This is a genomic window from Blautia sp. AF19-13LB (assembly GCF_003479105.1).
In the GTDB taxonomy this organism is placed as follows: Bacteria; Bacillota; Clostridia; order Lachnospirales; family Lachnospiraceae; genus Fusicatenibacter; species Fusicatenibacter saccharivorans.
In genome coordinates this window covers 115,344-217,797 of sequence record NZ_QUGO01000003.1, presented here as the reverse complement: position 1 = coordinate 217,797, position 102,454 = coordinate 115,344, and the positions used below count along the sequence as shown (strand labels likewise).

The following is a 102,454-nucleotide window of genomic DNA, read 5'->3' as shown; positions in this document are numbered from 1 at the left end:
GGGATAAGCGTATTGTGATGTCGGTAGTGGGTTTTCGTCCTTTTCCGCTTACTGCGGCTGGCTGTCATAAGTATCGTGCGGTCTGTGTTTACCTGTCACATTCCGCTATGACATACGGCGAATACAACCATCCTGCGCCGCCGGGTCGAGTATCCCGCCTCGGACTACCCTTAAAGCAGTTTAGCCTTGCTCCTCATTCACAATGTTGCGTCTTGCCGCTCAGTCGTGGGTAGATGGTTTTCCCAACTCGCGATTTTTCCGATACGCTATTGTCCCCCTTGTGGTTTCCCTCCGGGGTAAATCGGATGACGCTAAAGTGACGCTTTTCACGTCTTTGATACTTTTCTTTACCGGCTTGCTAAAGCCGGGTTCCCAAAATGCCCGCACACCGCCTTTGGATGAAAAGCGGCGCTTCTGGACGCGCGGTAGATTTCGATCATACGGCCATAAATAACGATAAAGATACAGATATATAACGCCCACATAGTAATGCCAATAAAGAGGGATTGGAACCACAGTCCGAACAGCGGTCCCAGATCCATTTCCATCAGCCTCGGTTCCAGATCGGTCATAACTGAGGAAATGTCAATGGACGCATCCGAATTGATAACCCCTGCCGCCTGCGCCACTACGCTCTGCGCCATATCAAAGACGCCCATCACGATATTCCATGTGTTTGTGACAATGAGGATGGCAGCGGCTGATTTGAACACCCACTTGAAAATCATCCAGGTGTCCACATCATGCAGGTTGTTCTTGTCTGCGATCATCTGGATCAGGTCTACGGTCATCACGATAGCCAGGATCACGCCTGCAATCGGCACCATGATGGAGTTGGACAGATTCTCAATCATGCTGAAAATATTGCCATTCCATCCCTGTGGGGTCTGGCCTACCTGTACGGATATATCCGCGACCTGCTGATTTACACTGTCAAACATCCCCGAAAGGTTGCTCATAATGCCGCCCACCAGCATTTCTTTCAGCCAATTTGTCAGGGCTTCAAGTAAGAAATCCATACGGTGTCAACCTCCTTTCCGCCGCCCCCGCAAAACTGCGGGAGCGGCAAGGATTTCATACGGAGACGCTTAGACAGAGAAAAGCCCGGAGAGCAGAGGTACAAGGACCATGCCTACCACGGCTACACCAGCACCGGCCATGAGCTGCTTCATGCCCTGGCTCTTGGCGCCGGGGTTGTCGTTGCCGTAACCTTCCAGCAGGTTGATAACGCCCCAGATACCGAGACCGGCACCGAGCGCGATAACGAGGGTCTGAAGAACGGTGATTGCCTGTTCAAAAAATGCCATATAGTTTGTTAGCCGGAATCTGATTAAAAAATAGGTTTGTCATGTTTCATAGGCATACAAAAGCCGGAACAATCTGCCGCCCGGTTTCCGGGGGCATGATTCCGGCTGTCCTCCTTTTTCATTATTTTTTCTCGCGATTGTCCGCTTTGTACGCCAATGGCCCATAGAGGGCAAGTGCGGCGAATAGATAAGATCACTCCCTTCTAAAGCGGAACGAAATTAAGCGCCCTTTGTGTCTACTTCATATACATCGCAGACCTCATTGGGCTTGAGTTTCAGCCTTGCAGACAAGAATGCTTCAATGTCAAAAGCGTTCTTATCATCCGCGTCGGCAGTGTACTTGAAATTGGGGTGCTTGGTGATGTCGTACTTATCCGAAAGGAAAGGACGCACACCGCGCAGCTGGAGGATACACTTGCCTCCATCCATAACAGCAAGCTCATCCTGGCTCATCAGCTCTTTCCCCAATTTTTGATAGTTGAGTGAATGGGAGGTTTCCCTCCCACGGCTCTCTCCGGTGTTGTAGGTGTCGATGGTTTCCTTTCCCAGCACGGCAGCCAACTCTTTGAGGGTAGTCGGCTCTTTACCGCCCAGGAAGATGGATGTATCCATGTTACCGATGATGGTATCTGCGTTATCCTTATAGATCGCCTTGAGCTGACTCTGTGCCTGCAACACCAGACAGGCAGAGATCTCACGGCTTCGGATGGTGGCCACCAGCTTTTCCAGTTTCGGAATCTGCCCGATGTTAGCACACTCATCAATCAAACAGCGCACATGAACCGGAAGCCTGCCGCCATACACATCGTCGGCTTTTTCGCAGAGCAGATTGAAAAGCTGGGTATAACACATGGAGATCAGGAAGTTAAAGCTGTCATCCGTATCACTCATAATGAGGAACAGAGCCGTTTTCCTGTCTCCCAGAGTATCCAGCTCCAGCTCATCATAAGCCGTGACCTCACGCAACTCTGCAATGTCGAACACGGCAAGGCGAGCGCCGCAGGAAATCAAAATCGACTTGGCTGTTTTTCCAGAGACAAATTGTCAAGGACTTTTTCATCAAATTCACAAAAAATCTACAAAAAAGGTGCCAGAAGCATTGTATGGCTCCTGACACCTCGTTTGACAGATTACATTTTTCCGTTCAGCAGGTCTTTGCAGAGATACGCGTAGTCTGGCAGCTGGTTGATATATGGCTCCCAACGCCGCTTGATTTCGGCCAATTCCAGCGGGTCGGCTGCTTCCAGCGCGTGATCGTTGCCCGTCATATATAGAACATCCGTAGCTACATCGTCCAAACACCTGTAACAGAGATCGGCGGCAGATTCGATTCTGATACCGGTATCCACATAGACTGGATTTACGCCAATCGCCAGCCAGACATAACCTACCTTGTCCGACCAGAGCAGTTCAAAATCAGGGCTTTGCCGCAGATGTTCCGCAAAGACCTCCTTTACTCGCTCAATTTCATGTTTCTCTTTTTCTGTGTAAAGCATTTTCGTGTCCTCCTTGGCTAAAGTTTTGGTGTGTACCATCATCAGTTTAACACAAGGCGGCTGGCTTTATCAGCCGGTCACATCTGCTGTATCTCGTTTTTGAGCATACGCTTGATTTTATCGCTCATGGTTTCTGTGCTGGTATTGCTGAAATGGACATGAACCTTGTAGGTCGTCTTGCCGATTTTCTTTACCATCGCTGGCGTGTTTTCCGGCGCTCTGGACGCAGTAGCGGCGTCTGCCACCTGCATAGTACGGGGTTCTTTGTTCATGGCGCTCCTTTCTCCGAACGGGTCTGTGCCGCCCGGTAAAAAATCAGTCGTGCTTACTGTTTACAATGTCTTTTGCTGTCTGTCGGGTAGCACCGGCATTTTCTTCCCGGAAATTCTTCCCGTCAAAAAGAATCGGCGCACACCGTTCCAGAATACGGTCATAGATACGGGCGTGGGCCAGATCAGGCGGGTTTTTCAGCTCGGACAGTTTCAAGTTTGTTGTGATAATCATGGGCCTGCGGCTGCGGTAGCGGCTGTCAATGACGAAAAACATCTGCTCCATAGCATATTCGGTACTGCGCTCTACTCCCAGATCGTCAATGATAAGCAGGTCATACTCGTCAAAGCTGGCAATAAACTCCGACCTGTCCTCGGAAAACATTCCCGTCAGACGGTTCAGGATGGTGGGAAAGTTCGTCATCAGCACCGGCACATCCCGGTCAAGCAGGGCGTTGGCGATACAACCGGCGAAAAAAGACTTGCCGGTTCCCACATCCCCGAATAACAGCAGGCCGGTGTTGTTTTTATATGCCTCCTTCCAGTTCTCCACATAGGCGCGGGCCTTGTCCATCAATGGGTTTTTGCCGTTGTCGTTGGCAAAGGTGTAGTCATAGAGATAGCGGTCTTGCAAGCCCTGTGCCTTTCGGCGTTTGATACGCTCCATGCGGCGCTGCCGTTCTTCAGCAGTCTTGCGCTGTTCCTCGGCCTCCCGCTGGCACTGGCAGATGCAGCGCGGCATAAAGTAGCCGGATTTCCCGAAGCATGGCACAACAGTCTGCCTCTGGCCGCCGCACTTCTTACAGTGAATGAGGCCGTCTGTCGGGTCTATGTACTCGTCCCCGGCCAGTTCCACACCGGCGACTGCCTTGTCGATCAGCGCCCGGATTTCTGCGGTAATCTCAATCATACGGTTTCATCCTCCTTTACGCTGTAATCCCGGTTGCGGGTGGGCGGGGCTGCTTTCTTCGCGTCCTCACCGGCCCAGCGCCGGATGGTCGCGGCATGGCTCTGATACCGCTTGCCGGTAGAGGCCATGTACTCGGACAGTTTTTCGATGTACTGTTCCCATACAGCAGGAAAGCTGGCCTGCAAGTCTGCCATTTCCTCGTACGTCAGGAAAACATTCTGGTAACGGCCATAGGCGCGGGCGGAGCGTCCCTTCTCTATCTCTCTCTTTATCTCTATCTCTTTCTCTAACTCTATCTCTATCTCTGGTGGACGAATGTCGGACAAATGTCCGCCGTTTGTCCGGGGCGCAGAAAGAGCCTTATTTTGGAGCCTCGCAGCCCGCTTTCGCTCGGCCTCGGTAGAGGACTGGCCGATCAGCAGTTCAATATTGCTCATGTAGAAGGTGCCGCTGTCCAGCACCTCCACAAGACCCAGCTTCAAAAAGATCTGCAAGGCTCTCTCCACAGTGCCGATCTGCTGGCGGGTGATGGTGGCGATCATCTGCGCCGTGTAAGGAATGTCCTCGTCAAGTTGAAGCCGTCCACCATGTTTCAGCGATTTCAGATACAGCTTGAGCAGAATGTTAGAATACAGCACACCGTCCTGCATACTTTCCAGCAGCACGATGGAATCATCGTCAAAATAGTTTTCTTTGAGTTTCAGGTAATAATATTTTCGGTTGTCTGACATAGGGTTCCTCCTTGGGGTTTCTCTTGGGATTCTGTACGCATTTTAAGACCGTTTTAGGGGTCGGAGGATAAATCTATCAGGCCCCCGCCGACACCCTCGAAAAAAGCCTTGATTTACAAGGGGTTTTTGCCCTCTAATTGTCCACGCTGTACCCTTCTCCGGCGTTCGCACTCGGCCTTTTGCCGCCGGTGGACTTTCGGCGCACATTCCGGGCAGTATTTAGCCCGGTTGGAGCCGGGGGTGAACAGCGCCCCGCAGATAACACACCGTTTAGCGTCCAGACGGTGGAACAGGGCTGTTTCCAGTTCCCTGTCCAGCGGCAGCACCGCCGCCCGGAACCACCGGCACAACAGGGAGTAGGAAATGGACTGGACACAGACACATTCCTCCCCATCGTCCAGCGCGATACAGTTGCCGCCGTCATAGTTGCAGCACTCATGCACCAGCCTCCGCGCTCTGCGGTACTGGCGGTAATCCATGACAGGGATAGGTTCAGTTTTGTTGTTCTTCATAAATGATTTCTTTCATAAAGCGTGTAACCTCCTTGAATGAACTTATTGTTAAAAATTCGTGCAAAGTATTGTTTTCTTCGTGCAAATGGCATATACTATAATTGCCAGCAGAAAGGGGTTGATCGTATGGCTGGAAATACCACAAACATCAGTATCCGCATGGACGCAGATTTGAAAGCGCAGGCGGACGCACTGTTTACTGAACTTGGCATGAACCTGACTACGGCGTTTAACATCTTTGTGCGCCAGTCGCTTCGTGAAGGCGGCATTCCCTTTGAAGTAAGGCTGGAACAGCCGAACAAAGAAACGGTTGCTGCCATGCTGGAAGCGGAAAGGATTGCAAAAGACCCGTCTGTAAAGGGCTATAATGACCTTGACGAGTTGTTTGCTGACCTGAAAAGATGAAAGAAACCAAATATACCGTCAAGTACACGACCAGTTTCAAAAAGGACTACAAACGAGCCATAAAGCGTGGCTTGAAGATTGAGCTGCTGGAGCAGGTCGTAGCATTGCTGGCAATGGGCGAAGCGCTGCCAGATAAGAACCGTGACCATGACCTATCCGGCGATTGGGCAGGTCATCGGGAATGTCATATTCTCCCGGACTGGCTGCTTGTCTATCGCATAGAGGATGATGTTCTGGTGCTGACGCTGGCCCGCACCGGCACACACAGCGACTTGTTCGGCAAATAAACAGTCTGCCGCCGTATGGGGAAACCTGTACGGCGGTTTTTCTGTATGCAAAAGTATGTCGTGAAACGCGACGCACTTGACAGGGGTACGCCAAAACGCGGTAGCCTTTACCGCTCCGGCCCACGGTCGTGAGACTTGTCCCTTTCCTGTCGGGACAGCTGCTCGGCGGTTTTGCGGAGCCGTTCCACTGTTTTCAAATCTTCCCGCATGGATTTCATGGCAAGCGTGTCCGTCTGCTTTCCGGCGGTCAGCTGGTCGATTTCCCGCTGCCATGCCTTCGGGGTGATTGCCTCACCGCTATCTTTCAATTCTTTCAGATAGCGGACTGCTGCGTCATACAGGATCAGTTCCCGGCTGTGGCGCTGCTCAAACTGTTCCCGCTTTTCCGGCTTTACTTTGGCAAGCTGCTTGTGGATGGACTTGTACTGGTTGTACTGTTCCCACATCTCCCCGCATTCGGTAAGAATGGCGATCCGGCGCTCGGTCTTGACGATCTTTCCACGCAAGTCATAGTAATGGCTGTTCATATCAGCGATTTTTTCATGAAGCTGCTGCATAGACTGGATGCCGTTTGCCTGTAAAAAGCTGAATAGTGCAGCGCTTTCCTGCAAAGCCCGGATTTTTCCGGTACGGGTGCGGGGAGCGTTCAACTGCTGCTGAGCCTCCCACAAGGCGGTCAAGCTGCTTTGCTGCGTTTGTGGTTTTTCCGCTTCGGCTTTCGACCAGCAATAAAGACGGGTAATGCGGGCTTTGATTTCTTTCAGCAGCTTGTTGTCGGCGGCGATCTGCCGGTTTACTTCGCCCTTGTCGGTGCGGATGCCGCGCTTTTCCATTTGGCTGGCGGCTGGCCCCAGATGGACAGAGGGGATTTTATCAATGCCCTGCCGCCTGTAGCTGCGATGGTCAATGCGCCCCGGTCTACCGGCAGATTCCAACGCCCGATTGGTGTAGGCCGCCCACGCTGCCCGCCAAATCTCCACATTTTCTTTATCGTTCCAGTCGGTCGTATCCTCTCTGTGATTTTTCCAACCGCCTTTCCCATCCGGGATACGCTGTCCATTCTCGTCCAGATCGTATGCCTTGCGGCACTTTGCGCCCCACTGTCCATTTTCTTTCAAAGGCCGGAGCGTCAGCATGATATGGACATGAGGGTTGCCGGTTCCCTTGTCATGGATAGCAAAGTCGGCGCACATTCCTTTGTCTACAAAGTTCTCCTTCACATAGGCACGCACAAGGGCAAGCTGCTGTTCGCCGGACAGTTCACGGGGCAGGGCTGCTTCAATCTCGCGGGCGAGCTGGCTGTCTCTTGCTTTCTCAATTTGCTCCACGCTGTTCCAGAGGATAGAACGGTCTGCAAATTCCGGCGGGGCGTGGGCGGGCAGCATGATCTCCGCATGGACAATGCCGCCTTTCCGGGTGTAGTCGTGGGTCATTCCATCCCATTCATTTGTCAGCTTGGTTCCGCTGCGGTAAGCAGCTGCGGCAACGGCAGAACGGCCTGCGCTGCGCTTGATGATACTGACGGGGATATGACAGAAATCTATGGGGAACACCTCCTTTCAGTGAGGGGATAACAGGCTATGTGGAGCCGGACAAACGCAAAGCGGGTGTCTGGCTGCGCAGAGCGCACAAGGGGTTTGGGGAGCGTAGCTTCCCATCGCGGACGAAGTACGCAACAGCCCCCGGCAGGGCGCACGACACCGGCAACGGTGTATAAGTGCGCCCTTGTAAACAAGGGACTTATGGCGTGTCCCCGGATTTTGGCAGGTTTGCAGTCAATTCCGCAGCCCCCGGAAGATGGGACAGGGCAATCAGAAATGTTTTGACCTCCGCGCCGGAAAGGTCGGGAGCCAGCGGGAAAATCCCCTCCAAAATGGCTCCGCGCTCAATCAGGCGGCGGGTGCGAACCCTGCGTTCTTCGTTCCGCTGCTTGTTCTCCAAAATCTTCTTTCGGTTTTCAAGCTGCCGAATTTCCTTCAGGACTTTCTCCCGTTCTTCTTTTTGGGGGTGGGCTGTAATTTTTTCGTTCATGTCAGGCACCTCTTTTCTTTGGAAATACTCATAGATTGACCGTCCATTTCTGTCGAGCAAAGTACCGGCGCAGCCTCCGCAGTGCGGCATGGATGGATTTTCCCGCCTGTGATGGCGTGATACCCTCCATTGCGGCAATATCTTTCACTTTCATACCCAGCATATAGCGGGCGTGGACACGGCGAGCCTGCATAGGCGGCAGGAAAGAAATGGCTTCATACAATCGCCGTATCAGTTCTTCGTATTCGGCTAATTCTTCTTTTTCTATCAGGTAGTCCTCCGGCGATGGTTGCGCCCAGCCGATGGCGGCATTTTCGATTCCATCGTTACAATCGAGGGAATAAAACGCCTTATACCGGAACATCTTGCGATCTCTGGCGGCCTCGGCTCTCTTATCCAGAAGAAACGCTTCGACGATCTCATCGGACACCTCCAAAAAAATGTCCTCTTTGCAAAATGGATAATATTGTTTGAGATTGATAGTCTGCATAGGCACGCCCTCACTCTGTTTGGGAAAGGCCATCATAGCAGCGGCGCATATTCCGCAGACCCCGGCGGATGGCAACGCTAACCTTGCTGCTGTGGATGCCCTCTATCCGAGAGATTTCCGGCTGCTTGATACCAGCAATGTAGTAGGCGTGAACACGGCGGGCCTGTGTCGGAGTGGCATGAGCCAGAGCCGCAGGCAGAGCTGCAATCAGGCGCAGACGGGTGGTCATTTCTTCTCGTTCCAGCAAAATATCTTCCGATGATCTGCTGTGTTCCAGTGCGTAATTTTCCAGCCAGCTGTATGCGTCCAGAGAGTAGTAGGCGCGGTGGTAGACTTTCCGGCGCTCATAGTTCTCCATCTCCCGCTGGGCCTGATACATCGCTGCCCATACCTCGTCCGTAACATCCACAAACTCGTCATGCCGGTAGCGGGGATACATCCACCGCAGATTGATTGTTTTCATAGGCTTACCTCCTGAAAATCGGAGAGGCGGGCAGCTCGTCCGCTGTCCGCCCCTCGCTGAGATAAGGGAAATGATCCCTTTCACTTGGTAGCCAGAAAACAGGTCATTCGTTAAGCCTGTTCTCAAAGAAATTTATAAATTTTTTTCTGACCGCCTCCACACTTTGATACACAGCCACTTTGGAGCAGCTGCACAGCACACCGATCTCCGCAAGGCTCAGCCCGTCAAGCGCATAGAGCAGGAACCGGCGGCGCTGGGCCTCGGTACAGGTGTCCAGAACAGCCATCAACTCATGCAACGTTTCCATGCGGCAAAGGTATTCTTCCGGCGTTTCGCCGTAGGCTCCTACGCCCTCGGTGGTAATGATGTACTCGTCAAACTCCCGACCATCCCAATGCCGCCGCTGTTCATGGAACAGGTTCTCCGTTTTGTGATCGGCCCGGTCAAGAAATTCATAGACTTCCAGCGTGACCTCCACGGCCACAGCTTGTCCATTATAATTGATGGTAACTTCCATCTGCCTTTCCTCCATTCAGATTTTTTTGGTAAATCTGAATGGGGCGGCGGAGAACGGCACCTGGGATAAAGTTCGGGCCATGCTGACCCGATGTTACGGCTCCATAGGGACAAAAAAGCGCCCGGATGGCATAAAGCCATACGAGCGTAATAGAGTATATTTTGCTGTTTAGTTACATGGTATAGTGCATACTTCTGACCGCATTGCTCCGCTGCTGGGAACAGGCTTTTTTTAGCTGGTGCAGGTCATGGGGACTGTGAAAAAAGGCAAAAATAGACACGGCGGCAATCCTCCTATGTGCCGCCGTGGATTTACACGGTGTTAGGTCGTCGTTGGTTTAGCGTAGACGAAAAGAAACGGCGGCTCTGAAAATCAAAGCCGCCGCTTCAAATGGGCGTGTCGATATGGCTGCTGTACGACGGCTTTTTTTCTTTTGCCGTCGTGTGGCAGTTTCTAAATCAACATGATAGGCTGTTAGTCGGTAGTGCTGCCTACCCAATTAGGATTGAAAGTTGTCATGCACTCATCGTCCCCATTCACAGACTTAGATACGAGAAGCCCATTTTTGATGTCCTCCAGGGTCTGCTCATATTCGGCAATGTACTGGTCTGTCATTTCCTGCGTCCACTCGAAAGAGCCCTCGCTGGTTTCGGCTATTGCGTGCTCGTCGGCCATTTCCTGAAGAGTTTTCTTTTCCTGTTCCAGCCATTCCTTGTACTCGTCATAAGTCCACCACTCGTAGTTGATTGCGGGATGGCTGTTATTATAATCTTCTTCGGACATCCAGCTTGCGCCATTGTCCTCGCTGACAAAGGTCTTTCCGTTCTCCTTGTCCTTGTAGCTCATAACGCCATCGGAATCATCCGTTGTGGACACGACCGTTTTCTGCTGTGCAGAATTGGCAACAGGTGCGTTTAGCGCATGAGCTTCTGTGACCCCATGCAAGGGACTTACTGCACCCAGTCCCATCAATACCGTCAGAGCCAATGCTCCGAATTTAGCTTTTACCATTTTGCTTTGCCTCGCTTTCAAAAATTATAGCCGTCCTCTTGAGGACAGCTATAAGATAACAAAATAATTTGGATATAGTTTGCAAGGAATATGGATTTTAGATGGAGTTGATAGCACCTCTTTCTTGCTGCATTTCAAGCCAGAACACCACGCCTTTGCTTGTGTTTTGGATACCATATTTTGCGTGGTGCAGTTCCATGATTTTGCGGACGATATAAAGTCCTAAGCCTGTTCCCCCGGTATTACGATTACGGGAGGTATCCGCTCTGTAAAATGCTTCAAATAGATGGGGTATCATTTCCTCTGGAATATGGACGCCTGTATTTTCAACTTTGCAGGAAACGGTATTTTTATCGTTCGACAAGGATATATAGATTGCCTCGCCATTCGGTGAGTAGCGAATGGCATTTACCAAAACATTTTGAATGGCTCGTTCCATCTGTGCCGGGTCTGCATCACACAGGATTTTGTCAGGAATATTCACAGAAAGAGAAATTTCTTTTTCAGACAGCAAATCGGTCACATCAGCTATTTGTACCCGAAGAAGCTCTGCAAAATCAATCGTCTTATATTCCGTTCTCTGCTTTCCGTCTGTTTTAGATACATAGAGCAGTTCTTTCACTAATGTTTCCATTTTTTCAACAACGGCCAGCGACCGCTCCATATATGCCTCTTGATTTTCATATCCTTTGACCTTATTGAGCATCCCCATTAAATGACCCTTCAGAATTGTCAAAGGCGTTTTCAGTTCATGTGATGCCGCCGAGAAAAATTCCTGTTGCTTTTTTTCAAGTTCTCGCTCTTTTGATATTTCGGCCTCTAACTCGGAATTGCTTTTTTTCAGTTCGGCCAATGTATGCTGTAAATTATCTGACAAAGTATTTAAGCTGTCCGAGAGTATTCCTATCTCGTCTGAACGATTAGAATTTCCGTGCGGCTCAAATTTGAGCCGAGCCATTTTTTGCGATGTACTGCTTAATTCAATAATCGGTTTTGTTATATAGCGTGAGTAAATGACAGAAAACAAGATGGACATGAAGAAGATTCCCAATATGACCAACGGAACGGTTTGCCAAATCGCTTCTATTGCCTGATTGACGGATACCGTATCACTTTGCACATAAAGGGTATAGTCGCTACCTAACAGGGTGAACACATAACCTGCTTCTGTCAGTAATTCGTCACTTGCAATAATTGCGCTATCAGGATTTTCTTGAATCGTAGCAATAGAATCCTTGTCGGTTGTTATCGTCAATTTGTCACTTGAATATAAAATATCTCCATAACTATCTTCAATATAGGCAGTTGATTTTGTCTGTGCGGTGAATTGCTGAACAAGTGAATAACATTCCTCTAAGGAACCAGCCTTTTCCAACACTGGCACTAAATCATTGGCTTGCCTTTGCAATTCTGCGCTAAGTCGATTGCTATAAGTTTGGGGAATATATCTCGCCATACTGAAAACAGAAAGCAAACATACCAAAATCAAAAGAACTGTTGTCGCTAAAAAGAGCTTTGCCGTGAGGCTCGTTTTAATTTTCCTTATCAATTCTATATCCCACCCCTCTAATTGTTTTTATATAGTCAGCATTTAACTTTTTGCGAATGTTCTTTATGTGACTGTCAACGATCCGATCCTCGACCTCCAAATCGTCCGCCCACAATCGGTCAAGTAGCATTTGTCGAGTAAAGACCTTTCCCTGATTTTCAAGCATAAGCCTAAGAAGCGCAAACTCTTTGCTGGTTAAAACAACCTCGTTTCCGCCTTGATATACATGGAATCCGTCAACGTCCATACTCAGTTCTTTATAAGTAAGCAGGGATTGATTTTGATTTTCCGCAGTCCTACGGCGAAGAATAGCCGCAATCTTGCACAGCAGGATTTTGGGCGAAAAGGGCTTTGGAATGTAATCGTCAATCTGCTGTTCAAAACCCCGCAACTGTTTTTCTTCATCCGAAAGCGCAGTAAGCATAATAATAGGAACTTGTGACCGCTTGCGAATGACCTCACACACACCATAGCCGTCGATTTTAGGGAGCATGATGTCTAACAGCACAAGGTCGATTGTATCATCAAACATTGCAATCCCCGACACGCCGTCAGAAGCGACAGCAACTTCATAGCCTGCATCAATCAGATGGTTTTTCAATATATCCTGAATGTCAATATCATCTTCGACAATTAAAATCTTCTGCATTGTTCCACCTCCAATTTTTCAAGTATAGCAGAGAAATATGTATCTATTATGGAGAACTCAAGATTTAGAAAGATTATTGTAATTATAAGTTACCTCTGTGTTGCAAAGCAAGCGCGAATATGAATTATAAACTTCAACTAACATACATATAGCAACATTCCACGGGCAAAGTATGAATTATACAATGTAGCTGGGTGATGTTATATGGCGAAAGTTGAAGATTGTCCCGGTTTTGAAACCTTCGGCGCAGATGTCAAAGCTGCACGAGAGGCAAAGCGTCTGGCACGAAAAACATTGGCAGAAATGGTTGGGATTGAATGGCGGTATCTTGCCAACATTGAGAATCAAGGTGCGATTCCGAGCCTGCCTGTGATGATCCAGTTGATTAAGGTCTGCGGACTTCCCGTGGAACGGTATTTTAACCCGGAGATTATGCGAGAAGAAAGCGAACAGCGGCAACGGGTCAGCCACAAGCTGAAGCTTTGCCCTGAAGAATACCTGCCGATTATCGAAGGTGCCATAGATGGGGCGCTCAAAATGGAACAGACTGCGAAGCAGAAGGAGGACGCATAATCGCGGCCTCCTTCTGGCATTTCTATATCAAGGTTCCCGGCACTTTTCCAAAAGTTCCCGACACCTCTGCTGGATTTCTCCGGTTTCTGTCACAGTCAGGTCACGGTCATTTCCAGTAATCTTATCTTCCAGAAAGTTGGCGTATGTACCCAACAAAGCGTTCCGTAAATCCTCCGGGGTTTTCTGTATTTCAGCGCTGTACCAGTCATTCCGGTGGGGTTCCCATGCCATCAATGTATAACCGTGGCTGGTCTGAACCACCTCATACAGTGGATCATCATCCAGATATGCCTGAAACACTTTCAAAATCTTTTCAAAGGTCAGCATTTCCCGCACCTCCCATTCAGCTGCAAATCAGTTCCCTGATTAAAATTTCCTCAATCTGTGCCGTTAATGTGTTCATCAGCCCCACCCAACGCATAGGGTCACAGGCTTTCAGTTCTTCCGTGACACCCGCAGTCTCCATCATGTGAGGCAACATGGTTTCCACACGCTCCTGCGCTGTCCGGGCAATCTCTAACAGGTGTGGATACAGCTTCTCGCTCATCAGCAGTTGGTTGTAGAGAATGGGGCGATGTTCCTTTAGGTAGGATTTTCGCATTCTGCCGTACTTGCCGATAGAAGTTTCCGGCTGTTCAGAAAGTTTTAGGTTGGGTATATCATAATCTCCACAACGAATGTAAGTCAACTTACTCATATTCATTCTCCTTTACTTCGTGATGATTAGACTGCTGCGCTGGCTGCTATGCTGCCTTTGCGCGGTTTTTCTTTTGGTAGCTGACCGATAGTAGAAAAAACACCTTTTTTCATATCCTCAGCCCGGATCAGGGCTTTCTTAGCGTCCATTTCCGCTTTTTTCTTCGCCTTGATTTTGTCCTCATACTGTTTCTGTGCGCCGCTGGCTTTCCGCTTCAAATAATTCTGATGGAGCCTGTCCTTGCGTTCTTCTTTTTTTCGCAATTCTTCCTGTTCCTCCGGTGTTAAAGGAACCGGCTGTAAGAATGGTGGGATATAGCGTCCTAAAAAATTGAAGTAGATTTCAATTTCCTGCGTGGTGTCCTGGCTGCCTTTTCGGGCGCGTTCGTGGACAAGGATTTTTTCTACAAACTCATTGAGCATGGTGTTTGTCAGCGTGTCAAAATTCTCGTACTTATCAATCAGGGCTATAAATTTCTCCGCTGATTTCTGGCTTTGCTCGTAGCCGGTAATAGCCTTTTCCAGCTCCGCAATTTCAATCTCAAGTGCGTCCTGCTCTTTGGCATACTGTGCATCGAGCGCCCTATATCGTGCATCCGGCAGCTTGCCGAGGGCATTGTCCTCATAGATTTTGCAAATCAGTTTTTCCAGTTCTCCGGCTCTCTTTTGGGCAGCAGCCAGACGCCTGCGCTTTTTCGATATATCGGCACTCTGTTGAGCAACCTGCGTCTCCTGAACAGTGTGAATAAATTCCGTCCGGTCATTTCTCGAATATTCAGCGATAGCCCGGAGCGTGTCGGAAACCAATGTCAGAACAGCACTCTCATTGATACGGTGTTGTGTAGGGCATAGTGTCCCACACGGAACTTTGGTATAATTGGAACAGGTATATTGAGAAATCCTCTTGCCATTGTTGGTGCGGTGGACATACATCTTGCCGCCGCAATCGGCACAATAGAGCAATCCTGTGAGGGGAGCCGCTTCGCCCCAGCCGTTTGGATAACGCCGTACATTGCTGCGGATTTTCTGCGCCAAATCAAAGGTCTGCTGGTCGATAATGGCTTCATGGGTATTCTCAAAGATCGTCCATTCGTCCTCAGAAACATAGTGGCTTTTCTTGTCCTTAAAGTGCTTGCGGGTCTTGAAATTGATGGTATGCCCTAAATACTCTCGTTTTTTCAAAATGTTCACGATGGTAGATGATCCCCATCCATAAGGGTCTTTGACCGGCTTTGAACGGTTCACACCCTCGTTGAAGCGGGCAAGGTGTACGACAGGAATTTCAATCCGGTCTGTGGATAATTTGCAGGCGATCTGGTAAGGCCCATATCCCTCCAGCGTGAGGGAGAATATACGGCGTACCACTTCGGCAGCTTCCTCATCTACCAGCCAATGCTCCCGTTTTTCGTCCCATAAGTAGCCGTAAATCACAGTGCCGGTCAGGTGCTTGCCGCTCATGCCTTTTGACTTAAACACAGAGCGGATTTTCCGACTGGTATCACGGGCGTAAAATTCATTCATAATGTTGCGGAACGGGGTAAAATCGTCATCGCCTTTCAGACTGTCCACACCGTCGTTGATGGCAATCAGACGAACGCCTCGCTGCCGCAAAACCTCCATAACTTGACCGACCTTCAGATAGTCGCGTCCTAACCGGCTCATGTCCTTGATGACGATTGCCTCTACACGCCCTGCCTCCACTTCCTCCATCATCGCCAAAAATCCGGGGCGGTCAAAACGAGTGCCTGAGATACCATCATCGGTAAAGTGCGTAGGGTTGGGCAGCCCATTCCGGCGGGCAAAATCCTCTAACATCTGTTTTTGGTTGGATATGGAGTTGCTCTCGCCCTGTAACTCATCGTCCCGGCTCAGGCGCTCGTACAGTGGGGTAATTTTTTCATTTCTCATGGTTGTACCTCCTGAAACAAAAATGCTCTAAGTGATTGCTTCACTAACCATGACAAAATCATGATTAAGAAGTCACTTAGAGCATATATCACCAGCGGCCAGCTTATATTTCTTATACTGGCGCACCGCAAAGTGGTTTGGCTTCTCGGCTTCCAGTGCATCAAACATCAGGTCTACGGGGTTTTTGAACTCCTCGTCATCCTCACGGACTTCCATGGCGTTGATGAACTCAATGAGGGTGGAGAAGTTTTGTTCCTCCACCGGAGCCTCATAATGGATATAGCCAATAAGCGCGCAGTACAACAAGGTTTCTGCTTTTACCCAGAAATCGTCTCCGGCCTTGCCTTCGCCTTTGGTATTAGCAATCAGCGTTGTTACCAGCTTCAAGATGTCCTTTTCGCTATGGATATAGGCGAAAGGGTTATAGTGCATGGATTTCTTGAAGTTGATGGTATTCAGGATCTTGATTCGGTACGGCTCATAAATGATCTTGCCGTGCTTATCCTTCATGGGCTTTCCGTCTTTCCCCAACTTGGGTGCACCCCTTTGGAGCATTTTTCCGCACTCCACCAAAATGGTTCCCTTCGGGTCTGTGACCACATAGGAACTGTGCATCTGCATCAGGTTGGGTTTCAGCCAGAAGCGGGTCTTACCGGAACCGGAGCCGCCGATCACCAGCACATTTTTGTTTCTGGCGGTCTTTGGGTCCTTGGGGCGGCTGTTCATGGTCAGGCTCTCCGTTTTCGTCAGAATCACATTGTTCTGAAATACAGGATCAACGTAAGGTGCAATATCCTCATGGGTTCCCCAACGGGCGGAACCGTATTCCATGCCGTGCCTGTACTTCTTGGCGTTCTTGCTTTTCAGGTACACAGCCAGCCGCAGGCCGCCGCCGCAGCACAGGCCCACCAGCAGGTCCAGCGGGTGCAGGCTGGGCCACCAGCTGGTCAGCGCCACCGGCAGCGTGGAGAAGAACGAGAGCATTTTTGCCGAAGCGTCCGCACCCACGGCCATCCGCCACGCTTCACCGAAGTTGGTGGAGAAAAGCCCCATCAGGATATACGGCAGGTTCAGCAAAATGAGCTTTTTGATGTTCAGCTGCTTTTTCATCGTTCCAGCTCCTTCCGCTTGTTCCGGTCCACGACGGCGTGTTTCACCAGCTCTTTGAACTGGCTCAACTTTGCCAACACAGACGGACGCTCGGATTTCTCCGCCTTCCTGACCTTTTTCCCGGTGTACTCGGTAAAAGCAGCGGTCAGGGCATCCGCGTCCCGACCCTTGAAAAAGATCAGGTACTTGGGTGGGGAGCTGCTGCGGTCCTTCTTCACCGCATAGTCCACGCCGTATTTCCGCGCGATCTTCTCAAACTCCTTGATGGAGGGGTCGGTGATCTCGATGTTGGAAACGCCCTGATTCTGGCCGATCAGCTGTTTCACCGTCTGCTTGCCGTGGGGAATCACGGGGGTATCCCGGCTTTTCTGCTTTTGCAGCTTCTTTTCCTTGCGGTGGGCAAGGTATTTGGTGATGGCGGCTTTCATCAACCGCCCGGTAAACTTTGTTCCGCTGACTACCAGCGTCAAAGTCCTGTTTTCCACTTCCTCCTGCATAGGTCATCGCCTCCTTTCCACGGATTTTGCAGGGGTGGCACTTGATACTAAGGCGGGACCACCAGCCGCCGCAGCAGGTATTTCAGCATGGCAGGCTCCTTTCAGCGCAGCTGGTCGGAGCGGTCATAGTACAGATGGCCCTGGCGCACTTTGGCATGGCTGAGAATCTTGATGTGGCCCTTTTCCTGGTTCTCCAGGCTTTTCTGGTATCCGGCCTCCGTCAGAAACAGGCGGGTTCGTTCACCTTTCCAGCCCACCGGGGAATCGTCGGTCAGCACATCGAAGATAATCATGTGCCGGGTGTCCTCGGCAAACCGCTCCAAATCCATGTACTCATGGCCGTGGTAGTTCTGCGCCCCGGCTTTGAGGCGCATTTCCTCCATCAGCTGGCCCACGGTCTTACGCTCAGGCATGGCGTGCGCCTCCTTTCCCGCGTCCCTGGCCCTTCACGGTCAGGATACCGTCCAGGGTGGTGGCGGTGATCCGCAGGCGCTCGGCGGTGGCAATGTCATTCTTCACGGTCTCGTCGATGCCGTGGCCGCAGACCACCAGCACATGGGACCGGCGCAGGTAGTCCCGCGCCATATCCAGCCCGTCCTTGTGTTCCTGGGGAATCTCGTCCTTGAGGAAGGTAGGCAGGAACAGCACCGGGCAGATGGGCGAATACCCGGCGTCGTACACCTGACGGCAGTAGGCCGCAGCGTTCTCGGCGTTCTCATACTGGCTGTTGCTCCAGGGAGCCGTAATGTAGGCAAGAGGTCGTTTCATGGCAAAATCCTTTCTCCCGGTGTTTTCGGGTAGCAGAAAAGCGGCTGTTTACCAGCCGCCTGCGTACATATCGTGGTTGACTTGTGCGGTGTAGTGGTTGCTGATCGTGGTCGGCGCATTAAACAGCACCGCAAGCAGATACTGCTTCATGTTGCGGATTTCGGTGGTATTGTTCCGCAGGCATTCCATGACAAACTCGATGTGGGAGCAATCCAGCTTCAAAAAACGGGAGCGGACCACCTCATGGGGGAAGTCGCTGCCAGCGATCCGGGTGGTTTTCCGCTTGGCACAGACGGTCTCCACCATCAGCTCCACAATCTCGTCCAAGTCCTCCCGATAGGTGGTAAACTCCCGGCACAGGTGGTCATACTCGATGTTCTCCAAAATCAAATCCCGATAACTTTCCATCTCTGAGACAGACATCGCATTCCTTCCTTTCCGTTCCGGCAGCTGTGCTGCCGCTGCCTCCCGGAAGGGAATAGAATCGGTACTTGATCCATAAGTAATTGTTTTTTCTGTATTTGATTTCTCTATATTTAATTCTGCGGGCTTTTCCGTATCCGGTTTTACCATATCCGGGTTTTCCGTATCTGGTGAAGCCATATCCGGCTGGGGCGTATCCGGGTTCTTCGGCTGTGGCTGCTCATATATGACATACTCCGTATCACTGATGCGTCCCTGGCGGTCACGCAGTTTGTGCCGCACAATGTAACCGGCAGCCTCCAATTCCCGCAACGCAGCGCCTATGGCATCCACGCCCTCCTTACAAATCTTTGCAAGACCACGGGTGGTGTAATTCCAGTCCTCTGGCAAAGACAGCATCATGGAAAGCAGCCCCTTGGCTTTTAACGACAGATTTGCATTTCGTAAATGATGATTGCTCATCACGGTATAATCACGGGTCCGTTCAATGCGAAAAACGGCCATCGACCTCACTCCTTCCGAATTTTGGGTACAAAAAACCGCAATCCTCATTCCAAAGAATTGCGGTGTTCAACACTTTTCAAATTTTCTTGCACAGAACCAAAACAGCGGCTTTTGAAGACGCGCCTCTGTAAATGGCTCCTCCTGGGCGAAAGGAAGTGTTTGCATCACGCGGTCAATATCCGTTGTATCCATGTCATGCTGAGATTTGCAATCTTCCCGGATTGCTTCTTGAATTTCCTTTACCGTACACATAGTCATTCCTTTCCTTTCGTTGTATGGGTTTATGAGCGGCGGCGTTCTCCCGGTTTGAAATCGAGGATATGTCCCTCAATCACACGAGCGTAACGCTTGATCTTGATCTCCCGGCGCTGCTGGCTTTGCAGGGCGACCTGATACCCGTCCTCGGTCAAAAACAGCCGCATTTCCTCTCCGGGACTGCCGTAAGCTGTGCTGGGACGCAGGACGGAAAACTCAATCATCCAGCGTGTGTTATCCCAAAACCTCTCTACGGCGAGAATGTTGTGTCCTTTCAGCTCACGGGCTGAAATATCCATCATAGGCGGCTCCTTTCATCGTTCCTGGTCTCTCTGACGCTTTTTCTGCCATGCCTCCAGCAACTTGATGATAGTTTCCTGCATCCGCTGGGGCGTATAGCTTTTGGGGAAATACTTCCGCAGGGTATCGGAGGTGAAAGTCACTTTGTCGAGATCACTTTTCTTTTCCTCACCCATGATGACACGCATCATATCAAGGGTCAGATGCCCCTCCTGACTGTATTTCTTGAGCCGCTGGGCTTGAGAAAGAGAAGGGGTAGCCTGTTCGCTGTCAATCGCGTCCAACAGGTCTACCTGTTCCTCCTTTTTGAGAAAGGACAGCTCATAGGCAGGGTTCAGGGCAATCTTCTTTTCATCCACCATATCTATCAATTCGGGAATCAGCTCTGTCAGACGGATATAGCGAAAAATCTGGTTTTTACTCTGACCTACTTGCTCTGCCAAAATCTCACTGGACTTCTTGCCCTCTAACTTGTTCCCAACTTGGGAACAAGTTAAATCCACTCGATCTCCTTGATGTTTCATGGCCTCCAGTTTCATTTTATAAGCAAATGCTCTTTCACTGGGGAGCAGACTTTCTCGTTGCAAGTTACTGTCAACCATAATGATCGTGGCGGCATCATCATCCAAATCCCGAACAATGACCGGCATGGTCTCCTTTTCTGCCAGCTCACTGGCTCTGTGCCTCCTGTGTCCGGCTACCAGCTCATAACCGCCCTCTGGGTCCGGTCGAGCAATCGCCGGAACCAGAACGCCATACTGCTTGATACTGTCAGCGGTCTCCATCATGGCTTCGTCATCCTTGACTTTGAATGGGTGGTTCCTAAAGGGATGCAGCTCAGACAGCGGAATCTCCTGAATCTTTTCCAGCTTTGCATCTTGACGGCCTTCTTCGGTGGAGAATAGATCATCTACCGAGGCCAGCTCTATTTTTTTCGCGCTGCTTTTCAAGTTTCAACACCTCCTTCGTCAGATTTCGATACCCCTCTGCCACTTTGCCGCCAGGGTCATGGGCGAAAATACTTTTTCCCTCTGCGCTAATTTCCTTTGCCCGGACAGAGTGGGGAATCTCTGTGCCGAATACTTTGATCTTGCTGCCATAGGTCTCACGCAGGAGCGCGGAGATCTCTTTGGCAAAGTTGGTTCGGCTGTCCACCATCGTCAGCAGGATACCGTCTATCTGGAGCTTGGGGTTGATCTGCCGCTTTACCTTGTTTACCGTGGAGAGCAGCTGTTCCAGCCCTTTGGCGGGCAGATACTCCGCCTGAACGGGAATGATGATCCTGTTCGCAGCGGCCAGCGCATTGACCGTAAGCATCCCCAACGAGGGCTGACAGTCAATCAGGATATGGGAATATTGTCCCTTCAGTGTGTCCAGATATTGCCGTAAAATCGTTTCACGGCTCATGGCGTTTACCAAAGAAACCTCCATACCGGAAAGCTGAATATCCGCAGGCATCAGGTCAACGCCTTCTGCATGATGCAGAATACCTTCTCCGGGGCGTATAGGCTGATCCATCAGAATTTTGCCCATTGCATCCGACAGTGTAAATGGCAGCTTGTCCGGTTGCGGATTTCCCAAGCTGATTGTCAGGCTTCCTTGCGGGTCCCCGTCAATCAGAAGCACTTTCTTTCCGGCCTGTGCCAGACCTATTCCCAAGTTCGCACAGGTTGTTGTTTTGCCAACGCCGCCTTTCTGGTTGGCGATGGCGATGATTTGCGTGTTCAAATAAACCTCCTCCTTCTACAAAAAATATCCCTATTCCGAAAAATAGGGATGAAAAAAGCCGCTTACTCAAATAAATGAATAAACGGCTATGTAAGAAATATTCGATTGTAAGTAAAGTTTTATATCACTGCAAAATAACGAAGTGCATCTTTGATTGCTTCTACCTTTTCTGGTGTCGGATGCTTCCTCGGCTGTTTCAATTCCTCTACTGCGTTAGGAGCATCATACATCGGCAATCCCAAATTTCGCTTTACCTCTGCGATATATGCGGTATGTACCTTGAAGCCGTATTTCGCTTCTATGTACTCCTTAATCATTTTGTAGGTCACTTTTTCTTTGGGCTTGTACGCTTCGGCTCTTTTAGCAATACTATCTACCGGAATCTTGCCCTCGCCCTCTCCAAACTCCACATCAATGTGGATATAACTGTCGGCTTTTTTGTGGGACAAAAGAACTACCGTCTCTACATGGCAAGTCATCGGAAACTGGTCCACGCCTCTTACCTTTTTCACCTCATACCCCAGCTCCTGAAGAATCTTCAGATCCCTTGCCAGTGTCGCAGAATCGCACGAGACATACACAATCCGATCCGGCTGCATATCGGCCATGGTGCGGAGCAGATTTTCCTCGCATCCTTTCCGCGGCGGATCGACTACAATCACATCGGCATGCGCATGTTCGCCTGGATGTTCTTTGGCATATTTTTCGTAATATTCCGGCAGTACTTCCTCGGATTTTCCGACAAAAAACTCTGCATTTTCGATTCCATTAATTTTCGCATTGTTTTTCGCATCTGCGATGGCCTCCGGCACGATCTCCACGCCGTAAACTTTTTTCGCCTTCTGCGCCAGAAAAAGTGAAATCGTTCCGATACCGCAGTACAGATCCCAGACAGTCTCTTCTCCGGTAAGACCAGCATATTCCAGCGCAAGGCTGTACAGTTTTTCTGTCTGCACGGGATTTACCTGATAGAAGGAAAGCGGAGAAATCTGGTATTTTACCTTTCCGATATAATCGGTAATAAATTCCTGTCCCCACAGACAGCGAATCTCTTTCCCCATGATAACATTGGTCCGCTCACGGTTTACGCTGAGTGTAATGCTCGTCATGCCTTCCAGTTCCGTCAGTGATTGGATGAGTTTTTTCTCTGCCGGCAGTTTCTTTCCGTTCACAACGAGACAGACCATGATTTCTTTCGTTGTAAATCCAAACCGGATCAGCACATGGCGCACCAGACCTTTGCCGGTCTCCTCCTGGTATGCCGAAACGCTGTTTTCTTCCATCCACGCGAGAATGCGGTTCAAAATCTCTTCGTTCTGCTCTACGCCAAGATAGCAGTTCCGGTTTTCCATGATCTGATGCGTTCTTCCCGCATAAAATCCGGTAATCAGTTTCCCGTTTTTATCCTGTCCGATCGGGAACTGTGCTTTGTTTCGATACCGGAACGGAGACTCCATCCCCACAATCGGCTCCATCGGAATTTCCGTCATCCCACCGATCCGCTGGAGGTTCTGGGCAATTTTCTTTTCTTTAAAGCGGAGCTGCTCTGCATAATCAAGCATCTGTAACTGACAGCCGCCGCATGGACGGGCCACAGGGCATATCGGCTCTACGCGGTGCGGGGACGGTTCGATCAGACGCATCAGCCGTGCGTAGCCGTAATTTTTCTTTGCTTTTATCACTTTTACTTCGGCAAGATCTCCGATAACCGTGTCCTTGACAAAGAGGGTATAGCCCTCGCATTTGCCTATACCCTCTCCGTCGTGTCCCATATCTTCAATTTTCACCGTCAGTACATCATTTTTCTGATAGCTCATGAAAAGTCTCCTGTTCTGCGGATGTTGGACTCAAAGAACCGGTTGTAGCCAATCCACTCATTGCCTGCCGGCGCTGCATCAAACAGCTCGGTCAGAGTCTCCATTTTGGCATCGGCATTATCAGCCAAGTTCAGCGCTACCGCTTCTACCATTGCCGGCTTTTTCGGGGAACCGTATTCCAGCTCACCGTGGTGTGCCAGAATGCAGTGTTTTAACTGATTTTCCAGCTCCATCGGAAAACCTTCTATTTTCTGTGCAGCATCGTGTACCATCTCCGCACCGATCATAATGTGGCCGAGAAGCTGTCCATCATCCGTGTAATCGTTCTGCGGGAATAAAGAGAGTTCTTTCGTCTTTCCGATGTCATGCAGAATCGCTGCCGTAATCAGCAGATCACGGTTTAAGATCCCGTACGATTTCGCCATAAAATCACAGAAACGGGTGACACTTAACGTATGCTCCAGCAGTCCGCCGACAAAGCCGTGGTGAACACTTTTTGCCGCAGAGCTCATGCGGAACCGTTTTACCGTCTCCTGGTCCTGGATAAAATAGTACGTCAGGATTGCGGAAAGATACTGGTTTTTCACCGTTCCAATCCAGGAAAGCAGTTCCTGATACATCGTGTCGATGTCGTAACGGCTGGTCGGCAGATAGTCTGCCGGGTTGTACTCGCCCTCTCCTGCCTTTCTTGCACGCTTGATCGAAACCTGAAGCGCGCCGTTGAATACGGTGATATCGCCGCTGATGTCGACGTAGTCAAGTGCTTCGAATTCGTCGATTCCCATCGAATTCGGATCCCAGATTTTCGCATCGATCGTACCGGTGCGGTCCTGTAAGATCACGTTTTCATACTGTTTTCCGTTTTTCGTAACGGCTGACTGTTTATGTTTGCAGAGATAGACACCGGACATGCGGTTTCCTTCCCGGAGTTCGTTAATATACTTCATAAAAATAAATCCTCTTTTTCTAAAATAAATGCGGACACAGCGTTCCGTTTTTGTTTTCCTTGTTTCTTTACATGCCTTACCAATTCTACCAGATTTTTATACAGAATGCACGTATTTTTTCACAGCGGTTCGGAAACCGTCCGAAAAGAAAAAGCTTTCGGAAACCACGCCGGTCAAGGCCGGCTTTTTGGCTTCCGAAAGCCTCTGTTTTCAGACTTCTCCAAGCGTCACATCAAACGTCATCTCCGCGTATCCTTCGGCGCCTTTCCGCATCGCCGTCACGGTAACCACTTCTCCTGCGCTGTGTTTTCCCAGCTGCTCATGGTACTGTTTGATCGTTTCCACCTTCTGTTCCCCGAGCTTTACAATCACATCATACTCTTTCATGCCCGCCATCATCGCCGGCGAATCGTCTGTGACGCTGCTGATCAGAACGCCTTTTGGAATCCCTGTTTTGTCGGAAAGCTCTTCTGTGACATCCTGCCCGCGGATGCCGATATAAGCGCGGCTCACATTGTTGGAGAGATTTTCAATCAGCTTTTTGATCTGCGAAATTGCAATGCCCGTCACCACGTTGTTTCCCTTGGCACTGTAGCTCTGCGCGATAATACCGACGATTTCGCCGTCCAGATTTACCAGAATACCGCTGCCGTCCGTACTGCCGAGGATGTCAGTTGTCAGCAGATTGTACTCATTGTCCAGCGCTGAGATCTTATTCGTAACCGAAGTCACCACGCCGTACGCAATCGAATCACTGTAGCCAACCGGGCTTCCGACGGCCACAACCGGATCACCCTGGCTTACGAGATACGAACTGCCAAGCGGCGCAATTTCAAGGCCGTCCCGTGTTTCCTCATCCAGCTTCGACTTGTCCACCTTCACAATCGTAAAACCGGTGCTCGGATCATGGCGCTGGTATGTGGCATCTACCATCGTCTCATCCCAGAACGTAACCTGAATCCGCTCCACATTTTCCACAATGCGGTATTCCGTCAGGATGAAAAGATCCTGTCCGTTGTCTGCAACGATCAGTCCGGAAATCTGCTGCTGGTTTTCATAGTTCTGGTTAAAATAGTCCATCTGATTGGTAATGCCGATGACGGTCACCAGCGCTCGTTTTGGTTTTTCCGTTACTTCCAGCATATCCTGGTAGAGCACTTCATAATTTCTGAGACTGTTGTCCTTTGCCTCCGCATCCGTTTCACCATCGACTGTGGAAGCCTCACTGCTCTCCTCCCCCGTCTCCGTTCCCTCTGCCGCTTCGTTTCCATCCGTGCTCTCGGAAATCGTGCTTTCTGCGACACTTTCATCCAAAACACTGCCATCCGCTGTGGAACTGCTGATTTCCGAGCCGGAACCACTGCTGTCCACCGGCGCATTCTCCGAAGATGCTGTCATCGTCTCATCCATCTCCTGTCCGCTGTTCGGATCCTCGTCGCCCGGAATATCCACTTTGGCCGGCGGCTCCTCTTTTGTAATTGCACCGGCAATCTTTGGCTCTGTCACAGCAAAGACCGCGGCCGCAACCAGACCGCCAAGTGCTGCAAGAACCAGCCATCCGGCAATCAGCAATACGATCTTTTTCCAGTCAGGCGGCTGCTTTTTGATGCTCTCTTTCATGAATTTGTAAGGTTTTGGGTCATTTTCCATACATTTCTTTCTCCATACATCTGTATTCCATACCGAACTGCTCTGCGCATATGCGCTTCCGCAATCTTCACATATATAAAAAACTTTACCAGATAGATATGAACATTTTATGAAGACTGTTACATTTTTTTCTCATTTGCGCAACATCCTGCATTTTCTCGTTCTTGGGGTTTCTTTCTTTTCTTTTTTAAGGTATAATTGGGGGAGTGGAAAAACCTGTGACCCACATTCCACCTGCGCTCTGTGCTTTCCCGTACAGACGCCAGATCAGATCCGGGCGGTATGTGATAAAAAATACCGCATTATCTGTAAACGATGATGAATTATTAATACGAAAAGGTAAGTATCATGAATCAGAAAGCATTAAAAACGCTCGAATACGACAAAATTATCGAACAACTGGCTTCGTATGCCAGTTCTCCGCTGGGCCGGAAGAAATGTCTGGAACTCGTTCCTTCCTCTTCCCTTTCCCAGATTACACGGATGCAGCACGAAACACACGACGCGCTCACCCGGCTCTTTAAAAAAGGCCACATTTCCTTTGGTGATGCCAAAGATATCCGCGGCGCATTAAAGCGTCTCGAAATCGGCAGCTCCATGAACATCACGGAGCTTCTGCAGACCGCCGCACTTCTGGAAAACACGGCACGCGTCAAAGCGTACGGCCGCCGCGAAAATGCGGACCAGACGCCGGACAGCCTCGAAGATCTCTTCGAAACACTGGAGCCTCTGACGCTGCTTTCCACGGAAATCCGCCGCTGTATTCTCTCCGAGGATGAAATCAGCGATGATGCAAGCCCGAATCTACGCCGCATCCGTCGTTCCATCAAATCGTGTGAGGAAAAAATCCACAGCCAGTTAATCTCGCTCGTCAACGGTTCCTACCGCACGTATCTGCAGGATGCCGTCATCACGATGCGCGACGGCCGCTACTGTATCCTGATCAAATCCGAGTACAAAGGCCAGGTTCCTGGCATGGTACATGACCAGTCCTCGACCGGTTCCACCTTCTTTGTCGAGCCGATGGCCGTTGTCAAACTGAACAACGATATCCGTGAGCTGGAAATTGAAGAAGCAAAAGAAATCGAGGTCATCCTCTCTACGTTGAGTGCCCAGGCAGACCTGCACCGCGATGAGATCCGTTACGACCTCGAAAACATGGTAGAGCTTGACTTCATCTTCGCGCGCGCCGCTCTTGCAATGGAGCAGAACGCCAATGAGCCGATCTTCAACACCGAAGGTAAAATCCACCTGCGCAAGGCACGCCACCCGCTGATCAATGCGAAAAAAGTCGTTCCGATTGATCTGTCGCTCGGCGAAGATTTCGACCTTCTGATCGTCACAGGACCGAATACCGGCGGTAAAACGGTTTCCTTAAAGACGGTCGGACTCTTAACACTGATGGGCCAGTCCGGACTTCACATTCCGGCACTCGACCGCTCCTCCCTTTCCGTTTTCGACGAGGTTTACGCCGATATCGGTGATGAGCAGAGCATCGAGCAGTCGTTGAGTACCTTCTCCTCCCACATGACGAATGTGGTTTCCTTCCTCGACAAGGCAGACCGCAATTCCCTCGTCCTGTTCGATGAGCTCGGCGCCGGTACCGACCCGACAGAGGGCGCGGCGCTTGCCATCGCGATCCTCTCTACGCTCCACGAGCGCGGCATCCGCACCATGGCAACGACACACTACAGTGAACTGAAAATCTATGCCTTATCCACACCGGGCGTGGAGAATGCCTGCTGTGAATTCGATGTCGAGACTTTAAGCCCGACATACCGTCTGCTCGTCGGCGTTCCTGGAAAGAGTAATGCGTTTGCGATTTCCAGCAAACTCGGCCTGCCGGACTACATCATCAACAAGGCAAAAGACGAAATCAGCGAGCAGGATGAATCGTTTGAGGACGTTCTGACCACTCTCGAGCAGAACCGGATCACGCTGGAACGCGAAAAAGAAGAGCTTGCCTGCACCCGCGCGGAAGTCGAATCCCTGAAGCAGAGCCTTGCCAAGAATCAGGAACAGATCGACGCAAGAAAAGAAAAGATGATCTCCAATGCAACCGAGGAGGCACAGAGAATTCTCCGCGAGGCGAAGGAATACGCCGACCAGACGATGCGCGATTTCCAGAAATTTGGAAAAGAGAATGTTTCCGTCCGCGAAATGGAGCAGAAACGTACCGCTCTGCGTGAAAAAATGAACAAGCTCGATAAGAAAAAGGCGAAGGAAGTGCCGAAGCGCACCGGAAATCTCCGCCCGCAGGATCTTCATCTCGGCGATGCCGTCAAAGTCTTAAGCATGAATCTCAAAGGTACTGTCAGCACCCGCCCGGATTCAAAGGGAAATCTCTTCGTCCAGATGGGTATCATGCGGACCAAAGTGCATATCTCCGACCTTGTGCTGATCGACGAGGCTGTCATCACCGGCCCGTCCATCTCCCGCACAAGCAGCGGAAAATCGAAGCTTTCCAAGGCTGCCACGATTTCTACCGAGATCAATCTGCTCGGAAAAACGGTGGATGAAGCGGTTGCCGAACTCGACAAATATCTCGATGACGCTTATCTCTCCCATCTGCCGAGTGTCCGCGTTGTCCACGGAAAAGGAACGGGCGCACTGCGGAAAGGCATTCACAATTATCTGCGCCGCCAGAAACACGTAGCGGACTTCCATTTAGCGGAATTCGGCGAGGGCGATGCCGGCGTTACGATTGTTACGTTTAAGAAATAAAAACTCAGGAAAATATGGGACGGAACGCATACTGTATGCGGTTCCGTCCTGTCCCCAGTGAAGGAGAATCTTTTATGGCTTCCAAACAGAAAATTCTGATTGTCGATGACGATAACAATATCGCAGAACTGATTTCTCTCTATCTGACCAAGGAATGCTATGACACAAAAATTGTAAACGATGGAGAAGAGGCTGTCCGGGAGTTTCACTCCTTCCAGCCGAACCTGATTCTGCTCGACCTGATGCTGCCCGGCATGGACGGCTACCAGGTCTGCCGCGAAATCCGGCACGATTCCGATGTTCCGATCATCATGCTCTCGGCAAAGGGCGAGGTGTTCGACAAAGTCCTCGGCCTGGAACTCGGCGCGGATGACTACATCATCAAACCATTTGATTCCAAGGAGCTCGTTGCCCGTGTGAAAGCAGTGCTGCGGAGATTTCAGCCATCACGCACGATCCCGGTGTCCGCGACCGCAGGAAAATGTGTCGAGTACCCGGATCTTATCATCAACCAGACGAACTATTCCGTCATTTACCAGGGCCGCACCGTCGATATGCCGCCGAAGGAACTGGAGCTTCTCTACTTCCTTGCTTCCTCACCAAACCAGGTCTTTACGCGGGAACAGCTCCTCGACCATATCTGGGGCTATGAGTACATCGGCGATACCCGCACGGTAGACGTTCATATCAAACGTCTCCGCGAAAAAATCAAGGACCATGCCTCCTGGGCCATCACGACGGTCTGGGGCATCGGTTACAAGTTTGAGGTTAAAAAATAATGCGACGCACGCTTTACCGGAAATTAATTCTCATTTATGTCATTCTCGCCATTGCCGGCTTTACGCTGATCTCAACGGTCGGCTCCCGCATGGTGGAGGACAGTCTGGTCTCCAGCGCGAGCACCAGTCTGTACCGGGAGGCCACGCAGATCGCTTCCAAACAGGGCGACCTTTATTACCACAGTGAGCGTTCCCTGACGGATCTTTACAATTCGCTCAGTGCACTGGCTTCCTATCACAATTCCCAGATCTGGCTCATCAGCGCAGACGGGGAAATTCTGCTGAACACGGCAGCTGCACTCGATGAGGAAAACCCGGAGATCATCGACGGTTTTGATCCAGTTGCGCTCGGCAGCGAGTATTACAGCACGGGAACGTTTTTCGGCTATTTCGAAGACAAGATGCTGAGCGTCATGGTTCCCGTCACCTCCGATTTCCGGATCAATGGCTATGTCGCCATCCACCTTCCGCTGCAGGACGTCTATCAGCAGAGGGAAAGTCTGCTGGCACGGATTGATTTTCTGTTCCTGCTCGTGTTCGGACTCTCGTTTGTGATTCTGATCTTTTTCTCCCTCGTCGTGTACCGGCCGCTGAAAAAGATCATCAACGGTGCAAAGGAGTATGCCTCCGGCAACCTGACCCACAAAATTGATGTTAAATCTCACGATGAGATGGGGTATCTCGCTTCCACGCTGAACTACATGTCCGGCGAGCTGAACAAGACCGGCGAATACCAGCGGAAATTTGTGGCGAACGTCTCTCACGACTTCCGCTCACCGCTGACCTCGATCAAAGGCTACGTGGAGGCAATCCTAGACGGAACGATTCCGCCGGAAATGCAGGAAAAATATCTGAAAATCGTTCTGTTTGAGACAGAACGGCTGCACAAGCTGACGCAGAGCCTGCTGACGCTGAACGACATCGACGATAAAGGGAATATGCTTGATCTGACCTCGTTTGACATCAACGCCGTCATCAAGGATACCGCCGCTTCGTTTGAGGGAACCTGCACAAAAAAGCGGATTTCCATTTCACTGATCCTCGCATCGCGCACCTTATACGTCTGCGCCGATATGGGAAAAATCCAGCAGGTGCTGTACAATCTCATTGATAATGCAATCAAATTCAGCAACAACGATTCCACCATCACAGTTGAGACAACGGAGAAGCACGGTAAAGTCTTCGTCTCCGTCAAGGACACCGGCTGCGGCATTCCAAAGGCAAGCATCACGAAAATCTGGGAGCGCTTCTACAAGCTCGACGCCTCCCGCGGCAAGGACCGCAAAGGAACGGGACTTGGGCTTTCGATCGTCAAAGAGATCATCACTGCGCATAACCAGAATATCAATGTCATCAGTACAGAGGGCGTTGGTACCGAATTTATCTTTACACTCGCCAAAGGCGAAGCACCAAAATAAGCCCCTCCGCCGAGGGGCTTTTTTGCCAGACATATCAAACTAACTCTGGAGGTAATTTTCACTATGAACCCAAACACCATTGATTCCATCATCAAACAGCTCATTGCATCCCACACCACCATTTCCACCATGGAAAGCTGCACTTCCGGTCTGATCGCCTCCCTGATCACCGACACCGAAGGCGCCTCCGCCATTTTCCCCGGCGGCTACGTCACGTATCTGAACGAAACCAAAGTCCTCGTCGGCGTCGACCCTTCCGTCATCGAAATCCACGGCGTCTACTCCCCCGAATGCGCCGAAGCCATGGCCCGCACAGTACAAGAAAACCTGCACACCGCCATCGCCATCGGAATCACCGGCACAACCGGAAATCTCGACCCCAACAACGCTGACAGCGTACAGGGCGTCGTCTACTTCTGTATTTTATACAAAGCCCAAGCCCACACCTTCACCTTCCAGACCAACGTCTCCGGCATGACCCGCCACGAAATCAAACAGCTTTACGCAGAGCAGGTCTTTGCCGAATTGGAAATGATCTTAACTTCTTCCTTATAAAAAGAATGCAGCTCCGTCTACGATCACCAGAGTCCCGTCCGTCTACCTCCACTCATGCGTCCGCAAATGCCCCGCGAGCTGCATATGGTCAAAGCTATTCTGCCGCAGTGCCTCGTACAGTACGATCGCCACGGAATTTGAAAGGTTCAGCGACCGAATATCATTAATCATCGGAATCCGCACCGCCGTCTCCTGATTATCGTACAGAATATCCTCCGGAATCCCCGCGCTTTCCTTTCCGAACATGATAAAGCAGTCCTCTTCATACTGCACATCCACATACGTCTGCGGCCCCTTCGTCGTCGCATAGTAAATCTTCGCCCCCGGATTTTTCTCCAGAAAATCCTCGTAACTCTCATACACTGTCACATCCAGCTTCGGCCAGTAATCCAGCCCCGCGCGCCTGACCGCCTTGTCCGAAATATCAAACCCCAGCGGCTTAATCAGATGCAGCCTCGTCCCCGTCGCCACACACGTCCGTCCGATATTACCTGTATTTGCTGGAATCTCCGGCTCATGAAGAACAATATTCAAATGTGCCATTTTACCAATCACTCCTGTCGTATATTTAAGCCTTATCTGCCAACCCGGTACATCTCATCCATCTGCGGCTTATCCAGATACCGGACCTCTTCCCCGTTCCGGAGAATCCTCTCCTTCCCGGATGTCGTCCGCCCAATCACCGCCGATGGAATCCCTTCGAGTGCCATTTTCTGCACCAGCCCCTCGCCGTCCGCCGCCGCAATCAGCAGCGCCCCCGTCGAAAGCATCTGATACGGATTCACCCCGAAAAATTCACAGATCTCCACCGTCTCCTGCTGGATCGGAATCCTCTTCAGCGCCACATCAAGCCCGATACCCGCGCCGTCCGCCATCTCCCAGAGCGCCCCGAAAATCCCGCCCTCCGAGAGATCCTGCATCGCAGCCGCACCGTGCTCGATCGCAATCTCCGCCTCACGGCAGACAGAGTAATCCTCCGAAAAATCCGCCGCCCCATGGATAAATCCCGGAGAAAATCTCGTCAGAAGCTCATCCCTTCTTGTCTTTGCCAGATAAGACACCGCGCCAAGCGCAATCCCCTTCGTCACGACAAGATCCAAATCCGCTGTCACACACGACGGATCAAACAGCCCAGCACGCGTTGTCCCGCCTGCCGCCGTCACGGTAAGCACCGGATACAAAACCCCGTCCGTCACCTCCGTATGCCCGCCGATCACCGCAGTTCCATACCGCACACACGCACCGTCAACCGCCCGCATCAGCTCCTTTAAATTCTTTTCTTCCATCGCCTCCGGCAGCATCAGCGACACCAGCACTCCTTTTGCCGATGCCCCCGCCGCGGCCACACTGTTGCACACCCGGCAGACCGCGAGCACCGCGTCCTCCGGATCCTTCACCAGCACCGGCGCACACGAAAACACCTGCGTCTCCTTTTCTCCTGCAAGTGCCGATACCCCACGTCCGACCGCCGGCCCTGCTGCGTCCTCTCTTTTCTGCCCCAGCATCTTAAACACCGAGCGTACCAGCACGCTCTGCTGTAATTTACCCTTTCGCATCCCTTGTCCTCCTCGAACTTCCTGTTTCAAACGAAAAAGCAGACGGAATCCGTACTCCTTTTCCCTCTGCTTTCCCATTTTTCACGGAAAATGTTACAGTTCACTGGTTCCCAGCGAATTGTAACATTCTCAGTCCTCATCGTCCTCCGTTTTCTCTGTATCGCTGCTGTCTTCCTTCTTCTCCGAAGAACTCGATGACGAACTGCTCTGGCTGTATTTCGCTGCAACTTCCTTTGCTTTCGCAAGATCATTTGCCGCAATCGCCGCCTGCATTTCCGCACGCGCCGCTGCATTGTCCGTCTTTGTTCCCACGGTATAGACATCCGATGTCATGCGGTAAGAACTGGAATTTACCTGCTCTCTCGTCTCGTTTCCGTTGTCATTCACAATTTTCCACAGACGCGCGGTCGAACCCTGATAGCCGTACGATGTCTGCTCGATGGATCCAAACGATGCATTCGCATCCTCTGTCAGGCTCTGCGTCGGATCCTCCGTGCTTGTCGTCTCGCTTTCGTAGCGTACCGTACGATTGGGATCTCTCGTCTCATGGCCGTAAATGGCAAAATGCAGCGTGCTGCCGTCCGCACTCGCCTCAATATAAATCGGTGCATCCGTATTATTTACGAATTTCAGATCTTTCAGTCCCTCTGCAATCGCCGCATCCATCGACGGATCCACATAGTGGACGCTCATGGAATGGCTGTACCGCTCCGTCACCTCAAGCTCTGCTTTCAGAACAGCAACATAAAGCGTTGTAGAAACCTGACAGATACCGCCGCCATAAGAGTCGACGACCTTGCCCATCTCATACGATGCTGCCAGCGCATAGCCGTTTTCTGCGTCAAATGGGACAACAACTGCCTCGACCGAAAATTCTTCGCCCGGCCAGACGATCGTTCCGTTGATTTTTTCCGCACCGACTGCAACGTTCTGCTTTCTTCCACTCGTGCCATTGCCGTACTCGGTTGTACCCTCGCCGAGCAGATCTTTTACGAGCGCCAGTTGCTCCGCATTGCCGCCCGCCGGTGTTTCTTCGGTAACCAGCTCCACGCCGCCGATGCCGCCCCGCCAGCTTGTTGTCAGATAGTTGACCACCTTCGTCGCGGACTCATCCACATTGACACTGCATCCGCTCTGCCCCGGATTGACAACAAACTCGCCGTCCTGGCGGGTCAGCGTCGCGTCTGTCGCCTCGCGGTTCAGCGCTGCCGTGCTGTTCTCCACCGCCTGGCGCGCTGCTTCGCCGTCCACCGTATACTTCAGAGGAAACGTCACCGTCTCCCCTTTTTTCAGTCTGTTCTGCGTCTGAAAACGCTTCAGTACATTGCCTTCCTGCCCGATTGTGACAGCTTCTCTTGCCACCTCCGGGTTTGCGCAGGAAAGTCCGAGATCCCCGGCTGTCACCTGTGCATTCTGCTCTCCGGCAGACAGATTGATGACCGATGGTTTCAACTGTTCGATTTTGTCGTTTACAGCCTGGGTGATCTGCTCCTCTGTCATGCCGCCGACGGAAATATCTTCCACATAGATTCCATCCAGCGCCGTTTTCTCATCCGCTCTGACTGGTTCCGCCAGAAAACAGAACGCAAACGCAGCGAACAGCACCAGCAGGCTCTTGATTCCTCTGTTGTCTGTCATATTATGCCTCTTTGTCTGTCAGAAATTATAACCCGTATAACATGACTGGAAGAACGGTTCCAAGAACCATCACAATGGCGATAATCAGCGCCAGGATTCTTGCCGCATTTCTCTTCTTTGCCAGCGGATCTTTCTTTTTGGAATTCTGTGTCGTCTGTGCAGAATTTTTGCGATTTACTTTATTGCTCATTGTTCCATCCTTTCTTCTTTGTTCTGTTTTTTCTCAGTTCTCTGTCGTTTTTCCATTCTTCCATGCGCCAGAATAATCTGATCAATCATGCGGGATGCACGGCTTTTCGTAAGTGCTCCCCACTCCGGTTCCAGCTTCAGCTCATGGTACCGGATCAGGTCTGCCAGATATTTTTTCTGTGCTTCCGTCGCCGGAACTTCGCGTTTCATTTTTGCCTTTAACGGTGCTGCTGCAAACCATTCCGGGTGCGCTTCCGCGAAATTTTCTTCCAGTTTTCGGAAAAGCGTCAGCGTTTCCAGCACATCATCCATCGCGCGGTGTGCGTGTTCCCGCGGGATCTGATAGTAGCCGCAGAGCGCTTCAAGGCTTCTGCTCTCCAGATCCGGCAGTGCTTTCCGTGCGATTTTTAAAGTATCCCACGCCTCTTTTTCAAACTCCAGACGGGCGTTGACGGCCGCCTGTTTGATAAAGCTGTAATCGAACAGAATGTTGTGCCCGAGAAGCGGCAGGTCACCGCAGAAGGTTAAAAATCCGCGGACGGCAGTCTCCACATCGGGCGCATCCGCGATCATCTCATCCCGGATGCCGGTAAGTGCGGTGATTCGCTCCGGTACTTTTCTCCCCGGATTTACAAACGTCTCATACGATGCAACAACCTCTCCGCCCTGCACCTTTACCGCTCCGATCTCCAGAATCTGGTCTTCCTTCACCGAAAGCCCTGTCGTCTCGAGGTCCATTACTACAAAATCTTGAATTTTCATACGTATTTTCCTTTTTCGGATCGCGTTTTGCAACGCAATATTAGTATCTCATGTTCTTTCGAAATGTCAAGCGTAAAAACCGCTGCTGCAGTCGATCATTTCCGCATTTCCGGTCAGCGGATCGCGCTTCTGATAATCAAACAGGATCACCCTTCGCGCCTTTTCCCCGTTTCCGAGCACATCGTAATCAAAAACTTCCACATGCGTCATGCGCTGCAGCTGCTTCCAATCGTATGTCGTATACGACGGCAGAAGCGTTCTCGTTTCGGCTTCCTTCTGGTAAAAATCACGCGATTCGTTTTTCCATTCCGACGGATCCTTTGCAAAATGCGGCCGCGTCTTCATATTTTCCCGCGCATACAGATCGAGTACCATCATCTGGCGGAAGAATGCTTCGTCCTGCTGTTTTTCGTCCTGCAAAAACCCGAGCAGAATTTCATACCGCTGAATCCGGTTATGTGCCGCCTCACTGTAGCCCTTTGCCCGGTAGAAATCGCCGAGTTCCTGGAAGAAATCGAACGGGTTCTCATACAGACGCTCGATCATCGGCAGTGTGTGGACGAACTGGCCGCTGTTGTAGTAGACTTCCACCATCTCCTCCACGTCTTTGAGCTTCAGCACATCGTCATACGGCAGCCATTTCGTGTACAGTACCTCATATGGTTCGCGCTCCTGATAATGACAGTCATATTCCTCGGTATGCTCATACATGAAAGAACCGCGCAGCACTTTCAAAAATCCCAGCTGTAACTGCTGCGGACGCAGTGCATAGACATCCGCAAACGAACGGCGGAAACTGTCATAATCCTCATACGGCAGGCCCGCGATCAGGTCGAGATGCTGATGGATGTTTCTTCCCTTCGCAATCCGGTTTACAATCTCTGTGACTCTTCCAAAATCCATCTTCCGGTGGATCGCCTCGATCGTCTGCGGATTCGTAGACTGAACGCCGATCTCAAGCTGTACCAGCCCCGGGCGCAGGGTATTTAAGAGTTCCAGTTCCTCCTCAGTAATCAGATCAGCGGCAATCTCAAAGTGGAAATTCGTCACGCCGTTGTCATGCTCCGCAATGAATTTCCAGATCGCCATTGCATGGTCTTTCTTGCAGTTGAACGTACGGTCCACAAATTTGACCTGCGGTACTTTCTGTTCCAGGAAAAAGGCGAGTTCCTTTTTGACCAGATCCAGATTTCGGAACCGAAGCCGCTTATCAATAGAAGAAAGACAGTAACTGCATGAAAACGGGCAACCGCGGCTTGACTCATAATAAATGATGCGGTTCTCGAATTTTTTCAGATTCGCATACGGAAAATCCACCTCGGACAGATCCATGACCGGACGCCACGGGTTGCTTTTGATGGCTCCTTCTGCATCACGGTATGTAATGCCGTGGATCTCTTCAAGCGTTTTCCCCTCCGTGCCGTTCTCCTGATTCTGGTAATACACTGCCAGTTCACGGAAGGTAATTTCGCCCTCACCCTTCATGATTCCGTCAAGGAACGGATACTGCTCCAGCATCTCCTCTGCATGGTACGAAACCTCCGGCCCGCCAAGCCAGATCTTTGTTTTCGGACTGATTTTATGATATTCTGTAATCAGATCCTCTACGATTGATATATTCCAGATGTAGCAGGAAACGCAGACAACGTCTGCACGCGCCAGAAACAGGCTTCGCAGCATGGAATCCTTTGACTGATTGATCGTAAATTCGCGGATCTCCGGGAACACGCCGGCTTTCTCCGCGCTCGCCTGCAGTGTATAAACTGCGAGATTGGAATGAATATATTTTGCGTTGACCGCAGTCAGAATAATTTTCATAATTTTTCTAATACTTCTCCTTGGTTCCTCTTTGCATATCTTTTATACTACCACATTCTCGAACGAAAATACACCGCCATTCCTCCAAAAGCACAATTTTTTCGCGATTTTCGATAAAACAGTTGCAATTTTCGCGAATCCATGTTATATTAACAGAGGTTTCCAACAGGAAATCAAAATGCCCAGATAGCTCAGTTGGTAGAGCAGAGGACTGAAAATCCTCGTGTCGCTGGTTCGATTCCGGCTCTGGGCATTTTTTGCTACACAAAAGCAGGATTCACATTTTTTGCCACAGCAAAATCCGGCAGAATCTCCTGTCTCCTATCGCAAAAAAACTCTGCACCGCATCCCCGGAAATTCCCGGATGGATACGGTACAGAGTTTTTTTCATCGCATAACTGCCCAAGAAAACATTTCGTTTTTACAGATTTTTGATGACCTCCCATGCTTCATCATCAAATTTTCTATCTCTGAAATAGTACTGTTTATCTTCTTCGGTAATCTTCCGAATGACTTTACACGGATTTCCTGCTGCAATCGACCAGTCCGGAATGTCCTTTGTTACAACACTTCCGCCGCCGATAACAACGTTATCTCCGATATGTACACCTGGTAAAATAACGGTATTTCCGCCAATCCAGACATTATCTCCGATGGTAACTTCAATGCCGTATTCATACGCACTGTTTCTTGCCGCCGGATGCACCGGATGACCTGCAGTATAGATGGCAACGTTCGGCGCCATCTGGCAGTTGTCTCCGATTTTTACCTTTGCCACATCGAGAATGGTGCAGTTATAATTTGCAAAGAAATTTTTTCCAACCTCAATATGAAAGCCATAGTCACAGTAAAATGGCGGATTGACAAATGCACCCTCGGATTTTCCAAACAGTTCTTTTACAATGGCTGCGATTCCGTCAAAATCCGAACGGTCGATGGTGTTCAGTTTCTGCGTCAGTCTTCTCGCATTCATCTGCTGCTCCATGACCTCTGCATCGGAAATGTACGGTAACTGTCTGTCTCTTCTCTCTACGTTTTTCATTATTCTGTATCCTCCCTGGTAATATTATTCACCCACTGATATTTTTTATAGTGTCTGTATACGGCAGGAAGCTTAATCATTTCATCCAGATTCAGCAGGAAATAAACGACCATGACCGTTGTTCCGATCGTAATCGCCGCATAAAAGAGATTCAGGACAAAAGAAATCTGTGTGGCAAGCGAAACTGCAGACAGGGAATTCTGGTCCAGCGTACCGACCATTAACGCATCGGACGCACTTACCAGTGCATTCATCAGATTCTGTACAACCATCGGGATCAGCAGTGCAAGAAGTTTCCGGTAGAATTCTGGATCTTTTTTCTTGATTTCCCTCTGATTTTTCATTTCTTTTTCCTTTTTTCTGTTTTATTCCATACACGTATATGTTATAATCATATTATCTTAGGTTTTGCGTTTTTTCTACGACAATATTCCTTATTTTTTATAATAATTGTACTTTTTCACGGAGGTTTTTATGATAAATGACCCAATTACAAAAGTCATGCAGGACGCATCCGAGATCATCCGCTACGATGAAGTCGGCATTCCGCTTTATATCCGGGAAGGACTGCTTTCTTCCTATCCAGATCACCGGGCGCTCTGCCACTGGCATGAGGATATCGAATGGGTACAGATCCGCTCCGGTCAGATGAACTACTATATCAATGGAAAAAGAGTCCTTTTAAACGCCGGGGAGGCGATTATCGTCAATTCCCGCCAGATGCACTACGGATATTCTGAAAACGGCCAGGAATGTGACTTTATCTGTATCCTGTGCCATCCGAAAATCCTCACCGCGAACAGCGTTCTGTACCAGTCTTATATTACGCCGGTTCTTTCGAATCCGGCTCTGGAATATCTTCATCTGAAGCCGGAAAATCCGGAAGATACTGAAGCGCTGCAGACCCTCCCGGAAATTCTCCGGCTGAAGAAGGAACAGCCGACCGCCTACGAAATCGAGGCTGCTGCTCTGCTTTCCCTTTTGTGGTGCCGTCTTTTGCGCACGCATCCGATGATACCGGACGGCAACACCGCCGTCTCACAGGATCCAGATCTTCTGATCCAGCGCGATATGGTTTCCTATATTTACAGCCACTACAGTGAATCCATCAATCTGGAAGAGATCGCCGCCGCCGGAAAAGTCTGCCGCAATAAATGCTGTCAGATTTTCCGCCGCTATCTTTGCCAGAGCCCAATTGATTTTCTGAATCATTACCGTCTGGAAGTAAGCTGTCATCTGCTAAACACAACCAAAATGTCCATCGCGGAAATCTGTACCGCATGCGGTTTCAATCATCAGAGTTATTATTCCAAAATTTTTCTGCGTACTTACCATTGTACGCCGAGAGATTTCCGGAAACGCGCAGAAGGCCTGCCAACATAACCTGATTTTTTTCTGTACACGTTTTTTTGTTAAAAAAAGGAAGAATTTTGCTAGACATTTTTCCGATCCCTGTTATAATAAAATTACAAAGGTGTTGCGCTAAACCTAACCAAAACACTATATTTTCCATTTATTTTACAAGGAGGATGACATGGTAAAAAAATTTGTCTACGGAACCCCATTTGAAACCGAAGCTGTCGTAAAAGAGATCCCCTCTTCCGAAGGAAACCCGGATTACGGTACCTTCTCCACCGAGAACGGCTTCTCCTTCACTACAAAGCTTGCTGACGAGGACATGGTATTCGGACTTGGCGAAGCCAACCGCGGCATCAACAAACGCGGTTTTCTTTACATCAGTGACTGCGCTGATGATCCAAACCACGTAGAGAGCAAAACCTCTCTGTATGCAGCACACAACTTCATCATCATCTCCGGCAAGACACACGTAGGATTCTTCTTCGATTATCCGGGCACCCTGCGTTTCGATATCGGCTACACGACTTCCGATACAATGACCGTTTCCTGCGAAAACGCAGATCTCTACGTTTACATGATCACCGGTGATTCCGATCTTGATATCGTAAAACAGTTCCGCGGCATCATCGGACGCAGCTACATTGCTCCGAAGTTTGCTTTCGGTTACGGTCAGAGCCGCTGGGGCTACAAAACAGAGGATGATTTCCGCACGGTAGTGAAAAAATACCGCGAAAACCATGTACCGCTCGATATGGTTTACATGGATATCGACTACATGCAGGATTACAAGGACTTCACCGTAAATGAAGAACGTTTCCCGGATTTCGAGGGCTTTGTACAGGATATGAAAAAAGAAAAGATCCATCTCGTTCCGATCATCGATGCCGGTGTGAAAGTCGAAGAGGGTTATGACATTTACGAAGAGGGCTGTGAAAAAGGCTACTTCTGCCGCCGTGAGGATGGATCCTACTTCGAAGCTACTGTATGGCCGGGCTGGACTCATTTCCCGGATGTCTTAAATGCCGATGCCAGAAAATGGTTTGGCGACAAATACGATGTTCTCGTTTCCAAAGGAATTGATGCCTTTTGGAATGACATGAACGAGCCATCCATCTTCTATTCCCAGGAAGGCCTTGCTGATTTCAAGGAGACTGCAAAGAAATATGTGGAAGGTGACCCGGAGGTTCCGCACTACATGGTAGGCGGAAAGCTTCAGGCACTGGCAAACAACCATGAGGACTATAAACGCTTCTATCACAACGTAAACGGCGAACAGGTCCGCCATGACAAGGTACACAATCTGTTTGGCTACAACATGACACGTTCTGCCGGTGAAGCTTTTGAACGAATTTCCCCGGATAAGCGAATCCTGATGTTCTCCCGTTCTTCCTACATCGGCATGCACCGTTACGGTGGAATCTGGACCGGAGACAACTGCTCGTGGTGGTCACACATCCTGCTGAACCTGAAGATGATGCCGTCCCTCAACATGTGCGGTTTCCTCTATACCGGAGCCGACCTCGGCGGATTCGGTGCAAATACCACAAGAGACCTGCTGCTCCGCTGGCTGGCACTTGGTGTTTTCACTCCTCTGATGAGAAACCATGCTGCACTCGGAACACGTGAGCAGGAACCTTACCAGTTTGAGCATATCGAGGACTTCCGCAACGTCATCGGCGTCCGCTACCGCCTCGTTCCGTATCTGTACAGCGAGTACATGAAGGCTGCTTTAAACGACGATATGTACTTCAAACCGCTTGCCTTCGTTTATCCGGACGACAAACTGGCAAGAAATACAGAAGATCAGTTGATGATCGGTAATGAGATCATGATTGCACCGGTTTACACTCAGAATGCCATCGGCCGTTATGTATATCTGCCGGAAGAAATGATGTTTGTAAAATTCCTCGGCAATGGAAACATGTTCCAGGAGATTCTTCCGAAAGGTATCCACTACGTAGAAGTTGCCTTGAATGAGGTTCCTCTCTTCATCCGCAAAGGCTGCGCAATCCCGGTTGCCGATTTTGCAGAATCCGTACCGGATATCAAAGAGGAAAGCATCCGCATGGTCGGATACGAAGGCGCTTCCTATGAGCGTTATACCGATGACGGAGTTTCCCGTATCTGATACAGAAAACAGTTTTTGAATCATCTCCCCCTTTGCAGGAGCTTCCCGGAGCCATCAGGTTCCGGAAGCTCCTGCAGTTTTTTCACGCAAAAAGGCGGGAACCCTCTATGTTTCTCCGGGTTCCCGCCTTTTTTCTTTTCGCTTTATTCTGTTTTAGGCAGCCGCACCTCTACGACGGCTCCGTAATTTTCATCCATATTGGAGCACGTAATGCTCGCCCGTTCGCCGTACATCAGCGCCAGGCGGCGTTTTATATTGGAGATGCCGACATGGTGACGGCCGTGGTAGATGATAGGCGTGTCGTTTTCGATTGCATCCAGTGCCTCTTTCGAAAATCCGTTTCCGGTGTCGGAAATACAGATGTAGAGGTACTCACCGTCCTCGTACGTCTCGTTTGTGAGATATAGGGAAATCTCACTCTTCCGGTCCAGGGATACACCGTGTACTACGGAGTTTTCCACCAGTGTCTGCAGCAGAAGAGACGGAACCTTCCATTCTCCGATATCACCATCCGTCGTTGCTTCAAAGGAAAAGGCTTCTTCTCCGTACCGCAGCTTCTGGATGCGGATATATGCCTCAATGTGTTCCAGCTCTTCCTCCACATCGCGCTGCTTCTTGGAATCCTGGAAAATGTAGCGCATATAGTCGGACAGCACCGTTGTGATCTCAACGATCTCGCCTTCGTTATTCTTATCCGCAATGCCATGGATCAGGCTCAGGCAGTTCAGAAAGAAGTGTGGCTTGATCTGTTCCTGCGTGTATTCCAGCTCGGCTTTCTGTTCGGCAAGCTCTTTTTCGTAGATCGCAATTTTCAATCCCTGTATTTTCCGCAGCAGTTCCTTGAATTTGCCGCTCACAGACTCCAGCTCTAACAGATTGTTGCTTCCATCGTCATTCAGACTCTGCTCTTTTTCCAGCTCCTCCAGTTTTTGTCCGAATTTTTCCAGCGGTTCCAGAATCCGGTGGTAATATGCTGTAATTTCCAATGCGCAGACAATCAGAAGAACCGCGATCAGGACGACGAATGCAATCTGCATAATCAGTACATTCTCAAGAATACCGCCTCCCGGCAGAACCATGAGATTGATTTTTCCGACCGTGCCAAGCTGGTAGGAATAGACCGTCGCATTTTTCTCTTTTTTCTCTCCCGCTTTGGAAAAATCGATAATCTCATTTTTATATTTTTCCGATGTGTCTGCCTGCGTCATCACGCGCCCTCTGGCATCTACCATAAACGGAATGACATCATACTCCTCTGTTTTGGCGCGGATGGTCCGGAAAATCAGATTCAGATTGATGACGCAGCCTATGACTTTTTTGTTTTTCGCGTACCAGCCGACAATATAGTCGTCGTCGCCAAACGTAATCACGGTCCATTGTGTGCTGATCGAATCCCTGGATGTCATAATCTGCAGATATGACATCAGCATCTGATTCAGCGTTGTCATTCCCTTACTCTCGGTAAACATAGTTCCGCTGTCCGTAATCAGAACATTGGCTTTCTGACCGTAGACAAAGAAGGTCTGTACCTCATGATAACGGATTTTCAGTACACGGTTTCGCTCTCGCAGCGTCTGCTCCATTTCATAATACTGAGCATCTGTCGATGTTATCTGATCCGGGATTTCTTTGATATTGCTGTCAGAATCCAGCAGATAGATCAGTTCACTGTTGATCTGCGACATATCACGGTTGATCTGATCAACATAGAGCTTTGCCGTATCGGCAATGTATTTATCTGCCAGCTTGCGGTTTTCCCAAATGCCCCAGAGCAGGCAGACAACAAGCCCCATCAAAACCAGAAAAACCGGAGTTCCAAGCCGCAGTGACGTATCTTTCATACTGCGTATTCGAACGCTATGCAGCATCCTTCGTTTTCCTTTCTGCCAGAGATTCATAAGCACATCCACCCCTCTTTTTTCTACAGAGCAACTGCCGGACGCCGCACCTTACCGTGCAGCTCCGGCAGTCATTTTACACTCACGGAATATATTTGCAGCTATGTTCTTTGTAACACAGCCCATTATATCACATTTTTTCGCTTTGTCCATGCAGAGTCCGTGTTTCACATGGTGAAAACAGGATTCTTTGTTACCGTTTGCCGGGTACCGGTGAGCGGTAACATTCTCTTATTCAGAAAAAATGTTCAGCAGATGTTCTGTATCTGCTCCTTCCCTTACGAATACCGGAATGATATCCATCGGTGCAGCAACCGTTACGTTCTGTCCTCCCTCATACTTTTCTCCGGTCCATGCGTTAAACCATGCCGTTCCATCCGGGAGATAAACCTCGCGCTCCGTTACGTGATCCTCCATCACAGGTGCAACATAAAGATCCGGTCCGAACAGATAGGCATCCTCCACATTCCAGCTTTCCTGATCTGTCGGGAAATCATAGAAAACAGGCCGCATCATCGGAGTTCCGTCCTCATGTGCTTTCTTCATCTGTGTCCGGATATAATCTCTCAGGCGCTCACGCAGGAAAATGTATTTCTTTGAAATTTCATATGCCTTATCGCCAAAGCTCCAGATCTCATTATCGCTGCCGGATCCGATCTGTTCTGCACCGTAGCCCTCCTGTGGGTTGCGGTTTCCGTGCAGACGCATGACAGGGCAGAAGCATCCGTACTCAAACCAGCGGATGTACAGACGATGGAAATCCGGGTCATCGGTTCTTGCGCCGTGGAAGCCGCCGATATCAGTGGTCCACCACGGAATACCGGCAACCGCCATGTTAAGACCTGCCTGTACCTGGCGCCGGAAGCACTCAAAGGTACTTACAATATCGCCTGACCATACGAGTGCACCATATTTCGCGCTGCCTGCCCAGGCAGAACGGATCAGGCTGATCGGCATGGTATCGCCTTCTGCCGTCATGCCGTCATAGAACGCTTTCAGATAATATTTCGGATAAATATTTCCGACCTCCTGTACGCTTCCGAGCTGATAACGGTAGTTCTTGAAATCATAAACGCTGTATTCCGGCTCTGCCACATCCAGCCAGAAGAGCTTGGCACCCTGATCATAATAATTTTTCTTGATCTTCTCCCAGACATATGTTCTTGCATCCGGGTTAGTCGCATCGAAGAAAACTTCATTTCCGCCGCAGAGCATCGTCAGCGGTACACCGTGCTCCGTGCGAACCAGATAGCCCTTCTCCTTCATCTCCTCGAAGTTTTCGGAATAAATGTCGACGGTCGGCCATACCGACACAACAACCTGAATTCCCATCTCCTTTAATTCGCGGCACATGCCCGGCACATCCGGCCAGTATTTCGGATCAAATTTGAACTCGCCCTGCTTCGTCCAGTGGAAGAAATCGACGACAATCACATCAAGCGGTACGCCAAGCTCTTTGTATTTTCTTGCTACAGACAGAAGCTGTTCCTGATTCCAGTAGCGGAGCTTACACTGCCAGAAGCCCATGCCATATTCCGGCATCATCGGCGGTTTTCCGGTCAGCGTCATATAATTCTCCTCGATCTCGGCAGGCGTATCACCTGCAATCACAAGATAATCGATCTCTTTCCCGGATTCCGTTACCCATTCCGTTCCATTATTCGCAAACATCACCTGTCCGACGCCCGGATTGTTCCATAAGAAGCCGTAGCCGATGCTGGAAAGATAGAACGGAACACTGACCTGTGAGTTTCTCTGTGCCAGCTCCAGCATACAGCCCTTCAGATCCAGCTCATGCTGCTGATACTGTCCCATTCCGAAGATTTTCTCACCTTTTCTTGCTACAAACCGCGCTACAATACGGAAATTATCCCCGACGCCGTTGCTGTACTCGCGTCCCATGATATTGAGCGGCATGCTTTCCTCATCGCGTAGACGGCGGAAATGCTCCTTTAACAGAACTCTTCCATCCTCATGATAGAACGTAATAACGCTGCCGGAATCGATCACTGCATGAAGCTTTCCATTTGTGATTTTTCCGTAGGAAGTATCCGTTCCCTCGTACATATTGGCAAAGGCTCCGCCTTTTGCTGATGGATCCTCAAAGATTTCAACCTCCCCCGCATGCGCATCCTTTGCTTCCAATGCCCAGTCACGGCCGGTAAAACTTCGGTTTTTTGTCGCGCGCACACGCAGTGCATCTTTCCCCCACGCTTCGATGCAGACGGTCTCGCCATCGTAGGAATAAATTAACTTACCCTCTTTTTCCAAAAACATGTAAAAATCCTCCTTTTGTCAAAAGCGGCAGGTCATTTCTGGCCTGCCGTTTCTCCTGCTGTTTTGCACCTCAAACATTGCCCCGCCGGATCAACGCCTGATTTTTACAGGTAATATTTTTTCTGTTTATTTTGTCAGATTTTCTTTGTATGCATTGTAAGCATCTGTCTGAATCTGAAGGAACTCATCAATACCCATAGCTTTCAGCTGATCGATGTAGGAATCCCACTCATCATCGATGCCGCCGTCTACTACCCAGTGCGCATACTGTGCTTCTACATATTTATAGATATCGGTTCCGATTGCCGTGATTCTGGAAAGGTCTTCGTCGGTATACTGAACCATCGGGAATCCACAGTTTTTCTCAGTATCAACGTATTTCTCATTGATTGCATCATCGGCCAGTTTGACACCATCGCCCTGTCCTTCCGGAAGAGAAACCTTGTCATAGAAATCCTCGTTCATGTATTTCGGACCAAAATCACGGAGGGAATTGGACCATGCAGAGGTATCAAGAGAAGATCCATCGCTTGGTACATCTACGTTGTAGGTTCCATCACCATTATCTGTGATCTGGCTTCCGATCGTACCATAGAAAGTCTGTAACGATGCAAGATCGGTGTAAAATTCATCCGCCCATTTCAGCAGGGTGTCAGGATCTTTACAGTCTTTGGAGATCATGAGCTCACGGTCGGAAATATCAAGGTAGTTGGTTGCTGCTTCTACGTAGTGATTTCCATCGTAGCCTTCTACTGCCTCAAGGGTCTTAAACTGATCTACGTTCGGACCAACCTGAGCATCTGCAGTCCATCCAAAGATAAGACCTACCTGAGAACCGCCATCTGCCTGCTGTTTTGCTGTCTGCATGGAGCCATCCTGAGTGAAGTACTCCGGATCAACAACGCCCTCTTCCCATAACTGACGCATCCATTTTACTGCTTCTTTGTAATTTTCTTCCATCGGCATGAAGACCGGTTTTCCTTCGCCATTCAGTCCCATGTAGTTTCCGTCACGGCTTACCATGGTTCCGAACGGGGAAAGGATGTGACGCAGATCGCCGCTTAACAGTCCGCTGCTTGCTGCATTTGTGATACCGATCTCGTTGGTCGGATCGCCATCGCCGTCAGCATCTTCTGTCGCAAATTTAACAAGAACCTCTTCCAGTTCTTTATAGGTCTTCGGAGTTTCCAGTCCTAAGTTATCCAGCCATTCCTGGTTGATGCACATAACATCGCCGCAAACCTTCAGACGAAGCGGAAGCTTCTTCGGTAAGCTGTAGATTCTTCCGTCACGGCTGGTGCAGACTGCTTTCAGTTCCGGATCAGCCTCAAAGGCTGCTTTCAGGTTTGGCATATCTTTTTCGATCAGATCTGTCAGATCCAGGAATGCCGATTTGTTCTGTGCCATATCTGCCTGTGTTAAGCAGATGGAGCCAAGAAATGCATCCGGGAGGTCTCCGGAAGCCAGCAGCAGAGATTTCTGCTCGGACCAGTCACTGTTGTAATAAACCTGCCAGTCGATGTTGATATTCATCTTGTCCTCGATTTCTTTCATGACGCCTTCATGCAGGAAATCGGTCGGCCAGGTATCGGTCCATCTTACTGTTGCAATTTTGTAGGTTGGGCGGTCACTGGTATCTGTCGTGTCACTGGCAGAAGATTCTGTCTTTGCAGAACTTGCTGCAGTGCTTCCACTCGTACTTTCCGTTCCTCCATTACTTCCACATCCTGCAAGCAGTCCAGCTGCCATTGCGGCCGAAAGAGCAACGCTCCAGGCCATTTTTGTTTTCTTTCGCATCATCATCTCTCCTTTATGATTTTTTATTTGCAATACTTCTCTCCTGTCCGCAGGATCAGCCTTTCAGTGATCCGAGCATAACACCCTGATTGAAGTATTTCTGCACTAACGGGTACATACACATGATCGGCGCGGAGGAAACCACGATGATCGCGTATTTGATGAGGTCGGCCATCTGCTTTGCCTCAACGGCTGCAGCGCCGGTACTCATGGCACTCATGGTCTGATTGCCGACCAGAATGCTTCGAAGGACAATCTGCAGCGGCTGCAGACTTTCGCTTCGAATATAAATCAATGCATTAAAGTAGGAGTTCCACTGTCCTACTGCTGCCCACAGAGCAATAACAGCGATAACGGCTTTGGAAAGCGGAAGCACAATCTTGAAGAAGAATCCAAGGTATCCGCATCCATCGAGCTGCGCCGCCTCCCAGAGATCCTCCGGGATACTGTTATTAAAGAATGTTCGTCCTACGATGATATAATACGTTACAACGGAGAACGGAACAACCATAACCCAGAAGGTATCCAGCAGATGAAATCTCTGTACTGCCAGGTAGGTCGGGATCAGACCGCCGGTGAAGAACATCGGGATCAGGTAAAATGCTGTGAAAAATCTTCTTCCATACAAATGCTTTCTGGAAAGCGCGTAGGAAGTCGGAACATTGACAACGAGTGTCACAAGCGTTCCCATAATTACGTAAGCAATCGTATTACGGTAGCCGGTCCACAGCTTTGCATAGCTCGCCAGCTGTTTGTATCCTTTGAAGTTAACTCCTTTCGGAAGGAACATAATCTGTCCGTTGGATACGGCTGCCGGATCACTGAACGATGCAATGATGATGAAGTACATCGGATACAGGGTGATGATGATCAGAAGCACGCCGATCGTATACAGGATGATATCGAAAATCCAGTCTTCTCTGGATTTCTTTACTTTATTTGTTGATACTGCTTTTGCTTTACTCATATCTTTGCTCTCCATTCCTATGTAGGCTCAAAATTCTGTCAGATCAGTGAGGTATCACTCATTTTACTGGAAATGAAGTTGACTGCCAGAAGAAGAATCAGGTTGATAATGTTGTTGAACAGGCCAATTGCAGCGGAAAGGCTGTACTGGCTGCTCACAAGACCCATCTTATACACATAGGTGGAAATGATCTCACTTGAGGTACTGTTCAGTGTATTCTGCAGCAGGTAAACCTTCTCAAATCCAACGCTCATGACGCTTCCCATTCTCATGATAAACATGATGGTTGCCGTCGGCAGCAGAGCCGGAACATCGATGTGGATCATTTTATGCCATTTGTTGGCGCCGTCCATCGTTGCCGCTTCATACAGGGTCGGGTCTACAGAGGAAAGTGTTGCGATATAGAGGATACTGTCCCATCCTACATGCTGCCATGCCTCAGACCATACATAAATGTGTGGGAATGCTTTTGCACTTCCCATCAGGTTCGGGAGCTTGAATCCAAGCAGTCCGACCAGCTTTGCGATAATACCTGTACTCGGGGAGAGGAACAGAATCAGCATTCCGGCCATAACAACGGTAGAGATGAAGTGCGGCAGGTAAGTCGATACCTGGAAGAATTTTTTAAATTTCTGTGCCTTCATCTGGTTAACCAGCAGTCCCATGATAACCGGGAGCGGGAATGTTACCGCGATGGTGTAAAGACTGATGATGATTGTGTTTTTGATGGTCAAACCGAACTGATAGGAGTTAAAGTACTGTTTGAAGTATTTCAGTCCAGCCCAGCTGCTTCCCATAATTCCATCCGCAGGTGTAAAGTTTTTAAATGCAATCACAATTCCGTACATCGGGTAGTACGTAAACAGTGCAAAAATGATAATGGAAGGAAGCATCAGTAAATATAATGGCCTGCTTCTTCTCACTCCCTCTACAAATCCTATGGAGCTTTTCTTTTTGGTTTTACTATGGTTGGCGCTCACATATCATCCCTTCTTTCCTTTAGATTTCTTTTTCTCGTCTCAACCGATGAACATATTATACAAAAACTCGCCTCATTTTTCTAACATTTTCCGGCAGTCTGTATATTAAAAAAAAGACGTTTTCGCAACGTCTTTTTTTAAGTAAAATCTGTTTTTTGTTATCTATCACGTTTTTTTGTTATTGACACCATTTTTTTGTTATTTCTGACGGCTCCGGTATTCATTTGGCGTACATCCAACCAGCTCCCGGAACGTTTTACTGAAATAGGAAAAATTTCCGTACCCGACTTCCATCGCAATTTTGCTAATCGGCAGGGATGATGTGCGCAAATATTCTTTTGCCCGTTCAATTCTGCGCTCGGCGATATAATTTGGCAACGACATTCCCGTCGTTTTCATAAAAAGTTTGGAAACATAATCTTCCGAAAGAAAGACTTTTCCTGCCAGCACCGGCCGTGAGAGATCTTCTCCCAGATTCTGTTCAATATATTTTTTCAGCTGATCCACCACATTGTCGCTGTGTGTTTCGCTCTTTTTCTGTCCCTCCAGTACAGCAAACAGATATTCGATAAATTCCCGGCTTCCAACTACAGAAAGACAGGCTTCTCGTCTTCTGTGCTCGAATTCTTCTCTTTCAAAAATCTGTTCAAAAGCGATTCCACGGTCTTTTAAATAGCCATAAACCGTCTGAACCAGTTCTCCGATAAAACGAACGGTAAAATCTTTTCGCATTCCACCCGCAGCCCGGCGCTGTGTAATATAGCCCTGCAGAGATTTCCTTACCTGCTGCACAGAGTCCGTCTGCTCCATTTCTGCAAGATACGTTTTCCAGGATGGCTTTTGATATTCACGTTCCACAAAGTACCAGCGGTCTTCGTACAAAATTCCTGTCTCATCCGGCACGGCGTATTTTTCGATTTCTTCCAGTTTATCCCGGCTTTTTGGAATCTCTTCCAGCGTAACGGGTTTTCCCATATAGGTACAGAATCTTGCCGGAACCGCACCGGAAAGACACTTTCTCCATTCCTCCAGCTTTTCTTCATCCCCTGCATTTCGGATCACGTTCCGCAGTACAATCGCCCACTCCAGATCACTGGCATGGACAATGGCTTCCACACGCCGCCCTCTTGTTTCAAAAAATTCTGTCGTGACATTCTCAATCACAAAATTCTCCAGACTGATTTCTTTTTTATAATATTCTTTCGAAGGAATCTCCAGAACACGCAGCTGGATCAGGCAGAATTTTTCTTCCGGATCGTCATATTTCTTTTTTGCCTGCTCGATCCAGTATTCTTCCTGCATACACTGGATCAGAAGATCTTCCCATAGTTTCTTTTCTTTCTGTTCTGTATTTTCCTGTGCTTTTGTCTTCTGCTGTTTTTCCTTTACAATCTCGACCAAACGAAGAAGCGCGATTTCCAGATCTGTATTGGAAATCGGTTTCAGAAGATACTCTCTGGATGAAAGTTTCAGCGCCATCTGTGCATAGGCAAAATTTGCATAACTGCTCAGGAAGGCACATTCGATATCCAGTTTTTTATATCGGATCCATTCGAGCAGTTCCAGCCCGTTTCCCTGTGGCATGTCGATGTCACACAAAAGCATTTCGATTGGATATTCTTCCAGCAGTTTTTGCGCCTGGCGGATATTGTTTGCCGTAAAAACCATATCGATTCCGATTTTACTCCAGTTCACAGTCTCTTCCAGCTTATCGACCAGCAGCTTATCATCATCCACGATCAGAATAGTAATTGCCATAAAAAAGCCCCCAATATTTTTTAAGGCCAGCCGGCAGATTCCACTTACATAGAATATTCTGCCAGTTGGCCTGCTTAAAAACTATTATATCCTTTTTATTCTTTTCCGTCAAAGCAATAGGTACACATTTTGCACTTCGGCAGTCCAATGGATTCTACCAGATCATCGAGGCGGTGATACCGGAGGCTGGTAAAGTTCTGACGGCGGCAGATTTCCTGGCACATGGATTCGTAGCGGTCGCTCTTCGGATCTGCATATTCCTCCAGTGTTTTTTCTGCATTTTCTCCTTCTTTTTCGAGGATGATCCGTCTGGTAATCAGATCAAGCTCGGATTTGGAACGGGAAAAGTTCAGGAACTTGCATCCATACAGCAGCGGCGGGCATGCCGGGCGGACATGAACTTCTTTTGCACCGCTCTGATACAGAAACTCAGTCGTCTCCCGAAGCTGTGTACCGCGCACAATGGAATCATCAATCAAAAGCAGCTTTTTCTGATCGATCAGTGCCTGTACCGGAATCAGTTTCATGCGTGCGATCAGGTTTCTCTGCTCCTGATTGGTCGGCATAAAGGAACGCGGCCAGGTCGGAGTGTATTTGATAAACGGTCTTGCAAATGGAATTTTAGACTCATTGGCGTAGCCAATCGCATGGGCGATACCGGAATCCGGCACACCGGCAATGAGATCCGGGTGAACATCACTTCCCGCATCACGTTTTGCAAGCATGGCACCACAGTGATATCGCATCTCCTCGACGTTAATCCCCTCGTACGATGCTGTCGGATAGCCGTAGTAAACCCACAGGAAAGAGCAGATTTTCATCTCCTCCTGCGGCGGAACAAGCATCTCCACGCTCTCCGGTGTGATAAAGTCGATCTCTCCAGGTCCCAGTTCATGATAATCGGTATAGCCAAGATTCAGGTAAGCAAAATTTTCAAAGGAGGCACAGTAAGCGCCCTCTTTTTTACCAATGACAAGTGGCGTACGGCCTTTTTTATCACGGGCGGCGTAAATTCCGTCTTTCGTCATCAAAAGCAGCGTCATGGAGCCATCCACCACATCCTGCAGATGACGAATACCTTCCGTAATCGTTTTTTCGCTGCAGATCAGAGATGCTGCCAGCTCTGTGGCATTGATCTGTCCGGTGCTCATTTCCTGGAAATGCGTCCGTCCGTTTCCATAAACATTCTCCAGGAGCTTGTCCATGTTGTTAATCTTTCCAACGGTTGTAATCGCAAAGCTTCCAAGATGTGACTGGATCAGGAGCGGCTGCGGTTCATAGTCGGAAATGCATCCGATACCAAGATGGCCTTCCATCTCTGCTACATCGCGCTCAAATTTTGTACGAAACGGGGAATTTTCTATATTGTGGATTGCACGGCTGAAACCATTTGCTCCATAGGTCGCCATTCCTCCTCGTCTTGTACCGAGATGAGAATGATAATCTACTCCATAAAACAGTTCCAGCGTACAGTCTTCTCTTGATGCAACTCCAAAAAAGCCTCCCATTTGTCGTTTACCTCTCTTTTGTATTTTTTCTCCCTTGTGATGCGAAACGTATCGGTAATTCGGGCCATGGTCCTTTTACACCGTTTCGATTTGCACATACTTTCTTTTCTGTTATAGTGTAACACGATTTTTCCCGGATTGTAAAGTTTTTCTAATAAATTAGCTCACGAAAATAACTCACGTTAATAAATCATTTTCTGGCTGTTTTCACAAATTTTCCCGGATATGGTCGATAAACTTCGTTGCGGCAAGGCTGAATGGCTGTTCTCTTTTCCAGGTAAAAACACTGCGGCAGATGATCGGCGGATCTAAGAATCGTCCGACAATCTCGTCTTCCTTCCATAGTTCGGAGACTCCCTGCACCGTAATGAGATACCCGAGTCCCTTCCGAACCATTTTTGCTCCATTCGTCGGCATATTACAGGTAAATCGAACATTCAGCTTCTGATAATATGCTCCGAACCAGTTGGTAATCTCATTTTGCACATCCTGTCTTCTTGGCAGGATCAACGGAAGATCTTTTAAATCTTCCGGATGTACGACTTCTTTTTGTGCCAGCGGATCATCCGGGCGCATCAGCACCTGCTGCCGCTCTCCTTCTTTCAGACGCACAAACTCATATTTTCCCACATCAACCGGCTCCAGAAGCAGTGCAACATCCATCAGACCACGATCCATCTGCTCTTTCAATACATCTGCTGTTCCCGTCACCAGATCAAACGTCACGTTCGGATATTTTTGGCTGAAGGTTTCGATCAGATCTGCCAGAACATTCACAGACCTTGTCTCTCCGCATCCGATTGTCACATGTCCGTCGATCAGTGCTTCCTGCTCTGCCAGTTCTTTTTCTGTCTTATCAATCAGCCCGATAATTTCTTCTGCCCTGCGGCGCAGCAGGACCCCCGCATCTGTCAGCCGGATTCTCCTAGTTCCCCGTTCAAACAGGATTACCCCCAGTTCTTCTTCCATCTGGGACAGCTGACGGCTTAGGGTTGGCTGCGTGATATGCAGGACCTCTGCCGCACGGCTGATGTTTTCTTCCCGTGCTACGGCAAGAAAATAGCGAAGTACTCTTGTTTCCATATGTCTCCCTCTCGTTTTATTTGTTTCGTTTTTTATTTCTTTCCTGAAGCATATTTGAAAAAGGCTTTTTGCAAACTGCAGAAATGTTTTTCAAACACGCTTTGCTTTTGGGAAAGAATTTTCTTTCTTCTACTATATCGCTTTTTTTGTTTTCTGAAAAGAAAGTATTGATTCTTTTTTTCAAGTATGATACCTTGAAATTATTGCGTACAGAGGTTCTGCGTTAAACTTAACGAAAATTTTCTGTACCTGCTTGCTATCTGCAGAAATCCGAAATAAGCATATCTTTTCTTTTTTCTGATTTCTTACGATGATTTTTTTATTAGGAGGGTTTTACTATGGTTTCACTTTTGCTGCCTGTCATTTATCTGGCATTCATCAGTCTTGGACTGCCGGATTCCCTGCTTGGCTCTGCGTGGCCGGTCATGTACCAGGAACTTGGAACTTCCGTTTCCGCAGCCGGTATCATTTCCATGATTATCTCTGCCGGAACAATTGTTTCCAGTCTGAACAGTGACCGGCTGAACACACGGTTTGGCACCGGAAAGGTCACCGCTGTCAGTGTTCTGACAACCGCTGTGGCACTGTTTGGTTTTTCCATCAGCCATTCTTTCTGGGCCCTGTGCCTCTGGGGAATTCCCTACGGTCTCGGCGCCGGAAGCGTCGATGCCGCTTTGAATAACTACGTTGCGCTTCATTATAAGGCGCGCCATATGAGCTGGCTGCACTGCATGTGGGGTGTTGGCTGCAGTACCGGCCCTGTTGTGATGAGCTGGGCAATCAGTCACCTGAACTGGAACAAAGGATATCTCATCATTTCCATTTTCCAGATTGTGCTGACATTGGTTTTGTTCTTAAGCCTTCCTCTTTGGCAGAAACCTGCCGGAGCTGCCGAAGAGGATACCTCTGTTCCGGCGGAGCGGAGTTTTTCCAGTCTGATCCGTGTTCCTGGTGTCAAAGAGGTGCTGATCTGCTTTTTCTGTTATTGTGCAGTGGAATCTACTGCTGGCATGTGGGCTGCAAGTTACTGTACGCTGTTCCGCGGTATTGATGCACAGCGTGCCGCAAGCTGGGCCAGCCTGTTTTACATTGGTATTACCATCGGACGTTTTATCTGCGGTTTCGTTACCATGAAGCTGAACGATCAGAATATGATTCGTCTGGGACAGTTTTTCATCGCCGTTGGTGCGGTTCTGATGCTGCTGCCGTTTGGCGATTCCCTTCTTTTTATCGGCCTGATCCTGATCGGACTTGGCTGTGCGCCGATTTATCCTTCCATCATTCACGAGACACCGGCAAACTTCGGTGCCGACTTAAGCCAGGGAATCATCGGCATCCAGATGGCCTTTGCTTACGTCGGAACCTGCCTGATGCCGCCGGTTTTCGGTGTTCTCGGCCAGCATATTTCCTTCGGACTGTATCCGGTATTCCTGATGGCCATTTTGATTCTGATGGTTGTAATGGCAGAGCGGATGCACCGCGTAACGGCGGAAAAGAGAAATTCTTATAAAGCCAACTATTAATCCAATTATTCTGCAGCAGAATGGTCCCCTTGGATCAAACTCTGGTATACTGCGTACAAAAAAGTACATCTGATCAGGTTACTCCCTGATCAGATGTACTTTTTGTAAATTTCGGAAATTTTTTCAAGCACGCTCCGCTTCAAACTCTTTCACCAAATCCTCCAGCAGGTTTCTGATCTGCAGGTGCTGCAGACATACTTTCTCACATTTTCCGCATTTCACGCAGTCTGATGCCTTTCTGCCCGGTGCAGTATATACAAGATTGTGATAAGAAATACTGATACATCACGCCAATTTTCCTGTTTCATTCCTCAATCATGCCAAAGACATCTTCAATCTCGCCCATATACAGATAATGGAGATCGCCATCTTTATATAAAGTATCGCGCGTAAATTCCGGCAGATCTTCTTTCTCCATTCTGACCGCATAGATTTTTTTGCAGACAAAGGTCAGCTCTGCCTCTTCAAATCCAACCGCATTTCCCAGCATCTTCGGTGTCAGACTGGTCAGACTGATCTTATCCGGCACATCATTTCCCGATTTTGATCCCAGGATTCCAAGATCCTTCCGATATTTCTCTGGAAAAAAGCAGACCGTAAACTCGTCTTCCTTCTGCAGAATCTGATGCGTCCGGCGGCTTTCCCGGATAAATACGGTAATGATCTGCTTTCCTTTCTTTGGCGGTCCCCAGATCGTCCCCATCGTACCCCATCCGATCGTCATCGTATTATACTCCCTTGGCGTACCCGCAGTACACAAACCCCAGCGGTCATCAAAAATAGAAAACACATCATACTTTGCGGTTTTAAAATTCTCCATCGTAATGTTCATACTACATTCCCCTTTCGCTGATTTGCTTTGTTATCCTTAGCATACCGTACGGTAGTAACTACCGGGCAAGAACTTTTTTTCGAAGCCTTGAATTTTTATAAAAACAGGGAATTTTTTTATTTTAGAAATAAGAATTGTATGTTATACTAATGAACGTTGCCACTCCCAGACAGGCAGAGAAGGGAGGGTTGACAGTGCAAGAACTATTCATTTCATTTTTTCTTTCCGTTATGGCAAGTATAGTAGCCTACTATATCTGCAAATGGCTGGACGGTAAGAAATAACTGGCAGCCAGCCTAAGGTTTAAGCCGCCTTGCCCAAAAGGCACAGAAAGCCCCACGAGTTGCAGCTCGTGGGGCTTTTGTTGACTTTGCAAGCCATTCATTTCATTGCCTATCGGCATTATAGCATATGAAAATTTAAAATGCAATATTCTTAAGTTTTAAAAATAAGATTTCTTTTTCATCTATTTTTCCACAACGCAAAAACCGGAATGCTTACACATTCCGGTTTCCAGTAGAGCGCGAGACGGGATTCGAACCCGCGACCCCAACCTTGGCAAGGTTGTACTCCACCCCTGAGCCACTCGCGCATTTTTCATTTTTTATCTTGTTAAGTGCTCGCTGCACCTTACAAATGATACTATACAGGAACTTCCCTCATTTGTCAACACTTATTTTCAATTTTTTTCAAAAAAATCAAAAAACATCTACGATTCACCCAATTTTCGCCCTTCTGGCGGATCCAGCCGCTTTACCACCGTCCCCACCGTCAGACCTCGCGTGGCTTCGTACCTGCATCGCAGGTACGAAGCCGCACGAGGTCGTCCGAGGTCGTCCGTCCTTTCTCCCCTAAGCCTTCAGAATCGCGCTCAGCACATACTGATTATTTGAGAAGTTTTTCTGCGAAATATCCCCGAGTCTGATCAGGTCAACATCCAGCCACAGCTCCTCTGCTGCCACCATCATATTTGCAAACATAATCCCGAAATTCACCTCATCCCACTTCCGAAGCTTCTCCACACTGTGCTTCTTCGAGAAAATATGAATTCTGTTATCATACACCACAAATCTCCACGGCTGGCTGTTCATACTGGATGGCGACAGTCTCGCCGCTTCCAGCATCTGCGTCATCCACTGCCGCGGCACCTCTTTGAACACACAAAGATCCTCCAGCGGCAGTCTCTTTGCTTCACTTTGCCGTCTCGTATGCGAACCATGACTCTTACCAAAAGCGACGATCCCCACCAGCCGCTTTCCGTTCTTCTCAAGCTCCGCCTTTTTCACACGATTACTTCCGATAAAGCAGGTTCCCAGTCCGATACTGCACAGATACAGCACCATCTGTTCCATAATATAACCCACGTTCATCAGATATCGTTCTGACTCCTCCGAATAAAAAGCCATATAATACGGCGCCTTCACACTGAACATACTGAGCATTCTCTCCTGCCCTTTTCTGTTGTCCAGAATCGCCATATCCACACCGATGCCCGAAAACAGTGCCGGCATCTCCTTATAATGCTCCCAAATCTTATCCAAAGTCTGCGGCGGAAGCGTATCAAAACAATAATTCCTTACTGATTTTCTAACAAAAATAGCCTCATATAAATTCATACTCTCACCCTTACTTCATCTGCTATCCGTCTGTTTTTGTTACAGTTCACTGCTGAATGAACAGTAATATTTCTTTCATAGCCGGCCGCGGCCCGCTCCCCATTTTTACAGGAGCAAAGCCGCATTCCGAAAAATTTACGTTTAATCTTCCGCATTCGACAGAAATACGGAAATTCTCCCTCTTAATCGCAAATATTTTTCAATTTCCAGCTCATCCATTTTTACTCTGTAATAATATTGTAACATATCCAAAAACTTTTTCAAGGGAAAAACGCGCCAAATTTTGTATATTTTTCACACATATTTCCCATCAAATTTATGCAACTTTAAAACCTGTGCTTACGCTTCCGCGGTCAGCTTCTCCAGCTCCTCCACATAAGAAGCAAACACATCCAGCGCCTCTTCCACCGGCTCCGGCTTCGTCATATCGACGCCGCAGATCTTCAAAAGGTCGATCGGATCCATCGAGCAGCCGCCGCTTAAGAACTGTTTGTACTTCTCCACAATACCCGGCTCCCCTGCCAGGATCTTGCTGCTGATCGCAATCGCCGCCGAAAATCCCGTTGCATACTGATATACATAGAACGGTGTATAAAAATGCGGAATTCTCGCCCATTCCAGCGCGATCTGCGGATCCGAAATCATATCCGGTCCGAAATACTCCTTGTTGATCGACAGATACAGCTCCGAAATACCGTCCGCCGTCAGCGTGCCTTCCTCTGCCATCTTCTCATGAATCCGCTTCTCAAACTCCGCAAACATCGTCTGGCGGAACACCGTTCCCTTAAACTGATCCAGGAAATAATTCAGCAGGAAAATCTTCTCCTCTTTTTCTTTCGCATGCTTCAGCAGATAGCGGATCAGCAGTGCCTCGTTGCAGGTTGATGCCACCTCAGCGACAAAGAGGCGGTACTCCGCATACGTAAACGGCTGTGTATGGTTCGAATACCAGGAATGCAGCGAATGGCCCATCTCATGCGCCAGTGTGAAGACCGAATCGATATTTCCGTTAAAGCTCATCAGCACATACGGATGGGAATCGTAAGAACCCCAGGAGTAAGCACCGCTCTTTTTTCCTTCGTTCTCATAAACATCCACCCAGCGCTCCGAAAAGCCCTTGTCCAGCAGTGCCACATAATCATCCCCGAGCACGGCAAGCGCTTTCTTCACGATCTCGATCGCCTGCTCATACGTATATTTCTGCTCGTACTCTTTCGTCAGAGAAACGTAAACATCATACATATGAAGTTCATCCACACCGAGCAGCTTTTTACGCAGTGCCACGTAGCGGTACATCGCCGGCATTTTTGCATGGATCGCCTCGAGCAGCTTGTCGTAAACCGAAACCGGGATATTTCCGCCATCCAGCGATGCAGCCAGTGCAGATGGATATTTTCTTACATCTGCAAAGAATGCGGCCTGTTTCAGATTGGCACCGAACGTTGCGGCGAGCATGTTTTTGTGTTTTTCATACTCCGCATAATACTTCTCAAACGCTTCTTTTCTGACCCGGCGGTCCTTCGACTGTAAAAATCCGACGAAGGTGCCGTGGCTCAGTGGAACCTGATTTTCCTCTTCATCCGTGACCGGCTGGAATTTGAGGTCTGCGTTCGAAAATGCCGAGAAAATCTGATCCGGGCTGGATGCCATCTCTCCGGCTTTTGCAAGAACCGCCTCCATCTCCGGCGAGAGAATGTGCTCTTTCTTGCGGAAATTTTCTTTTAATATGCGATCGTACAGACGGAGCGGCTCATATGCTTTTTCAAATTCTGTAACCGTCTCCTCGTCAAGCTCCAGGATCTCCGGCTCTACGAAAGAAGAGGCATCCGCAAGAACAGCCATCATGCTGTCCATCTTTCCGGCATAGCCCTGATACTTCTGATTTCCCATATCCTGGTGATATTTCTGGCTTGCATAGACATACAGGCTGGAAAAGACGCGGCTGATGTCATCCAGACCGGAAAGAACGTCATACAGCGCTTCTGCACTCTCTTTCATTGTTCCCTGTTTTGCGCGGAACGCTTCTATTTTCTTCGCAAGCTCCTGCTCTGTTTTCTCAAATTCTTCATCACTACCAAACAAACTCGAAAGATCCCAGCAGTACGCCGGATCCATCTCTTCTCTTTTTTTCAGTTTAATTTCTGCCATATTTCTCCCTTCATCCATCTTTTTAGACGGAACTATTTCTGCGGTTTTTCTTCTAATACTAATGTGCCGCACTTACGCTTAGTTTACCACAATTTAACCTCTAAATCTAAAATTTTTTCTTAATTTTCTTGACAAATCCATAAAGCGATTGTATGATTGTACTATCAAATTAATACAGTAGTACAAAAGGAGTGAATGCCATATGCCATGGAATCTTGATTCCTCGCGGCCGATCTATCTGCAGATCATCGAGCGGGTACAGATGGACATCATCACCGGGCGCTATCAGCCGGGCGATAAGCTTCCGTCCGTCCGCGATCTCGCGCAGGAGGCCGCCGTCAACCCGAACACAATGCAGAAAGCGCTTTCCGAACTGGAACGCAGCGGACTGATCTATTCCCAGCGGACCAGCGGACGCTTTATTACCGAAGATAAGGAGTTGATTCATCAGATGAAAAAAGAACTTGCCGCCGCAGAAGTATCTGCTTTTGTTGCCCACATGAAACAGCTCGGCATAACCCCGGAGGAAATCCGGCAGCTACTTGCCGAAACGATTGAGGAGGAAGAAAATCATGAGTGAACTTGTAACGTGTAAAGACCTGACGAAGCGCTTCGGAAACCACACCGCGCTCGATCATCTCAACCTTTCCCTGGATTCCGGGAAAATTATCGGACTGCTGGGGCCCAACGGAAGCGGAAAGACGACGCTCTTAAAGCTGCTGAACGGACTGCTGACCCCGAGTGAGGGTGAAGTCCTCATCGCCGGAAATCATCCCGGTATTGAGACAAAACGGATCGTCTCCTATCTGCCGGATAAAATGTATCTCGGCAGCTGGATGCGCGTCTCGGATCTTTTAACGTATTACAGCGATTTCTTTGAGGACTTTGACATGTCCCGCGCCAATGCCATGCTGGAATCCTTAAAAATCAGCCCGAAGGACCGTTTGAAAACGATGTCGAAGGGAACGAAAGAGAAAGTCCAGCTCATCCTCACGATGAGCCGCCGCGCAAAGCTCTACTGCCTCGACGAGCCGATTGCAGGCGTCGATCCGGCAGCACGCGATTACATTTTATCTACGATTTTAAACAACTACGAACCAGACGCATCCATCCTCATCTCAACACATCTGATTTCCGATGTCGAAAATATTCTCGATGAGGTCATCTTTATCCAGGAGGGCCAGTTAAAACTGCACGCCTCGGTTGAGGATATCCGGATGCAGGAGGGTGAATCGATTGATTCTTATTTCAGGGAGGTATTCAAATGTTAAAAAAATGTCTGAAACATGAGTGGAAAGCATGCTGGAAAAACATGGCGCTGCTGAACGGTGCCGCCATTTTCATGGGCGCTCTCGGAGGCTTCGGATTCCTCTTTTCCCAGATTTCTGAGCTGCCGGATCTGCTGATCGTCCTCTATCTGTTTGCATACGTTTTGATTGTGATCGCCGCATCCGTCATGACACAGGTGCTGATGATCCAGCGCTACTATAAAAATCTTTTTACCGACGAAGGGTATCTGACCAACGTCCTTCCGGTATCGGCAACGGATCATATTCTCTCCAAAATGCTGGTTTTCGGCGCATGGAGCATCTTAAACGCACTTTCCGTTCTCGCTTCCTTCGCTTTTTTGCTTCTGCCGTCCGCAATCCGGTATTTTACCGCAAACACCCTGCTTTTTTACAACAAGACCATGACCTTTTCCGATTTTCTGTCCTATCTCTGGGCACAGATTACCGGTGTTGCCGATGCTGCTTTTTCCCTGATCGGCATCACGAACCACATCGGTATGGCACTGTTTTCCATCGTTGGCTTCTTCGCTTCGCTGTTCTTTGGCATTCTTCTGTTCTATGCCGCCATCAGCATCGGAAGCCTGGTATCCAGCCACAAAATTCTGACGGCTGTCCTCTCTTACATCGGCATGACTACCGTGATCCAGATCTTCGGCGGAATCAGCATCGTCCGTGTTTTCCAGGACTCCACACCGACTGCTGTGGTTACCACATCCTCGGTTTCCACCCTTATCATCACCGTGGTGCTCTGCGTTGTTCTGTTCCTGATCTGCCGCTATATCTTAAGCAGACGGCTGAATCTTTCATAAAAATTGCATTAAAAAACGCCGCCGCGGACGAACCGAATCGTCTGCGGCGGCGTTTTGTATGCATGTTCTGCACTTATGCCAGATGCCAGATATCCTCGTTGTACTGTGCAATGGTACGGTCGGAGGAGAAGAAGCCTGCTTTTGCGATGTTGATCAGGCACTTCTTGTTCCATGCATCTTTGTTCTCGTAGTCTTTGTATACTCTTTCTTTTGTCTTGATGTACTCTTTCAGGTCGAGCAGCGTCATGAACCAGTCTTTGTTCAAGATCTCTTTGTAGAGTCTCTCCAGGCAAACCTTGTCGCCGATAGCAAGAAGCTCATCGCTGACGATGAAATCAACCAGCTTTGCAATCTCCGGATCTTCGTCATAGATGTCTTTTGAGCAGTAAGCAGCATCTGCGTACAGGTCGATGACATCCTGCGGTTTCTTTCCGAAGATGTAGATGTTCTCTTTTCCGACAAGATCGCCAATCTCAACGTTTGCACCGTCTTCTGTTCCAAGCGTCAGGGCACCGTTCAGCATGAATTTCATGTTTCCGGTTCCGGAAGCCTCTTTGGATGCCAGGGAGATCTGCTCGGAGATATCTGCTGCCGGGATCACCTTTGCAGCTTTTGATACGTTGTAGTTCTCAAGCATAATCACTTTGAAGTACGGGCTTACCTCAGGATCGTTATCAATCAGCTCCTGCAGGCACAGGATCAGATGGATGATATCTTTTGCGATGATATAAGCCGGTGCAGCCTTTGCACCGAATACCATGGTGATCGGGGTTTTCGGCTTGTTGCCGCTCTTGATATCCATGTATTTGTAAATAGCGTACAGGGCGTTCATCTGCTGGCGTTTGTACTCATGAAGACGTTTTACCTGTACGTCGATGATGGAATTTTCATCCAGCGCGATATTCTGTGTCTCATACAGGAACTGTTTGAGATCCAGTTTGCGGTTGTGTTTGATCTCCTCAAGTTTTGCAAGAACCTTCTTGTTGTCTTTGTATTTAAGCAGTTTTTCCAGCTCGTCGGCATCTTTTTTGAATCCCGGTCCGATCAGGCTCTCAATATACTGTGCCAGTTCACGGTTGCAGTGCAGCAGCCAGCGGCGGAAAGTGATTCCGTTTGTCTTGTTGTTGAATTTCTCCGGATAAATATCATAGAACGGTTTCAGCTCGGAGTTTTTCAGGATCTCGGTGTGCAGTGCTGCAACGCCGTTAACAGAAAATCCGTAGTGGATATCCATGTGTGCCATGTGGACGCGCTGATCCTTGTCGATGATCGCTACTTTCTCATCTTTGTATTTCTTCTTTGCCTGTGCGTCCAGCTCGTGGATAATCGGCATCAGGTGCGGAACAACCTCCTCGAGGTAATCGATCGGCCATTTTTCCAGTGCCTCTGCCAGGATGGTGTGGTTGGTGTAAGCACAGGTCTTGCTTACAACATCGATGGCTTCCTGCATGGTAAAGCCTCTCTCCTGCAGCAGACGGATCAGCTCCGGAATGACCATGGACGGATGGGTATCGTTGATCTGGATCACAACGTGATCATACAGCTTATGCAGATCGTAGCCCTTCTGCTCGCACTCCATCAGGATGAACTGTGCACCGTTGCTGACCATGAAATACTGCTGGTAGATACGAAGCAGCTGTCCGGCACGGTCGCTGTCATCCGGGTAGAGGAACAGTGTCAGGTTTTTCTGGATCTGATGCTTGTCAAAGTTGATGCTGTCTGATGGAACGATGCTCTCATCTACCGTGTCTACATCGAACAGATGCAGACGGTTACAGCCATTGTTGTAACCCGGTACGTCGATATCATACAGCGTAGAATGCATCGTGAAGTTTTTATACGGAACTGCAAAGGATACCGGCTGTCTGACGAGCCAGCTCTCATTTGTGATCCATGGATTTTTCACTTCTTTCTGTTTGTGGTCGACCAGAAGCTGGCGGAACAGACCGAAGTGATAATTAAGGCCGATACCGTCTCCCGGCAATCCAAGTGTTGCGATGGAATCAAGGAAGCATGCTGCCAGACGGCCAAGGCCTCCGTTTCCAAGGGACGGCTCCATCTCCATCTCCTCGATCTCCGTCAGTTCTCTTCCGTGAGTAGCGAGTGCTTTTTCTACTTCCTCGTACATACCAAGGTTGATCAGGTTGTTGGACAGCAGTTTTCCGATCAGAAACTCTGCTGAAATATAATACAGCTTCTTATTTCCGGTGTTTCTTTTACGACCTGCCATCTCCTGTTTGGTGATAACCATCAGGGCTTCAAAGATTTCGCTCTTTGTGCAGTTGTCCAGATCTCTTCCAAAACGCTCTTTTAAGATTGCCTGAATTCTTTCTTCCATTCTTTTTTCTCCTCGTGTTGCTGTGGAAGATTCCCACAGTGTAATTTGGTTGCGCTGCCGTTCCAGATTTTCTGCGATCGGCAGCTTTCACAGTTCCATTCAAAGCTTTTCCCTGAATGGGACGGTTCACTTCTGAATCACTTTTTTGCGGCAGCGAAACTGCAAGGGTTTTACTGCTGCGCGATCCGCGACTTTGTGGATTCCCTTACGACGAGTTCCCCATCGTATACTTTGCTGCAGGGTTCTTCTTTTCCTGAAATTAAGGAAAACAGCATCTTTGCCGTCTCTGCAGCAAGCTGCTCCACCGGCTGGCGGATCGTTGTGATACTGGGTATATAATACTCTCCCGCATCAATTCCGTCAAATCCTGCAACGGAAATATCATCCGGCACGGTAAGCCCGGCCTCTTTTAAGGCACGGCACGCACCGATTGCCAGCGTATCCGCGGTGGCATACAGCGCGGAAAACTCCGTCTTTTTTTCCAGAATTTCTTTTGTTATCTTGTACCCTGTGGCGAAAGAATACGTGTCGTCCTTCGTCATATGAAATACCAGATCAGGGTCATAAGGTATCCCATGATCCAGTAAAGCCTGGCGGTACGCATTCAGACGGAGGCGTCCGATACTGATGTCGTCCTCGCAGGCGGTAATGATGGCAATGCGCCGGTGCCCGAGACCACAGAGATAATCTACCATCTTATAGCTTTCCCTGTAGTCATCGACCGATACGCTCGCGCACGGTTTTCCTCCGTCTGAAACCGCCCCGATTGTACTGATCACGTACGGAACCGGGATCTGCGCCATTTTCTCATGCGGATGCGTAAAGTTTCCGCCGAGGAAAATGATGCCGCGCAGCCGTTTTTCTTTGACGATCTCGATCGCGGAGTCTACCTCATTTGCCTTTTCCTCTACTCGCTCAATAATGCAGGCGTATTTCTTTTTTCGCACAACCTCTTCAATCACACTGATCATGTTGTTGAAGAACATGTTGTCCATGCCTTTTACCAGAATGGCAATCGCTTTGGCATTCGACCGCTTCAGATTTCTGGCACTGTTGTTCGGTACGTAATTCGATTCGGCAATCACCTTTAAAATCATCTCTTTTGTTTCCGGGTTGATGTCCGGATGATTATTCATCGCTCTCGATACAGTACTCACGCCTACCTTACATTTGCGGGCAATGTCCCTGATTGTTACCTGTTCCATATTCTGCAGGCCTCTCCTTTAAACTCTGTACCTGTTCTGCCGGAATCTCTTCCGGCTTGTTTTCCCGGCCTGTTTTGCTTTCTCTCCGGCGCGTATTTTTATTTTGCAATACGTGCTGTAATCTGTGTCAGCCGGTGAATTCTCTTTGCCATTTCCGGTGTAAACTGTCCCGGAAGCAGGCGCCATTTCCAGTTATTTCCAAGTGTAGACGGATAGTTAATTCTCGCTTCCGTTCCAAGACCTAAAAATTCCTGCATCGGAGTGACAGCCAGATTTGCCACGCTCTCCATTGACATGCGAATGAAATCCCACGGGAGTTCCTCGTCGGTACTCTTTGCATTTCCCATATACTCTTTGGAGAATTCGCGGTCTTCCTCACTCATGACATAATACCATCCAAGAATGGTATCATTGTCGTGTGTTCCGGTGTAGACAACACAGTTTCTCTCGTAATTGTGCGGCAGATAATCACTCTCCTCACGGGAGTCAAAAGCAAACTGCAGCACCTTCATACCCGGATAGCCGGATTCTTTCACCATTTCGATCACGCTCTCGGTAAGATATCCCAGGTCTTCTGCGATGACATCCACATCGCCGAGCTTTTCTTTGACGGTGTTGAACAGATCCATGCCCGGTCCTTTTTCCCAGTGGCCGCGCTCTGCCGTCTGATCACCGAACGGGATGGAATAATATTCATCAAATCCGCGGAAATGGTCGATGCGGACAGTATCGTACAGTTTAAACACGTGAGCCAGACGTAACAGCCACCATGCATAACCTGTGCTCTTATGATAGTCCCATTTGTATAACGGGTTGCCCCAGAGCTGTCCGGTTGCGGAGAACGCATCCGGCGGGCATCCGGCAACTGCTTTTGGCTGGTTGTCCTCATCAAACTGGAACAGAACCGGATTTGCCCAGGTATCGGCACTGTCAAATGCAACATAAATCGGAATATCACCGATGATACGGATACCCTTTTCATTTGCGTATGCCTTCAGTGCTTTCCACTGTTTCAGGAACATAAACTGCTGGAATTTGTAAAATGCAATCTCCTCGGCAAGTTCTTCCCGTTTCTGATTCAGTGCTGCTTCTTCTCTGTCCTTTAATTCTGCCGGCCACTCACTCCAGCTGATTCCGCCGAGTGCATCCTTAATCGCCATATACAGCGCATAATCTTCCAGCCAGTAACCATTTTCCGATACAAATGCATCATATACGTCATCTGCCGCAAATCTTTCAAATGCTTTTCTGAGTACTTTGAAACGGGACAGATAAATCTTTTCGTAATCAATATACTCTGCATTGTCGCCGAAATCGCACGCATCACACTCTTCTTCTGTCAGAAGTCCCTCTTTTACCAGGGTCTCCAGATCAATAAAATATGGATTTCCTGCAAAAGTAGAGAACGACTGGTACGGCGAATCTCCATATCCCGTCGGTCCAAGTGGAAGAATCTGCCAGTAGCTCTGGCCGGCCTCCTCCAGGCGATCCACAAATTCATACGCTTCTTTCGAAAAACATCCGATACCATATCGGGACGGCAGCGAAGCTACCGGAAGTAAAATACCACTTGCTCTCATTTTTAAACCCTTTCTCCTTGTCGTTTTTTCTATCCATCCGACCCCACAAATACATAATTCCTGTTCACGGATACGCAGCAAATTGTAACTTATACAGCCCTTCTAACCAGCTCATTTTGTTTCGTAAAAACAGGGCTGTCGGTATCTCGTCTGCATTTCCGGAAACGGTGTCGGTAACGTTTCCGGAACTCGTTATATTTACAATACCATACTCTGCATCAAAAAACAACCCCCAACCCCCTTATCATATTTACCAAATATTGAATACTCTGTTTATTCAAAACAACGAATTTGCATTTTTGTAACGATGCAAAGCCATACATAAAAAGACAGCATGCGGGGACGGAACCGCTTTGGTCACTTAAAAATCATGAATTTTTCAAGCCTCCCATATAGGTTCTGTCCCCGCATGCTGTCTTTTGCGGTATCTGTTTTTCACTTAAAACTCCAGAATTATCTTTGTTCCAGTTCCAAGTGTACTCTCAATTTTAATCTTCGCATCATGAAGAATCGCTCCATGCTTCACAATGGAAAGTCCAAGTCCCGTACCTCCCGTTTCACGGGAATGACTCTTATCTACACGATAGAACCGTTCAAAGATCCGCTCCTGATCTTCCTTTGCAATTCCGATTCCGGTATCTGCCACAGATACCACTGCCCGTCCGTTTCTTCCGCGGGAAACCGTCACTTCGACCTCACCGTCCCTGCGGTTGTACTTGATCGCATTGTCGCAGAGATTGTAGATCATCTCATAAAGAACCTGCCGTGCACCTTTGATCCGGCAGCTCTCTCCTCTCAGTGTCATCTTCACCTGCTGCTCCTTTGCCCGTATGGAAAGATGTCCCTCGACATCACGGCAGATCTGCATCAGATCCACTTCCTCCATCGGGATCGACTGGTCGTTCTCGTCCAGTCTGGACAGCTTGATAATATCCTCGACAAGAGAGCTTAACCTGCTCGCCTCACTGTGGATTCTTCCCGCAAATTTTGGAATATCCTCCGGTTTCACCATGTTATTTTCTATGATCTCCGCATATCCGGAAATTGACATCAGTGGTGTTTTCAGCTCATGTGACACATTGGCAGAAAACTCACGGCGCATCACCTCCGCTTTCTGTTTTTCTGTCACATCCAGCACCAGGATGACCGCACCGGATACAACATTGTCCACACGCACCGGATTAGCAAGAAGCTGATAGACTCTTCCGTTTAATTCCAGCATCCGCTCCTCGGAACTGCCCTCCAGAGCATGATCCAGCGCCTCCTTCAGCTGCTCATTGCGGCTGACTGTCACAATATTGTGATTGATGCACTCCTCTGCCGTCACATCAAACAAATTCTGTGCCGAGCGGTTGATGGAGAGTACAACCGACTGGTTTGTCACGATCAGACCATCCTTCATATATTCCGTGATGGCAAGATACTCCTCCTGATTATGGCGGAGCTCCTCCATCTGCTGCTGAATCTGCTTCTGCTGCTGATGAATTCTGCCAAGCAGCGGACTCAATTCCTCATACGCTTTGTTGTCCAGCGGATGATTCAGATCAATCTCATTGATCGGCTTTACAAGCGCCTTTGTCATATGACTGACCATCATCAGCTCTACGACAAGAACTGCCGCAATCAGCACAGCCACAAGCCATATATTCCGCAGCATCACACCGAACACACTGTCTGTTGTCAGGGAAACACGGATGATTTTTCCATTGTCCAGGCGCAATGCCGTATAATATGTTTTGCTCCGCAGGGTCTCGGAATAACGGGAAATATTGCTTTCCCCGGTCTTTTCCGCCTCAATCACCTCCGGCCGCCCAGAATGGTTTCCCATCATCTTCGCATCCTCGACCGAATCAAACAGAACGGTTCCGTCCGTGTCAATCAGGGTAACCCGGCTTGCCGTAATCTTGCCGGCCGGTTTATCCAGACTGTCATCACCCATCTTGTCCAGAAAATACCTGTAATACTCACATTCATTTCTCACCGAAACACGAAGCTGCTCCGCCGTATTGTTGTACATTGCCCAGCTCATGGTGAAAAAAGTCAGGATAATCGCAGCGATAATCAACGCTCCCGCATGTTGAAAGACTTTTTTACGCATCTTACTTTCTCAGCCTCCTATCCGGTATCCCACGCCGCGGACCGTCTCGATCAGCTCGCCGCATTCGCCCAGCTTCTGGCGGAGTGTACGCACATGAACGTCTACCGTACGGGTTTCTCCGTCAAAATCATAGCCCCAGACATGGCCGAGCAGACGGTCTCTCGTAAGGACAATTCCTTTATTTTCCATTAAAAATTTCAGCAGTTCAAACTCTTTTAAGGTCAGAGTAACCTTCTCCCCTTTGGCCAGAACCTGATGCTGCTTTACCTGGATCTGCAGATCCCCGGTCTCCAGCACATCGTTTTCCTTCTCTTCTTTTCCGGCACGGCGCAGCACGGCACGTACCCTTGCGATAAATTCCATCATGCCGAACGGCTTGGTAATATAGTCATCGGCTCCGCAGTCCAGGCCCATGACCTTATCATACTCAGCGCCCTTTGCCGTTACCATAATGACCGGAATTTCTTTTGTTACTTCCGATGCCTTGAGGCGTGAAAGAATTTCAAGACCATCCTCTCCCGGAAGCATGATATCCAGGAGAATCAGATCCGGAAGCTGTTCTGCAATAGCTGCATTCAGCTCTTTTCCGCTTTCCAGGCCTCTTGCGGTAAAACCGCTCGATTCCAGTGTGTATACGATCAGTTCCCGTATATTTCTTTCATCTTCCACGCAGTAGATCATCTGTTATTCCCCTTTATGGTGACCGTTAATGGAGTACACAACCCATTCCGCAATGTTTGTTGCATGGTCACCGATTCTTTCATAATATTTTGCAATCATCAGATAGTCCAGAGACTGGACATCTGTGGTAATTCCCTTTCGCATACCCTGCAGAATTTCATCCTTGACCTCATCAAAAAGATCATCCACGATATCATCGAAATCGATAACCTCCCGTGCAAGCTTCAGATCCTGCTTAACGTATGCATCGATGCATTTTGTTACCATAGAAGCTGTTGCTTTCGCCATATCCTTCAGACGGATGCTTGCATCCGGCACACCAAGACTCGTTACTTTTACGATATCCGCAATATCCGCTGCCTGGTCTCCGATCCGCTCCATATCGGTAATCATTTTTAATGCCGCAGATACCTGGCGCAGATCACGTGCTACCGGCTGCTGCTGTAAAATGATGCGGAAGCAGAGATCCTCGATCTCCCGTTCTTTCGCATCGACAACCTGGTCTTTTTTGATAATCTCTTCTGCCGCTCTCTGGTTTCCCTCCAGCAGAACCTCATATGTCCGTCCGATTGCCTGCTCGCAGAGTGCGCCAAGCTCAATCAGCTCCGTGTGCAGAATTTCCATCTGCTGCTCAAATCTTTCCCTCATATCAGCCAAACCTCCCTGTAATGTAATCCTCTGTCCGTTTATCCTTCGGCATGGAGAAGATCTGTTCGGTCTCTCCGTATTCTACTACCTCGCCTAACAGGAAAAATGCGGTTTTGTCGGAAATTCTGGCTGCCTGCTGCATATTGTGTGTTACCATGACAATAGTATAATCTTTTTTCAGTTCTACCGCAAGATCTTCGATTTTGGAAGTAGAAATCGGATCCAGTGCTGAGGTTGGTTCGTCCATCAGAAGAACCTCCGGCTGTACAGCAAGGGCACGCGCAATGCAAAGACGCTGCTGCTGTCCGCCGGACATGCCAAGTGCGCTTTTCTTCAAACGATCTTTCACCTCATCCCAGATTGCTGCCTGTCGAAGAGACTGTTCCACAATGTCATCCAGCTTCGCTTTGGAACGGACACCATGAGTTCTCGGTCCGTAGGCGATGTTGTCGTAAATGCTCATCGGGAATGGATTTGGCTTCTGAAATACCATACCGACCCGTTTGCGGAGTCCGTTGACATCCATTTTCCCGCCGTAGATGTTTTCTCCGTCCAGCAACATTTCACCGGTGATCCGGCAGCCCGGAACGAGATCATTCATTCTGTTGATGGATTTTAACAGGGTCGATTTACCACAGCCGGAAGGTCCGATAAAAGCCGTCACCTCATTGGCATCAATGCTCAGATTGATATTTTTTAAGGCATGAAAGTCTCCGTAATAAAGATCCATATTGGATACATCTATTTTACTCATGTTTTTTCCTCGTCTCTCTTTTATTTCTTTACAATTTTCTTCGCAATCATTCCGGAACAGCCATTGATCAGAAGGACGATCAGCATCAGGATGACGCCGGTTGCATACATCTGATTCATATAGAGGCCTTCACTGGAAAGTGCATACATATGAACGGCAAGGGTACGGCCGGAATCCATAAGGCCTGCCACCTTTGCAATCGTTCCTGCTGTGAAAAGAAGTGCTGCCGTCTCTCCTACGACACGGCCTGTCGCAAGAATGACACCGGAAAGAATGCCGGGTACGGCAGATGGAAGAACAATTTTAAAAATCGTACGAAGCTTTCCGGCTCCCAATCCAAAGCTTGCTTCCCGATAAGAATCCGGAACCGATTTTAAGGCTTCTTCTGCTGTTCGCATAATCAGCGGAAGAATCATGATGGCAAGGGTACAGGCACCGGACATCATCGAGTATCCCATTTTCAGGGTTTTCGTAAAAAACAGCATACCAAACAAACCGTAAACGATCGACGGAATACCGGAAAGGGTCTCTGCCGTAATCCGGATCAGGCCAACCAGTTTTCCGCGTTTATTGGCATATTCAACCAGATAAATCGCCGAGAAAATGCCGAGGGGCGCAGCAAGCAGCAGGGAAAGTACTGTCATCGTAACAGTGTTGATGATCGCCGGAAGCATCGTAACATTCTCTGTATTATAGGTCCAGGCAAACTGCTCCAGTGTCAGGTTTTTCACGCCACGAATCAGAATGAATCCAACCAGGAAAACCAGAACGGCAAGTGCAAGAATAGCTGCTCCCCAGGTAATTCCGGTCAGCACGGAGGAAAAAACACTTTTGTGATACGTAACCTTTGTTCTTTCTTTTTCTTTTGTATTTATTTTTACAGCTTCCATTGTATTTACAGCTCCATTTCCTTTAATCACCATAATGTACCCTCCGGTTCAGCATAGACACCGATAAATTGATCAGCAGGATAAAGACAAACAGCACAACACCCGTTGCAATCAGCGCTTCCCGGTGAAGTCCGGATGCATATCCCATCTCCAGTACAATATTGGCTGTCATGGTACGAAGGCCTTCTGTGATTCCTTTTGGCATACGAGGTTGGTTTCCGGCAATCATAATCACTGCCATCGTCTCTCCGATGGCGCGTCCGATGCCAAGAACGATGCCGGCCAGGATTCCGGATTTTGCCGCCGGGACAACTGCAAAGAAAACGCTCTGGGAATGCGTTGCACCAAGGCCAAGGCTTGCTTCATAGTAGGATTCCGGAACGCTTGTAATGGCGGATTCTGTTACACCGACCACGGTCGGAAGAATCATAACGGCCAGAAGAATAGATGCCGTCAGCATTGTGTTTCCGTTTTTGCCTGTCAGCTGTGCCATCAACGGGACGATCACAACCAGTCCGAAAAATCCATATACGATAGACGGAATACCGGCCATCAGGTTAATACCTGATTTGCAGATGCCGTAAAACTTTTTCGGACAGTAACGGGAAAGAAACACCGAAGTAAGAATGGCAACCGGCACACCCATCAGGATTGCAAGGCCGGTCACGCAGATACTGCCGACAATCATCGGCAGGATACCGAAAATGTTGTTTCCCGGTTTCCACACGGTACCGGTCAAAAATTTCAGCGGTCCGATTTTAAAAATGGCAGGAACGCCATTCATGAACAGGAAAATGCAGATCAGTGCAACAGCCAGTACGGAGCAGCATGCCGCAATCAGGAATACAAGTTTCATGATCGTTTCTCTTAGTTTCATAAGATAAATCCTTTCCTTTCATTGTTTCGCGGAGCGTGTTTGAAAAAGACTTTCGTTTTTTCTTACGAACTGCTTTTTCAAGCACGTTCCGAAAGACAGCTTCTTTTTCTGAACATTTTCGGATACGGAAGTAAGAGCGATTTTCCATTGTTCGCCCTTACTTCTTTTTCCATTGCTTTATACATTCTTTATTTTACATCTGCCCAGTCGGTTGTGTCGCCAACATAGATGCTCTTTACCTGATCGCTGGTCAGCCCGTCGGTCGGGTTCTCTTTGTTTACAATGACAGCAATACCGTCGGTTGCGATTACGGTTGCGGTAAGCCCTGAGGATTTCTCCTCATCCTTTAAGTCACGGGATGCCATACCGATGTCGCAGAGACCGTCGCTTGCGGAAGTGATACCTGTTGTGGAATCGCTCTGCTGTACTTCGATGTTAGCGTTTGAATTTACTTTTGTATAAGCCTCTTTTAATTTTTCCATCAGTGGTGTTACAGAGGAAGATCCTGCTACCACAACCTTTTCACCGCTGCAGTTTCCTTCGTAGGCTTTGGTATCTTTGATTGCAATATATCCGTCATCTGAAACAACCTGCTGTCCGTCGGTGCTTAAGATGTAGTCCATGAAATCCTGCGCATCTGCGGAAAGACCGTCTTTTGTTACAATGTTGAACGGACGGCTTACTTTATAGGAACCGTTTTCTACGTTCTCTGCGCTTGCCTCTGCTCCGTCGATTTTCAGTGCTTTGACTTCATCATTTAAGGATCCAAGAGAGATATAACCGATTGCGTACTGGTTACCTGCCACTGTGCTCATCATAACGGAAGTATTGTTGGTGATCTGTGCATCAACGGTGGTGTTGTCTACTTTCTCACCTGCATCGTTTTTCTCTTCTACACCGAACAGCTCGATGAATGCACCTCTGGTACCAGAACCATCCTCACGGGAGATCACGCTGATCTGTCCGGAGAAATCTCCGCCTGCTGCGGTGCTGTCACCGTCTGTGCTGCCATCTGTCTCTGCTGCAGAAGCCTCTTTTGTAGTGTCTGCTGTGGAAGAACTGCTGCTGTCGCTGCTTCCACATCCTGCAAACATTCCTGCAGCCATCATTGCGGTTAAGGTGATTGCAATTACTTTTCTCTTCATAATATTCTTTTCTCCTCTTTTCACACGGGATTTTTGTGATTTCTATTTTGTAAAATCGCAATCCCGACGTTTTTTACATTTCGTTTTTACAGGTTTCATCATAACAACGGCGTGTAAAATGCAAAATCTCAGAGATGTTAAGTTTATGTAAAACATGAGTTTTTTCTTTTTTACATTCCATTTTTCCGGTCGTAAACCGCTCCGTCACATCTCTCGCAAGTGGCACATTTTTTCCGCGCAGTGCAATCCTGCCCAAAGGATCTTTTTCTCCGCAGGAAATTCCAACAAGATTTCCCATAGAAAAAAAGGCTCCCCGGAATACTCTTTTTTCAGAGTATTCCGGGGAGCCTTTTTCTAAAGCATATGCAAAAGCGGATATTCGCAATCCTCTTATTCCGTCACCGGCACGTCAAGCTTTTCGGACGCTTCTTTTAACAGGTCAATGATCGGCAGATGCTGCGGGCATACACTCTCACACTGACCGCACTGCACGCAGTCTTCTGCTTTTCCCGATGTTTCCAGCAGCTTTTTATAATAATTTTTCGCGCGGTCTTCTTCTCCATACAGGCGGATGGTATTCAATGCCTTGAATACATCTGGAATCGCGATTCCCATCGGACATCCGTCGCAACAGTAACGACAGGCGGTACATGGAACTGCCGGACTCTTTTTCAGCGCTTCCTGTGCTTTGGCGATCACTGCTTTTTCTTCCTCATTTAACGGTACAAAATTTCGGAAGGTTTTGATATTATCCTCCATCTGTTCCTCGTTTGACATACCGGAGAGCACGGTTGCAACACCCGGGAGAGAAGCCGCAAAGCGGAGTGCCCAGGACGCAATTGATGCATCCGGATGAACGCGTTTCATCTCTGCTTCAATCTCTTTGCCTGCTGATGCAAGGGAACCGCCCTTTACCGGCTCCATAACAAGGAACGGCATATCGTATTTCCGAAGCACCTCATACAGACGTCCGGACTGGATCAGCGGATTGTCCCAGTCAGCATAGTTCATCTGGATCTGGACAATTTCGACCTCCGGATGCTCGGAGAGAATCTTGTCAAGCAGCTCCGGCGTTCCGTGGAAGGAGAAACCAAAGTGTTTGATCAATCCCTCTTCTTTTTTCTTCTTGGCCCAGTTGAAACAGTCGTATTTCACATAGCCTTCATAGTTTGCGCCGTCTTCTACGCTATGCAGCAGGTAATAATCAAAGTAGCCTGCTCCGGTGCGCGCGAGCTGATCGTTGAAAATGCGGTCACGACCTTCGATGCCCTCGTCCATCATCCACTGCGGGAGTTTTGTCGTCAGAGTAAAACTTTCTCTCGGATGACGCTCTACCAGCGCTTTTTTCACGATACTCTCCGATTTTCCGCCGCAGTACATATAGGCGGTGTCAAAATAGTTCATTCCGGAGGCAAGGTACGCATCGACCATTTTACAGATCTGCTCCAGATCCAGTTTTCCGTCCTTCTCCGGAAGGCGCATCATGCCAAATCCTAATTTCGGCATTTTTGTTACATCTACACTCATGATAAAATCCCCTTTCTTTTCCGCGGAAAACCTTCGTTTCCTCAGTATTGTTGAGAAAATTGTAGCATTAAAGTATACTTGAAAGTCAATAGTTTTTTTTATTTTCGTCAAAATTTTTCTTTGACTTTTTCCGTTTCCGGTGGTATTCTGATAAAAAATTATGATTACAAAAGGAGTAGCACTATGATCTGGAAAAACCAGTTTCTTCACCTCACAAATGGCGATGTTTCAGCTGTTTATGGGGATAGTGCGCTCTTTTTTAAGTAAACTTCACTTTTTGAGTTCTTAAAATTCTATAGAAAACGCACATATCTCCCAATCAAAATTTTACTATATTTTGACAAGGAGATTTTTTTATGTCTGAGAAAACTATCAGAAAACAAATACGAACTTTATATCTTATGACCACGGTCGGCTATTTTCAGATTGCGGCGGCTTCGTGGATTGCACTGCTCGCACTCCGCGGATTTTCGCTGTTGCAGATCGGGATGCTCGAAAGTATTTTCCATATCGTGAGCCTCTGCTTTGAACTCCCCTCCGGTATTGTCGCCGATGTCTTCGGGCGGCGGAAAACGCTGATTGCAAGTCAGATAGCCTCCCTGATTTCCGGTACGCTGATGATTTTTTCCACCGGCTTTGCCACAACGGCGCTTGCTCTCGGATGCAGTGCGCTCAGCTATAACCTTGCATCCGGCACACGGGAGGCACTTGCGTATGACAGTCTGAAGCAGAACGGGAACGAAGGATTTTATGCCCGTTTTTCTTCTACTGAAATGATGCTGTACCGTATCACCAATTCCACCGCAACGCTCTGCGCAGGTCTTGCCCTGTGGCTGGGATACCGACGCGCATATGCGATTGATCTCTTCTTCGGGCTGATTGCGCTTGGCGTTTCATTCCACCTTGTGGAAATAAAAACGGACGAAACACCAGTCCATTATCCTGTTGGACAGGAAATCGTTTCGGTTGTACAGGAAAGCTGGCAGTTTCTTGTCTGTGAGAAAAAAGCAAGAAATATTATGCTGGTGAACGCACTCATCGGTGCCGTTTCTACGCTGGTTCTCTTCTTTTTACAGGCGAAGCTGCCACTCACCGGCATGAACAGCGCGCTGCTTGGACCTGCCCTCTTCGTGATGGGACTCGGCGCGGCACTGGGATCGCGGATGACGGCATACTTTCACAAATACCGCTACCGCGCGATTCTGCTGTTTGGCACGATCGGTGTACTTTTCGCCTTTCTTATGAGCTTTACCGGACTGCCGGCCCTTATGGTCTTCGGCGGATTTATCGGATCCTTTTCCGATGATTTTCTTGAAGTCCGGACCGATATTCTGCTCAATGACATGATCCCGTCCAGGCAGCGGGCGACGCTGATGTCGGTGAACTCGTTTGTCTTTTCTATGATTATGATCGTCCTTTCCACCGTATTTGGATGGATCATGTGATCGTCAAAAATTTACTTACATTGAAAAAAACGCTCATCAGTTTTTTGCTGATGAGCGTTTTTTTCAAAAAATGATCAAACACCGCCGCTCCCTGCCAGAGCGCCGTCCGGGGTCTGCGGGGGTGTGCTTCCCCCCTCCACATTCCCCACCACTTTTTCTTTCTTCAACCACTTCCAGACATCGCCATACACGCGGTACTTCTCTTTCTCATTCAGTATTTCATGCCGCATTCCCGGATACAGCTTTCCTCTGACATTGCGGTACCCGATCAGCCGCATATGGTCAATGGATTTTTTAAAGCGCCGCACATTCACATAACACGGATCATCCCCGCCGGACAAAAACAGCACCGGCAGCTTCCGGTTTGTGCAATGCCATCCATGGAATCCATACGTCTCCTTCAGCAGGTCATTCAGCGCAAAAAAAGCATCATCCGAAAACGTAAAGCCACAGAGTGGGTTTTCTTCATACTCCCGCACCACCTCCGGGTCCGAACAGCACCAGGCGAACCGGCTCTTCTCATCCGCAAACCGCGCCGCAAACGATCCAAACGACATCGCCTCCAGAAGATTGCTCCGATGCTCATCCCCGAGCACCGCCGCTTCTGCGTGTCCTACAGCCGCACCCAGCGGCCGCAGATAATTCTTGCTCGGTGAACCACACACAATCAACGCATCCAGCTCCCTATCATGCTCCTTCGCATACGTGCGCACAACCAGGGATCCCATACTGTGTCCCATCAGAATAAACGGCAGATCCGGGTACTCTTTTTTTGCCCATACCGTAACCTGAAACAGATCCTCCACAAGCCCTGCGCCGCCTGCGCCGTACATAAATCCGAGATCCTGCTCCGACTTCACACTCTTTCCGTGCCCGCGGTGATCATGAATCACACACACTACACCGTGTTCCGCCATAAACTCCATAAACGGCAGATACCGCTCCTTGTATTCGCTCATTCCATGGCTGAGCTGCAGAAGCGCCGTCCGCTGTACGCCCTCCTCCGGCTCCACCACAAGCCCGTCAAGCATCAGTCCATCCACCTTCGACTGAATCGTAAAACCTCTTTGCATTGCACCTTCCCCTTTCTTCCAGAACGATGCCGAACTGCCCGAAATTCTAAACCTCCGTGTCCTCCGAAATTTCCGGTGGAACCGCAAACGACAATGTAATCCGATCGTAGCACTCCTCGCACAGATCAAACTCATGCTTTTCCAGGTCCTTCCCGGAAAAGTACCCCCACGTCGTGTCGACCGAGCAGATCCCCTCCAGCAGCATTCCATTCTGTATTTTCATGCTTTTTCCGCAGCAGTTACACACCGCCGCTTCCAGCTCATTTGTGTTTTTGTTGTATTTCCGCATTTTTCTTCCTCCCGTGTATCAAAAAACGTTTCTTTCTTCGTTCCTGACACAAAACAGAAATCAGATTCTCCTGTGTCCTGTCGATTGTAACACATCTTTCCCGCCATTCCTACTGGGAATGAAAGGAAAGTCCTGTGCGTTAAATGCGTATACAATAACAATTTCTCTCTACCTCTTCGGAACCGATTCATCCGTCCGGCTCATCAGCACCGCATCCTCCTTCGGAAGATCGTAGTACCCCTTCCTGAGGCCGTCCTGCACAAAGCCAAGACTCTCATACAGATTCCGCGCCGGCGTATTGCTAAGGCGCACATCCAGATGAATCACGCGCACCTTTCTCTCCTGCATCCGATGGAACAGTTCCTCCATCAGCGCGCGTCCGATTCCGCGCCGTCTCGCCTTTTCTGCCACGCAGACATTCGTAATCTCGCTCTCATCAAACGAAATCAGAATTCCGAGATATCCTAAAATTTCGCCGTCCTCCTCCGCAACGAGAAACAGTGCGTCGTCACGGATCAGAAAGGTAAAAAATCCGGTTTCTGTCCACGGAATCGAAAAATTTGCCTCCTCAATCGGCATCACCTGCTCCAGATCGTCGATCTGCATTTCCCGGATTGTGATCATTCGCTCTTCTCTCCGTTTTTCTGTTTTTTCAGCACATCGGCGTGTTTGATGGATTCCCGCTCCGCTCTTTCACGCTCCGCCTGCGATTTTCTCAGGTATTCCGGCTCATGCTCCTCGGCCGTCTGAATCTTTCCTTCTTTATAATAAACCTCAGCCAGTGCTGCGACTGCGGCCGCTCTCTGGCGGTTCACGTGCGCCGGTGCAAACGAAAACGGAATTGTAAGAAGCTCCTGCAATTTTTCCCGGTAAACCGCAACGCCGTCCCCCAGGAAAATAACCTCATGGTCAAGACAATTCAGGCCCTCAGCCAGTGCCTCAATGCTCATCGTATCCTGTTCCCAGACCGTATCGAGACGATGATCCGTGTAGCAGTAAACTCCGGTATAGACCTGGTTTCTTCTCGCATCCATGATCGGGCAGACAAATTTGTCAGTATCCCAGATATTGTACGCGATTGCCGCCGTCGTTGGAATGGAAATCAGTGGTTTTTCAAGTGCCAGACCAAGTCCCTTGGCTGTTGCAGAACCGATGCGAAGACCGGTAAACGAGCCCGGACCTCCGGCAACTGCAATCGCATCGATCGTCGAAAGATCCAGCTCTGTCATGTTCGAGATTTCATCCAGCATCGGAAGCAGAGTCTGGGAATGTGTTTTTTTATAATTTACGGTGTATTCCGCAAGCAGTGTGTCATTTTCAACAACAGCCACCGAAGCCACCAGGCCGGAGCTGTCCAGTGCAAGTATTTTCATAGTTTTTTATTTCCTTTCCGATATTTCCTTCCTGTGCAACTCATTTTGGCAGTCTGCCGGAAACAGGAATCTTTACGATTTCCTTTTGTTTTTCCACCACATTCAGGATTTTTTTTCTTTTATTCCACCGTAATTTTCCGGTAATCAAACCCTTTTTCGAGGTCTTTTTCTATCGTAATCGAAATCGCACCCTCCGGGATCAGCTCTTCAATCAGTTCTGCCCATTCGATCAGGCAGACACCCTCACCGAAAAAATAATCATCGTATCCGATTTCTTCCATTTCTTCTATATCACCGATCCGGTAAACATCGAAATGATAAAATGGCAGACGTCCTTCAGTATATTCCTGAATAATGGTAAATGTGGGACTGTTGACTGCCTCTGTGATGCCAAGTCCTTTTGCAAAGCCCTGCGTCAGAACGGTTTTTCCAACACCAAGGTCTCCGTTTAATGTATAAATCTGGCCAGGCTTCGCCGCTTTTCCCAGCTTTTCGCCAAGGGCAAGCGTCTCCGACGCAGAATTTGTTTCTATGATCATATGCTTTCTTCTCCTCTTTTTCTGCCTATCATTTTAACACAAACAAAAAGGTAATACAACCGCAGAACGAAACCGCTTTTCCTTGTGCTTTTCCTTGCTTTTTCTATCTGTTTTCGCTATACTATGTATCAGAGTTTCGCGGCCCAAAAACGTCCCACTCCTGTTTTTTCGGCCCGGAAAACGCGGTAAAACACGCTCTGCGCTTTTGTCCGCGTAAATCAAAAAGGAAAGAGATCAAAACTGTTATGCTGACTGTAATGAAATTTGGCGGAAGCTCCGTCGCAGATCTTGCGCACATCCGCAATGTAGCACAGCGCTGCATCGAAAAACAGCAGGCCGGAGGCCAGGTCGTTGTCGTTCTCTCCGCGATGGGAAAAACGACGGACGGACTGATTGCAACCGCAAAACAGATTACGGAAAAACCGTCCCGCCGCGAGATGGATATGCTTCTTGCCACCGGTGAACAGGTTTCCGTTTCCCTGATGGCCATAACCATGATTCAGATGGGCGTCAGTGCTGTTTCTTTAAATGCCTGGCAGGTACCGATGCACACGACCTCCGATTATCAGAACGCGCGCTTCAAACGGATCGACACCGAGCGCATCCGTAAAGAGCTGGATGACAACAAAATTGTCATTGTCACCGGCTTTCAGGGGATCAACAAATACGATGATATCACAACGCTCGGACGCGGCGGCTCCGATACGACTGCGGTTGCCCTCGCTGCAGAGCTGCACGCGGATGTCTGTGAAATCTACACGGATGTAGACGGCGTCTACACCGCAGATCCGCGGATTGTACCGAATGCGCGCAAAATGGAAGAGGTAACTTACGATGAAATGCTGGAGATGGCTTCGCTCGGCGCAAAAGTCCTTCACAGCAGATGCGTGGAAATCGCAAAAAAATACGGCGTGGAACTTCTGGTCTGCTCCAGTCTGAACCGGAATTCCGGAACGATGGTAAGGGAGAAAACCAAAATGGAAAAAATGTTAATCAGCGGCGTGGCTGCCGACAAAAATGTGGCAAAAATCCGTGTTGCAGGCCTTGGCAACGATCCGGAGAGCACGTTCCGCCTCTTAAATTTACTGGATCGGAACAATCTGAACATCGATGTCATGATCCAGTCACTCGGAAAGGACGGCACAAAGTCCGTTTCCTTTACCGTTGCAAAGCCGGATATGCTGCGCACGATCGATGTGCTGAACGACAATAAGGATTCGCTCGGCATCAAAAAGCTGGATTATGATGAGAACGTGGCAAAGATTTCCGTCATCGGAGCCGGTGTCCGCTCCCATTCGGGCGTGGCTGCCAAAATGTTCGGCGCGCTCGCCAATGCAGGAATCAATACCGAGATGATTACCACCTCAGAAATCCGCATCACTGCCCTGATCGACGAAGCATACGCAGATCAGGCAATGCGTGCGATCCATGAGACATTCCTGGAGCGTGTCTGAAAAAGGGGGGACCCCTTTGATACCAGATTGCTGCGTGCTTTGCACTCCAGCAATCATCAAAAACATTCGTAATCCGCCCATTTTTCTTCGAAAAATGGCTGCTTACGTCTTATCAAGAAATCGTTTAAAAATCAGGAGGAAAACAATGATGTCTAACCCAATCGTTACAATTACTATGGAAAACGGCGATGTGATGAAAGCAGAGCTTTACCCGGAAATCGCCCCGAACACCGTAAACAACTTCATCAGTCTGGTAAAAAAAGGCTTCTATGACGGCCTGATCTTCCACCGCGTCATCCCGGGATTCATGATCCAGGGCGGAGATCCTGCAGGCACAGGCGCCGGCGGCCCGGATTACTGCATCAAGGGTGAGTTCTCCCAGAACGGATTTGAGAACAACCTCGCACACACCCCAGGCGTTCTCTCCATGGCACGTACCATGTTCCCGGACAGCGCAGGAAGCCAGTTCTTCATCATGCACAAAGCTGCTCCGCATCTGGACGGCGCATACGCTGCTTTCGGAAAAGTAACAGAAGGCCTGGAAGTCGTAGATAAAATCGCATCTGTCAACACCGACTACAGCGACAAACCGCTGCAGCCGCAGAGAATGGCTACCGTTACCGTTGAGACCTTCGGCGTCGAGTATCCGGAACCGGAGAAATGCTAAGGATGAACGATGAACTGATGTTAGTTGAACCGTCGGAGGAATACTTCGCCGAGCTCGCCGCCTACCGGAACGATTTTCTGGAAAACAGCGATTCCATGGACGGCTGCGGACCGCTTCGCCGGTTTGATGATATGAAGGCGTATCTTGAAGATACCATGCGGTATACCAGAGAGGAGACTCTGCCGGAGGGCATGGTTCTCGCAACACAGTTTCTGTGCATCCGCAAATCAGACAACCGCCTTGTCGGCATGATTCAGGTGCGCCACTACCTGAACGATTTTCTGCGCACCTTTGGCGGCCATATCGGCTACTCCGTCCGCCCGTCGGAACGCAGAAAAGGCTATGCCTCCTGGATGCTGAAAAATGTGCAGCCGTACTGCAAAAGCCTCGGCCTTTCCGAAATTCTGGTCTGCTGCCTGGATACCAACGAGGGAAGCCGCAGAACGATCCTGAAAAATGGCGGCCGGTTCGACGGCACCGCTTATCGTGCCGATGAAAACAAAACACTGGAGCGTTACTGGATCACCCTGTGATTTTTAATCTTCCATTTCGCATAGCTCTGAATAGTTTCACAAATTTTTCTTGACATCCATGTCATTTCACTTTATAATTTGGAACTGCAAGCGAACAATTCTGTTCTTATGCAAAATATATGCCCCTGGTAAAAAACCGACGGACAGGCAGGGGTAGTTGCCGAGCGTGGTTAAGAGCCACATTATTGATTGCGTTAAAAGCGCAAATTTTATGAGTTGATTACTTTATAATCGATGCTCTACGACGAGCACATCATCTTATGAAACGGTCAATAAGAGTACGTGACTATATATTTCTGCATAGGAAAACAGGGAGAAGCCTGGATTTTTGTCCATCCCCTGAAGTTTGCACAATACGATCATGTATAAATTTCGATTTTTAGACAGATGATGCACGTCATCTGTCTTTTTTTCGTGCTTATAGCCAAAGATGAACCCAACACCATTTTCTGAAAAAGGAGAACCAAACAATGTCAAAAGTTATGATCATCGGATGCGGCGGTGTTGCATCCGTAGCCATTCACAAATGCTGCCAGAACAGTGAAGTATTTTCTGAAATTATGATTGCAAGCCGCACCCTTTCCAAGTGCGATGCTTTAAAAGAAAAGCTGGCTCCGACCACAAAAACCATTATCACAACAGCAAAGGTGGATGCCGACTGCACAGAAGAATTAATCGCCTTAATCAAACAGTATCAGCCGGATGCCGTATTAAATCTGGCTCTTCCTTATCAGGATCTTACCATTATGGATGCCTGCCTTGCATGTAAGGTTCCTTACATTGATACTGCAAACTACGAAGCAGAAAACACGGATGATCCGGCATGGCGTGCGATCTACGAAAAGAGATGCGAAGAGCTTGGCTTTTCTGCTTACTTTGATTACTCCTGGCAGTGGGCCTATATGGACCGTTTCAAGGAAGCCGGCATCACCGGTCTTCTCGGAACCGGCTTTGACCCGGGCGTCACCAGCGTTTTTGCAGCCTATGCACAGAAACACTATTTCGACGAAATTCACACGATTGATATTCTGGACTGCAACGGCGGCGATCATGGATATCCGTTTGCAACCAACTTCAATCCGGAAATCAACCTCCGCGAGGTATCCGCTCCCGGTTCTTACTGGGAAAACGGCCACTGGGTGGAAATTCCGCCAATGTCGATCAAACGGGAATATAACTTCGATGAGGTAGGCGAGAAGGATATGTACCTTCTTCACCATGAAGAAATTGAGGCTCTTGCCAAAAACATCCCGGGCGTAAAAAGAATCCGCTTTTTCATGACCTTCGGCCAGAGCTATCTGACCCATATGAAATGTCTGGAAAATGTAGGACTTCTCTCGACCACTCCGATTACCTTCAACGGACAGCAGATCGTACCGATCCAGTTTTTAAAAGAGCTTCTTCCGGATCCTTCCACTCTTGGTCCGCGCACCGTGGGTAAAACCAACATCGGCTGTATTTTTACCGGTATCAAGGACGGAAAAGAAAGAAGCATTTACATTTACAATGTCTGTGACCACCAGGAATGCTACCGGGAAGTAGAGTCTCAGGCGATCTCCTACACCACCGGCGTTCCGGCCATGATCGGAACCATGATGGTCGTGAACGGCCTCTGGAATAAACCGGGTGTCTACACCACAGATGAATTCGATCCGGATCCGTACATGGAAGCACTCAACAAGTGGGGTCTTCCGTGGAAGGTCGTAGAAAATCCTGTTTTAGTAGATTAAGCCTATGTATAAGATAAACGAACTGCCAACTCCCTGTTTTGTCATTGATGAAGGCAAACTGGAAGAAAACTTAAAGCTCCTGCACCAGGTAGAAGAACGCACCGGTGCAAAAATTCTGCTGGCTCAGAAATGCTTTTCCTGCTTTTCGGAATATCCGCTGATTGGAAAATATATCAGCGGAACAACTGCCAGCGGACTCTATGAGGCGCGGCTTGGAAAGGAAGAAATGGGGCTGGAGAATCATGTGTATTCTCCGGCCTACCGCCCGCAGGATATGGAAGAGCTCGCACAGATCTGCGATCACATTATTTTCAATTCAGAAAAGCAGCTCCGAACGTACCTCCCTGTACTTAAGGCTTCCGGAACCGCAAAAGCCGGACTTCGCATCAACCCGGAATGCTCCACGCAGGAAGGCCATGCGATTTATGATCCCTGTGCGCCCGGCTCCCGCATGGGCATCCGCGCCTGCGATTTTACAGACGAACTGGCCGATCTTGTGGATGGTCTTCATTTTCATACCCTCTGTGAACAGAATTCGGATGATCTGGAAACCACGCTGCGCGCCGTGGAAGAAAAATTCGGCAAGTGGCTTTTTAAAATGAACTGGCTTAACATGGGAGGCGGACATCATATCACCCGTGAGGATTACGATATCGAACGCCTGATTTCCTGTATCAACCATATGAAAGAAACGTATGGTCTTCAGATTTACCTGGAGCCCGGGGAAGCAGTTGCCTTAAACGCAGGCTACAATGTCACGGAAGTTCTCGATATTGTTGAAAATAACGGAAAAATTTTAATTCTTGACACTTCCGCCGCCTGCCATATGCCGGATGTGCTTGAGATGCCGTACCGCCCTCCGCTCAAAGGCAGCGGACTGCCCGGAGAAAAGCCTTATACCTACCGCCTTTCCTGCAATACCTGCCTGGCGGGCGACGTAATCGGCGAATATTCCTTCGATTCCCAAATCCGGATCGGTGACAGACTGTATTTTGAAGATATGGCGATTTATTCGATGGTAAAAACCAATACCTTTAACGGAATCCCACTCCCTTCCATCGCGGTGATGGACAAAGCTGGAAACTGCCGAATGATAAAGGAGTTTGGATATGAAGATTTCAAAAACCGATTGTCTTAGAACCCCAAAAGCCGATGGCTTTTACATGCCGGGCGAATTTGAGCCCCACGAAGGCACGCTGATGATCTGGCCGTGGCGTCCCGGTTCCTGGAATTACGGGGCAAAAGCGGCAAGAACGGCATTTGCAGAAATTGCAGAAGCAATTGCCGCTTATGAGCAAGTTTATCTTTTCGTCCGGCCACAGGATAAAGCATCGGCACAGGAACTGCTTTCCTCCGACCGGATTCATCTGATCGAAGCCCCGACAGAGGATGCCTGGGCAAGAGATACCGGCGCTACGTTTGTGGTCAACGATCAGGGCGGGCGAAGAGGCATTCAATGGGAATTCAACGCCTGGGGCGGTCAGTATGACGGTCTGTACTCCCACTTTGAACATGACCGTGAGGTTCCGGAACGAATCTGCAATTTTCTCGGAGATTCCTTCTATAATGCCCGCCCCTTTGTTCTGGAAGGCGGCTCCATCCATGTTGACGGGGAAGGAACCCTGCTTACGACCGAAGAATGTCTGCTGAGTCCGGGGCGCAATCCTTCTCTTACAAGAGCGGAAATTGAAGAAAAGCTGCGTCAGTATCTTTCGGTCGAGAAAATCATCTGGCTGCCTTTTGGTATTTACAACGATGAAACCAACGGCCATATCGATAATATGTGCTGCTTTGTAAAGCCCGGAGAAGTTCTTCTTGCCTGGACAGATGACGAAAACGATCCTCAGTATGCCAGAAGCAGGGCCGCTTTTGATCTTCTCTCCCATACCGTTGACGCGAAGGGCCGAAGCTTTGTGATTCACAAGCTGCCCATTCCAAAGCATCCCATCTGTATTACAGAAGAAGATCTTCTCGGCTATGATTTTGAGGATGGCGAAGATCAGCGGGAAGCCGGGGAACGCCTTGCCGCCAGCTATATCAATTTTTACCTTGCCAATCACTGTGTCCTTCTTCCCCGTTTCGGCGATGAAAACGATACCGTGGCTGCAGAAATTCTCGGAAAATGCTTTCCGGATCGACGGATCCTCCCTGTCGATGCACGCGTCATTCTGACCGGCGGAGGCAACATTCACTGTATTACCCAGCAGATTCCGGCAAAGAAAAGAGGAAACAGATTATGAGAAATATAAAAATTGCCGCACTGCAGTTTTCATGCTGCAGCCAGGTGCAGGAAAATATAGACAAAGCAGAGACCATGGTCCGTGAAGCCGCTTCCAACGGTGCCAATCTCATCCTTCTTCCTGAATTATTTGAAAGACCGTATTTTTGTCAGGAAAAGCGATACGATTATTATGATTATGCCCTGCCTTTGACAGAAAATCCCGCTGTCCGGCGTTTTCAGGCCGTTGCCGGAGAACTTGGGGTCGTGATTCCGGTCAGCTTTTATGAAAGGGATGTTCAGCGCCTGTTTAATTCCATTGCCATGATTGATGCAGACGGATCCATTCTTGGCGTTTACCGCAAGACCCATATCCCGGACGATCATTTTTATCAGGAAAAATTCTATTTCACTCCGGGAGATACGGGATTCAAAGTCTTTGAAACACGTTTTGGAACCGTCGGCGTCGGCATCTGCTGGGATCAGTGGTTTCCGGAAACAGCACGATGTATGGCTGTGCAGGGGGCTGAAATCCTGCTCTATCCTACCGCGATCGGAAGTGAGCCGATCCTGAATGTAGACAGCAGCGGGCACTGGCGGCGCGTCATGCAGGGACATGCTGCCGCAAATCTTGTTCCGGTTGCTGCTGCAAACCGGATTGGTACCGAAACCGTAACGCCCTGTGAAGAAAATGGCGGCCAGTCCTCTTCTCTTACTTTCTACGGTTCTTCCTTTATTGCCGATGCAACCGGTGAGCTTGTGGCATCTGCCGGAAGAGATACCGAGGAAATCCTGTATGCCTTCTTCGATCTGGATGCCCTGCGCGAAGAACGTTTTTCCTGGGGGCTTTTCCGTGACCGGCGGCCGGAAACTTACCGTATCATGACGAAACAGTAAAGCTCTGTCTCTTCCTGTTGTAACTCTTCCTACAGCGGTGCGCTGCATCACATATTCTAACTACAAAGGAGAACCGCTATGCAATATGGAGTTTTATGTCTGCTGCCGCCTGCGGCGATGCTGATTTTTGCATTAAAAACGAAAAAATCTTTCGAAGCTCTGATTTTCGGAACCCTGGTTGCCTATCTCATCATGTACAAAGCGGCTTTTATCGGACCCTGGTGCGATCTGCTGCTTTCGGAGATCAGCAACGCAGATAACCAGTATATTCTTCTTCTCTGCGGACTGTTCGGAGGCTTCATCTTCCTGCTCCGCGAGGCAAAAGGAACACTTGGTTTTTCCAACCTGTTAAGCCGTTTCTGTAAAAATGAACGGATCACCATGATGATGTCGGTATTTCTCGGAATCATTATTTTTGTCGATGATTATCTTAACATCATGACCGTTGGAACCTGTATGAAGGATGTCTGTGATAAACGAAAAGTCCCACGCCAGGCCCTTGCCTATATCATTGACTCAACCGGTGCACCTGTCTGTGCACTGATTCCCTTTTCCACCTGGGTAGTTTTTTATTCCGGTGTTTTTATTCAGGAACCGGACATTCTCAATATGGGCTTTTCCACCGGTATGAGTGTTTACTTAAAAGTGCTTCCTTATATGTTTTATCCGATGACTGCACTTCTGGTTGTGGTTCTGTTTGCCTGCAAACTGATGCCAAAGCTCGGAAAAATGAAAGATGCCTATACCGATCTGGAAAAGAAAGAGCAGACACCGGAGCATCCCAAAATGCACAATGCCCCTTCCGTTGACATTGCCATGGCCGGAATGAGCGTTGATTACCCGCCCGAAAATACCAATCCCGGAAATATACTGGATTTTCTGATCCCCATCGGTATTCTGATCGGTGTGACAGTAGCTACACAGGATATGATGCAGGCGATTATTCTTGCTCTTGCTTCCTGTATGATTCTTTATCTTCCGCGGAAAAAAATGACCTTTACGCGGTACGTGGAACTGTTCTTTGCCGGCTTTGCAGATATTCTTCCGGTTCTCGCCATTCTTCTTGCATCCTTTATGATCAAGACTGCCTGCGGCGAAATGGGACTCTCGGAATACGTCATCAACCTGTGTGTTCCGTATATGAATGCCAAAACACTGGCAGCTATTATTTTTGTTGTCATTGCAGTTCTAACCTTTGTCACCAGCTCTTTCTGGGGAATTGAGGCCGTAGCCGTTTCCATTGTTGTTCCGCTTGCCATCGCCCTTGATGCTAATGTACTTCTGGCGCTTGGCGCTGTCGTATCCGGCGGTGTTTTCGGAAGCCATGCATGCTTCTATTCCGACGCAACGGTTCTTTCCTCCGCGACCTGCGAGATTGACAATATGTCACATGCCGTGTCGCAGTTTCCTTACGTCCTGATCAGTGCTGCTCTCGCCGTAGCAGGATTCTTAATCTGCGGAATTTTTGCTCTTTAAAAAGCACCCTTAAAATAAAAAAAGTCTTCGACGATCGGATTTTTCCAGATTCATCGAAGGCTTTTTTTGTTTTTTTATTCTTTTACACTCAACCGCACCAGCGCACGCTGCAGCTTGGCTTCGGCAATACGGTATTCTTTGTCTGTCAGACCGCCGTTTGCCAGCGCCTGCTCGGCCCTGTGTTTGGCAGCCTCGGCGCGCTCTGCATCAATATCCTCTTCCCACTCCCAGGTTGTTGCCAGGACACGGCAGACCCCGTTCATCATGGAAAGCATTCCGCCGATGCAGGCGGCATTTCTTCTCGTTCCGTCCTCCAGCACAATATGCGCCTCGCCCATACCAAGTGCAGTGCAGTAATTGCAGTGCCCCGGCAGAATTGCCAGGTCGCCGCTGATGGTTCTGCAGACAACGCGCGCTACGTCACCCTCATAGAGAAGTCCGTCCGGCGTGCCGACACGTAAAGGAAATGTACTCATACGTCATTCCTCCTTTACTGATTCAGTGCTTTTGCTTTTTCAAATACCTCGTCGATGGTACCTGCAAACAGGAAGCAGCTCTCCGGAAGATCGTCGCACTCACCATCGAGGATCATGCGGAATCCGCGCAGGGTTTCTTTTAACGGCACGTATTTTCCTTCCATACCGGTAAACTGTTCCGCTACCGAGAAGCTCTGGGACAGGAAACGCTGTACCTTACGGGCACGGCTGACCGTCAGCTTATCCTCTTCGGACAGCTCGTCCATACCCATGATGGCGATAATGTCCTGCAGCTCTTTGTATCTCTGCAGCACCTGCTGTACGGCACGCGCTACCTCATAGTGCTCATGGCCTACGATTTCCGGTGTCAGAATACGGCTGGTAGAATCGAGCGGATCAACGGCCGGATAAATACCCTGGCTGGAAATTTCACGGGAAAGTACCGTCGTGGCATCCAGATGGGTAAATGTCGTTGCCGGAGCCGGGTCGGTCAGGTCATCGGCCGGCACATAAACAGCCTGTACCGATGTGATGGAACCCTTTCTCGTGGACGTAATACGCTCCTGCAGTGCGCCCATCTCGGTTGCCAGCGTCGGCTGGTATCCTACTGCGGACGGCATACGGCCAAGCAGAGCCGAAACCTCGGAACCTGCCTGCGTAAATCGGAAAATATTATCGATGAACAGCAGCACATCCTGATTTTTCACATCACGGAAGTATTCTGCCATGGTAAGGCCGGAAAGTCCGACACGCATACGCGCTCCCGGCGGCTCGTTCATCTGTCCATAGACCAGTGCTGTTTTATCGATAACACCGCTCTCTTTCATCTCGTTGTAAAGGTCATTTCCTTCACGGGTACGCTCTCCGACACCGGTGAAAACGGAAAGTCCGCCGTGCGCCGTTGCCACGTTGTGGATCAGCTCCATGATAAGGACTGTTTTTCCAACGCCGGCACCGCCGAACAGACCGATTTTTCCGCCCTTGGCATACGGGCAGATCAGGTCAACGACCTTGATTCCGGTTTCGAGGATTTCCGTTGCCGGAACCTGTTCCTCATAGGACGGCGGATCGCGGTGGATCGGCCATTTTTCTGCTGTTTCCGGTGCCGGCTTATTGTCTACGGTCTCACCGAGCAGGTTGAACACGCGGCCTAAGCACTCCTCTCCGACCGGAACGGCGATCGGGCCGCCCGTGTCGACTGCTTTCGTTCCGCGGACAAGTCCGTCTGTGGACTTCATGGCAATGCAGCGAACCATGTTGTCGCCCGTCTGCTGCGCCACTTCCACAACCAGCTTCTCGCCGTGGTTGTCTATCTCGATGGCATTCAGAAGTGCCGGCAGCTCTCCTTCCGGAAAACGGATGTCCAGAACAGGACCCGTTACCTGCACAACCTCGCCAATGTGTTTTTCACTCATTTAACGACTTCTCCTCACTTTTCTTGTTTCCACTCTTACACGCCTTCCGCACCGCCGACGATCTCCGTGATCTCCTGCGTAATGCTTGCCTGACGGGCACGGTTGTAATACAGATTGAGCTGTTCAATCATCTCCTCTGCATTTCCCGTTGCCGCCTCCATTGCGGTACGGCGTGCCGCAAGCTCACTTGCCACACTCTCACAGATACCGCCGTAGATCAGGCCGCCTAAGTATTCCGGCACAATCGCTTCGAATACCTCGACACCGTTTGGCTCATACAGGATCAGATTCCGGATTTTTTTCGCTTCCGGATCCTCTCCGTCCTCTTTTGCAATGTCAATCAGAGGCAGGATCGGCACGGAAACCGGCATCTGCGACAGCATCGACACGAATTTCGTATAGCAAAGCTCCACATGTCCGAAGGTCCCTTTCCGGAACTCACGGCACAGTGCGCGCGCGATCTCAAAGCTGTCTGCCACGGAAAGATTTGCGATCTCGGCAAAGCTGTCCGTCAGAATGTCCAGCTTCCGGGATTTTGCATACTCCACTGCCTTTTTGCCGACCGGAACCACACAGATCTCTTTTCCTTTGGCATCTGCCTCAAAGCATCGGAACAGATTCGCGTTGTATCCGCCCGCAAGGCCGCGGTCTCCGGCAACCAGCACGTAGCAGCATTTCTCGTTTTTTGCCTCTTTTGCATAAATGGAATAAAATTCCGTGTTTCCTTTTGCAATATCCTGCAAAGTGCGGTACAGCTCCTGAAAATACGGACGGCAGGTATCAGCCCGCTCCTTCGCTTTTCGCAGCTTGGAGGACGCTACAAGTTCCATCGCCTTGGTAATCTGCATCGTGCTTTCGACACTTTTGATCCGCAGCTTTACGGCTTTCATGTTTGCAGCCATAGGCTCCTCCTTCTTTCCTTATTTTGCAGGTCTTGTATTGATAAAGTTTTCGGTGTACGATTCGAGCGCACTTTTCAGCTTCTCTTCGGTATCTGCCTCGAGTTTTCCGGTTGCGGAAATCTCCTGCATCACGGCAGCACCCTCTGCGTCGGTATCAAGCCAGGTATACAGTCCGTCCTCATAGGCGCGGACATCCTCAGCTGCAACCTTTGACAGAATTCCTTTCGTTACCGCATAAAGAATGGCCACCTGTTTTTCTACCGGAACCGGTGCATTCTGGTTCTGTTTTAATACTTCCACGATACGCACACCCTGCTCCAGACGCGCCTTTGTATCGGCATCCAGATCGGATCCGAACTGTGCAAAACTTGCCAGCTCGCGGTACTGGGAATAGATCAGTTTCAGAGTTCCGGCTACCTTCTTCATCGCCTTAATCTGCGCATTTCCACCGACACGGGATACGGATACGCCAGGGTTTACCGCCGGCATAACGCCCGAGTGGAACAGCTCTGTCTCAAGGAAAATCTGTCCGTCTGTGATGGAGATGACGTTCGTCGGAATATAGGCGGAAATATCGCCTGCCTGGGTCTCAATGATCGGCAGGGCCGTCATGGATCCGCCGCCGTGTTCATCGTCCAGCTTTGCGGCACGCTCCAGAAGTCTGGAATGGAGATAGAAAACATCTCCCGGATAAGCCTCACGTCCCGGTGGACGGCGGATCAGCAGGGAGAGTGCACGGTATGCAACCGCGTGCTTACTTAAGTCATCATAAATAATCAGCACATCTTTTCCCTGATACATAAAGTACTCGCCCATGGCACAACCGGAATACGGTACGATATACTGCAGCGGGCTCGCTTCGGATGCCGTCGCTGCCACGACGATGGTGTACGCCATTGCGCCGTTCTTCTCAAGATTTTCTACTAAGGACGCTACTGTCGAACGTTTCTGTCCGATGGCAACGTAGATACAGATCACATCCTTGCCTTTCTGGTTCAGAATGGTATCGGTTGCGATCGTTGTCTTTCCGGTCTGACGGTCTCCGATGATCAGCTCTCGCTGACCTCTTCCGATCGGAACCATGGAATCGATCGCTTTAATACCGGTCTGCAGCGGCTGATTAACACCTTTTCTCTCACAGATGCCCGGTGCCGGGCTTTCAATCGGACGGTACTCTGCTGCCGTAATCGGGCCTGCGCCGTCGATTGGCTGGCCGAGCGCGTTGACAACGCGTCCGATCATGCCTTCTCCGACCGGAACCGAAACAACTTTTCCCGTTCTTTTTACAAGCTGTCCCTCGCTGATGTTCTCGCCGGAACCGAATAAAACGACAGATACGCTGTTTTCCTCGAGGTTCTGTGCCATTCCATAGCTTCCATCCTCAAATTCCAGCAGCTCGCCTGCCATGCAGTTCGAAAGACCGCTGGCTCTTGCGATTCCGTCTCCGACCATCAGAACGGTGCCTGTCTCATCCTGCCGGATCGCATTTTCATAATATTTGATCTGGCTGCGGATGACCTTGGATATTTCTTCTGGTTTCAGTTGCATGTTTTCCTCCTACACCACTGTATTGCTGATTCTTCTGGAAAGCTCGGCCAAACGTCCCTTTACGGTTCCGTCAAACAGCTTTCCGTCGAGTTCTACGCGGACACCCGCCAGAACGGACGGATCGGTTTTCAGTTCCATCACGACCGTTTTTCCACTCATCGTTTCCAGTTTTTTCTTCAGAAGCTCTTCCTGTTCCTTCGACAGGGATGCTGCGCTCGTCACAACTGCCTCGGCAATGTTGTGGGCTGCGTAGTATCTGCGCTGAAATGCTTCCTGGCATCCGCCGAATTCACGGAGAAGATTTTTTTCACACAGCAGTTTGATAAAATTGACCAAATACGGTTCCGCCTGGCTGCCAAATGCCGCGTCGATCAGCCCGATCCGCTCTTTTCGCGGAATCGAAGGCTCCGATAAAAGGCGCGGATACTCCGGGTTTTCCCGGAACAGAGCTCGGATCTCCTTCATCTCAGAAAGGATTTCCTCTTCGAGATGCTCCTCCTGGGCCAGCTCATACAGGCTCCCACCGTATACTCTGGCAGTTTCTGTCATGATGCTTCACCTACATTCGATATAAATTCATCTATCAGCTTCTCATGGTCTTTTTCATTAATCTCACGTTCAATGACCTTTCCGGCAATATCCATGGCAATGCCGCCGATCTCGCCTTTGACTTCATTGACCGCTTTCTTTTTCTCCTGGGCAATCTCTTTTTCTGCCTTGTTTTTCAGGGCAGCTGCCTGTTCGGAAGCCTCTTTTACGATTTTCTCGCTCTGCAGCGTCGCTGTCTTTCTGGCGCTTTCGAGAATCTCGTTGGCCTTTGCCTTGGCCTCCTGCATATTCTGCTCATATTCCTCTTTGATGGCGTTGGCTTCTTTTTTTGCCGCCTCTGCGTCTGTAATCTCCGCATCGGCTGCCGCACGCCGTTTTTCCAGCATCTCATTGATCGGTTTGAAAAGGAACCGTTTGATCAGATACATCTGGATGAAGAGGTTGCAGATCTGTGCGATAAAAGTCCAGGGGACAATTCCTACCAGTTCCTGAACCTGCATAGTTTCTTTCCTCCTAGCAATCATTTACTCCTTGCAACTATTTCAGGAAGTTCATGAACATTCCCGGTGCTACGAAGATCAGAAGCAGGCCGGTTACGAAACCGTAAATACCTGTGGTCTCTGCGATCGCACAGCCAAGAAGCATCGTACTTGTTACATCACCTTTGCATTCCGGCTGACGTCCGATTGCCTCAAGTGCCTTTGCTACGGCGTTACCTTCACCGATACCAGGTCCGATACCTGCGATCAGGGAGCATCCTGCGCCGATTGCGCATCCTGCGAGAGCGATACCTTTTGCTAAAATCTGAAAATCCATCTTGTTTTCCTCCTGTATTTTCTTTTTGTAAACCTCATTTTTTAATCTCTTTAGCCTTCCTCTGCTGCATTCGCAATGTACATGACAGTCAGCATACAGAAAATAAAGGCCTGCATCACGCCGGAGAACCAGTCAAAATAGACCGACAGAACAGCCGGGACACCGACGTCCAGAATCGGGATCTGTGAAAGGGTTCTTCCGAGCACGCCGGGAAGCAGTCCCAGCAGCTTTCCGCTTGCCAGTGCCAGCGATCCGTAGATCAGGGCATTGATGACAACGCCGGAAAGAATGTTTCCAAAGTGACGGCACGCCATACTGATCGGCGTTGCGAGCTCCGACAAAACGTTAAACGGTGTCATAACCGCAATCGGAGTCGTGAAGCCCTTCAGATATCCGCCAAAACCGTTGGTTTTGATCTTCTGTGTGGTGATCATGATGAAAACCACAACAGCCCAGGCCGCCTCGGTGGAAAGATCCGCTGTCGGACTTCGAAGTCCGATCAGGCTGATCAGGTTCGAGACAACGCTGGTCGCGAAAAGCGCCGACACAAAAGGAATCAGATACCGGAATTTTTCTCCCATGTTGCCGATGACGAATTTATTTGCGGTCTCCACAATCATTTCTGCCACCGCCTGGCGTTTGGAGATGTTCCGTATCTTCAAATCTCTTGTGAGCCAGATGCAAAGTCCGGTAATGAGTGCCATTACAATCCAGCTTACCACCAGCGTTTCGCTGATCTGAATTTTCCCGAACAGCGGGAAATCGATCGGGATCGTAAAAAAGACTTTTGCACCGGAGATATCAACCTCCATTCTCTTTTCTCACCTCCTCTGTATGAGATAAAATAAAAAATTTGAACCTTTTGTCAAAGCGGATCTTCACAATCCGCTTCGCTGCTTGCTCATAACCGAATCGCTGCTTCGCTGTTTCGGTTTCAAAACGCCGTCCCGTCTTTGCGGCTTTCGCCAAAGATCAGGTTCAGCGCTTTATGCTGTTTTTTATGCCCTTCAGCTTGATGGCCGTTCCCGGAATTAAAAGCGGCAGGATTCCTGCGGCAAACTGAAAGCATGGAAGCACAATCGCCAGAATTGCCCAGAGCATCTGCATCAGGTTTCTCTGCGAATAGCTTGCCTGCATCCGCCGTTTTGCTCCCGCCTCGTCTGTCTCGGACACTGCTTTTTGTACTGCCATGCCCATCAGGAAAAAGTTCAGCACCGCAACGGCACCGCCTCCGATTCCCCCGAGGATCACCCGATAGTCAAATGGGATTTTTTCCGGCCAGATCAGGTGCAGGATCAGAAACCCGACCCACATCACAACCACGCCGACAACAGTATAGATGGCAACATTTTTCGTCTCCTTTTTTACGGCCGGCTGGACCTTGTCTCCGAAATTGCTCATATCGCCTTGTTTCCTTTCTAATGGATTTTCCCCTTAAAATCAGTCTGAAATCTTTTCTCTGCCACTTGATCTTCGTCAACTGTGAAAACTTTTTCAGACACGTTCTAAATATGTCGGTTGAAAGACACCCGCTTTTTCTTCTTTTTTCCGTCCGGCTCCGTCTCGATGCGTTTCTGATGCCGCAGAACGCTCTGCCCGAATTTCCAGGCTGTCACGGCACCGCCTCCGATCCCAAAGAAAAAGCCGATCAGATAAATCCATGTTCCAACCGAAAAGCGGTCGCAAAGCCACCAGCAAAGTGCCAGACAAAGAAAAAGAGGCGTCACAAGGGACAGTCCGAATTGTGTCAACATTGTGAGATTGGTAATCATCCCCGTCCACTTCTTCATATCCTGTCCCTTTCTGCCGCCTCTTTTTGTCAGACCCTCGGATCTGTGTCTTGTTTCATTTTTTCCAAAACACACTTTCATTTTTGTAACCGCTTAGTCAGATTGTACCATAAACGTTTTCATAAGACAAATGAATTTGTATATTTTCCAAATTATTTGTTTTTATTTATATTCTTTTCATAATAATTGGAACAATTTTCTCATTTTGTCCCATTGCAAAATTGCAGCGTTCACCTCGCTTCTTATTTTTTGAAAAAAACTGCGGTTTTATTCCACACATACTGCCGTTTTTTCTTTCCAACCGGAAAGCTGATAGCTTACCTCATAGTGTCCCGGCTCCAGCAGGTATCTACCGTTTTCTTCTGATCCGAGCACTTCTGCAACCGCTTCTTTTTCACTTTTGGCAACCATTGGAAGTACGGCCTCTGCGGTACAGTCGAACGGAACATCCATGGTGATGGTCACGTGCTCTTTGTCGGAAAGCTCCCAGCGAATGCTGTACATTCCCGATGCAGAATCATATTTTGCCTCTGCATACCTCAAATCCCAGTTCAGCGTCGGTGCAAACTGTACGGTCCTGACACCCGGATGGGATTCCATCGTGTTGATGCCGGCAACGTGACGGAACATCCATTCCTGGATGGAGCCGTAAGCATAATGGTTCATACTGTTCATGCTGATGCCGGAAATCGTACCGTCCGCAAGAAGGGAATTCCAGCGTTCCCAGACGGTAGTTGCACCAAGCTTAACCTCATAAAGCCAACCCGGAAATTCCTCGTTCAGCAACAGTTCGTAGGCAAGATCATTCATGCCGTTGTCGGTGAGCACATTGTTCAGCAATGGTGTTCCGACAAATCCCGTCTTCAGTTTGTGGTTACTCTGCTCAAACAGCTTCAGAAGCTGCCGTTTTGTCAGCTCTTCGTTCTTTGACAAATGGTATTTCAGCGTCAGCAGCAGCGCCGTCTGTGTTTTGATGCAGCAGCGGCCTGTTGCGCTGTAATATTCTTCCTGTACCACAGCAAACTGCTCCTCGGACAGCTTCTGATACTTCTCCTGCTCCTCGCGGTATCCCAGCACACCGGCCGCTTTTGCCACGATTCCTGCGCTGATCGCATAATACAGGTTTGCAATAAACTCCTCGTCCGTTGCACCCATGACCTGCTCAGCGCCCTGCACCGGATTGTCAAGCGCCAGCCAGTCGCCAAAGTGGAATACATATCTCCAGCCATGGTTGTCCCCATCCACTTTCGTGATGTAGTCCACCCACGATTTCATGCTCACAAACTGATCTTCCAGAATGCTCTTGTCCCCATAAAACAGATATAGATTCCACGGAATGATACACGCCGCATCGCCCCAGACACACGCTGCATCCTCGATGCCGCACGATGGCACCACATGCGGCACCTTTCCGCCGAGCACGCTCTGCTCTTTTGCCATGTCGTACAGGTATTTTGCATAGAATGCATACGTATCTTCGAGATACATCGCCGTCGGCGAGAACACCTGCGCATCACCCGTCCATCCCATGCGCTCATCACGCTGCGGGCAGTCGGTCGGAACATCCACAAAATTGCACTTTAAGCCCCAGCGCACATTGCTGATGAGCTGATTGACCAAATCACTTCCTGTTTTCATCCAGCCTGTCGCTGTGATGTTGCTGTAATAAGAAAGACCCGTGAAATCCTCTTTTTTCAGATCCGGAATGCCTTCGATCTTCACGTAACGGTAGCCGTAGAACGTAAAATGCGGCACAAGATCCATTTCGGTTCCATCGGAAATATAGATGTATTCGGATTTTGCACTCCGCAGATTGTCATTGTAGAAATTGCCGCGCTGCAAAATCTCACCTGTCTGAACATGAATTTTGGTTCCTGCCGGCACGTTGACATGCAGCTTGAAAATTCCCGTAAACTCCTGCCCCATATCGAAGACCAGCTCGCCGGCCGGAGTATGAAGCAGTTCTTTAGGTTCAAACGTCTCATGAATCGTCACCGGAAGGCTCATGCGTTCCGTCAGTTCTCCTTTTGGTGCCTCACAAAAAACCGCCTTCTCCAATGGCAGTTCCGACAGCGTGTCGTCCCGGTGCTCACCGTCGTAAAGATTCGAGAATGCAATTTTACTGCGCCGCACCTGCCACGATTCATCCGTGCCAATCACCTCTTCCGAACCGTCCGCATACGTCAGATGCAGCTCCGCAATCAGCTTCCACTCATTGCCGTAAAATCCCTTGTCCTCAAACGCACTGAATCCAAACCGCGCCTTGTACCAGCCGTTTCCAAGCAGCACACGGAGCATTCCCTGTTTTGAAACCTCCTCTGTCACATCATACGTCTGATACTGTACCCATTCATTGTAATCATTGCTGTACGGCGTCAGGTACTCATCCCCGACACGCTTCTCATCCACATACACCTCATACAGTCCAAGTCCGCAGACATACAGCCTGGCCTTCGCTACCTCTTTTGCCGGAACAATTTCTTTTTCAAAATATGGATGACGGTTCTCCTTACTGTCACAGGAAATCCATTTTCCTGTCCATGCTTCATTCCGTTTTCCGGTCTCAAAAAACTGTACTTCACTCACCGCCGTCTCCCCGGCATCACTGCCCGCTTCCACGTTCCAGTAATACCGCGTTCTCGGCTCCAGATCCAGCTTCACCGGATAGAAAAGACTGCTCGCCTTATCATCCTCTCCGGAATCAAACAGCAGATGCTCCATCGCTGCATCCGATGCTACACGGATTCTCGCATAGCTCTGTTTTTTTCCTTCCGCGTCTTTCACTTTCCAGGAAAAGACCGTTCTCTCCATTCGGAACCCCATTGGATTTTCCAGATGATTCACCTGTGCGTGATAAATTTTCATTTCAATATCCTCCTCCATCTTATTTTTGAAAATTCCCCCATTTTTTCTCATTTTATCATGATCCCTTTCGAGAAAAAAGGTTCTGTTTTGCAGGAAAAAACATCTTTATTTGCACCATTTTCTGCCCACCAGACATCTCCCCGGATTGCCAGAAAGTATGGGACATTTTCCCTTTTTCGGGCTACACCGAAACTAATAAGAGCCTGTGCTTTCCTTTCCCCTCCGCCGCAGTGCGATCCTGCCCGGAGGGCTTTTTACTTTACAGGAAAATTCAACGAAGTTTCCTGCAAAGTAAAAAAATGCCGGATTCTTTGAACCGCCCCAAGAAATCAGATTTTTTAGATCTAACTTTTTAGGACGGTTCATCCGACATTTTTCCGGAATTTTCCGGCTCTATCTTCAGTTTCTATCTTCAGTTCAGCAATTCATCCGCCAGCGTTCTCTTCGGCACATAGTGCACATCATTTTCATCCCGGTAATAATTCGTATTCCCATCCTCCGGCACATCTACCAGATGAATCTCCTCCGCCGGTTTTCCAAACGCCACAATCAAAAGCGGCCGGATCTCCTCTGGCAGTCCAAGCACTTCCATCACCTCGCCCGCCTGAAAATTCCCGATCATGCAGCCGCCAAGACCCTGCTCCACAGCCGCAAGCAGCATCGTCTGCGCCACAATCCCGACATCCTTCTGATACCGGTTCAGATTCTCATCAATCCTCTTATCCTGGCAGATCACAACAAAACCCGTCGGCCGTTTTCCCGGATGCGGCAGTACCATATCCGGCAGCGCCCGCGCCCACTTCGTCAGCCCCTGCACCTTCTCCACTTCGTCCGGCTCCCACGCCAGAAAATACTTCAACGGCTGCTTATTCACACTCGAAGGACAAAGCCGCGCGCAATCCACAAACCCTTCCAACGTCTCCCGCGAAATCCTCACCGACTCATCAAAACCACGATAACTCCTGTTTTTTAATACCAGATCCTTTAACATCATTCTTCATCCTCCTGTCTTAACTTTTCTTTCTATCTCCCACTCTACCACACCTCCCACCCCCTATCAATCACCTTTTTCTCATTTTCCCTCTTGACATACTTTGATATTCAAAGTATTATATATCTAGTTTTCAAAACCATATAGTAAGGTTTTTAACATTACATTTTTACCAATACCAGATCCCGTGCCCGCCGCCGTGTCGGGGATGTTCCTCCAGGATGGCGCATTTGCAGGAGGCCTGCAAACTCTTAGGCTATGGAATTTTGCGTTGCTTGAAAAAACGGCACTGTCTGAGCGCAGCGAGTTCGCCGTTTTTTCAAGCGCCCTTAGCAAAATCCCAAAGCCTTAGAGTTTCCTGGCCTCCGAAACCGCGCCATCCTGGAGGAACATCCCCGGCGCGGCGGCGGGCACGGGATCGTCCATTTATCAAAAAGGAGAATTCATATGTTACCAAATTTAAAAATAGGAAATCTCACCGCCAAATACCCCATCATCCAAGGCGGAATGGGCGTCGGCATCAGCCTCTCATCCCTCGCCGGTGCCGTTGCCAAAGCCGGCGGAATCGGCATCATCTCCGCCGCCCAGCCCGGCTGGCGCGATCCGGAATTCGCGCGTGATCCCTTAAGCGCCAATCTCCGCGCCCTCGCCTTCCACATCCGCCGCGCCAAAGAAATTTCAAACGGCGGCATCATCGGCGTCAATATCATGTGCGCCCTGACCCACTACGAGGAATACGTCCGCTGCTGCATCGAAAACGGAGCCGATCTCATCATCTCCGGGGCCGGTCTCCCGACCGATCTGCCAAAATACACAGCGGGAAGCTCCATCAAGCTCGCGCCTATCGTTTCCCCGCCCCGGACCGCCAAGGTTCTTCTGAAGCTTTGGGACAATCACTATCACCGCGTCCCTGATCTCGTTGTCATCGAAGGTCCTGCAGCCGGAGGCCATCTCGGCTATTCCGCCGAAACCGTAGAAGAAACAGCACGACGCGGCTACGATGACGAAATCCGGGAAATTCTGCAGATTGTACATTGCTACGAAGAAAAATATGCCTGTACCATCCCCGTCGTCTTTGCCGGAGGCGTCTACACCCATGAGGATATCCTTCACTATCTGTCGCTTGGCTGCGCAGGCGTCCAGATGGCTACCCGTTTCGTTGTCACGGAAGAATGCGATGCCGATCCCCGCTACAAACAGGCATACCTGAATGCAAAAAAAGAAGATATCACGATCATGCACAGTCCGGTCGGCATGCCGGGCCGCGCAATCCGCAATCCGTTTCTGACGGAACGCGAACAGGAACGGGAAAAAATCTCACACTGCTACCAGTGCCTCAAAAAATGCGACAAAGCCTCCATTCCCTACTGTATTACCACTGCCCTGACCCGCGCTGCCGATGGCGATAC

The 102,454-nt window shown here is 49.1% G+C and carries 98 protein-coding genes, 2 tRNA genes and 3 pseudogenes (1 of these 103 running past the window's edge); 24 read left to right on the top strand and 79 right to left on the bottom strand.

Annotation, left to right across the window (positions count from 1 at the left end; all coding sequences use genetic code 11):
* Positions 1–380 precede the first annotated feature (380 nt).
* The 8 genes and pseudogenes from DWX32_RS04735 to DWX32_RS04700 form a co-directional block, all read right to left on the bottom strand.
* A pseudogene (locus DWX32_RS04735) lies at positions 381–1,019 on the bottom strand (VirB6/TrbL-like conjugal transfer protein, CD1112 family); the annotation flags it as partial.
* Positions 1,020–1,088: 69 nt separating this feature from the next.
* The gene (locus DWX32_RS04730) at positions 1,089–1,307 is read right to left on the bottom strand and encodes a Maff2 family mobile element protein (protein ID WP_003525154.1); all 219 of its coding nucleotides are present in this window, start codon (positions 1,305–1,307) and stop codon (positions 1,089–1,091) included.
* Positions 1,308–1,526: 219 nt separating this feature from the next.
* Positions 1,527–2,351: pseudogene (locus DWX32_RS04725) on the bottom strand (VirD4-like conjugal transfer protein, CD1115 family); the annotation flags it as partial.
* Between the two features lie 86 nt (positions 2,352–2,437).
* Entirely contained in the window at positions 2,438–2,845 is a 408-nt protein-coding gene (locus DWX32_RS04720; protein ID WP_442857713.1) for a hypothetical protein, read from the bottom strand.
* Positions 2,846–2,880: 35 nt separating this feature from the next.
* On the bottom strand, positions 2,881–3,054 hold the full coding sequence (locus tag DWX32_RS04715; RefSeq protein ID WP_005924807.1) for a transposon-encoded TnpW family protein: 174 nt from the start codon (positions 3,052–3,054) through the stop codon (positions 2,881–2,883).
* 64 nt (positions 3,055–3,118) lie between these two features.
* Complete coding sequence (locus tag DWX32_RS04710; RefSeq protein WP_118659342.1) at positions 3,119–3,982, bottom strand: ATP-binding protein; 864 nt, start codon at positions 3,980–3,982, stop codon at positions 3,119–3,121.
* Entirely contained in the window at positions 3,979–4,713 is a 735-nt protein-coding gene (locus tag DWX32_RS04705) for a phage replisome organizer N-terminal domain-containing protein (protein ID WP_118659341.1), read from the bottom strand. Before DWX32_RS04705 ends, DWX32_RS04710 begins: the two co-directional genes overlap by 4 nt.
* Positions 4,714–4,826: 113 nt before the next feature.
* The gene (locus DWX32_RS04700; protein ID WP_118659340.1) at positions 4,827–5,225 is read right to left on the bottom strand and encodes a cysteine-rich VLP domain-containing protein; all 399 of its coding nucleotides are present in this window, start codon (positions 5,223–5,225) and stop codon (positions 4,827–4,829) included.
* Between the two features lie 126 nt (positions 5,226–5,351).
* On the opposite strand from DWX32_RS04700, the gene DWX32_RS04695 reads away from it, so the two are divergent.
* Both DWX32_RS04695 and DWX32_RS04690 read left to right on the top strand, forming a co-directional pair.
* Positions 5,352–5,630: a type II toxin-antitoxin system RelB/DinJ family antitoxin gene (locus DWX32_RS04695; RefSeq protein WP_005924829.1), complete on the top strand. Its 279-nt coding sequence runs from the start codon at positions 5,352–5,354 to the stop codon at positions 5,628–5,630.
* Complete coding sequence (locus tag DWX32_RS04690; RefSeq protein WP_118427296.1) at positions 5,627–5,917, top strand: type II toxin-antitoxin system YafQ family toxin; 291 nt, start codon at positions 5,627–5,629, stop codon at positions 5,915–5,917. Before DWX32_RS04695 ends, DWX32_RS04690 begins: the two co-directional genes overlap by 4 nt.
* A 107-nt stretch (positions 5,918–6,024) precedes the next feature.
* On the opposite strand, the gene mobQ is transcribed toward DWX32_RS04690, so the two are convergent.
* From mobQ to DWX32_RS04650, 8 genes are all read right to left on the bottom strand, one after another.
* Complete coding sequence (mobQ, locus tag DWX32_RS04685) at positions 6,025–7,470, bottom strand: MobQ family relaxase (RefSeq protein WP_118659339.1); 1,446 nt, start codon at positions 7,468–7,470, stop codon at positions 6,025–6,027.
* A gap of 187 nt (positions 7,471–7,657) precedes the next feature.
* The gene (locus DWX32_RS04680; RefSeq protein WP_028085895.1) at positions 7,658–7,948 is read right to left on the bottom strand and encodes a DUF3847 domain-containing protein; all 291 of its coding nucleotides are present in this window, start codon (positions 7,946–7,948) and stop codon (positions 7,658–7,660) included.
* Positions 7,949–7,976: 28 nt separating this feature from the next.
* Positions 7,977–8,438: an RNA polymerase sigma factor gene (locus tag DWX32_RS04675; protein WP_117950548.1), complete on the bottom strand. Its 462-nt coding sequence runs from the start codon at positions 8,436–8,438 to the stop codon at positions 7,977–7,979.
* Between the two features lie 10 nt (positions 8,439–8,448).
* Positions 8,449–8,901: an RNA polymerase subunit sigma-24 gene (locus DWX32_RS04670; protein ID WP_118659338.1), complete on the bottom strand. Its 453-nt coding sequence runs from the start codon at positions 8,899–8,901 to the stop codon at positions 8,449–8,451.
* A gap of 103 nt (positions 8,902–9,004) precedes the next feature.
* On the bottom strand, positions 9,005–9,418 hold the full coding sequence (locus tag DWX32_RS04665) for an RNA polymerase sigma factor (RefSeq protein ID WP_117950544.1): 414 nt from the start codon (positions 9,416–9,418) through the stop codon (positions 9,005–9,007).
* Between the two features lie 474 nt (positions 9,419–9,892).
* A complete protein-coding gene (locus DWX32_RS04660; protein WP_117950542.1) occupies positions 9,893–10,429 on the bottom strand; it encodes a hypothetical protein in 537 nt (178 codons plus the stop codon).
* Between the two features lie 97 nt (positions 10,430–10,526).
* On the bottom strand, positions 10,527–11,978 hold the full coding sequence (locus DWX32_RS04655; protein WP_117950540.1) for a sensor histidine kinase: 1,452 nt from the start codon (positions 11,976–11,978) through the stop codon (positions 10,527–10,529).
* On the bottom strand, positions 11,962–12,627 hold the full coding sequence (locus tag DWX32_RS04650; protein WP_118659336.1) for a response regulator transcription factor: 666 nt from the start codon (positions 12,625–12,627) through the stop codon (positions 11,962–11,964). Before DWX32_RS04650 ends, DWX32_RS04655 begins: the two co-directional genes overlap by 17 nt.
* A gap of 204 nt (positions 12,628–12,831) precedes the next feature.
* Between DWX32_RS04650 and DWX32_RS04645 the strand changes: the two genes are divergently transcribed.
* Positions 12,832–13,200, top strand: a complete 369-nt coding sequence (locus DWX32_RS04645) for a helix-turn-helix transcriptional regulator (protein ID WP_005933665.1) — start codon at positions 12,832–12,834, stop codon at positions 13,198–13,200.
* Between the two features lie 27 nt (positions 13,201–13,227).
* On the opposite strand, the gene DWX32_RS04640 is transcribed toward DWX32_RS04645, so the two are convergent.
* From DWX32_RS04640 to DWX32_RS04570, 15 genes and pseudogenes are all read right to left on the bottom strand, one after another.
* The gene (locus DWX32_RS04640; RefSeq protein WP_004612693.1) at positions 13,228–13,527 is read right to left on the bottom strand and encodes a hypothetical protein; all 300 of its coding nucleotides are present in this window, start codon (positions 13,525–13,527) and stop codon (positions 13,228–13,230) included.
* A 16-nt stretch (positions 13,528–13,543) separates the two neighbouring features.
* The gene (locus tag DWX32_RS04635) at positions 13,544–13,897 is read right to left on the bottom strand and encodes a TnpV protein (protein WP_117950536.1); all 354 of its coding nucleotides are present in this window, start codon (positions 13,895–13,897) and stop codon (positions 13,544–13,546) included.
* Between the two features lie 26 nt (positions 13,898–13,923).
* Complete coding sequence (locus DWX32_RS04630) at positions 13,924–15,804, bottom strand: recombinase family protein (RefSeq protein WP_118659335.1); 1,881 nt, start codon at positions 15,802–15,804, stop codon at positions 13,924–13,926.
* Between the two features lie 90 nt (positions 15,805–15,894).
* Positions 15,895–16,914 (bottom strand): annotated as a pseudogene (locus DWX32_RS04625) (type IV secretory system conjugative DNA transfer family protein); the annotation flags it as partial.
* Positions 16,911–17,411 carry a PcfB family protein gene (locus DWX32_RS04620; protein WP_015518807.1) on the bottom strand — a complete coding sequence of 167 codons (501 nt, stop codon included), beginning with the start codon at positions 17,409–17,411 and terminating at the stop codon, positions 16,911–16,913. The pseudogene DWX32_RS04625 and the gene DWX32_RS04620, both read right to left, overlap by 4 nt.
* 101 nt (positions 17,412–17,512) lie before the next feature.
* Positions 17,513–17,824, bottom strand: coding sequence for a DUF5720 family protein (locus DWX32_RS04615; RefSeq protein ID WP_002592130.1), 312 nt, complete (start codon positions 17,822–17,824; stop codon positions 17,513–17,515).
* Positions 17,817–18,179: a DUF7768 domain-containing protein gene (locus DWX32_RS04610; RefSeq protein ID WP_015537377.1), complete on the bottom strand. Its 363-nt coding sequence runs from the start codon at positions 18,177–18,179 to the stop codon at positions 17,817–17,819. Before DWX32_RS04610 ends, DWX32_RS04615 begins: the two co-directional genes overlap by 8 nt.
* Before the next feature lie 48 nt (positions 18,180–18,227).
* Complete coding sequence (locus DWX32_RS04605) at positions 18,228–19,106, bottom strand: DUF6017 domain-containing protein (RefSeq protein ID WP_117502824.1); 879 nt, start codon at positions 19,104–19,106, stop codon at positions 18,228–18,230.
* A gap of 66 nt (positions 19,107–19,172) precedes the next feature.
* Complete coding sequence (locus tag DWX32_RS04600; RefSeq protein WP_434062707.1) at positions 19,173–19,364, bottom strand: hypothetical protein; 192 nt, start codon at positions 19,362–19,364, stop codon at positions 19,173–19,175.
* A 23-nt stretch (positions 19,365–19,387) separates the two neighbouring features.
* Positions 19,388–19,663: a DUF5720 family protein gene (locus DWX32_RS04595; protein WP_117502826.1), complete on the bottom strand. Its 276-nt coding sequence runs from the start codon at positions 19,661–19,663 to the stop codon at positions 19,388–19,390.
* A 12-nt stretch (positions 19,664–19,675) separates the two neighbouring features.
* On the bottom strand, positions 19,676–20,611 hold the full coding sequence (locus DWX32_RS04590; protein ID WP_117502827.1) for a ParB/RepB/Spo0J family partition protein: 936 nt from the start codon (positions 20,609–20,611) through the stop codon (positions 19,676–19,678).
* Positions 20,568–21,389, bottom strand: coding sequence for a ParA family protein (locus DWX32_RS04585; protein ID WP_004797470.1), 822 nt, complete (start codon positions 21,387–21,389; stop codon positions 20,568–20,570). The genes DWX32_RS04590 and DWX32_RS04585 overlap by 44 nt, the downstream gene beginning before the upstream one ends.
* A gap of 119 nt (positions 21,390–21,508) precedes the next feature.
* Complete coding sequence (rlmD, locus tag DWX32_RS04580) at positions 21,509–23,206, bottom strand: 23S rRNA (uracil(1939)-C(5))-methyltransferase RlmD (protein ID WP_118659334.1); 1,698 nt, start codon at positions 23,204–23,206, stop codon at positions 21,509–21,511.
* Positions 23,203–24,153: a 3'-5' exoribonuclease YhaM family protein gene (locus tag DWX32_RS04575; protein WP_118600857.1), complete on the bottom strand. Its 951-nt coding sequence runs from the start codon at positions 24,151–24,153 to the stop codon at positions 23,203–23,205. Before DWX32_RS04575 ends, rlmD begins: the two co-directional genes overlap by 4 nt.
* Positions 24,154–24,363: 210 nt before the next feature.
* Complete coding sequence (locus DWX32_RS04570; RefSeq protein WP_118600858.1) at positions 24,364–25,803, bottom strand: S1C family serine protease; 1,440 nt, start codon at positions 25,801–25,803, stop codon at positions 24,364–24,366.
* Between the two features lie 348 nt (positions 25,804–26,151).
* Here DWX32_RS04570 and DWX32_RS04565 point away from each other — a divergent pair, with 348 nt between their 5' ends.
* The 4 genes from DWX32_RS04565 (at position 26,152) to DWX32_RS04550 (ending at position 31,279) form a co-directional block, all read left to right on the top strand.
* Entirely contained in the window at positions 26,152–28,527 is a 2,376-nt protein-coding gene (locus tag DWX32_RS04565) for an endonuclease MutS2 (RefSeq protein ID WP_118659333.1), read from the top strand.
* Between the two features lie 74 nt (positions 28,528–28,601).
* Positions 28,602–29,306, top strand: coding sequence for a response regulator transcription factor (locus DWX32_RS04560; protein WP_022461607.1), 705 nt, complete (start codon positions 28,602–28,604; stop codon positions 29,304–29,306).
* A complete protein-coding gene (locus tag DWX32_RS04555) occupies positions 29,306–30,724 on the top strand; it encodes a sensor histidine kinase (protein WP_022461606.1) in 1,419 nt (472 codons plus the stop codon). Before DWX32_RS04560 ends, DWX32_RS04555 begins: the two co-directional genes overlap by 1 nt.
* Positions 30,725–30,787: 63 nt before the next feature.
* Positions 30,788–31,279, top strand: coding sequence for a CinA family protein (locus DWX32_RS04550; protein ID WP_022461605.1), 492 nt, complete (start codon positions 30,788–30,790; stop codon positions 31,277–31,279).
* A gap of 42 nt (positions 31,280–31,321) precedes the next feature.
* On the opposite strand, the gene trmL is transcribed toward DWX32_RS04550, so the two are convergent.
* From trmL to DWX32_RS04525, 6 genes are all read right to left on the bottom strand, one after another.
* Positions 31,322–31,822, bottom strand: a complete 501-nt coding sequence (trmL, locus tag DWX32_RS04545; protein WP_117802093.1) for a tRNA (uridine(34)/cytosine(34)/5-carboxymethylaminomethyluridine(34)-2'-O)-methyltransferase TrmL — start codon at positions 31,820–31,822, stop codon at positions 31,322–31,324.
* Between the two features lie 32 nt (positions 31,823–31,854).
* On the bottom strand, positions 31,855–32,835 hold the full coding sequence (locus tag DWX32_RS04540) for an AIR synthase-related protein (RefSeq protein ID WP_158579554.1): 981 nt from the start codon (positions 32,833–32,835) through the stop codon (positions 31,855–31,857).
* A 129-nt stretch (positions 32,836–32,964) separates the two neighbouring features.
* Positions 32,965–34,473 (bottom strand): VanW family protein, encoded by a 1,509-nt coding sequence (locus DWX32_RS04535; protein WP_118659331.1) that lies wholly within the window; start codon positions 34,471–34,473, stop codon positions 32,965–32,967.
* Positions 34,474–34,498: 25 nt separating this feature from the next.
* Positions 34,499–34,663, bottom strand: coding sequence for a hypothetical protein (locus DWX32_RS19505; protein WP_158579553.1), 165 nt, complete (start codon positions 34,661–34,663; stop codon positions 34,499–34,501).
* A complete protein-coding gene (locus DWX32_RS04530) occupies positions 34,660–35,424 on the bottom strand; it encodes a 3'-5' exonuclease (RefSeq protein ID WP_243037554.1) in 765 nt (254 codons plus the stop codon). Before DWX32_RS04530 ends, DWX32_RS19505 begins: the two co-directional genes overlap by 4 nt.
* A 66-nt stretch (positions 35,425–35,490) precedes the next feature.
* Positions 35,491–37,242, bottom strand: a complete 1,752-nt coding sequence (locus tag DWX32_RS04525) for a B12-binding domain-containing radical SAM protein (protein ID WP_118659330.1) — start codon at positions 37,240–37,242, stop codon at positions 35,491–35,493.
* Positions 37,243–37,422: 180 nt separating this feature from the next.
* Between DWX32_RS04525 and DWX32_RS04520 the strand changes: the two genes are divergently transcribed.
* Positions 37,423–37,495, top strand: a tRNA-Phe gene (locus DWX32_RS04520).
* A 168-nt stretch (positions 37,496–37,663) separates the two neighbouring features.
* Here DWX32_RS04520 and DWX32_RS04515 read toward each other — a convergent pair.
* Positions 37,664–38,284, bottom strand: a complete 621-nt coding sequence (locus DWX32_RS04515; protein WP_022462409.1) for a sugar O-acetyltransferase — start codon at positions 38,282–38,284, stop codon at positions 37,664–37,666.
* Complete coding sequence (locus tag DWX32_RS04510; RefSeq protein ID WP_117509327.1) at positions 38,284–38,628, bottom strand: MATE family efflux transporter; 345 nt, start codon at positions 38,626–38,628, stop codon at positions 38,284–38,286. Before DWX32_RS04510 ends, DWX32_RS04515 begins: the two co-directional genes overlap by 1 nt.
* Positions 38,629–38,758: 130 nt before the next feature.
* On the opposite strand from DWX32_RS04510, the gene DWX32_RS04505 reads away from it, so the two are divergent.
* Both DWX32_RS04505 and DWX32_RS04500 read left to right on the top strand, forming a co-directional pair.
* On the top strand, positions 38,759–39,667 hold the full coding sequence (locus tag DWX32_RS04505; RefSeq protein ID WP_118659329.1) for an AraC family transcriptional regulator: 909 nt from the start codon (positions 38,759–38,761) through the stop codon (positions 39,665–39,667).
* 151 nt (positions 39,668–39,818) lie between these two features.
* Positions 39,819–41,771, top strand: a complete 1,953-nt coding sequence (locus DWX32_RS04500) for a glycoside hydrolase family 31 protein (RefSeq protein WP_118659328.1) — start codon at positions 39,819–39,821, stop codon at positions 41,769–41,771.
* 143 nt (positions 41,772–41,914) lie between these two features.
* On the opposite strand, the gene DWX32_RS04495 is transcribed toward DWX32_RS04500, so the two are convergent.
* The 8 genes from DWX32_RS04495 to DWX32_RS04460 all read right to left on the bottom strand — a co-directional run bounded on the left by DWX32_RS04495 (position 41,915) and on the right by DWX32_RS04460 (position 54,039).
* Positions 41,915–43,669: a sensor histidine kinase gene (locus DWX32_RS04495; protein ID WP_118659327.1), complete on the bottom strand. Its 1,755-nt coding sequence runs from the start codon at positions 43,667–43,669 to the stop codon at positions 41,915–41,917.
* A 231-nt stretch (positions 43,670–43,900) separates the two neighbouring features.
* Entirely contained in the window at positions 43,901–45,946 is a 2,046-nt protein-coding gene (locus DWX32_RS04490) for a glycoside hydrolase family 31 protein (protein WP_117804699.1), read from the bottom strand.
* A 126-nt stretch (positions 45,947–46,072) separates the two neighbouring features.
* Entirely contained in the window at positions 46,073–47,743 is a 1,671-nt protein-coding gene (locus tag DWX32_RS04485; protein ID WP_158579552.1) for an extracellular solute-binding protein, read from the bottom strand.
* Between the two features lie 55 nt (positions 47,744–47,798).
* The gene (locus DWX32_RS04480) at positions 47,799–48,710 is read right to left on the bottom strand and encodes a carbohydrate ABC transporter permease (RefSeq protein ID WP_118659325.1); all 912 of its coding nucleotides are present in this window, start codon (positions 48,708–48,710) and stop codon (positions 47,799–47,801) included.
* Between the two features lie 38 nt (positions 48,711–48,748).
* Positions 48,749–49,690: an ABC transporter permease gene (locus tag DWX32_RS04475; RefSeq protein WP_243037553.1), complete on the bottom strand. Its 942-nt coding sequence runs from the start codon at positions 49,688–49,690 to the stop codon at positions 48,749–48,751.
* Positions 49,691–49,888: 198 nt separating this feature from the next.
* A complete protein-coding gene (locus tag DWX32_RS04470; RefSeq protein WP_117813791.1) occupies positions 49,889–51,448 on the bottom strand; it encodes a response regulator transcription factor in 1,560 nt (519 codons plus the stop codon).
* Positions 51,449–51,543: 95 nt separating this feature from the next.
* On the bottom strand, positions 51,544–52,956 hold the full coding sequence (locus tag DWX32_RS04465) for an amidophosphoribosyltransferase (protein WP_117813789.1): 1,413 nt from the start codon (positions 52,954–52,956) through the stop codon (positions 51,544–51,546).
* A 207-nt stretch (positions 52,957–53,163) separates the two neighbouring features.
* Entirely contained in the window at positions 53,164–54,039 is an 876-nt protein-coding gene (locus DWX32_RS04460; RefSeq protein ID WP_118659323.1) for a LysR family transcriptional regulator, read from the bottom strand.
* 338 nt (positions 54,040–54,377) lie between these two features.
* Between DWX32_RS04460 and DWX32_RS04455 the strand changes: the two genes are divergently transcribed.
* Positions 54,378–55,562, top strand: coding sequence for an MFS transporter (locus DWX32_RS04455; RefSeq protein ID WP_055227985.1), 1,185 nt, complete (start codon positions 54,378–54,380; stop codon positions 55,560–55,562).
* Between the two features lie 304 nt (positions 55,563–55,866).
* On the opposite strand, the gene DWX32_RS04445 is transcribed toward DWX32_RS04455, so the two are convergent.
* The 4 genes from DWX32_RS04445 to pepF all read right to left on the bottom strand — a co-directional run bounded on the left by DWX32_RS04445 (position 55,867) and on the right by pepF (position 60,158).
* A complete protein-coding gene (locus tag DWX32_RS04445; protein WP_117509337.1) occupies positions 55,867–56,394 on the bottom strand; it encodes a flavin reductase in 528 nt (175 codons plus the stop codon).
* Positions 56,395–56,914: 520 nt separating this feature from the next.
* Positions 56,915–56,986 (bottom strand) — tRNA-Gly (locus DWX32_RS04435).
* A gap of 259 nt (positions 56,987–57,245) precedes the next feature.
* Positions 57,246–58,010: a nitroreductase family protein gene (locus DWX32_RS04430; protein ID WP_022462268.1), complete on the bottom strand. Its 765-nt coding sequence runs from the start codon at positions 58,008–58,010 to the stop codon at positions 57,246–57,248.
* 339 nt (positions 58,011–58,349) lie between these two features.
* Positions 58,350–60,158, bottom strand: coding sequence for an oligoendopeptidase F (pepF, locus tag DWX32_RS04425; protein ID WP_243004541.1), 1,809 nt, complete (start codon positions 60,156–60,158; stop codon positions 58,350–58,352).
* A 202-nt stretch (positions 60,159–60,360) separates the two neighbouring features.
* Here pepF and DWX32_RS04420 point away from each other — a divergent pair, with 202 nt between their 5' ends.
* Genes DWX32_RS04420 through DWX32_RS04410 form a run of 3 tightly spaced genes read left to right on the top strand, consistent with a single transcriptional unit; the run spans position 60,361 to position 62,256 of the window.
* On the top strand, positions 60,361–60,738 hold the full coding sequence (locus tag DWX32_RS04420; protein WP_022462266.1) for a GntR family transcriptional regulator: 378 nt from the start codon (positions 60,361–60,363) through the stop codon (positions 60,736–60,738).
* Positions 60,731–61,429: an ATP-binding cassette domain-containing protein gene (locus DWX32_RS04415; protein ID WP_055227982.1), complete on the top strand. Its 699-nt coding sequence runs from the start codon at positions 60,731–60,733 to the stop codon at positions 61,427–61,429. The genes DWX32_RS04420 and DWX32_RS04415 overlap by 8 nt, the downstream gene beginning before the upstream one ends.
* Positions 61,423–62,256, top strand: a complete 834-nt coding sequence (locus DWX32_RS04410; protein WP_117760689.1) for a hypothetical protein — start codon at positions 61,423–61,425, stop codon at positions 62,254–62,256. The genes DWX32_RS04415 and DWX32_RS04410 overlap by 7 nt, the downstream gene beginning before the upstream one ends.
* Before the next feature lie 73 nt (positions 62,257–62,329).
* On the opposite strand, the gene DWX32_RS04405 is transcribed toward DWX32_RS04410, so the two are convergent.
* From DWX32_RS04405 to DWX32_RS04350, 11 genes are all read right to left on the bottom strand, one after another.
* The gene (locus tag DWX32_RS04405) at positions 62,330–64,594 is read right to left on the bottom strand and encodes a glycogen/starch/alpha-glucan phosphorylase (RefSeq protein WP_117760687.1); all 2,265 of its coding nucleotides are present in this window, start codon (positions 64,592–64,594) and stop codon (positions 62,330–62,332) included.
* Between the two features lie 170 nt (positions 64,595–64,764).
* On the bottom strand, positions 64,765–65,799 hold the full coding sequence (locus DWX32_RS04400) for a LacI family DNA-binding transcriptional regulator (RefSeq protein WP_117802081.1): 1,035 nt from the start codon (positions 65,797–65,799) through the stop codon (positions 64,765–64,767).
* Positions 65,800–65,897: 98 nt separating this feature from the next.
* On the bottom strand, positions 65,898–67,379 hold the full coding sequence (gene malQ, locus DWX32_RS04395; RefSeq protein ID WP_118659322.1) for a 4-alpha-glucanotransferase: 1,482 nt from the start codon (positions 67,377–67,379) through the stop codon (positions 65,898–65,900).
* 439 nt (positions 67,380–67,818) lie between these two features.
* Positions 67,819–69,477 carry an ATP-binding protein gene (locus DWX32_RS04390; RefSeq protein WP_117802079.1) on the bottom strand — a complete coding sequence of 553 codons (1,659 nt, stop codon included), beginning with the start codon at positions 69,475–69,477 and terminating at the stop codon, positions 67,819–67,821.
* Between the two features lie 9 nt (positions 69,478–69,486).
* Positions 69,487–70,158: a winged helix-turn-helix domain-containing protein gene (locus tag DWX32_RS04385; RefSeq protein ID WP_022462258.1), complete on the bottom strand. Its 672-nt coding sequence runs from the start codon at positions 70,156–70,158 to the stop codon at positions 69,487–69,489.
* A 3-nt stretch (positions 70,159–70,161) separates the two neighbouring features.
* Complete coding sequence (gene phoU / locus DWX32_RS04380; RefSeq protein WP_022462257.1) at positions 70,162–70,806, bottom strand: phosphate signaling complex protein PhoU; 645 nt, start codon at positions 70,804–70,806, stop codon at positions 70,162–70,164.
* A 1-nt stretch (position 70,807) separates the two neighbouring features.
* Complete coding sequence (pstB, locus tag DWX32_RS04375) at positions 70,808–71,560, bottom strand: phosphate ABC transporter ATP-binding protein PstB (RefSeq protein WP_022462256.1); 753 nt, start codon at positions 71,558–71,560, stop codon at positions 70,808–70,810.
* A 20-nt stretch (positions 71,561–71,580) separates the two neighbouring features.
* Entirely contained in the window at positions 71,581–72,483 is a 903-nt protein-coding gene (gene pstA / locus DWX32_RS04370) for a phosphate ABC transporter permease PstA (RefSeq protein WP_243036612.1), read from the bottom strand.
* Positions 72,473–73,327: a phosphate ABC transporter permease subunit PstC gene (pstC, locus tag DWX32_RS04365; RefSeq protein ID WP_022462254.1), complete on the bottom strand. Its 855-nt coding sequence runs from the start codon at positions 73,325–73,327 to the stop codon at positions 72,473–72,475. Before pstC ends, pstA begins: the two co-directional genes overlap by 11 nt.
* Before the next feature lie 188 nt (positions 73,328–73,515).
* Positions 73,516–74,472, bottom strand: a complete 957-nt coding sequence (locus DWX32_RS04360; RefSeq protein WP_118595001.1) for a substrate-binding domain-containing protein — start codon at positions 74,470–74,472, stop codon at positions 73,516–73,518.
* A gap of 390 nt (positions 74,473–74,862) precedes the next feature.
* Entirely contained in the window at positions 74,863–75,999 is a 1,137-nt protein-coding gene (locus DWX32_RS04350) for an aldo/keto reductase (RefSeq protein WP_243036613.1), read from the bottom strand.
* Positions 76,000–76,355: 356 nt separating this feature from the next.
* Here DWX32_RS04350 and DWX32_RS04345 point away from each other — a divergent pair, with 356 nt between their 5' ends.
* Complete coding sequence (locus DWX32_RS04345) at positions 76,356–77,444, top strand: MFS transporter (RefSeq protein WP_118659321.1); 1,089 nt, start codon at positions 76,356–76,358, stop codon at positions 77,442–77,444.
* Positions 77,445–77,518: 74 nt separating this feature from the next.
* On the opposite strand, the gene DWX32_RS04340 is transcribed toward DWX32_RS04345, so the two are convergent.
* The 5 genes from DWX32_RS04340 to tsaE all read right to left on the bottom strand — a co-directional run bounded on the left by DWX32_RS04340 (position 77,519) and on the right by tsaE (position 80,718).
* A complete protein-coding gene (locus DWX32_RS04340; RefSeq protein WP_118595005.1) occupies positions 77,519–78,517 on the bottom strand; it encodes an alpha/beta fold hydrolase in 999 nt (332 codons plus the stop codon).
* Between the two features lie 46 nt (positions 78,518–78,563).
* The gene (locus DWX32_RS04335) at positions 78,564–78,806 is read right to left on the bottom strand and encodes a hypothetical protein (RefSeq protein WP_022462249.1); all 243 of its coding nucleotides are present in this window, start codon (positions 78,804–78,806) and stop codon (positions 78,564–78,566) included.
* A 168-nt stretch (positions 78,807–78,974) separates the two neighbouring features.
* A complete protein-coding gene (rimI, locus tag DWX32_RS04330; protein WP_118659320.1) occupies positions 78,975–79,430 on the bottom strand; it encodes a ribosomal protein S18-alanine N-acetyltransferase in 456 nt (151 codons plus the stop codon).
* Positions 79,427–80,179, bottom strand: coding sequence for a tRNA (adenosine(37)-N6)-threonylcarbamoyltransferase complex dimerization subunit type 1 TsaB (gene tsaB, locus DWX32_RS04325; RefSeq protein ID WP_118659319.1), 753 nt, complete (start codon positions 80,177–80,179; stop codon positions 79,427–79,429). The genes rimI and tsaB overlap by 4 nt, the downstream gene beginning before the upstream one ends.
* A gap of 119 nt (positions 80,180–80,298) precedes the next feature.
* Positions 80,299–80,718, bottom strand: a complete 420-nt coding sequence (tsaE, locus tag DWX32_RS04320) for a tRNA (adenosine(37)-N6)-threonylcarbamoyltransferase complex ATPase subunit type 1 TsaE (protein WP_022462246.1) — start codon at positions 80,716–80,718, stop codon at positions 80,299–80,301.
* A gap of 245 nt (positions 80,719–80,963) precedes the next feature.
* On the opposite strand from tsaE, the gene DWX32_RS04315 reads away from it, so the two are divergent.
* The 8 genes from DWX32_RS04315 (at position 80,964) to DWX32_RS04280 (ending at position 89,693) form a co-directional block, all read left to right on the top strand.
* Positions 80,964–82,172, top strand: a complete 1,209-nt coding sequence (locus DWX32_RS04315) for an aspartate kinase (RefSeq protein ID WP_118659318.1) — start codon at positions 80,964–80,966, stop codon at positions 82,170–82,172.
* A gap of 148 nt (positions 82,173–82,320) precedes the next feature.
* Entirely contained in the window at positions 82,321–82,839 is a 519-nt protein-coding gene (locus tag DWX32_RS04310) for a peptidylprolyl isomerase (RefSeq protein ID WP_055227969.1), read from the top strand.
* 2 nt (positions 82,840–82,841) lie between these two features.
* Positions 82,842–83,372 (top strand): GNAT family N-acetyltransferase, encoded by a 531-nt coding sequence (locus DWX32_RS04305; protein WP_022462243.1) that lies wholly within the window; start codon positions 82,842–82,844, stop codon positions 83,370–83,372.
* A gap of 470 nt (positions 83,373–83,842) precedes the next feature.
* Complete coding sequence (locus tag DWX32_RS04300; protein WP_022462242.1) at positions 83,843–85,102, top strand: saccharopine dehydrogenase family protein; 1,260 nt, start codon at positions 83,843–83,845, stop codon at positions 85,100–85,102.
* A gap of 4 nt (positions 85,103–85,106) precedes the next feature.
* Complete coding sequence (gene nspC / locus DWX32_RS04295; protein WP_022462241.1) at positions 85,107–86,240, top strand: carboxynorspermidine decarboxylase; 1,134 nt, start codon at positions 85,107–85,109, stop codon at positions 86,238–86,240.
* Positions 86,212–87,342, top strand: coding sequence for an agmatine deiminase (gene aguA, locus DWX32_RS04290; RefSeq protein WP_118659317.1), 1,131 nt, complete (start codon positions 86,212–86,214; stop codon positions 87,340–87,342). Before nspC ends, aguA begins: the two co-directional genes overlap by 29 nt.
* A complete protein-coding gene (gene aguB / locus DWX32_RS04285; RefSeq protein ID WP_118659316.1) occupies positions 87,339–88,217 on the top strand; it encodes an N-carbamoylputrescine amidase in 879 nt (292 codons plus the stop codon). The genes aguA and aguB overlap by 4 nt, the downstream gene beginning before the upstream one ends.
* Positions 88,218–88,295: 78 nt before the next feature.
* Positions 88,296–89,693, top strand: coding sequence for a Na+/H+ antiporter NhaC family protein (locus tag DWX32_RS04280; protein ID WP_118659315.1), 1,398 nt, complete (start codon positions 88,296–88,298; stop codon positions 89,691–89,693).
* Positions 89,694–89,767: 74 nt separating this feature from the next.
* Here the strand turns inward: DWX32_RS04280 and atpC are convergent, their stop codons facing one another.
* From atpC to DWX32_RS04220, 12 genes are all read right to left on the bottom strand, one after another.
* Positions 89,768–90,169 carry an ATP synthase F1 subunit epsilon gene (gene atpC, locus DWX32_RS04275; protein WP_022462237.1) on the bottom strand — a complete coding sequence of 134 codons (402 nt, stop codon included), beginning with the start codon at positions 90,167–90,169 and terminating at the stop codon, positions 89,768–89,770.
* Positions 90,170–90,183: 14 nt separating this feature from the next.
* Positions 90,184–91,584, bottom strand: coding sequence for a F0F1 ATP synthase subunit beta (gene atpD / locus DWX32_RS04270; protein WP_022462236.1), 1,401 nt, complete (start codon positions 91,582–91,584; stop codon positions 90,184–90,186).
* A 35-nt stretch (positions 91,585–91,619) separates the two neighbouring features.
* Positions 91,620–92,486 (bottom strand): ATP synthase F1 subunit gamma, encoded by an 867-nt coding sequence (gene atpG / locus DWX32_RS04265; RefSeq protein ID WP_055220552.1) that lies wholly within the window; start codon positions 92,484–92,486, stop codon positions 91,620–91,622.
* An 18-nt stretch (positions 92,487–92,504) separates the two neighbouring features.
* Entirely contained in the window at positions 92,505–94,034 is a 1,530-nt protein-coding gene (gene atpA / locus DWX32_RS04260; protein ID WP_055220549.1) for a F0F1 ATP synthase subunit alpha, read from the bottom strand.
* Positions 94,035–94,043: 9 nt separating this feature from the next.
* Positions 94,044–94,583, bottom strand: coding sequence for an ATP synthase F1 subunit delta (atpH, locus tag DWX32_RS04255; RefSeq protein WP_117804721.1), 540 nt, complete (start codon positions 94,581–94,583; stop codon positions 94,044–94,046).
* Complete coding sequence (gene atpF / locus DWX32_RS04250; RefSeq protein ID WP_022462448.1) at positions 94,580–95,083, bottom strand: F0F1 ATP synthase subunit B; 504 nt, start codon at positions 95,081–95,083, stop codon at positions 94,580–94,582. Before atpF ends, atpH begins: the two co-directional genes overlap by 4 nt.
* Positions 95,084–95,120: 37 nt before the next feature.
* Positions 95,121–95,399 carry an ATP synthase F0 subunit C gene (gene atpE / locus DWX32_RS04245; RefSeq protein WP_022462449.1) on the bottom strand — a complete coding sequence of 93 codons (279 nt, stop codon included), beginning with the start codon at positions 95,397–95,399 and terminating at the stop codon, positions 95,121–95,123.
* A 50-nt stretch (positions 95,400–95,449) separates the two neighbouring features.
* Positions 95,450–96,211 (bottom strand): F0F1 ATP synthase subunit A, encoded by a 762-nt coding sequence (locus DWX32_RS04240; protein WP_022462450.1) that lies wholly within the window; start codon positions 96,209–96,211, stop codon positions 95,450–95,452.
* 166 nt (positions 96,212–96,377) lie between these two features.
* Positions 96,378–96,800, bottom strand: coding sequence for a hypothetical protein (locus DWX32_RS04235; protein WP_055227959.1), 423 nt, complete (start codon positions 96,798–96,800; stop codon positions 96,378–96,380).
* Positions 96,801–96,904: 104 nt separating this feature from the next.
* Positions 96,905–97,189: an AtpZ/AtpI family protein gene (locus DWX32_RS04230; protein ID WP_055220696.1), complete on the bottom strand. Its 285-nt coding sequence runs from the start codon at positions 97,187–97,189 to the stop codon at positions 96,905–96,907.
* 267 nt (positions 97,190–97,456) lie between these two features.
* Positions 97,457–100,054: an alpha-L-rhamnosidase gene (locus DWX32_RS04225; RefSeq protein ID WP_117760916.1), complete on the bottom strand. Its 2,598-nt coding sequence runs from the start codon at positions 100,052–100,054 to the stop codon at positions 97,457–97,459.
* A gap of 412 nt (positions 100,055–100,466) precedes the next feature.
* Positions 100,467–101,048 (bottom strand): nitroreductase family protein, encoded by a 582-nt coding sequence (locus DWX32_RS04220; protein WP_226906299.1) that lies wholly within the window; start codon positions 101,046–101,048, stop codon positions 100,467–100,469.
* A gap of 444 nt (positions 101,049–101,492) precedes the next feature.
* Between DWX32_RS04220 and DWX32_RS04215 the strand changes: the two genes are divergently transcribed.
* A protein-coding gene (locus tag DWX32_RS04215; RefSeq protein ID WP_117804722.1) for an NAD(P)H-dependent flavin oxidoreductase crosses the window boundary here: on the top strand, positions 101,493–102,454 show its 5' portion. 115 nt of this gene lie beyond the right edge of the window; 962 of the gene's 1,077 nt are visible here — the first part of the coding sequence; the start codon lies at positions 101,493–101,495; the stop codon falls past the right edge of the window.

Excerpts from the sequence above, each read along its gene's own strand:
- DWX32_RS04405 (WP_117760687.1), bottom strand. The coding sequence starts at position 64,594 with ATGGAAGAAAGAATTCAGGCAATCTTAAAAGAGCGTTTTGGAAGAGAT.
- DWX32_RS04600 (WP_434062707.1), bottom strand. The coding sequence starts at position 19,364 with ATGACTATGTGTACGGTAAAGGAAATTCAAGAAGCAATCCGGGAAGAT.
- atpC (WP_022462237.1), bottom strand. The coding sequence starts at position 90,169 with ATGAGTACATTTCCTTTACGTGTCGGCACGCCGGACGGACTTCTCTAT.
- DWX32_RS04695 (WP_005924829.1), top strand. The coding sequence starts at position 5,352 with ATGGCTGGAAATACCACAAACATCAGTATCCGCATGGACGCAGATTTG.
- DWX32_RS04335 (WP_022462249.1), bottom strand. The coding sequence starts at position 78,806 with ATGCGGAAATACAACAAAAACACAAATGAGCTGGAAGCGGCGGTGTGT.
- DWX32_RS04360 (WP_118595001.1), bottom strand. The coding sequence starts at position 74,472 with ATGAAGAGAAAAGTAATTGCAATCACCTTAACCGCAATGATGGCTGCA.
- DWX32_RS04345 (WP_118659321.1), top strand. The coding sequence starts at position 76,356 with ATGTCTGAGAAAACTATCAGAAAACAAATACGAACTTTATATCTTATG.
- DWX32_RS04675 (WP_117950548.1), bottom strand. The coding sequence starts at position 8,438 with ATGCAGACTATCAATCTCAAACAATATTATCCATTTTGCAAAGAGGAC.
- DWX32_RS04530 (WP_243037554.1), bottom strand. The coding sequence starts at position 35,424 with ATGAAAATTCAAGATTTTGTAGTAATGGACCTCGAGACGACAGGGCTT.
- DWX32_RS04665 (WP_117950544.1), bottom strand. The coding sequence starts at position 9,418 with ATGGAAGTTACCATCAATTATAATGGACAAGCTGTGGCCGTGGAGGTC.
- DWX32_RS04605 (WP_117502824.1), bottom strand. The coding sequence starts at position 19,106 with ATGGCCGTTTTTCGCATTGAACGGACCCGTGATTATACCGTGATGAGC.
- DWX32_RS04445 (WP_117509337.1), bottom strand. The coding sequence starts at position 56,394 with ATGAACATTACGATGGAGAATTTTAAAACCGCAAAGTATGATGTGTTT.
- DWX32_RS04280 (WP_118659315.1), top strand. The coding sequence starts at position 88,296 with ATGCAATATGGAGTTTTATGTCTGCTGCCGCCTGCGGCGATGCTGATT.
- DWX32_RS04310 (WP_055227969.1), top strand. The coding sequence starts at position 82,321 with ATGTCTAACCCAATCGTTACAATTACTATGGAAAACGGCGATGTGATG.
- DWX32_RS04710 (WP_118659342.1), bottom strand. The coding sequence starts at position 3,982 with ATGATTGAGATTACCGCAGAAATCCGGGCGCTGATCGACAAGGCAGTC.
- atpA (WP_055220549.1), bottom strand. The coding sequence starts at position 94,034 with ATGCAACTGAAACCAGAAGAAATATCCAAGGTCATCCGCAGCCAGATC.
- DWX32_RS04300 (WP_022462242.1), top strand. The coding sequence starts at position 83,843 with ATGTCAAAAGTTATGATCATCGGATGCGGCGGTGTTGCATCCGTAGCC.
- DWX32_RS04305 (WP_022462243.1), top strand. The coding sequence starts at position 82,842 with ATGAACGATGAACTGATGTTAGTTGAACCGTCGGAGGAATACTTCGCC.
- atpG (WP_055220552.1), bottom strand. The coding sequence starts at position 92,486 with ATGGCTGCAAACATGAAAGCCGTAAAGCTGCGGATCAAAAGTGTCGAA.
- DWX32_RS04575 (WP_118600857.1), bottom strand. The coding sequence starts at position 24,153 with ATGAAGTATATTAACGAACTCCGGGAAGGAAACCGCATGTCCGGTGTC.
- DWX32_RS04510 (WP_117509327.1), bottom strand. The coding sequence starts at position 38,628 with ATGAAAAATCAGAGGGAAATCAAGAAAAAAGATCCAGAATTCTACCGG.
- rimI (WP_118659320.1), bottom strand. The coding sequence starts at position 79,430 with ATGATCACAATCCGGGAAATGCAGATCGACGATCTGGAGCAGGTGATG.
- DWX32_RS04235 (WP_055227959.1), bottom strand. The coding sequence starts at position 96,800 with ATGAGCAATTTCGGAGACAAGGTCCAGCCGGCCGTAAAAAAGGAGACG.
- DWX32_RS04720 (WP_442857713.1), bottom strand. The coding sequence starts at position 2,845 with ATGATGGTACACACCAAAACTTTAGCCAAGGAGGACACGAAAATGCTT.
- DWX32_RS04385 (WP_022462258.1), bottom strand. The coding sequence starts at position 70,158 with ATGATCTACTGCGTGGAAGATGAAAGAAATATACGGGAACTGATCGTA.
- DWX32_RS19505 (WP_158579553.1), bottom strand. The coding sequence starts at position 34,663 with ATGAGCAATAAAGTAAATCGCAAAAATTCTGCACAGACGACACAGAAT.
- DWX32_RS04610 (WP_015537377.1), bottom strand. The coding sequence starts at position 18,179 with ATGAAACGACCTCTTGCCTACATTACGGCTCCCTGGAGCAACAGCCAG.
- DWX32_RS04490 (WP_117804699.1), bottom strand. The coding sequence starts at position 45,946 with ATGTTTTTGGAAAAAGAGGGTAAGTTAATTTATTCCTACGATGGCGAG.
- DWX32_RS04540 (WP_158579554.1), bottom strand. The coding sequence starts at position 32,835 with ATGCGAAAGGGTAAATTACAGCAGAGCGTGCTGGTACGCTCGGTGTTT.
- DWX32_RS04525 (WP_118659330.1), bottom strand. The coding sequence starts at position 37,242 with ATGAAAATTATTCTGACTGCGGTCAACGCAAAATATATTCATTCCAAT.
- DWX32_RS04505 (WP_118659329.1), top strand. The coding sequence starts at position 38,759 with ATGATAAATGACCCAATTACAAAAGTCATGCAGGACGCATCCGAGATC.
- DWX32_RS04615 (WP_002592130.1), bottom strand. The coding sequence starts at position 17,824 with ATGCCTGAGCGTAAGACCGTGGGCCAGCTGATGGAGGAAATGCGCCTC.
- pepF (WP_243004541.1), bottom strand. The coding sequence starts at position 60,158 with ATGGCAGAAATTAAACTGAAAAAAAGAGAAGAGATGGATCCGGCGTAC.
- pstB (WP_022462256.1), bottom strand. The coding sequence starts at position 71,560 with ATGAGTAAAATAGATGTATCCAATATGGATCTTTATTACGGAGACTTT.
- DWX32_RS04225 (WP_117760916.1), bottom strand. The coding sequence starts at position 100,054 with ATGAAAATTTATCACGCACAGGTGAATCATCTGGAAAATCCAATGGGG.
- DWX32_RS04550 (WP_022461605.1), top strand. The coding sequence starts at position 30,788 with ATGAACCCAAACACCATTGATTCCATCATCAAACAGCTCATTGCATCC.
- DWX32_RS04565 (WP_118659333.1), top strand. The coding sequence starts at position 26,152 with ATGAATCAGAAAGCATTAAAAACGCTCGAATACGACAAAATTATCGAA.
- atpE (WP_022462449.1), bottom strand. The coding sequence starts at position 95,399 with ATGGATTTTCAGATTTTAGCAAAAGGTATCGCTCTCGCAGGATGCGCA.
- tsaB (WP_118659319.1), bottom strand. The coding sequence starts at position 80,179 with ATGAAAATACTTGCACTGGACAGCTCCGGCCTGGTGGCTTCGGTGGCT.
- pstA (WP_243036612.1), bottom strand. The coding sequence starts at position 72,483 with ATGGTGATTAAAGGAAATGGAGCTGTAAATACAATGGAAGCTGTAAAA.
- DWX32_RS04700 (WP_118659340.1), bottom strand. The coding sequence starts at position 5,225 with ATGAAGAACAACAAAACTGAACCTATCCCTGTCATGGATTACCGCCAG.
- DWX32_RS04515 (WP_022462409.1), bottom strand. The coding sequence starts at position 38,284 with ATGAAAAACGTAGAGAGAAGAGACAGACAGTTACCGTACATTTCCGAT.
- DWX32_RS04350 (WP_243036613.1), bottom strand. The coding sequence starts at position 75,999 with ATGAGTGTAGATGTAACAAAAATGCCGAAATTAGGATTTGGCATGATG.
- trmL (WP_117802093.1), bottom strand. The coding sequence starts at position 31,822 with ATGGCACATTTGAATATTGTTCTTCATGAGCCGGAGATTCCAGCAAAT.
- DWX32_RS04500 (WP_118659328.1), top strand. The coding sequence starts at position 39,819 with ATGGTAAAAAAATTTGTCTACGGAACCCCATTTGAAACCGAAGCTGTC.
- DWX32_RS04680 (WP_028085895.1), bottom strand. The coding sequence starts at position 7,948 with ATGAACGAAAAAATTACAGCCCACCCCCAAAAAGAAGAACGGGAGAAA.
- DWX32_RS04480 (WP_118659325.1), bottom strand. The coding sequence starts at position 48,710 with ATGAGTAAAGCAAAAGCAGTATCAACAAATAAAGTAAAGAAATCCAGA.
- DWX32_RS04630 (WP_118659335.1), bottom strand. The coding sequence starts at position 15,804 with ATGAGAAATGAAAAAATTACCCCACTGTACGAGCGCCTGAGCCGGGAC.
- DWX32_RS04560 (WP_022461607.1), top strand. The coding sequence starts at position 28,602 with ATGGCTTCCAAACAGAAAATTCTGATTGTCGATGACGATAACAATATC.
- DWX32_RS04460 (WP_118659323.1), bottom strand. The coding sequence starts at position 54,039 with ATGGAAACAAGAGTACTTCGCTATTTTCTTGCCGTAGCACGGGAAGAA.
- atpH (WP_117804721.1), bottom strand. The coding sequence starts at position 94,583 with ATGACAGAAACTGCCAGAGTATACGGTGGGAGCCTGTATGAGCTGGCC.
- DWX32_RS04570 (WP_118600858.1), bottom strand. The coding sequence starts at position 25,803 with ATGGAAAATGACCCAAAACCTTACAAATTCATGAAAGAGAGCATCAAA.
- DWX32_RS04485 (WP_158579552.1), bottom strand. The coding sequence starts at position 47,743 with ATGCGAAAGAAAACAAAAATGGCCTGGAGCGTTGCTCTTTCGGCCGCA.
- DWX32_RS04620 (WP_015518807.1), bottom strand. The coding sequence starts at position 17,411 with ATGCAGGAGGAAGTGGAAAACAGGACTTTGACGCTGGTAGTCAGCGGA.
- DWX32_RS04390 (WP_117802079.1), bottom strand. The coding sequence starts at position 69,477 with ATGCGTAAAAAAGTCTTTCAACATGCGGGAGCGTTGATTATCGCTGCG.
- DWX32_RS04410 (WP_117760689.1), top strand. The coding sequence starts at position 61,423 with ATGTTAAAAAAATGTCTGAAACATGAGTGGAAAGCATGCTGGAAAAAC.
- DWX32_RS04640 (WP_004612693.1), bottom strand. The coding sequence starts at position 13,527 with ATGCTGACCTTTGAAAAGATTTTGAAAGTGTTTCAGGCATATCTGGAT.
- atpF (WP_022462448.1), bottom strand. The coding sequence starts at position 95,083 with ATGCAGGTTCAGGAACTGGTAGGAATTGTCCCCTGGACTTTTATCGCA.
- nspC (WP_022462241.1), top strand. The coding sequence starts at position 85,107 with ATGTATAAGATAAACGAACTGCCAACTCCCTGTTTTGTCATTGATGAA.
- tsaE (WP_022462246.1), bottom strand. The coding sequence starts at position 80,718 with ATGATCATAGAAACAAATTCTGCGTCGGAGACGCTTGCCCTTGGCGAA.
- aguA (WP_118659317.1), top strand. The coding sequence starts at position 86,212 with ATGAAGATTTCAAAAACCGATTGTCTTAGAACCCCAAAAGCCGATGGC.
- DWX32_RS04240 (WP_022462450.1), bottom strand. The coding sequence starts at position 96,211 with ATGGAGGTTGATATCTCCGGTGCAAAAGTCTTTTTTACGATCCCGATC.
- malQ (WP_118659322.1), bottom strand. The coding sequence starts at position 67,379 with ATGAGAGCAAGTGGTATTTTACTTCCGGTAGCTTCGCTGCCGTCCCGA.
- pstC (WP_022462254.1), bottom strand. The coding sequence starts at position 73,327 with ATGAAACTAAGAGAAACGATCATGAAACTTGTATTCCTGATTGCGGCA.
- DWX32_RS04645 (WP_005933665.1), top strand. The coding sequence starts at position 12,832 with ATGGCGAAAGTTGAAGATTGTCCCGGTTTTGAAACCTTCGGCGCAGAT.
- DWX32_RS04340 (WP_118595005.1), bottom strand. The coding sequence starts at position 78,517 with ATGCAAAGAGGTTTTACGATTCAGTCGAAGGTGGATGGACTGATGCTT.
- DWX32_RS04730 (WP_003525154.1), bottom strand. The coding sequence starts at position 1,307 with ATGGCATTTTTTGAACAGGCAATCACCGTTCTTCAGACCCTCGTTATC.
- DWX32_RS04465 (WP_117813789.1), bottom strand. The coding sequence starts at position 52,956 with ATGGGAGGCTTTTTTGGAGTTGCATCAAGAGAAGACTGTACGCTGGAA.
- DWX32_RS04455 (WP_055227985.1), top strand. The coding sequence starts at position 54,378 with ATGGTTTCACTTTTGCTGCCTGTCATTTATCTGGCATTCATCAGTCTT.
- DWX32_RS04495 (WP_118659327.1), bottom strand. The coding sequence starts at position 43,669 with ATGAATCTCTGGCAGAAAGGAAAACGAAGGATGCTGCATAGCGTTCGA.
- DWX32_RS04430 (WP_022462268.1), bottom strand. The coding sequence starts at position 58,010 with ATGAATTTATATGAGGCTATTTTTGTTAGAAAATCAGTAAGGAATTAT.
- DWX32_RS04400 (WP_117802081.1), bottom strand. The coding sequence starts at position 65,799 with ATGGAACAGGTAACAATCAGGGACATTGCCCGCAAATGTAAGGTAGGC.
- phoU (WP_022462257.1), bottom strand. The coding sequence starts at position 70,806 with ATGAGGGAAAGATTTGAGCAGCAGATGGAAATTCTGCACACGGAGCTG.
- DWX32_RS04660 (WP_117950542.1), bottom strand. The coding sequence starts at position 10,429 with ATGGTAAAAGCTAAATTCGGAGCATTGGCTCTGACGGTATTGATGGGA.
- DWX32_RS04690 (WP_118427296.1), top strand. The coding sequence starts at position 5,627 with ATGAAAGAAACCAAATATACCGTCAAGTACACGACCAGTTTCAAAAAG.
- DWX32_RS04230 (WP_055220696.1), bottom strand. The coding sequence starts at position 97,189 with ATGAAGAAGTGGACGGGGATGATTACCAATCTCACAATGTTGACACAA.
- DWX32_RS04415 (WP_055227982.1), top strand. The coding sequence starts at position 60,731 with ATGAGTGAACTTGTAACGTGTAAAGACCTGACGAAGCGCTTCGGAAAC.
- DWX32_RS04220 (WP_226906299.1), bottom strand. The coding sequence starts at position 101,048 with ATGATGTTAAAGGATCTGGTATTAAAAAACAGGAGTTATCGTGGTTTT.
- DWX32_RS04470 (WP_117813791.1), bottom strand. The coding sequence starts at position 51,448 with ATGGCAATTACTATTCTGATCGTGGATGATGATAAGCTGCTGGTCGAT.
- DWX32_RS04635 (WP_117950536.1), bottom strand. The coding sequence starts at position 13,897 with ATGAGTAAGTTGACTTACATTCGTTGTGGAGATTATGATATACCCAAC.
- DWX32_RS04420 (WP_022462266.1), top strand. The coding sequence starts at position 60,361 with ATGCCATGGAATCTTGATTCCTCGCGGCCGATCTATCTGCAGATCATC.
- aguB (WP_118659316.1), top strand. The coding sequence starts at position 87,339 with ATGAGAAATATAAAAATTGCCGCACTGCAGTTTTCATGCTGCAGCCAG.
- atpD (WP_022462236.1), bottom strand. The coding sequence starts at position 91,584 with ATGAGTGAAAAACACATTGGCGAGGTTGTGCAGGTAACGGGTCCTGTT.
- DWX32_RS04555 (WP_022461606.1), top strand. The coding sequence starts at position 29,306 with ATGCGACGCACGCTTTACCGGAAATTAATTCTCATTTATGTCATTCTC.
- DWX32_RS04535 (WP_118659331.1), bottom strand. The coding sequence starts at position 34,473 with ATGACAGACAACAGAGGAATCAAGAGCCTGCTGGTGCTGTTCGCTGCG.
- DWX32_RS04315 (WP_118659318.1), top strand. The coding sequence starts at position 80,964 with ATGCTGACTGTAATGAAATTTGGCGGAAGCTCCGTCGCAGATCTTGCG.
- DWX32_RS04705 (WP_118659341.1), bottom strand. The coding sequence starts at position 4,713 with ATGTCAGACAACCGAAAATATTATTACCTGAAACTCAAAGAAAACTAT.
- DWX32_RS04715 (WP_005924807.1), bottom strand. The coding sequence starts at position 3,054 with ATGCAGGTGGCAGACGCCGCTACTGCGTCCAGAGCGCCGGAAAACACG.
- DWX32_RS04595 (WP_117502826.1), bottom strand. The coding sequence starts at position 19,663 with ATGATGGATATTTCAGCCCGTGAGCTGAAAGGACACAACATTCTCGCC.
- DWX32_RS04670 (WP_118659338.1), bottom strand. The coding sequence starts at position 8,901 with ATGAAAACAATCAATCTGCGGTGGATGTATCCCCGCTACCGGCATGAC.
- DWX32_RS04650 (WP_118659336.1), bottom strand. The coding sequence starts at position 12,627 with ATGCAGAAGATTTTAATTGTCGAAGATGATATTGACATTCAGGATATA.
- rlmD (WP_118659334.1), bottom strand. The coding sequence starts at position 23,206 with ATGAGCTATCAGAAAAATGATGTACTGACGGTGAAAATTGAAGATATG.